We start from the raw sequence: 113,332 nt of genomic DNA on the forward strand, positions 1-113,332 counted from the left end.
CCCCTCCTTGCCTTCAGCCCCGACAGCCGGACCTTCGCCTACGGCAACGGCGCCCGGATCGTCGTATGGAATGCGACAACTCGCCGTGTGCGGGCGGTACTTGAGCTCGGCGGGCCGTCCGCCGTTCGCTCGATCGCGCTCACCCCGGGCGGCCGGGCACTGCTGCTCACCCGGGTGACCTCCACCGGATCGGCCAGAGGCGAGGTGTGGGACACCGCCCGGGGGACGAGGACCGACCGGCCCGCGGCCCTCGCCGGAACCCTTGGATCCGTCCTGGCCTCCGGTTTCGCGGGGCCGGTCACCTCCCTGCCCTTCGGCCTGGAGACCGGCGTACCACTCGGCGGCGCCGACCTCCTCGCCCTCAGTCCCGACGGTGTCCACCTGGCCACCGGCGGTTCCTTCGGCAGCGTCACCGTCTGGCGGGGCCGTACGGAACGCCACCGGGAGGCCGTCGTCCCGGCCGACGCCTCGGGCTCCCCGGTCACCGCCCTCGCCTTCAGCCCCGACGGCCGCACCCTCGCGGTGGGGTACCGCTCCGGCGCGCTGCGCCTGTGGGACACCGCCGACCGCCAGCCCCTCGGCGCCGGCTTCGACACCCCCGGTGACGCGATCCGTTCACTCGCCTTCGACGCGCACGGAGACTCCGTCTATGCCGCCGGCCCGCACGTCCCCGTCCAGCGGTACGCCGTCGGCGCCGCCCAGGTCGTCACCCGGCTCTGCGCGCGCGCCGGCCGTGACCTGACCGGCGACGAATGGCGGAGGTACCTCCCCGAGGTGCCCTACCGGCGGGTGTGCGACATCACCGGCGGCGGGGCCTCGTAGGCCCGTCGCCCAGCAGCCCGGTGTGCGGGCGCAGGCCGGGGAACCTGTCCGGTTTCTCTCCCCGGTTGGGTTGTTTACGCCTCTGACCTGCATTGATCAACAAATCGGCACCCCGAAGAGTGGGGGTCCACCAGGACACCACCCCCCACTCACCGGAGTAACCCGATGCCCTTCGCACGCCGCAAGTCCGCCTCCCCCAAGCGCGTCCTCCGTACCGGCGGGGCCGTGGCCGCCCTGGCCCTGGGTGCCTCGCTGATGGCGGCCCCGCAGGCCTCCGCCGCCGACAGCCCCACCACCAAGGAGCTCCTGGACGCCTGCAGCTGGGCGGACCTGTGCGAGTTCCACGCGACGGACTACTGGACGTACACCGGCCCCCAGCACCAGGTCGGCTCCACCGCCTACAACTGCGCGAGCCAGACCAATCAGCACCGCATCGACTGGGCGGACACCACCGGCTCCACCAACACCTTCGGCATCTCGATCAGCGCGGAATACAAGTGGTTCGAGGTGTTCACGGTCGGTGTCAGCACCACGTACTCGCACAGCTGGGAGGCCTCGCACACCGACACCGAGAGCAACACCGTCAACATCCCGGCCGGCTACAAGGGCTGGATAGAGCGCGGCACGGCCAAGCAGCAGGCCAAGGGCTGGTACGAGATCCACTTCGGCAAGCGCTTCTACGGCCACTACATCTGGTACGTCAACAACTACCAGTCGTCCGGCTTCAACAAGGACAACCCCAACTCGGGCTACGTCAACTTCAAGGACGCGAAGATGACCGCCGGCGAACGCGCCGCCCACTGCAACTGACAGCGGCCGACGGCATGTGGTGCTCCGTGACTCCAGGAACCCGCCCCCGGCTCCGCCGCGCGGCGGCCGCCGTCTGCTCCCTGGCCCTGCTGACCGGCTGTGCGGCGGGCGCGAAGAGCCGGCCCGACACCGCCCACGCGGACCGTCAGGGGCCGACGGTGATCGGCACCGACAACTCGGCGGAGAGCCGGGTGACGGCGGCGCTCTACCGCGAACTCCTCACCGACGCCGGACAGCCGGTGCGGATGGCGACCACGAGCTACGCCTCGCCCGCCGCCACCGCCAGGGCCGTGGTGGCGGGCAGGATCGGCCTGGCTCCCGCATACGAGAGCACCCTGCTGCGCACGTTCCCGGGCGGGAACAACCTGCCCGGGAACATGCCGGCGACGCTGAGCATGGCGCTGCCCATGGGGATCGACGCCCTGCCGCCGGCCGCCGCCGAGCACGGAGTCGTCCTCGCGGCGACCCGGGCCACCGCCCGCCGTCACGCCCTGCACAGCCTCGCCGACCTCGCCGGAGCCGGCCACCGCCTCACCCTCGGCGGCTCCGCATCGGGCGATGCGGACGCCCCCACGCCCTCGTCGCTGAAGAGGGCGTACGGCGTCACCCTCACCGCCGCCGGCACCTCGGCGACCGCCGACGTACTGGCCCTGCGCAGCACCGACCCCGTCCTCACCCGTGACCGGCTGGTCGTGCTGACCGACCCCGAGGGCGTGATCCCGCCCGAGCACGTCTTCCCGCTCATCCAGGCCCCCTACGCGGGCCTGGCCGCACGCAGAGCCCTGGCCCGGGTCAACGCGGCACTCACCACGGACCAACTGGCCGCGCTCGCCTCCGCCGTCGACGCGGGCCGCTCGCCCGCCGCGACGGCACGGACCTGGCTGCGCTCCCAAGGCCTGCTCGGCTGACTTACCTCCCTCGCCCCCCACTCGTACAGAACGGTGACAGCGAAATGCATGACGTCAGAAGGAAGTTCGCGATGGCGGCACTCGCCGCAGGAGCCGCCCTCAGCTCTCTCGCCGTCGCGACACCGGCCGGCGCCGAGTCGGTCTCCGCCGTACAGATCACGGTCTGCAACGACGCCGGCGTGACACAGGTGTTCTGGGTCAAGGGCTACAACCAGCACGACGACTGGGTCGGCTCGCCGATCTGGACCGTCGACGCGGGCACCTGCGCCACCGGCTGGGACTACTGGTGGAAGCAGAACTCGTCGGTCGAACTCCACCACAGGCCCGGCAGCGCGGCCTGGACATGGCAGCAGGCCTACATCCCCAGGACCGACGCCAGGACGACGACGCTCCGGATCTCGTAGGAACTGCACCGCACGGACACCAACGGCGGGACCCGAAAGGGGTCCCGCCCACCGGGGCACGATCCGTCATGTCCGGTGCGGCACGGCTCCGTCCTGGCAGCGGTGGAGGTCGCGCAGCAGGGAAATCTCGGCGCCGTGATGGATCAGCTCCCTGTTGACGTGCAGGACCCTGTTCTCCATGGGATACCGCTCGGGACCGATCGCGGGTGGATTCTCCAGGTCGGTGTCCGAGAGTTCGCGGACCCCCGCGTTCCATCTCCCGTACATCTCATCGAGCTGTTTCAGCGCCTCGTCGGCGGTCCCCGCGTAGGGGAAGGTCCCGGAGTCGACGTCCTGGCCGCCGAAATACCATCCGACCCGATAGCCCAGGCACGAGACGATGATGTGCGCCAGCCGCCAGGCAATGGTGGTCACCGGCGCCGGCACCGGGTCAGGGGACGCGAAGTCCATCGTCCACTCCCCTGAACCCATCGACATCGGTGCGGCCGACGTACCTCGCGGTCGGATGCTCCAGCAGCCGCGCACCGGCTCCCAGAAGTACTCCTCGTCGGTGAGCCCCTCCAGCCCCGGCCGCAAGTTCTTGTGCCAGTACCAGTCCAACTGCTCTGCGAGCCGTTCGCTTCTCGTCATTGCCGCACCCTACAGACGGCCGAACAGCGTGGCTGATGCCCCGCCTCAATTGACATGCTCTTGGCCTATTTATTCAACTTCCTTCGCGTTGGGTCGCGTTAGGCTCGCGAGGCGTCCCACGTCTCGTCGACACCGGGACGAAGTACTCGCGCCAGCACAGCCCAAGTCCGGCCAAAAATCGGGAAGTTGGGGAAAACGCCATGCGCAACCGTACGAGAGCATGCGCCGTCGCTGCAGCCGCCGCGTTCCTGCTTACGGCTGCCGTGGGCAACGCGGCGGCAGGCGGCGGTCAGCCGGTGAGCCTGGTCTCGCCCGGTGACCCGTATGCCGCCTGTGACATCAGCGGCGACGGCTCCGGCACCAATTACGCCTCGGCGGAGGACGAGCCGTACGTGACCGTCAGCCCCCGGGACGCGCGCGACGCGGTCGGGATCTTCCAGCAGGACCGCTGGTCCAACGGCGGCGCCCGCGGGCTGACCGCCACCTATACCCACGACGGGCAACACTTCAGCGAGACGCCGTTGCCGTTCACGCACTGCGCTCCGGGCGGGCTGAACTACCAGCGTGCCTCGGACGGCTGGGTCAGCACCGGCCCGGACGGCACGGTCTACGGCAGCGGGCTGGTCTTCGACGCCACCGACGCACGCAACGGCGTGGCCGCCTCGACGTCGTACGACGGCGGGCGCACCTGGACGCACACGGTCCCGCTCATCGACGACACGCAGGCACAGTTCACCGACGACAAGAACTCCGTCACCGCCGACCCCGTCCATCCCGGCGTCGCCTACCAGGTCTGGGACCGTATCGACGAGGACGACTCCGCTCAGGTCTACGACGGGCCCGCGTACATCTCCATCACCCGCGACGGCGGGCGGCACTGGTCGAAGGCCCGGCCGTTCGTGGACACCTCCGTCGTCCGGCACTCGCAGACCATCGGCAACGTCATCGTCGTCGACCCGCGCACCGACACCCTCTACGACGTCTTCGACTGGCAGACGTACGACATCGACTACACCACGGGCACCTTCACCCCGACCGACCTGCACTTCGCCGTCGTCAAGTCGACCGACCAGGGCCGCACCTGGAGCAAGCCGGTCACCCTCGCCCAGGACACGGCCGTCGCCGAGGTCGACCCCAACGCCCCCGGCGATGCGAGCAAGGCGCTGCGAGCGGGCGGCGATCTGCCGAACGTCGCGATCGACCCCCACACCGGCGAGCTGTATGCCGCCTACGAGGGATCGGACTTCAGCGCCGGTGCCTACAACTCCGTGGAGCTGACGCACTCCACCGACGGCGGTCGGACCTGGTCCGCCCCGAAGCGGGTCAACCAGGTTGCCTCCGCGCCCGCCTTCACGCCCTCCATCACCGTCGACGGGCACGGCACGGTCGCGATCAGCTACTACGACCTGCGCTACCTCACCGCCGGGAACACGACCACCGTGCCCACCGCCGCCTGGCTGCTCACCTTCCCGCGCGGCGGTGAGGATCACCCGAGCGAGCGCCGTATCTCCCGGGTCTTCGACTGGCTGCAGGCTCCCTACGCCGGGTGGGGCCACTTCCTCGGCGACTACGAGGGTCTCGCCACCGACGGCTCCTCGGCGGTGCGCCCGTTGTTCGTGGAGACCAACGACAACGCGCCGCAGGACTCCACCGACGCGTACAGCGGAGTGCTGGCCACCATATGCGGCTATGGCCCCGTCGCCCCGGCCGCGGCCGTACCTCGCGCGACGGCGGCACCTCGCGCGACGGCCGCGCAGGCGGCTCAGTCGCACCGCGTCATCCGCTGATCGGATCTGCCCGTGGGCGCCTGCGGGACCGCTGGTCGCGGTCGCGCAGGCGCCTTGCTTTCGACCTTTTCCACGCAACACGCGGCACAGGTGAATGATGTCGCGATCTGCGGCCCCAAATAGTCGTACGTAAAGGGAAGTTCGTGTCCATGCGGGGCTCAAACGTAAACTCCCGGCCATTTTTCCTGTGAGCCCTTTGTGTGACTGTTATGAGCACGCCAAGATCTTCCCGCGTCGAGACACCCCCATATGCCCGACGCAGGGAGGAGAGGGCATGTTGCCCCCAAGGCATCAGCGACGGTTCATCACCTGCACCGTCGTGGCCGCCGCGTTCGGGCTGGTCAGCACCCAGTCGTTCGCCGCGTCGGCCGACACGAGACCCCGGCCCTGGCAGGCACGCCACCAGGCCGCGATAGGCCGGGAGCACATCAAGGCGTTGCACGCCGGCCACGGAATGTCCGCCTTCGCCGCCGAAGGCGATGACGACGGCGCCGACGAGGCGGAGAACTCCGCCGAGTCCACGGCCCAGTTCACCGAGGCCCGCACCGCGCCCGGCGTGGTCGCACCCGGCGCCTACGGCGCGGCCTGGCAGCAGCTGCAGTCGATGAAGCACACGAGCGGCAGCTGGGACCACGTCACCAAGAAGGCGTACAACTCGGACGACTCCCGCTACCGGGATGTGAACTCCAACTCCAGCGGCGGCTCGGGCAAGGTGACCGGCCGGATCACCGGAATCGCCGCCGACGACCAGGGATACGTCTACGCGGGCGGCGCCAACGGCGGCGTCTTCCGCTCCACCACCGGCGGCGGGCACTGGAAGCCGATCGCCGACAAGCTGCCGTCCCTGTCGACGGGCACCCTCTCCCTGGATGGCCAGAACCGGCTCTGGTACGCCACCGGCGAGTCCAACACGGGGGCGACGTCCTTCGTGGGCACGGGCGTGTACGTCCTGAAGGACCCGCACCACGGCAAGTTCCAGCCCGGCGACCGCGTGGGCGGCGCCGAACTCGAATCCACGGTCATCCACGCGCTGCGGTTCGCCGGCACCAAGGTCTGGGCGGCGACCAGCACCGGCGTGTGGTCGCACTCCACGACCACCCTGTCCGGCCCCTGGAAGCACGAGTTCGCCCCCAACCCCGACTACCTTCCGGGTGGTTCGAAGGCGGACGACCCGAGCGCGCCGTACAAGAACATCGCCAACGACATCGCCGTCGACCCGAAGGACCCGAACAAGGTTCTTCTCGCGGTCGGCTGGCGCGGCGGCGACACCTACAACGGGCTGTACGCGCAGGCGGGCGACGGCAGCTGGAAGCCGGCCACCGGTCTCGGCGACCTGCCGACCAACAGTGACGACGTCGGCAACGTGACGTTCGGCGCGGCGGCCGACGGTTCGCGCCTGTACGCCATCGACCAGTCGCCGGCGCAGATGGCCGCCAACCCGGACAGCGGGCTCAAGGGCGTGTACGTGTCGAAGAACGGCTCGCCGTTCGGGCCGTGGACGCTGATCGCGGACTACACCAAGCTGAAGGCGTCCGGTTCCGCGCTGCAGGGCGCCGGCTACCAGCCCGGCATCCAGTCCTGGTACAACCAGTTCCTCCAGGTCGACCCGGCCAACGCCGACCATGTCTACCTCGGCCTGGAAGAGGTCTTCGAGACCAAGAACGGCGGCGACAGCTGGATCACGCCGGGCCCGTACTGGAACTTCCCCTTCCCCTGCTGGAGCATCGACCCGGCCAAGCAGACCGGCGACTGCTCGCCCACCACCCACTCCGACCAGCACGCGGTCGCGATCGGCAGCTACAAGGGCAAGAGCTGGGCGTACGTCGGCAACGACGGCGGCATCTACCGACGCCCGCTGAGCGGCGCGGTCGACTCCGGCGGGCACGCCAAGGACTGGCAGTCCCTGAACGACGGCACCATCGACACGCTCCAGTACTACTCGGTGGGCGTCGGCAAGGACCTCGACCACGGCGGCGTCTCCGTCACCGGTGGTCTGCAGGACAACGGCCAGTCGATCCTGCGCGGCGATGACAAGGTCATGGGCTCCAACTTCGGCGGCGACGGCGGCGACACCATCGCCGACCCCGCCAACGGCTGCAACATCGCCGCCGAGTACGTCTACCTCGACCTGTGGGTGACCCAGAACTGCGGTGTCAACGACGGTTCGTGGACCACCGACCCGTCCAAGGCCACCGAGTACGAGGTCGCCCCGCCGGACAAGGACCTGGGTGGCGCGGGCGCCCGCTTCATCGCCCCGATCGCCGCCGACGCCAAGAACACCAGCACCTGGATCGCGGGCGGCCGCCACGTCTGGGTGAACACCAAGGGCTTCGCGATCCGCTCCGGCAAGGAGTGGACAGGCGCCTACGACCTGGGCGAGGGCCATGTGGCCACCGCCGTGGCCTCCTCCGGAGGCACGGTCTACGTCGGCTGGTGCGGCCCCTGCAACAACCAGGGCTTCACCCGCGGCATCGCGGTCGGCAACGCCGACGGCACCGGCTGGCACCAGCTGAACCTCCCGGTCGACGGCACGATCCCGAACCGCTACGTCTCCGGTTTCGAGATCGACCCGGCCAACGCCCAGCACGTCTACGTGGCGATCAACGGCTTCTCCCGCAAGTGGACCGAGGGCCCGGGTGCCGGTGTGGGCCACATCTTCGAGTCGACGAACGGCGGCGCGAACTGGTCGGACATCTCGGCCAACCTGCCCGACGTCCCCGCCGACACGGTGAAGCTCCTGCCGGGCGGCGGCCTCGCCCTCGGCACCGACCTCGCCACCTTCTACCGGCCCGCCGGCGCCACCAAGTGGCAGGTCCTGGGCCACAACCTGCCCACCACGGCCATGATGCAGCTGCGCCTCGGCCCCGACGGCAAGCTGTACGCAGCCACCCACGGACGCGGCATCTGGTCCTTCGACGTACGGCGCCTCAAGGGTCGTAAGGACTGATAGGACTGATCCGACGCATTCCGGCATACGGCGGCCGGTGCGCACCCCAGCCCGGGGGCGCACCGGCCGCCGCGCGTCCGGCTCACTGCACCGGATACGCCGCCACACTCAGCCGCAGCGTGAACACCGGCGCGCTCTGCGGACCCCAGATGATGCTCACCGATCCGGTGCGCGCCGCCCGCACCGTGACCCGGGTGACTCCCTTGCCGTCCGTGGCGGTCGACGTCACCAGCGCCAGCATGGGGTTGCTGCTGCGCGGCTGCGGCCAGGAGCCCTCGGAACGGCGCGCCAGCACCACGGTCACCGTCGTACCGGATCGCACGCACAGGGTGTGGACGGACGGGTCTTCTGGGCCGTGGGCGATGGTGGTGGAGCCCGCGGCACATCCTGGGGACGCTGGGGCTGTGCCGTGAGGGCTCGGGGCTCCTGTCGACGGTGATGACGGAGGCGTTGCCGGCCGTGTCGGGGAGGACGAGCTGGGGGTGCTCGGCGTGCTGGGGCTGCTCTCCGAGGGCGCGGTGGTGGGTGGCGTGGCGGAGGAGCGCGGTGGTGCCGAGTCCGCCTCGGGGCCTTGGCCGCTGCCTCCGCAGGCGGTCAGCAGACAGGAGAGGGCGATCAGGACGGTCGCGAGCGAGGGCCGGGATCCTGGGCCGCGTCTGCAGTCCTCCCTCATCATGACCACCCCTTTCGCGCCATCGGACGTCACTGCGACGTCCTCGGCCGCAGTTCGGTTCCCGACGTTCCGGGCAGCTTGGCATCAAGGCGATCGACGACGCCTTCACGGAAACGGAACCGGGAGCCGAGGAGAAAGCGGAAGACGACGGCGGCCCCCTCCGGCACCAAAAGGGCGAGGCCCGAAGACCCCGCCCAACCCTCAAGAAACCCCAGCTCAGAGCCGATCAGGGCCACACCAGGCAGTACGGCTGATGCCCCGCCTCATGAAGGCGGTGGCTGAAGTCCTGCCACTCGTGCAGCAGTTGGTAGACATTGAACGCATCCCGCGGGCCCCCGCGGTCCGGCACCGTCGACCAGATGAACGCCGCCGCGCCGACGGCCTCCTCGCCTATGCCGCGCAGTGGGTCGACGACCGTCATCGGGAGCTTGACCACCGCGTAGTCGGGGTGCAGGACGACCAGTTCCAGGGGCGGGACCTTGTGGAGGGGGACGCCTTCGATGCCCGTCAGCACCATCGCCGCCATCGTCTCCGGCTTGATCTTGGTGAACATGCCGTTCATGCCGAGCTCGTCGCCGCCGAGTTCCTCGGGGCGCATCGAGATCGGGACACGGGCCGCGGTCGCGCCGTCCGGCGCGCCGAAGTACTTGTACGTCACCCCCACCCGACCACCATTCCTGCTCCCCGCCCGGAGCGCGTCGCCCCGGCGGTCGATCCGCCGGTCGATCTGCTCGGGCTCACTCGGTGCGCCCTGTCCCCGACGTGCCTCGGTCGCTTCCTCCGCCTCGCGTCGGTGCCTTCCTCGATGGGCACGTCGAGGACCCAGGTCATCAGTCCCCTCGCCCAGTCCGCCACCGCGATGCATATCTCCACCCGACTGCTTTTCTAGGACGCGTGGCCCCCGCCGCGCAACCCGATCATCGTGTCAGTGACCTCCCCCACGGCCGCCCGCCGAAACGTGCGTTGAAACACCTGTCCGCAGGATCTTCGCAGCCTCTGAACAAGCCTCCGTACACCTCGTCGTACACCTGGCCGCGCACCCGGTCGTACATCCATCCGTACACCTATACGTACGCCAGGACCGTATGAGCTGTGTGTATCAGGTCCCAGTTTCGCAGATCGTCCCGGGCGGCGGCTGTCTCCCGGGTCGGCGGCAGCGCACGCTGCCGCCCGTGCACCCTGGCCTACCCTGAGGAGGTCCCTTGCAACCGGAGCCCGAGAAGTCGGAGAAGGTCGGAGAAGTCGCAGGTCATGAGCGAACTGCCTGATTCACTGCCTTATTCATACGAAGCGCCTGCCTCGCAGGCACTGTTCGACCGGGCCGCGGCCGTCACTCCCGGTGGTGTGAACTCCCCGGTGCGCGCATTCCGCGCCGTGGGCGGTACGCCCCGGTTCATGGTGTCCGGTACCGGTCCGTATCTGACGGATGCGGACGGTCGGGACTACGTCGACCTGGTGTGTTCCTGGGGGCCCATGATCCTCGGGCACTCCCACCCGGAGGTCATCGCCGCCGTTCAGGACGCCGTCTCGCGCGGTACCTCCTTCGGTACGCCCGGTGAGGGCGAGGTCGCGCTCGCGGAGGAGATCGTCGCGCGGGTCGAGCCCGTGGACCAGGTGCGGCTCGTGTCCAGCGGGACCGAGGCCACCATGAGCGCCATCCGGCTCGCCCGCGGATTCACCCGGCGCACCAAGGTGATCAAGTTCGCCGGGTGTTACCACGGTCACGTCGACTCGCTGCTCGCCGCCGCGGGCAGCGGGGTGGCCACCTTCGCCCTTCCGGACACGCCCGGCGTCACCGGTGCCCAGGCCGGCGACACCATCGTGCTGCCGTACAACGACCTCGAAGCCGTGCACGAGGCCTTCCACCGGCACCCCGGTGAGATCGCCTGCGTGATCACCGAGGCCTCGCCCGGGAACATGGGGGTCGTGCCGCCGCGGCCCGGGTTCAACCAGGGCCTCAAGGACGCCTGCTCCAAGAACGGTGCCCTCTTCATCTCCGACGAGGTCATGACCGGTTTCCGCACCAGCCGGGCGGGCTGGTTCGGGATCGACGGGGTCAAGCCCGATCTGATGACCTTCGGGAAGGTCATGGGGGGCGGGTTCCCTGCGGCCGCCTTCGGCGGGCGGGCCGATGTGATGGCGCATCTCGCGCCCGCCGGGCCCGTCTACCAGGCCGGCACCCTCTCCGGGAACCCGGTCGCCACAGCGGCCGGCCTCGCCCAGCTGCGCCTGCTCGACGAGGCGGCGTACGACAAGGTCGACGCCGTGTCGGCGACGATCCGGTCGCTGGTCACCGAGGCGCTGAGCAAGGAAGGCGTCGGGCACCGGCTGCAGAACGCCTCCAACATGTTCTCCGTCTTCTTCACGGACCGGGAGGTCCGCGACTACGAGGACGCCAAGAAGCAGGAGTCCTTCCGCTTCACCGCCTTCTTCCACTCGATGCTGGCGCAGGGCGTCTATCTCCCGCCCTCGTCCTTCGAGTCCTGGTTCGTGTCCACGGCCCACGACGAACGGGCCGTACAGCGCATCGCCGACGCCCTTCCGGCGGCGGCTCGAGCGGCGGCGGAGGCCACGGCAGCATGAGCGAGAGCACCAACACGGCGGGCGGCGACATCACCGTCGTCCACGTCATGCGGCACGGCGAGGTCGCCAACCCGGACGGGGTCCTGTACGGGCGGCTGCCCGGCTACCGCCTCTCCGAGCTGGGCCGGCAGATGGCCGAGCGGGTCGCCGAGCACCTCGCGCCCCGCGACATCACCTACGTCTGCTCCTCCCCGCTGGAGCGGGCCCAGGAGACGGCCACCCCGATCGCCAAGGCGCACGGGCTCGACCTGGCCACCGACGAGCGGCTCATCGAGGCCGACAACGTCTTCCAGGGCAAGACCTTCGGCGTCGGAGACGGCGCGCTGCGCAAGCCGGGCAACTGGAAGCACCTCGTCAACCCGTTCAAGCCGTCGTGGGGCGAGCCGTACGTCGACATCGTCGTCCGGATGATGCAGGCGCTGGACTCGGCCAGGGACCGGGCGCGGGGGCACGAGGCCGTCCTCGTCAGCCATCAGCTGCCGATCTGGATCGTGCGGTCGTACGTCGAGAAGCGGCGGCTGTGGCACGACCCGCGCAAGCGGCAGTGCACGCTCGCCTCGCTGACGTCCTTCACCTACCAGGGCGACAAGCTCGTGTCCGTCGGCTACAGCGAGCCGGCCCGCGATCTCGTCCCCGCCCATCTCCTCGCGGGCGCCAAGCCGGTGAAGGGGAAGAGCAAGGCCTTCGGCGCCTGAGGCCCCCTTTGGGGAAGTCATGGGACCTCATTGGGAGTTGAGAAATCCCCTTTGGGATCCCATGACACGTTCGTGACATTTGTTGCCAGATCAACGTGATCGTCAGGAACCTCGCGCTTCGTCATGTCCTCTGAATGGGTGACCACCACAGGACATGACGATCGGGGTTGGAATGAGTGCTCTCACTCGAAGGGGAATGCTCGGGCTCGGCGCGGGCGCCGCGGCCGCCGTCGGACTCTCCGGCTGCGGCAGCCTCACGCAGTCAGATGGGTCGACCCACGGTTCGGGTTCCAGCAGCGGCGGATCCGGCAAGCCTTCGCCCTCGGCCCGCCCCATCGGAGACGGCTCGACCTCCTTCACCGGCAAGCAGCCCAACCAGCCCGCCAACCCCGAGCCGCTGGAGCCGGGCCAGGCCCCGCCGCAGTTCGTGGTCTTCTCCTGGGACGGTGCCGGCGAGGTCGGCAACGGGCTCTTCCCGCGCTTCCTCGACCTCGCCAAGCAGCACCAGGCGTCCATGACCTTCTTCCTCTCCGGGCTGTATCTGCTGCCCGAGTCGAAGAAGCGGCTGTACAACCCGCCGAACAACAGGATCGGCGCCTCCGACATCGGCTACCTCAACGACGAGCACGTCAAGGCGACGCTGACCAACGTCCGCCGCGCCTGGCTCGAAGGGCACGAGATAGGCACGCACTTCAACGGTCACTTCTGTGGCGAGGCCCACACGTCCGTCAAGTGGTGGACGCCCCAGCAGTGGCGCAGCGAGATCGACCAGGCCAAGTCCTTCGTGAAGAACTGGAAGACCAACACCGGCCTCACCGACCTGCCGGCCCTGCCCTTCGACTACGACAAGGAACTCGTCGGCGGCCGGACGCCCTGCCTCCTCAACCAGGAGAACCTGCTGCCCACCGCCCGCGAGCTGGGCTGGCGCTACGACGCCTCCTCGCCCGGCGGCCTGCAGGTGTGGCCGTCGAAGAAGCAGGGGCTGTGGGACTTCCCGCTGCAGTCGATCCCGTTCCCCGGCAGGAGGTTCCAGGTCCTGTCGATGGACTACAACATGATGTTCAACCAGTCGCAGAACTCGACCAAGGCGCCGGCCTACAACTACCCGGCCTGGCGCGAGCAGGCGGCCGGGGCCTACATCGCCGGCTTCAGGCGGGCGTACTTCTCCAACCGCGCCCCCTTCTTCATAGGCAACCACTTCGAGCACTGGAACGGCGGCATATACATGGACGCCGTCGAGCAGGCGTTCAAGCACATCGCGCAGGCGAAGGAGAAGGGCGCCGACGTCCGCCTCGTCTCCTTCCGGCAGTTCACCGACTGGATCGACGTACAGAAGCCGGAGGTCCTCGCCAAGCTGCGCACCCTCGGCGTCGGTCAGCAGCCGGTGGGCGGCTGGAAGACGTTCCTCAAGGAGACCCCCTCCTCCTCGTCCTCACCCCAGGGACAGGCTGCCTGAAATGCGGTTTTCCCCCCGCAAGGGGGGTGCGCACGACCCCGGGAACGGGCATGCGAAACTTTTCACATGAGTGCCGCCAGCCGCGCCCCCCTGCGCTCGAACCGCGCACGCCGCCGAACCGTCCTGACCACCGCCGGTGCCGCGGTCGCCGCGCTGCTGATGTCCGCCTGCTCGTCCGGAGGGACCTCCGGCGGGGGCGGTGACACCAACTTCGTCATGGGCAAGGACGGCATCTCCACCGCGAAGAAGGGGGAACGGGCCGCGGCGCCCGACCTCTCCGGCAAGACCGTCAACGGGGGACAGCTCGACGTCGCCTCCTACAAGGGCAAGGTCGTCGTCCTGAACGTGTGGGGTTCCTGGTGCGCCCCCTGCCGTGCCGAGGCGCCCAACTTCGAGAAGGTCTACCAGGATCTCAAGAGCAAGGGCGTCCAGTTCGTCGGCATCAACACCCGCGACACCAGCACCCAGAACGCGGTCGCCTTCGAGAAGCAGCAGGGCATCACCTACCAGAGCCTCTACGACCCCACGGGCAAGCTGATGCTCCGCTTCAAGCGGGGCACGCTCAACCCGCAGGCGGTCCCCTCCACGCTCGTCCTCGACCGGGAGGGCAGGATCGCCGCCCGCTCGCTGGCCGCGCTCAGCGAGGACAAGCTGCGCACGATGATCGCCCCGGTTCTCGCGGAGAAGTGACGTGACCTCAGTCACCACGCTCGCCGCGACGGGCTACAACGACACGGTGCTCAACGGCGCCCTGCTGCTCGCGTTGCCCATCGCGCTCCTCGGCGGACTCGTCTCCTTCTTCTCCCCGTGCGTCCTGCCGCTCGTCCCCGGCTATCTGTCCTACGTCACCGGGGTCGCCGGCACCGATCTGGCCGAGGCCCGGCGCGGGCGGATGGTCGCGGGCGCCTCCCTCTTCGTGCTCGGCTTCACCGCCGTGTTCGTCTCCAGCGGCGCCCTCTTCGGCTACTTCGGCGACACGCTCCAGGACAACAAGGGCATCCTGTCCAAGGTGCTGGGCGCGCTCATGATCCTCATGGGTGTCTTCTTCATGGGCCTCATGCCCTGGATGACCCAGCGGGAGTTCCGCTTCCACAAGCGGCCCGTGGCGGGTCTCGCCGGCGCCCCGCTGCTCGGCGCGCTGTTCGGCATCGGCTGGACCCCGTGCATCGGCCCGACCCTCGGCTCCGTGCTGACCCTGTCCGCGCAGCAGTCGAGCGCGGGCCGGGGCGCCATACTGACCGTCGCCTACTGCCTCGGCCTCGGCGTGCCCTTCGTGCTCGCCGCGGTCGCCTTCCGCAAGGCGCTCGGCGCCTTCGGCTGGGTCAAGCGCCACTATGTCTGGGTGATGCGGATCGGCGGCACGATGATGATCGTGACCGGTCTGCTGCTGCTGACCGGCGCCTGGGACCGCATCGTGCAGGACATGCAGTCCTGGTCCGCCGGCTTCACTGTGGGGATCTGATCGATGAGCAAGGCCACCACCACCGGTACGCCCCCCGAGCGGGCCGAGGACCCGGACCTCGGCGCCGCCGGCTCCCAGCTCTCCACCGCCCCCAGGGAGGAACTGGCGAACCTGCCCGCCCTGGGCGTCATCGGCTGGGCCCGCTGGTTCTGGCGGCAGCTCACCTCCATGCGGGTCGCGCTGCTGCTGCTCCTGCTCCTCTCCCTGGGCGCGATCCCCGGCTCGCTGATCCCGCAGTCCGGCATCGACGAGACGAAGGTCGCCGACTTCCGCAAGGCGCACACCTTCCTCGCGCCCGTCTACGACAAGCTCGGCCTCTTCCACGTCTACAGCTCGGTGTGGTTCTCCGCGATCTACATCCTGCTGTTCGTCTCCCTCATCGGCTGCATCGTCCCGCGCACCTGGCAGTTCATCGGCCAGCTCCGCGGCCGCCCGCCGGGCGCTCCCAAGCGCCTGACCCGGCTGCCCGCCTACACCACCTGGCGCACCGAGACCGAACCCGAGCAGGTACGCGAGGCCGCGCTCGCGCTGTTGAAGAAGCGCCGCTTCCGCGCGCACCTCGCCGGTGACGCCGTAGCCGCCGAGAAGGGCTATCTGCGGGAGGTCGGCAACCTCGCCTTCCACATCGCGCTCATCGTGATGCTGATCGCCTTCGCCTGGGGCCAGCTCTTCAAGTCCGAGGGCAACAAGCTGATCGTCGAGGGTGACGGCTTCTCCAACACCCTCATCTCCTACGACGACTTCAAGTCCGGCAACCTCTTCAGCACCGACGACCTGGTGCCGTTCAGCTTCCACCTGGACAAGTTCACCGGCACCTACGAGTCCAGCGGCCCCAACAAGGGCACCCCGCGCACCTACCAGGCCGCCCTCACCTACAGCCAGGGCGCCTACGGCAAGGACAAGAAGGACCTCGTCAAGGTCAACGAGCCGCTGGAGATCGGCGACGCCAAGGTCTACCTCACCGCCCACGGCTACGCCCCCGTCATCACCGTCCGCGACGGCAAGGGCAGCGTCGTCTACCGCGACGCCGTCCCGCTCCTCCCGCTCGACTCCAACGTCACCTCCACCGGTGTGGTCAAGGTCCTCGACGGCTACAAGAACGCCAAGGGCGTCAGCGAACAGCTGGGCATCTCGGCCTTCCTCCTGCCGACCTACACCCCCGGCAGCGAGACGGCCTCCACCTTCCCCGCGCTGCGCAACCCGGTGTTGAACCTGACGCCGTACCACGGTGACCTCGGCGTCGACTCCGGCATCCCGCAGAGCGTCTACCAGCTCGACAAGGCGCATGTGAAGGAGTTCAAGGACTCCAAGGGGCAGCAGCTCAGGGACAACCTGAGGCCCGGCCAGACCATGCAGCTCCCGAACGGCGCCGGCTCGATCACCTACGAGTCCACCAAGCAGTGGGCGAACTTCCAGGTCGTCCAGCAGCCCGGCACCTCCTGGGCGCTCGCCGGCTCCCTCACCGCGATCTTCGGCCTCGCCGCCTCCCTGTTCATCCAGCGCCGCCGCGTCTGGGTGCGGGCCGTCAAGGGCGCCGACGGTGTGACCGTCGTCGAGATGGCCGGCCTCGGCCGCAGCGAATCCGCCAAGGTCCCCGAGGAACTCGGCGACCTCGCCGGGATCCTGTACGACCGGGCGCCGGGCGCACCCGAGCCCGACGAGCCATCCCACGACTCCGACGCCGAACCCGACGCCGGCTCACCGGACCAAGACGACCCCACCACCCCCGACACCGAAGTCGTACCTGCCGAAGGGGCTGAGACGCAGTGACTCTCGCCGCCGGAACCGAGTTGGCCACGGCCACCAACGAACACCTCGCGAACATCAGCAACACGCTGATCTACTCCGCGATGGCCGTCTACACCCTGGCCTTCTTCGCGTACATCGCCGAATGGCTCTTCGGCAGCCGCAGCAGGGTCGGCCGTACGGCCGCCGCCCTGACCACGGGGGCGAAGGGGACCACGGGCAAGGCCCCCGCCGTCACCGTGAACAAGGCGGGCGGCACCGCCGTACTGGAGCGGCCCAAGGTCGTCGTACGGTCCGCGGCCGGTGCCCGTGACGTGCCGGACGGGCCCGGGGCGCACGGCGGGGACGAGCAGGGCGACCTCTACGGGCGTATCGCCATCTCGCTCACCGTGCTCGCGTACTTCGTCCACTTGGCCGGCGTGATCGCCCGCGCGGCCTCGGTGGAGCGGGCGCCGTGGGGCAACATGTACGAGTTCAACATCACGTTCTCCGCGGTGGCCGTCACCGTGTACCTCGCGCTGCTCGCGCTGAAGAGGAACGTCCGCTGGCTCGGCCTGTTCTTGATCACCACCGTCCTCCTGGACCTCGGCATCGCCGTCACCGTCCTGTACACGGCCAGTGACCAGCTGGTTCCCGCCCTCCACTCGTACTGGCTGTACATCCACGTCTCCACCGCCATCCTGTGCGGCGCGGTCTTCTACGTGGGCGCGGTCGGCACACTGCTGTACCTCTTCAAGGACTCGTACGAGACCAAGCTGGAGAACGGCGGCACCCCCGGCCGCTTCGCGACGTCCTTCCTGGAGCGGCTGCCCTCCTCGTCCTCGCTGGACAAGTTCTCGTACCGCGTCAACGCGGCCGTCTTCCCGCTGTGGACGTTCACGATCATCGCGGGCGCCATCTGGGCGGAGTCGGCCTGGGGCCGCTACTGGGGCTGGGACCCGAAGGAGACCTGGGCGTTCATCACCTGGGTCGCCTACGCCTGCTACCTGCACGCCCGCGCCACCGCCGGCTGGAAGGGCCGCAAGGCCGCCTACCTCGCGCTGATCGCCTTCGGCTGCTGGCTGTTCAACTACTACGGCGTCAACATCTTCGTCTCCGGCAAGCACTCGTACGCGGGCGTCTGAGCCGCAGAGGGCCGACACTGGTGTCATGAGCGGTTCCATCGCACAGGGCACCAGTCAGAGCCACGGGAACACGCACATGCTGCACTTCCTGGTGCGGGTCCCACGGCGCATGGAGGACGTCTGGCCGGCGGTGGCCACCCCCGAGGGGCTCGCCCCGTGGTTCACCGCCGCCGACGTCCTCGAACCCAGGCTCGGCGGCGCGGTCACCCTGCGTGACCTGGGCAGCGGCCGCGTCACCGCCTGGGACGTGGACCGGGTCGCCGAGTACACGCTGGACGACGGCGACCGGATCCGTTTCCACCTGGAGCGGGACGGCGAAGAGGGCACCGCCCTCCGCTTCACCCACGAGTACCGGGGAGCCGAGGCGGCGGAGCCCGCCTGGCGGGCCCGCTTCGAGAAGCTGGTCAGCCGACCGTGATCGAGTCCAGCTTCTCCCGCAGATAGCGGTGCGAGTCGACCGGCTCGTACGCCACCCTCCCGACCGGCGCCGGCACGGACTCCACCAGCGTCCCCGGTGTGCACTCGCCGAAGTACACGAGCGACATCAGCTCCTCGGCGGGCGCGTCCGCGGGCGGCGGCAGCACCCGGTGCCGCCCCGACCGCCACCTGTCACCGGTCCAACGGGCCATCAGATCCCCGATGTTGATGGTGAAGGCCTCCGGGTCGAAGGGCGCGTCCTCCCAGCCGCCCTCGTCCGTGTACACCTGCAGCCCGCCCTTCCCGGCCTGCCGGTCGAGGATCGTGACCGTCCCGAAGTCGGTGTGCGGCCCGATGCGGAACTGGCCCGGCTGCGGCTCCCCGACGACCTCGGTGCCCGGATACCAGTTGATGTTGAAGCCGTACGTCGGGTGGTCCATGTGCCGGGAGAAGAAGTCCGGTTCGAGGCCGAGCGCCTCGCCGAGCAGGGACAGGAGCTGCTTCTCCAGCTCGCCCATCCGCTCCAGGTACTCCTCGCACAGCGTCCGGAGCTCCGGCACTTCCTGCGGCCACACGTTGGGCGCGTACCACTCCGCGTTGACGACCGGGTCCTCGAAGGGCTCGTGCGTCGCGAACGTCAGCGACTCCTTCAGGTCCGGCGGGGTCTCGGTGCCCTCCGAGTAGCCGTTGGCCTCCGCGCCCGGGCCGAGCCAGCCGCGGCCGCCCACCTTCGCCGCGTACGGCTGCTTGGTGCCGACGGGAAGCCGGAAGAACGCCCGAGCCGCCTCCCGGATCGCGGACCGCAGCGCCGGATCCACACCGTGCCCGGTGACCAGCAGGAACCCGGCGGTCTGCAGGGCCTCGTCGACGGTGCGGGCGATGGCGGTGCGGGCGTCCTCGTCGCCGTCGAGCCACGGCCGCAGATCGATGGTCGGAATACGCGGGTCACTCACCGATGTCCTCATTCCACAGTGCCGGATGGTTCTTGATGAAGTCGCGCATCATCCCGATGCACTCGGCGTCGTCCAGCAGCACGATCCGCACGCCGTGCTCCGCCAGCCAGTCGTGCCCGCCGTGGAAGGTGGCCGCCTCGCCGACCACCACCCGCGAGATGCCGAACTGGCGGACCAGACCGGAGCAGTACCAGCACGGCGAGAGGGTCGTGACCATCGTCGTACCGCGATACGAGCGCTGCCGTCCCGCACTGCGGAACGCTGCCGTCTCCGCGTGCATCGAGGGGTCGTCGTCCTGGACGCGCCGGTTGTGGCCGCGGCCGAGTAGGGTGCCGTCGGCGCCGTAGAGGGCGGCGCCGATCGGGATGCCGCCCTCCGCGAGCCCGGCGCGCGCCTCCGCGACGGCGGTGGCGAGCCAGGTCCGTGCCGTCGCCTGGTCCATGGGGTCCTCAAGGTCCATGTCCTCACTCTGCTGTGGCCGAAACACGAGGGCAACGTGCGGAAAGTACTCTCCGGGCATCCCGCCGCCGGACGAACTGTCCATGCGCCGTCCCTGGAGGTGCCCGTGGCCGCACTCACCCTCCGCGAAGTCCTGGACCTCGATCCCGTCCGCGCCTCCGAGCCCGCCCTCCTCGCCGGCGAGGGCGCCCTGGACCGCCCGGTCCGCTGGGTCCACTCCAGCGAGGTCTACGAGGGCGCCAACTTCCTCGACGGCGGAGAACTGCTGCTCACCAACGGTTTCGGCCTGATGGACGCCGACGAGGAGGTCCGCCGCCGGTACGTCCGCGAGCTGGCCGCGCGGGGCGCCGCCGGGCTGGCGGTGGAGGTGGGCCGCTCACTGCCGCAGATGCCCCCCGAGGTCGTCGACGAGGCCCGCCGCCTGACCCTGCCCCTGCTGGCCCTGCACCGGGTCGTGCCCTTCGTACGCATCACGGAGGCGGCGAACCGCGCGATCGTGGCCCGGGGGCTGTCCGGGCGGTCGGTGGTGCGTCCCTGGGGCGGCGACCACACGGCCGCCCTGCTCGCCGACCTGGCCGACCGCGCGGCCCTCAACCAGCCGGAGGTCGAGGCACGGTCCGCGCTCGCCGGGTTCCACCCGGGGCCGGGGGCCCGGCTCGTCGGGGTGTCGGTGCACGGCACGCGCGAGGTGGGCGCCGTGGACCGGGCGGTGCGGCTGCTGGGCGGGGCGGCGGTGCTGCGGGCGCCGTTTCCGGGGGATGTGCTGGCACTGCTCGCGCTGCCTGTCGGCGGCGGCTTCCGCTCCGGTGATCCGGTCCGCGCCGTCCAGGAGGCTTTCCGCACGGCAGCCGACGCGGGGCTCACCGTCGCCGTGGGGCACGCCGTCGACGCCGGCAGCGGTTGGCTGCGCTGGAGCGACACGCTGCGGGCGGCGCGTACGACGCTGGAGCTGGCCCTGACCGTGCCGGCCGCCGAACCGCCCGCCCCCGAGGGCCCGTTGGTCACCTCCGCCCGCGCGCTGGCCCTGGAACGGGAGCTGACCCGCGGCGGCATCGACACCAACCGCGACCGCCTCGACCGGCTGGTCCAGCACACCCTGGGCCCGCTGCTGGCCTGGGAGGCGGCCCACCCCAGCGACCTGGTCCGCACCCTGGAGGTCCATCTGCGGCACGGCTGCTCCCCGACCCGGACCGCGGCGCTGCTGCACATCGGCCGCCAGTCGCTCTATCAGCGGCTGGAGCGGATCGAGTCCCTGCTGGGGCTTGAGATCGACGATCCTGATCTGTTGGGGGAGTTGTTGGCGGCGGTGTGTGCGCATCGAGTCGTGCGGGGGCGCTCCGCCGGGGGTGCCGTGACAGGCCGTCGGTCGTCCGCTGGTTCGACTGGGCTGGTCGCGGCCCGCGGCGGAGCCGCATAGGGACACGGCCCCGCGCCCCTTTCGGGGCGCGTTCCTAGCGCAGGGTGACCTGGCTCGGGCCGTTGTACGGGGCCGAGCACAGGACCGTTTTCGGGGTCCGCAAGGTGTCGTCCTGCGTGAACAGCTCGCGGGCCGCGTCGAAGGGGACCTCGTCGCCCGCGACCAGGGCGGCCCGGTCGTAGAGCTCGCGGGCCGCTTCCGGCAGGGGCGTGCCCGGATTGCCTTCGTCCATTCCCCACTCGTCCCACAGCAGCGTCTCGACCTTGTTGAGCATGGCGAGGTCGAGCCGGATGTTGCCGGCCACGAAGCGCTCGCCCCAGAACGGCCCCTGCTCCGGCGGATGCAGACCGAAGGTCCTCGGGTCCGCTCCGCCCTCGCGGATGGCCCGCCACGCCTTGCCCGCGACCAGGAAGCGGTCGCGCGGGACGTCCATCGGGTCGAAGTCCACGTTCCAGTGGGCGGTGATGCCGGGGTCGGTGAGCTGGGCGTCCGCGAACAGCCAGCCCCGCTCCTCGTCCCAGTACTCGGTGACCACGTGGTCGCAGTGGAAGCCGTCGGAGCCGAAGTAGTCGGCGAAGCCGGACCGGATACGCGCCGGGATGCCCGCCTGCCGCAGGAACGAGCAGTGCAGCAGCGAGAAGTCCCGGCAGGTCCCGACGAAACGGTCGCCGACCTCGCGCCGCATGTGCAGCGGGGCGTCGTTCCGGGCCACGAGGATCCGCAGGATGTCGTCGATGTAGCGGGTCTCGGCGTCGTTGTGCAGGCGGTCGTCCGGGTGGGTGTGGTGGAAGAGGCCGCCCTCCATCCGGTGGATGAGCAAGTCACGGGAGACGCGGGCGAGCCGGGCGGGGTCGCGCGGTAAGCCGGCGTACCGGTCGGCCAGTTCGCCGGGGTCGGAGAAGGCGCTGTGCTGGGCGTAGAAGGCAAGTGACACGGCGGGCCTCCCGGTTGTCCGGAGTCGTCGACTCATCGACTGCATGTTCGAATGCGGGTCGGTGCGGCCCACCGTGTCAAAATTCGCCGGCACATGTCCAGCCCCCGCGTGACCTTCAGCCGTTCACTCGCAGCAACAGCTTCCCGGTGCTGGTCCGCGTCCCCATCAGACGGTGTGCCTCCGCCGCCTCCTCCAGCCCGAACTCGGCGGTGACCGGCAGGGACACCGTGCCGTCCACCGCCTTCGCGAAGGCCCGCTCGGTGAGGGAGCGCAGCTCGCCGGGGGCCGTCTTCGCCAGCGTGAGGATCGAGAAGCCGCCGACCGACACCCCGGAGGGGTAGAGCTCGGGCTGGCCCACGGTCCACGCCGGCGCCGCACTCGCGTTGCCGAAGGAGACCAGGCGCCCGAAGACCGCGAGCGAGGCCAGGCTGTTCCGGAACGTCTCGCCGCCGACGGGGTCGAGCGCGAGGTCGACGCCCCGGCCGCCGGTCGCCTCCCGCACCGCCTCGGTGAACTCGCCGACGAACACCTCGTCGTAGCCGTACTCGCGCGCGTACGCCACCTTGGACGCGCCCGACACCACCCCGTACACGGCCCCCGCGCCGGCCGCCTTCGCCAGCTGTCCGACCGCCGTGCCGACGCCGCCCGCCGCGCCCTGTACGAGCACCGTCTCGCCCGGCTGCAGCCGGCCCACCGCGTGCACCAGGGTGTACGCCGTCGGCAGCACGGTCGGCAGGGTCGCCGCCGTACGCAGGTCGACGCCGGCCGGGACCGGGAAGACGGTCGAGGCGTTCGCCAGTACGGCATCCGCGTAGGCGCCGCCCTCCGTCAGCGCCGTCACCTCCTGGCCGACGGACAGGCCGGTGACCCCCTCGCCGAGCGCGCGGATGCGCCCCGACGCCTCGAGTCCGGGCACGAAGGGCAGCCGCGGCACCCGGTAGCCCTCGCCGCGCGCCTTGAGGTCGGCGAAGTTCACCCCGGCGTACGCCACGTCGAGGCTCACCTGGCCCGGACCGGGCTCGGGGACCTCCGTCTCCACGACCTTCAGGACCTCGGGCCCGCCGTACTCCTGGAACTCCACCGCACGCATGCCACACCACCCATGACTGTTCGGTCCACGACTGTTCCATGGACTGTTCAATGGAAAGCGAACAGTCGCGAGTGTATGATTTTCATCGAACAGTCGGCAAGACGTGAACCTCGGCCAGGCGTGAAGGAGGCCCGCGTGGCACAGCGCACCAGTCATCGGGCCGCCCCCGAGCACACCCACCCCGACGACGTCTCCGTGCAGACCGCGCTCGCCGCGCTCGCCGATCCCGTACGCATCAGCCTCGTCAGGGAGCTGGCGGGCTCGGCGGAGTGGTCGCGCAGCTGCGGCAGCTTCGACGTGCCGGTCGGCAAGGCGGCGCTCAGCCATCACTTCGTGGTGCTGCGGGGCGCGGGCCTGGTCGAGCAGCGCGACGAGGGGCCCCGGCGGGTCAACCGCCTGCGGCGGGCGGAGTTCGAGGCCCGCTTCCCGGGTCTGCTGGACCTCGTCCTGCGGGACGAACCGACGGTCTGAACCTCTTCGCCCCCTGCGGCGTCACAGTGCTGACGGCAGCACCGGGGGACGGAGGGGGACATGGGCAGCAACCGCACCTGGATCGCATCGGCCGGAGCGAGCGTCGCGCTGGTGGTGGCCGCGGGCCTGTACGTCCAGGCCATGGGGGCCGGCCACACCGACTCAGGCCTCAGGGCGGACCCGGACCGGATCAAGTCCGCGGCCGCGGACCGGACGTGTGCCGGGACCCGCCCGGTCGACAGCCTCCCCGACCGCGACGACGGCACCCCGCTGACGCGTGTCGTCGTACACGTCGACGAACTGGCCCGGAAGAAGTACCCGGACGTCTACACGGGCCTCTCCGTCGACGAGGAACACCGGTCGGTCGACGTCTGGCGCATGCCCTCAGCCGCCTTGGACGACGCGATCTGCGGGGCGGCCGTGCGGGGCGTGACCGTGCGGCTGCACGACACCGACGTCGGCGGAAGAACCCTCCACGCCCTCTGTGACCGGATCGGCGACGACATGCACCGCTGGGACGGCACCTTCGAGATGCGCGAGGTCGCCGCGGACGAACGGGGCTTCGTCCTCATCGGGGTCGACGACCCCGACAAGGCGGAACCGATCCTCAAGAAGGCCTACGGCGCGCACAACAGCCGGTACATCAGGGTCGAGCACGCGGATCAGGCCAAGCCGCTGGACGGGAGCTGAGCCTTCGTCCGCCGCAGCACCGCATACAGCGCCGCGCTCACCACGAAGCCGACCACCGGAGTGATGTCGCCGAACGACGGCCAGTGCTTCGGTACGTAACCGACGTAGTCCTCCTGGTTGGAGAAGAGCGGGACCGACACCGCGATGCCGATCAACAGGGCTGCGAGGCCAGGCCAGTTGGTGAAGGAGCGGTCGTTCAGGCGGGCGGCCAGCTCCTCGTCCGTGGCCGTGCGGGACTGCAGCCACCGCTCCACCAGGACGACACCCAGCCACGGCGCCACCCAGTACGCGATGACCAGCAGGAACGCCTCGTACGCCGACCCCGCGTCCGACAGCGACGCCCAGGCGGCCGCCGTACCGGCGACACCCGACACCACGACCAGCACGCTGCGGCTCAGCCAGGTGGGGAGCCTCAGGCCGAAGGAGGCGATGGAGATCGCGCCCGAGTAGATGTTGAGGGCGTTCGCGGAGATGCCGCCGAGGATGATGGCGAGAAGCACCAGGTCGCCCAGCCAGCCGGGCAGATGACCGGTGAAGGCCGCCGTCGGGGTGGCGTTCTTCGGGGCCACGATGGTCGCCGAGGCCGCGCCGATGACCGCCACGAGGGCGACCGACACGAACAGGCCGACGGCCGGGTAGAGGACCGTCCTGAACCGGTTCGCGGTGCGCGGCAGATAGCGGGAGTAGTCCGTGGCGTACGGGTTCCAGCCGGCCGCGTAGCCCCAGGCCGCGCTGAAGGCGAGGAGGAAGCCGCCGATGCCGCCGCCGGTGCCGCCCCCGCCGAGGTCCGCGTCCTTGAACGTCCACACGCCCGCCAGCAGGAAGATCACCGCGAGGGCCGGGAAGGCGTACTTCTCGAAGGTGTGGACGAAGTTGTGGCCGATGAAGCCGATCAGGATCTCGGCCACGACCACCAGGAGGAGCGAGGGCAGCGGGCGCAGGCCCGTCAGCGTGTTCAGGGCGAAGGCCGCGCTCACGCTGTTCACCGCGAACCAGCCCACGCCCGCCACCAGGCCGTTGGCCGCGGCCGGCAGGATGTTGCCGAGGCGGCCGAAGGAGAAGCGGCCGATCACCATCTGCGGCACACCGAACCGCGGCCCGTCCAGGGACAGCACGCCCTGCGTGATGGCGCCGAGCGCGGTGCCCAGCACGATCGCGGCCGTGGCCTGCCAGAAGCTCAGACCGAAGAACAGCACCGAGATCACACCGATGAAGACGGTCGCGAACTCGATGTTCGGGGACGCCCAGGTCCACAGCAGCTGCAACGGCGAGCCATGGCGTTCGGCGTCGGGGATGGGCTCGGAACCCGCCGTCTCGACGGCGATGACCTTGTCGCCGTATGCGGGGGCGAGGGTACTGGAGGAGTCGGCGGGAGCAGTCGTCATGCGAGGTAAGTGTCCGGTTCCGGCCGGTCCGGGCACAGGGGCGCATTGTCCGCTTCGGTGGGCCCCGCGGCGTACAACCTGTAGGCATCGGCGCCGCCGATGACCCCATCGGCAGGACGCCCCACTGGCGCGTGGACCCGCGCCGCCGCCCGCTCGTAGCGTCCAGGACATGAACACGCAGAACAAGTCCGCAGAGAGCAGGGGCGTCGCCCAGCTGATGACCGCGATGGTGCTGTCCGGCACCCTCGGCGTCTTCGTCGTCGAGTCGGGCGCCTCGCCCTTCAATGTCGTCTTCTTCCGGGTCGTCTTCGGAGCCCTCGCGCTCGGCTCCTACGTCCTCGCCCGCGGCTGGCTCCGCGACCACGGCTTCACCCCGCGCACCTTCGGACTCGCCGTCCTGGGCGGCGTGTTCATCGTCTTCAACTGGGTGTTCCTCTTCCAGTCGTACGAGAACACCTCGATCTCGGTCGCCACGGTCGTCTACCACACCCAGCCGTTCTACGTGGTCCTGCTCGGCGCCCTCCTCTTCCGCGAGCGCCTCACCGCCGCCAAGGTCGGCTGGATCGCGCTGGCCTTCGCGGGCCTGATCCTGGTCTCGGGCGTCACACCCTCCGACTTCACCAGCGGCGGCACCTACCTCAAGGGCGTCGGCCAGGCCCTCCTCGCCGCGCTCCTCTACGGCCTGTCCACCCTGGTCACCAAGCGGATCACCGGCGTCCGCCCGCACCTCATCGCCCTGGTCCAGGTCCTGGTCGGCATCCCGCTGCTGCTCCCCTTCGCCGACTTCGGCGCGATGGCCGGCACCGGCTGGGACTGGGGGTGGCTGGTCGGCCTCGGCTTCCTCCACACCGGCGTGATGTACGTCCTGATGTACGCCGCCTACGCCAAGCTGCCGACCTCGAAGATCGCCGTGCTCGCCTTCGTCTACCCGGCGGTCGCGATGGTCATGGACTGGGCGGTGTACGGCCACCACATCGGCCTCGTCCAGGCACTGGGCGTCCCGCTGATCGTGCTGGCCAGCCTGAAGGTCACGCTTGCTCGGCCACGAGCTTCCGCGCCTGCTCCAGAAACAGCCGTACGTGCGCCGGAAGCCGCTTCCCGGCCCGCCACGCCAGTTGCGTCCGAAGCGTGAACGGCGGCTGCCACGGCAGCCGTACCAAAGACCCCTCGGCGAGTTCGGCGGCGACCGTCACCTCGGGCAGCAGCGAGACCCCGAGGCCGGCCGCCGCCGCGCGCTTGGTGGCCTCGATCGTCCCGAACTCCATGAAGTCGACCGGCTCACCGGCCGACGTGAGTTCCCGCTCGAACAAGTCCCGGTAGGCGCAGCCCGGCTCGGTCGCGAGAAGGGACTGCCGTACGAGATCGGCGGTGGCGAACTCCCGCCCGGCGAGGGCGTGCCGGGGCGCGGCGACCAGCGCGAGCGGCTCCTCGCACAGGACCACGCTCTCCAGCCCCGGATGCTCGGTCGCCTCCTCCATCAGGAAGCCGAGATCGTACGTGCCCTGCCGCAGCGCCTGGCGGGTCTCGTCGCCGATGGTGGTGCGCAGGGAGAGCCGCACCCCGGGGTAGCGGTGGTGGAAGAACTCCAGCAGCGGCGGCAGCCGGTACGAGGTCAGCGACTCCATCGTCCCGACCACCAGCGAACCGGCGGGCTCCTCGGTACCGGTGACCGCGGCCCGTGCCTCCTCGGTGAGCTCGATGATCTGCCGGGCGTAGGGGAGCAGCCGCTCACCCGCCTCCGTGAGCCGGATACGGCTGCCGAGCCGGTCGAACAGCTCCGTGCCGAGGGACGACTCCAGGGCCCGTACCTGGCTGGTCACGCTGGACTGCGCGTACTTCAGCTCGGCCGCGGCCTGCGTGAAGCTCAGCACGGTCGCGACCTTCTCGAAGGTGACGAGCAGCCGCAGCTCCATCAGTCCGCCTTGGGGTCCTCGCCGCGCTCCCGCCGCCGCAGCTCCTCCTCGCGGCGGCGCAGATCGGCCTCCCAGTCCTTGAGGAGCGCCTCGTCCTTCTTGTTCTCCTCCTTGAGGGACTTCAGGAACTCGGGGTTGTCGTCGGGCGCGACGAACGGGGCGCGGTGGTTGCGGTGCCACTCGGAGGGCGTGGATCCGCCCGCCGGTACGGGCCCGCGGTACTTGCCCGCGACCAGCCAGGCGATCGGCCCGACCAGCACCTCCCCGAACAGCAGGATGATGATGACCCAGACCACCTTGGGCAGCGCGCGCACCTGCTCCTCGGGGGTGTTCAGGCAGTCGATGAAGGCATAGATCCACAGCGCCAGGACCAGCAGGAACGGCAGATACCTGATCATGGTGGTGCGATCCCCCAGGAGACGGTGACGGGACGCTGTACGGCCCCGGTGACGGGGTCAGGGTAGCGGGTGGCCGCAACTCCTCCCCCGTCCGCCGGCCAGTGCCCGGAACGCCTCCCACCGCACCCGCGGCCGGGGCAGGCCACGCCGTTCCAGATAGCGTGCGGTGGCCTGCTTCGTCCGGCGCAGCACCCGTACCGCGTCGCTCGGTCGTCCGGAGCCCATCGGCTCCACCACCCTGCCGGGCACCAGCAGCCAGCCGTCTCCGGCCTGCCGCAGCTCTCCGCGCACGAGAGTGTTCCGCATGTGGTTGAGCCGCTCGTCGTGCCGGTGCACCAGCAGGGAGGCGGGGCCGGCCGTCGCGGCGCAGTCGGCGGGCACCGTCAGTGCGAAGCCCGCGTCCGTCGCCATCGGCAGGGTCCGGGCGAGCACGGGCGCTCCCGTCTTGTCACGGGCCGCCAGCACCGCGCTCGGGTAGCGGGCGAGCTGCCCGGCCCCGAGCGGAGGCGCGGCGGGCTCCGCCCCGGTGGCCGCTCCCTCCGCGAGCAGGGACGCCAGCGGAGGGCGTACGACGACCTGTTCCGGGGTGACGGTGATGAGCAGGCGCAGGTAGTACCACTCCATCAGCCGCCTGACGCCGGGGGCGAGATAGGACCGGCTGTGCGGCTGCCGCTCGAAGAGCATCCGCCAGTAGTCCTCGGCGCCCTCCGGTCCCGTCATGATGTCGTCCGGGCACACGGCGAGGCCGCCGACGAAGATCTGCGGCGCGTCCTCGAGGCCGCTGCCGGTGGGGTCGGACCAGAGCAGGGCCACGCGCCCGTCGCGGCGCACGTTCAGCGCCTTCTGCGCGAACGCCAGGGACGTGGTCAGCAGCAGCGTCCCGTCGTCGTTGCGCCGGACCGCGGCGGGCCAGGCCACCGGTGCGCCGTCCCGGCCGAGCGTGACGAACTCGCAGGTCCGGTAGGCGTCCAGGGTGTCGAGGGGTGCGGAGGCGAGCACGGTCACCGGCCCGTCTCCTCGTCCAGTGGGCCGCGCAGGGCACGGCAGGACGCGGCGTACTTCCGCCGTCCGAAGAGCCTCCACATCAGGCGGCCGAGGAGCGGGGCCCGGCCGAGGAAGTAGGCGCGCTCCTCGGGCGTCGCGTCCTCCAGGATCGCGCCGACGGCCAGCAGCACCTTGTCCTTGGGCAGCTCCTCCAGCCCGCGTCGGCCCACCAGCTCCCATTCGTCGACGGTCAGATGCTCGGCGACCAGCGGCAGCACCAGCCGCTCCTCGTCGTCGAGATGCTCAACGAGCACCGTGTGGTGCTCGGTCAGCGCCAGGGCGAGTTCCTCCCGGGCGATGGGGCTCGCCTCGCGCAGCCATGCGGGCAGCCACTCGGCCACCACCGCGAGCGTCCGGTCGATGCGCTGGTGCTGTTCCTCCATCCGCTCGACCAGCCCGCCGTCCGCGCCCCGCGCGTGCAGCAGGGGCCAGATCAACTCGTCCTCGAGGGCGTGGTGATGGTGCAGCCCCATGACGTAGTCGTCCAGGTGGGCCGCCACCTGTGCCGCGCGGGCCGTGCCGCCGTCCGGCACGGCCCGTACCAGCCGGGGAGCCAGCGCCGACTCGCGCCGGAAGACCCGGTGGACGACCACCATTTCGTGTGTGTAGGGCCGTTGGCCCGAGGGTGCGGGAAATGCGGTACTGCGGGACACGCCTGCCTGCTCCAACGATGAGGTTCCGATGAGGAACGCCCACCGTCACCCGGCCGTCTTGGCGCCCACTTGGCACCGCACTTGGTGCGCCTCCGACCAGGGCGTTCAGTGACCGTTCACGCTCCGCGACCACCGCTCGGGTAGATTCGCGCGGCGTGCTGCGCATACGAGTCCTGGGCTCCCTGGGCGCCGAGGCCGGCGGGCGGACCGTCGAACTGGGCGCTCCCCGGCAGCGGGCCGTCCTCGCGCTGCTGGTCGCGGCCGGCGGGCGGGTGGTGCCCGTCGACCGCATGATCGACGAGCTGTGGCGCGGGGTGCCCCCGGCCAGGGCCACCGTGTCCCTGCACACCTACGTGTCCCACTTGCGCCGCCTGCTGGAGCCGGAGCGGCTTCCGCGCGCGCCCGCGTCCGTGCTGGTCACCTCCCCGCCGGGCTATGCCCTGCGGCTGCCCGCCGAAGCGGTGGACGCCTGGTGGTTCGAGACCCTGGTGTCCCGGGCCCGCAGCGCTCCGCCCGACCGGGCGAGGGAGCTGCTGTCCGAGGCGCTCGGCTGGTGGCGAGGGCCGGCGTTCCTGGAGCACGCGAGTGAACCGTGGGCGGAGTCGGAGGTGGCCCGGCTGACCGAGCTGTGCGCCCAGGCCCGCGAACTGGCCGTCGCTGCCGACCTGCGCACCGGACACCCGGCCGAAGCGGTGCCGGCGGCCGAAGTCCTCGTACGGCAGAGCCCGTTGCGGGAGGAGGGCTGGCGGCTGCTCGCCCTCGCCCAGTGGGCCTGCGGGCGCCAGGGAGACGCCCTGGCGTCCCTGCGCCGGGCCGCCGCCGTGCTGCGGGAGGAACTCGGCTGCGATCCCGGGCCGGCCCTGGCCGAGCTGGAACACGCCGTGCTCAACCGGCGGCTGGACGTGCTGCGCGCCGCCGTACCGCTCGCCCCGCTGGAGACCGCTGCCGCCGCGGCGCCCGAGGAGGAGGGCGGCCTCTTCGTCGGCAGGGAGGCCGAGCTGGGCGCCGCGGCCGCAGCCGCGCGGGCCGCCCGGCGCGCGGGCGGTGTCGTCCTGGTCACCGGGGAGGCCGGCGCGGGGAAGTCGGCGCTGCTCGAACGGTTCGCGGGACGGCTGCGGGCGGCGGGGTGGACGGTGGTGATCGGCTGCTGCCCCGAGTACGAGGGCGCGCCGCCCGCCTGGGCCTGGGTGGAGGCGCTCGGCGCCCTGGCCGGTGTCGTGCCGCCGGCCCGCCCCGAGGAGCTGACCGCCCTGCTGCACGAGCCGGAGACGGTGGCCGCCATGACGCGTGACGAGGCCGCCGCGGGCCGCTTCCGTACCCACCTGGCCCTCGCCGCCTGGCTGCGGGACGCGGCCGCCGCACAGCCCCTCGCCGTCGTCCTGGAGGATCTGCACCGCGGCGACGGCGAGACGCTGGCCCTCCTGGAGACGGCCGCGCAGATCACCGGCGTACCCCTGCTGATCGTGGCCGGCTACCGGCCGGCGGAGGTCGGGGAGGACCTGGTCAAGACCCTCGGCCGGCTCGCCCTGCGGGCCCCGCGGCGCATCCCGCTCGGCGGCCTGTCGACCCGGGACGTCGCGACCGTGGTCACCGCCGTCTGCGGCGCACCCGTCGACGACGCCACGGTGACCGCGCTCGCCGAACGCACCGGCGGCAACCCCTTCTACGTCCTGGAGAGCGCCCGCCTGCTGGTCGGCGAGGGCGCTCTGGTGGCCGTGTCGGAAGTCCCCCAGGGGGTACGGGACGTGCTGCGCAGGCGGCTGGCCCTGCTGCCGGCCGAGGCCCGCTCGGCGCTGCAGCTGGCGGCCGTGGCGGGGCCGGAGGCCGAGGTCGCCCTCCTCGTCGAAGCGGCCGACGCCGATGAGGACACCGTGCTGGCGGGACTCGACGCCGCGGTGAGAGCGGATCTGCTGACCGAGCCCGCGCTGGGCCGGGTCCGTTTCGTGCACGCACTGGTCCGTGACACCGTCTACACCGACCTGTCCGGGGTCCGGCGGGCCCGTCTGCACGACCGCATCGCGCAGGGCCTGCGCCGCCACCGCCCGCACGACCTCGCGGCCCTCGCCTTCCACTTCGCCCGCACGGGCCGGACCGCGAACGCGCCCCTGGCCGTCGACTACGCGCTGCGGGCGGCCGAACTGGCAGAGCGACGGTACGCACACGACGTGGCCGTCGAGCTGATCGAGCACGCCCTCAAGGCACACCGGGCGGCCGTGGCCGACCCCGACGCCGACCCGGACGACACGGTGGCCCTCCACGTACGGCTGCTGGCGGCACAGTTGCGGGCCGGTTCCACCGCCGCCGCCCGGCACACCCGGCAGCGGGCGGTCGACCTCGCGGTGCGGGCCGGCCGGGACGACCTGGTCGCCGCGGTCTACGGCGCCTGGACCGAGCCCTCGCCCTGGCGCTCCCGGCTGGAGGGGCTCTTCGACCGCACCGCCCTGGCCCGGCTGGAACGGCTCGCCGACGACCCCGCGCTCGACGGCGCGACCCGCGCCCGGGTCCTGCAGGTCCTCGTCGACGCCGTGGCCGCCGAGGAGGCGCCGCGGGCCGTACGGGCGGCGCACGCGCAACTGGCACTGGCCCGGGCCGAGGGCGAACCGCGCCTGCTGGCCTCGGCGTTGATGACCTCCGCCAAGCTGCTCCCGCACGAGGCACAGGGCACGCTGCGCACACCGCTCGTCGCGGAACTGCGGCAGCTGGCCGAGGCACACGACCTGCCGGCCTACCGCTGGGTCTGCGAGCACCTCGACGGCATGACCGCCGCGACCCGCAACGACCCCGACGGGCTGCGCCGGCACAACACCGAGGCCCTGGAACTGGCCCGCCGCTACCGCATGGTGTGGGCGCAGGGCATCGCCGCCGCGACCTCGGCGATGCTGGCCACGGTCACCGGCCGCTTCGACGAGGCGGAGGCCCGCTACGCCGAGGCCGACGGCCTGCTGCGGCGCGTGGGCGCCCACCACGCCACCGGCCCCCGCACGCTGGGCCTGATCACTATCCGTCTCGCCCAGGGCCGGGCGGCCGACATCGAGGAGGCCGTCCGCGACCTGTACGCGGAGATCGGCGCCCCGGTCGCGGTGGCGCACGCCCTGGTCCTGGCCCGACGCGGACGGCTGGACGAGGCGGCCGCGGTGTCGATCGCGCCGCAACCGGTGACGGACCACCTCTACGGCCTGGAGCTGGACTACCGCTGCGAACTCGCGGTCCTGCTCGGCGACACGGAGACGGCGGCCATGCTGATCGGGCATCTGCTCCCGGTCCGCGAGCAGTTCGCCGGTACGGCCGGCGCCGCCTACGCGACCCGGCCCCTCGCCCACGCCCTCGCGGACCTGTACCGGCTCCTCGGCGAGGACGGGGCCGCGGCCGAGAACTACGCGCTGGCCGAACGCGTCGCGTCCGCCTGGGACTCGCCGCACCGCCTCGCCGAGGCACGCCGCGCGGCCGCCCGGCTGGCCGCCGAGCGCAAGCGCCGGCGAACCGCCTGAGGGCGGGGCGGGCGTCGGGGGTCCGAGGGGCTCGGCGATACTGGGACGCATGGCTTACGACGATCTTCGCTCCCTGCTCAGGGCACTGGAACGCGAGGGCGACCTCAAGCGCATCAAGGCCGAGGTGGACCCGTATCTCGAGGTCGGGGAGATCGTCGACCGGGTGCAGAAGTCGGGGGGCCCGGCGCTGCTCTTCGAGAACGTGAAGGGCTCCGCCATGCCCCTCGCGATGAACGTCTTCGGGACGGACCGACGGCTGCTGAAGGCCCTCGGACTGAAGTCGTACGGAGAGATCAGCGAGAAGATCGGCGGGCTGCTGCGGCCCGAGCTGCCGCACGGGTTCGTCGGTGTCCGCGAGGCCTTCGGGAAGCTCGGGGCGATGGCGCACGTCCCGCCGAAGAAGGTGAAGGAAGCCCCCGTCCAGGAGGTCGTCCTCACCGGCGACGACGTGGACCTGGACCAACTGCCGGCCCTCTTCACCTGGCCGCAGGACGGCGGGTCCTTCTTCAACCTGGGGCTTACCCACACCAAGGACCCGGAGAGCGGCATCCGCAACCTGGGCCTGTACCGGCTGCAGCGCCACGACAGGCGCACCATCGGCATGCACTGGCAGATCCACAAGGACAGCCGCAACCACTACCAGGTCGCGGCGAGGCGGGGCGAACGGCTGCCCGTCGCGATCGCCTTCGGCTGCCCGCCCGCCGTCACGTACGCCTCCACCGCGCCGCTGCCCGGCGACATCGACGAGTACCTCTTCGCCGGGTTCATCGCCGGGAAGCGGATCGAGATGGTCGACTGCAAGACCGTGCCGCTGCAGGTGCCGGCGCAGGCGGAGGCCGTCATCGAGGGCTGGCTGGAGCCCGGCGAGATGCTCCCCGAGGGGCCCTTCGGCGACCACACCGGGTTCTACACCCCTCAGGAACCCTTCCCCGCCCTGAAGATCGACTGCGTGACGATGCGGAAGCGGCCGCTGCTTCAGTCGATCGTCGTAGGCCGGCCTCCGACGGAGGACGGACCGCTCGGTCGTGCGACCGAGCGCTTCTTCCTGCCCCTGCTGAAGATCATCGTGCCGGACATCGTGGACTACCACCTGCCCGAGGCGGGCGGCTTCCACAACTGTGCGATCGTCTCGATCGACAAGAAGTACCCCAAGCACGCGCAGAAGGTGATGCACGCGATCTGGGGGGCACACATGATGTCCCTGACGAAGCTGATCGTGGTCGTGGACTCCGACTGCGACGTCCACGACCTCCACGAGGTCGCGTGGCGCGCGCTCGGCAACACCGACTACGCCCGTGACCTCAGCATCGTCGAAGGCCCCGTCGACCACCTCGACCACGCTTCCTACCAGCAGTTCTGGGGCGGCAAGGCAGGCATCGACGCGACGAAGAAGTGGCCCGAGGAGGGCTACACGCGCGACGGCGGCTGGCCCGACATGGTCCTGTCCGACCCGGAGACGGCGGCGAAGGTCGACCGCCGCTGGAAGGAGTACGGCCTGTGAGCAGCGCCTCCGCCGCGATCCCGCAGCCAGGACGCACCAAGGCGTTCCTCCGCCTGGTGATGATCGAGCACTCGGTCTTCGCGCTGCCCTTCGCCTACATCGCCGCGCTCACCGCGATGTTCCAGTGGGACCGGAACATCCACTGGGGGCGGCTGCTCCTGGTCACCGTCTGCATGGTGGGCCTGCGCACCTTCGCGATGGCGGTGAACCGGATCATCGACCGCGAGATCGACGCCAGGAACCCGCGCACGGCGCAGCGGGAGCTGGTCACCGGCGCGATGTCGGTGAAGCACGCCTGGACGGGTGCGCTGATCGCGGTCGCCGTCTTCCTCGGATCGGCGGCCCTGCTCAACCCGCTCTGCTTCGCCCTGGCCCCCATCGCGGTGATCCCGATGGTGGTGTACCCGTACGGGAAACGCTTCACGAACTTCCCCCAGGCCATCCTCGGCCTCGCCCAGGCGATGGGCCCGGTCGGCGGCTGGCTGGCGATCAGCGGTGAGTGGTCCTGGGACGCCACGATCCTGGGCCTGGCCGTCGGCATCTGGATCGGCGGCTTCGATCTGATCTACGCCTGCCAGGACGTCGAGACGGACCGCGAGATCGGCGTCATGTCGGTCCCGGCCCGCTTCGGCATCCCGGCCGCCATCTGGGGCGCACGGGTCTGTCACACGCTGACCATGGCCCTGCTCGTCTGGTACGCGGTGGCGACGGACGCGGGCGGATTCTTGTGGTTCGGCCTGATGATCGTCGCGGGCGCGTTCGTCTACGAGCACTCGATCGTCCGCCCGCATGATCTGTCCCGCCTCAACCGCGCGTTCTTCAGCGTCAACGGGTTCATCGGGATAGCCCTGTTCGTGTGTGCGCTGCTTGATCTCTTGGTTCGAGGTCTGACCGTGTAAGTACGGTGCGGCCTACCATCGAGGGCAGGACCTCAGGAGGCCACCGTGACTGTCATCTCGGACCTTGACCGCCTGCACTCGCAGCTCAGCAAGCTGGAGGACATGTTCCCCGGCTATCTGACGGAGATTGTCGAGGGCAGCATCGTGATGAACCCGGTCAGGCCGTTCCACGGGAGGACGATCCGGAGGGTGTCGGCGGATCTGGAAACGCAGCTTGCGCCGGTGTGGGAGTTGGTGAGCGATGTTGCGTTCCCCTTTGACGACGCCAACGAGTTCTGCCCGGACATCGCGGTCATCCCGGCCGAGGCGGAGGACGAGAACCGTGGTGCGTACTCCCCGGACCTGATCGAGTTCGTGGCCGAAGTGGTGTCGCCGGAAAGTGTCCGCCGCGGCTACGAGATCAAGCCGCGCTGGTACGCCTCCCGAGGCATCGCCAACTACCTGATCCTCGACCCGTTGAAGGGGCACGCCGTCACGATGTGGAACCCCGGCCCCGACGGTTACCGAGGCCGCGACACCATCCCCTACGGCCCCGACCTGACCGTCGACTCCCCGCTCGGCAAGCTGACGATTCCCACCGCTCACCTGCCGATCGACCGGAAAGCCCGCCCTCAGCCCTGAATCGCGCGGGCCTCCACAGGCCGCCGCCGGAACCAGAACGCCGCCGCCACGCCCGCCGCCAGGCCGATGAGGTGGCCCTGCCAGCTGATGCCCGTCTGCAGGGGCGACAGGCCCAGCAGGATCGAGCCACCCCAGACCGCACCCACCAGCAGACCCACCACGACGCCCAGCGGCCTGCGCTCCACGAAGCCGCTGACCAGCAGGAAGCCGAATAGGCCGAAGATCAGGCCGGAGGCGCCCGCCGTGTTGGTGTGCGCCGGGGCTATGAGCCACACGCCCAGTCCGTCCGCCACGATGAGGACCAGGCACAGCGCGGCGAACCGGCGTATCCCGCCCAGTGCCGCGAGGAAGCCCATGACCAGCAGCGGCACGCTGTTGGCGGCCACATGGGCGAAGCCGAAGTGGATGAAGGCGGCGGGCACGACATCCAGCAGTTCGGAGGGCTCGCGCGGGGTGATGCCCAGGCCGTCCAGCGCATGGCCGCTGATCACGTCGACCACTTCCAGCAGCCACAGCAGCGCGACCCAGCCCACCATCAGCTTGGCCGCGGCCTTCGCCCGGTCCGTGCGCGACCACTCGAGCCCGCTGTCCGCCATGGCAACCCCCACCACTCACTCGTCCCCGCTCCGAAGAACGCCCGAGCCCCCTCGACCGGTTCCCATGCTGCGAGGCCGGATAGGCTCGGTGTTGTGAACCCAGCCAAGCCAGGAGAGACGGCGCGTACACCTTGGATCGTAGGGGTGTCCGGGGCCTCCGGCACGCCTTATGCCGCGTCGGTGCTGCGCGCACTCCTGCAGGCCGGCGAGAGCGTGGACCTGGTCGTCAGCCGGGCCTCGCGGCTCACGCTGCTGGACGAGACGGGGATCTCGTTCCGCGACGCGCACTGGCGGGACGACCTGCGGGAATGGCTCGGCCGGGGAGCCGAAGGCAAGCCCGGGGTCTATGACGCGGACGTCGACGGGGTGCGGTACTGGCCCGCCGGGGACCTGGCCGCGGGGCCGTCCTCGGGCTCGTACCCGAGCAAGGGCATGCTGATCGTGCCCGCCTCCACCGCCTGTGTGGCCGGTGTCGCCCTCGGGCTGTCCAAGGACCTGCTCCAGCGCGCGGCGAGTGTCACGCTCAAGGAACGCCGGCCGCTGGTCGTGACCGTACGGGAGACCCCCTTGAACGGTCAGACCCTGCGGCACCTGGTGGCGCTCGACGACGCGGGCGCGACCGTGGTGCCCGCCTCGCCCGCCTTCTACGCGGGCGCCACCCACATCCAGGACCTGGTGGACTTCGTCGCCGGGCGGGTGCTGGACGCGGCGGGCGTCGAGCACGGTCTGTACCGGCGCTGGGCGGGCGAACTGGGCGGCGGGAGCGCCGGCCGGTAGGGCACGCCGCAGTACCTCTCATCTACTCGGGAATCTTCAGCGGAAGGCATCGAATCGCATGGACGCGGTGGACAGGCAGCTCATCCAGGCCCTGAGGGAGAACGGCCGGGCCTCGTACGCGGAGCTGGGGCGCCTCGTCGGCCTGTCGGGACCCAGCGTCACCGACCGCATCAACCGGCTGGAGGCGGCCGGCGTCATCACCGGCTACCGCGCCACCGTGGACGCCGCCTCGCTGGGCCTCGGTGTCACCGCCCTCATCGGCATCTCGCTGTCCGACGCGGCCGACCACGAGGACGTGGCCCAGCGGATGAAGGAGCTCAGCGAGATCGAGGACTGCTGGTTCATCGCCGGCGACGACTCGTACATGCTCAAGGTGCGGGCGAACGACGTGGACGGCCTGGAGAAGATCATCCGGCGGCTCAGCGGCACCAAGGGCGTCTCCCGCACCCGTACGACGATCGTGCTCTCCACGAAGTGGGAGAACCGGGTCGGAGAGCTGCCGGAAGAGGTCTGAGTCCCTGGGCGCGGAGCGCCGTATGGGGGCACTCCCGCCCGAAGGGTGGGGGAGTACGGTTGGGCCGAGCTGTCGTAGAAAGAGGTTGAGGGTATGGACGTCGGGCTCAAGCGCGAGCTGGAGGACAAGGTCAGGGCCGGTGAACGGCTGACCCGCGAGGACGGCATCGCGCTGTACGAGTCGGACGACCTGGCGTGGCTCGGCGGCCTCGCCCACGAGGTGCGCACGCGCAAGAACGGTGACGTGGTGCATTTCAACGTCAACCGGCACCTCAACATGACCAACGTCTGCACCGCCTCCTGCGCCTACTGCTCCTTCCAGCGCAAGCCGGGGGAGAAGGACGCGTACACGATGCGCATCGAGGAGGCGGTGAAGCTCGCCAAGGCGATGGAGGGCGAGAACCTCACCGAGCTGCACATCGTCAATGGCCTGCACCCGAACCTGCCGTGGCGCTACTACCCGCGTTCGCTGCGGGAGCTCAAGGCCGCCCTGCCGAACGTCTCGCTGAAGGCGTTCACGGCGACGGAGATCCACCACTTCGAGACGATCTCCGGGCTGAGCGCGAGCGAGATCTTGGACGAGCTGATCGACGCGGGCCTGGAGTCCCTCACCGGCGGCGGCGCGGAGATCTTCGACTGGGAGGTCCGCCAGCACATCGTCGACCACCGCACCCACTGGGAGGACTGGTCGCGCATCCACCGCCTGGCGCACGAGAAGGGTCTGAAGACCCCGTGCACCATGCTGTACGGCCACATCGAGGAGCCGCGGCACCGCGTCGACCACGTGCTGCGCCTGCGCGAGCTGCAGGACGAGACCGGCGGCTTCCAGGTCTTCATCCCGCTGCGCTACCAGCACGACTTCGTGGACATGAAGGACGGGAAGGTCCGGAACCGGCTCCAGGCCCGCACCCAGATGGCGACCGGCGCGGAGGCGCTGAAGACGTTCGCCGTCTCCCGGCTGCTGTTCGACAACGTCCCGCACGTCAAGGTCTTCTGGGTCATGCACGGCGTCCAGACCGCGCAGCTGGCGCTGCAGCACGGTGCGGACGACATGGACGGGTCGGTCGTCGAGTACAAGATCACCCACGACGCCGACAACTACGGCACGCCGAACAAGCTGACCCGTGAGGATCTGCTGGATCTGATCCGGGACGCCGGGTTCCGGCCGGTGGAGCGGAACACTCGGTACGAGATCATTCGGGAGTACGAGGGGCCCGACCCGGCTCGTCGGGAGTCGCCGCAGCCTATGCGGGTCTGACGGCTTCGGCTCGTTTTCGGCTGCGGGTGCGTGGGGGCTTGTCGCGCCCCGCGGCGGAGCCGCAAAAAGACACGGTCCCGCGCCCCTGAGGGGGGTACCCGGGCCGCATGGCTACGAAGGCTCCCGAAGCCGCTTATACCGCCGAACCCTTTCTCCCTGAGCGCGGCGGTCTACCCGCCCTCCGCCGGGCAGCGGCGGACTGCCGTGGCTGCCCGCTGCACCGGGACGCCACGCAGACCGTCTTCGGTGCGGGGAACGCTCACGCGCGCGTGATGCTTGTGGGCGAGCAGCCCGGGGACCAGGAGGACCGTCAGGGCAAGCCCTTCGTCGGCCCCGCGGGCAAGCTGCTCGACCGGGCTCTCGCCGAGGCCGGGCTGGACCCGGCGGACGCGTACGTCACCAACGCCGTCAAGCACTTCAAGTTCACCCGGGCCGAACCCCGCAAGCGCCGTATCCACAAGGCGCCCAGCCTGCGGGAGATGACGGCGTGCGGGCCGTGGCTGGCCGCCGAGCTGGCCGTGGTCGAACCCGAGCTGATCGTGGTGCTGGGGGCGACCGCCGGGAAGGCGCTGCTTGGCTCCTCGTTCCGGGTCACGCAGGTGCGCGGGACGGTCCTGGAGGAGGAGATCCACGGCAGGCGGGAGCGGCTGGTGCCGACCGTGCACCCCTCGGCCGTACTGCGGGCGGACGACAGGGAGGCGGCCTACCGGGGACTCGTCTCGGATCTGGAAGTGGCGGCGCGGGCGCTGCCGTAATGCTTACTATTACGCGGTGTCCCTTACCTTCACTCTCGACCCCGCCGTCACTCCCGCCTTGCGCGACGGGATCCTCGACCTGTGGGCCGACGTCTCGAACGCGGGCGGTTCGGTCGGCTTCGTACCGCCGGTCACGGCCGAGGACGTACGACCGGAGCTCGTGAAGCACTTCGTCGCCATGGCGGAGGGGCGCAGCCGGCTGCTGGTCGGTCTGGACGAGTCCGGGGCGGTGGCGGCGACCGCCTTCTTCAGCTTCAACACCCACCGGCTGATGCAGCACTGGGTGTGGCTGTACACGGTGATGGTGCACCCCGGCCACCAGGGCAAGGGGTACGGCCGGGACCTCCTGGCCGCCGCCGAGGACGCGGCCCGCGGCTTCGACGGCATCGACGCGATCCGGCTCACCTGCCGCGGCGGGAACGGTCTGGAGCGGTTCTACGGCTCCTGCGGCTACAAGGAGGTCGGCCGGGTCCCCGGCGCCATCCGCGTGGCCCCGGACGACTACCGCGACGACGTCTTCATGCTGCTGTCGCTGGGCTGAGGTCCCGCACACCCCCCTGCAAGATCGGGTCCCGGGCGTGCTTCACTGGACGGTGCCCTTTGGGAATGTTCGTACCGTTGACGGAAGAGTGGATTGAGATGCTCCGCTACACGCTGATGCGCCTCGGGATCTTCGCGGGCTGCTTCGTGGTCGTCTGGGGCCTCGTCTACTCCGGCATCGTCCCGCGCGGCTACGGCGCCTCCAACTTCATGTGGCTCGTCCTGCTGTCGCTGGTGATCTCCGCCCCCATCAGCTTCGTCGTCCTGCGGAGGGAGCGCGACCGCGCCTCCGTGAAGGTCGTCGAGCGGGTCGACCGGATGAAGGCCGGCTTCGCGGCGAACGCGGCCCAGGAGGACGAGGCGGACGACGCGAGCCGCGCGCAGGGCCAGGCACCCCAGGCTTCCTAGCGGGGTTGCGGGAGCCCGCTCCCAATTACCCTTGCCCCATGGGTGCCGTGAAGACCAAGCGGATGCCGCGGGCGGTCCGTGAGCAGCAGATGATGGACGCCGCCGTGCGGACCTTCGGGCAGCGTGGGTACATGGCCGCGTCGATGGACGAGATCGCCGAACTGGCGGGCGTGTCCAAGCCGTTGGTGTACCTGTACCTGAATTCGAAGGAAGACCTGTTCACGGCGTGCATCCGCCGGGAGGCGACGGCGCTCGTCGAGGCCGTCAGGGCCGGGGTCATGCCCGAGCTGCCGGCCGACCGCCAGCTCTGGGAGGGGCTGCGGGCGTTCTTCACGCACACCGCGCAGAACCCGGACGGCTGGGCAGTCCTGCATCTGCAGGCCCGTACCCGCGAACCCTTCGCGGCCGAGGTCACCGCGATGCGCGAGGAGATCGTCGCGTTCGTGACACAGCTCATCGTCGTCGCGGCCCGGGAGGCCCACCGCAATCCGAACCTCCCCGAGCGGGAGGTCGCCGGGCTCGCCGAGGCCCTGGTCGGAGCCGCCGAAGCCCTCGCCGCCTGGGCCAACGCGACCCCCGGCACCACGGCCCGCCAGGCGGCGGCCACCCTGATGAACTTCGCCTGGGCGGGCCTGGGCAACCTCATGGACGGGCGGCCCTGGTCGCCGCCGCACACCCCGGAGTCATGACGTGCCGTCAGCCGCCTGGAGGCCGCTGACACTTCCGCTCACATGGACGCGGCCCCCGCTCCCGCGCAGCTCGAACCGCTCCCCGTCCGCCGCATAGGTCACCGTCCCGGGCAGCAGCACCGGCGCCCTGAACCGCGCCTCCACCCGGGCCCGTTCAGGCACCCCGTGCGCGGCGAGGCAGCGGGCCACCGTCCACATGCCGTGCGCGATGGCGCGGGGGAAGCCGAAGAGGCGGGCGGTGAGCGGGTGCAGATGGATGGGATTGCGGTCGCCGGACGCGGCGCCGTACCGCCGCCCGACGTCGGCGGCCAGCCGCCACTCGGCCACGGCGGGCAGCTGTTCGCGGTCGTCCCCGGTCGGCTCGCCGGAATGCTGCGTCCGGTGCCGCGCCAGATACGTGCTCCGTGACTCCCATATGACCTCCTCGCCGGCCCGCATCTCGGTGATCACCGAGGCCTCGGTGCCGCGCCGGTGCGGCTCCAGCCCGCCGACGTACACGGCGAGTTCGTACTCCCCGGTCGCCGCGGGCGCGCGCCGCTGCGTGATCTCGATCGAGGTGTGGACGAGGCCGAGCAGCGGCAGCGGGAAGCCCCGGTCGCTCATCAGCCGCATGGCCAGCGGGAAGCCCAGCACCTGCGGATAGGTCGGCGGCAGCGCGTCCTCGCCGGTCGCGAAGCCGCACACCCGCTCGTACGCCGCCAGCCGCGCGAGGTCGATGCGCAGTCCGGGCAGGACGAGCCGGCTGCGGGGGAAGTCGGCGTCCGGGCGCGGGCGTTTGAAGGGGGACAGCAGGGCGCCGCGGGCGAACAGGGGCCCGAGGGCCGGGGTACCGGGCAGCACGACGGACATCGACATACCGAAAACTCCCCACGGGCGCTCTGCTTACTCCAGAGTCAGGTTACCGGAGGTAAGGGCAGGTGGGGGGAGGTCAGAAGCTGAAAAACGTTCACCATACCGTCCGGTACGGCTCTTATCGGCAAGAAGAGCGACGAGCTTGCACATCCCCGACGCATCCCCGCCGCCGGACCACCTTGGAACCCACACCGGCTCATCACGGGCGCGCCGTACGATCACCTCCCCCGACCTGCGGTGACTCCCCCCGCAGGGCAACTCTGGTGAACGTCTGGAGTCGCCCGTGTCCACCTCGCAGCCGTCCGTGCCCGCCGTCGTCCACTCCACGACGTACGACGGCACGCCGGTTCTCGTGGAGCCCGTGATCCGGCGGCTGGACGGAGAGGTGCGCGAGGTCTCCGTGCCGCCCTTCGTCCCGCCGGTGACCTACGGCTCGCTCGCCGACCTGCCCTTCGACAACGCCCGCATCGCCCCGGACGACACGGTGCTCAGCCGCCGCGCGGAGTCGGGCCGGTGGGCGGACGTCACGGCGGCCCAGTTCGCCGACGAGGTGCTGGCGGTGGCCAAAGGGCTGATCGCCGAGGGGCTGGTGCCGGGGGACCGGCTCGCCGTGATGGCGCGGACGATCTACGAGTGGACGCTCCTCGACTTCGCCGCCTGGGCCGCGGGTCTGGTCACCGTCCCGATCTACCCGACCTCCTCGGCCTTCCAGACCCGGTGGATCCTCCAGGACTCCGGCGCGGTCGCCCTCGTCACGGAGACCTCCGCCCAGGCGGCGGCCCTCGGCCCGGAACTCGACCGGGTGCCCGACCTGCGGCACCTGTGGGCCATAGAGAAGGGCCATGTGGAGCGGCTGGCGGAGCAGGGCGGCCAGGTGCCGGACCAGGAAGTGGCCGTACGGCGTGGGATGTTGAGCCCCGACACGCTCGCCACCGTCGTCTACACCTCGGGCACCACCGGCCGCCCCAAGGGCTGTGCGATCACCCACGGCAATTTCTTCGCCGAGGTCGACAACGCGATCGAGCTCCTCTACCCGGTGTTCCGCTCGCGGACCAGCGAAGAGGCGTCCATCCTGCACTTCCTCCCCATGTCGCACATCTTCGGCCGCATGGTCGCGGTCGCCTGCATACGCGCCCGGGTGCGGCTGGGTCACGCGCCGAGCCTGAAGGCGGACGAACTCCTCCCCGACCTGGCGAGCTTCCGCCCGACCTGCCTCGTCGCCATCCCGTACATGCTGGAGAAGGTGTTCAACGTGGCCCGCGCGAAGGCCGAGACCGGCGGCCGGGTCACCTCCTTCGACCGCGCGGCGGCCGTGGCCCGCCGCTACGGGGAGGCCGCGGAGGCTCGCCACGCCGGCACGGGACCCGGCCCGAGCGCCGCGCTGAGGACCGCCCGCGCCTTCTACGACCCGCTCGTCTACCGCCGTATCCGGGGCGCCATGGGCGGCAGGGTCCGCTACATGATCTGCGGCGGCTCCCCGCTGGGCCGCCGGCTGGCCGCGTTCTACGCCGGGGCGGGCATCGAGATCTACGAGGGCTACGGCCTCACGGAGGTGACGGGCGCGTCCACCGTGACCCCGCCGCTCAAACCCCGTCTGGGCACGGTGGGCTGGCCCATACCGGGCACGAAGGTCCGTATCGCCGCCGACGGCGAGATCCTGCTGGCCGGTGACCACGTCCTGCGCGGCTACTGGGACCCGAACGCGGGCGGCGTCGTCCCGGCGACCGTCGACGGCTGGCTGGCCACCGGCGACATCGGCCGCCTCGACGAGGAGGGCTACCTCTACATCACCGGCCGGAAGAAGGAGCTGCTGATCACGGCGGGCGGCAAGAGCGTCGCCCCGGCCCCGCTGGAGAACTGGCTGCGCGCCCACCCCCTGATCTCCCAGGTCATGGTCGTCGGCGACGCCCGCCCCTACGTCGGCGCCCTGATCACCCTCGACATGGAGGGCGTCAGCCACTGGCGCCGCATGCGCGGCAAGCACCCCGTCCCGGCCCAACTCCTCCTGGACGACGAGGAGTTGCGACAGGTCCTGCAACGCGCAGTGAACGAGGCCAACAAACTGGTCTCCCGCCCGGAATCCATCCGCCGCTTCACGATCCTCCCGGTCGACTTCACGGAGGAGGCGGGCCATCTGACTCCATCGATGAAGCTGAAACGGGAAGCAATCGCCGAGGAGTTCGCGAGCGAGATCGAGCGGCTCTATGACCCCTCCGGTGCTGGAGCGCCCTGAAAGGGGCGCGGGGAACTGCGCGACAAGCCACGACGCAGCCGCAGACGACAACCGGCAGCCCCCGGCACAACCCCACCCCAAAACCCCCGGAGGGCCCGCACCAACTCCCCATGCCGGGCACGTACTATCGCGTAACCCGCGGTAACCCCGAAGCCGCACACCGCTGGTGAACGTCTCGGTACGCGTAGTACGTACAACAGCACAGCGGTACCGAGCTGCACGCCCCAGGAGCTGCCATGTCCGTGCCCGTGCCCTACCCGTCCGCGTCCGACTACGACGGCGTCCCCCAGCTGGTGGAGCCCGAGATACGACGGCTGGACGGCGAAGTGCGTGAGGCGTCGGTCCCGCCGCTCGTCCCGCCGCCCACCCATGGCTCGCTCGCCGACCTGCCGTTCGACAACGCGGAGGCGGCACCCGACGCCCGTGTCCTCAGCCGCCGTACGCTGGACGGGGACTGGGCGGACGTGACCGCGGCGGAGTTCGCGGAGCAGGTCCTGGCCCTGGCCAAGGGCCTGATCTCGGAAGGGCTGGTGGCCGGCGACCGTGTCGCCGTCATGGCGCGGACGATCTACGAGTGGACGCTCCTCGACTTCGCCGCCTGGGCCGCTGGCCTGGTCACCGTCCCGATCTACCCGACCTCCTCCGTCTACCAGACCCGGTGGATCCTCCAGGACTCCGGCGCGGTGGCCCTGGTGACGGAGACCGCCGGGCAGGCGTCGGCCCTGGGCCCGGAGCTCAGCCGTCTGCCCGACCTGCGGCACATGTGGATCGTGGAGAAGGGACACCTGGAGCGGCTGGCCGAACTCGGCACACCCGTCCCCGACCAGGAAGTCGCCGTCCGCCGTGGGATGTTGGTCCCCGACACGCTGGCCACGGTCATCTACACCTCGGGCACCACCGGCCGCCCCAAGGGCTGTGTGCTCACGCACGGCAATTTCCTCGCCGAGGTCGACAACGCGACCGAACTCCTCTACCCCATCTTCAAGTCGAAGTCGGAAGACCCCGCCACGCTCCTCTTCCTGCCCATGTCGCACGTGTTCGGCCGCATGGTGGCGATCGCCTGTATCCGCGCCCGGGTCCGCCTGGGCCACGCCGCGAGCCTCCAGGCGGACGACCTCCTGGCCGACCTGGGCACCTTCCGGCCGACCTTCCTGCTCTGCATCCCGTACATGCTGGAGAAGGTCTACAACAACGCCCGCGCCAAGGCGGAGACCGGCGGCCGGGTGGCCGCCTTCGACCGCGCGGCGAGCGTGGCCGTCCGCTACGGCGAGGCGATGGAGGCCCGGCACGCCGGCACCGGCTCCGGCCCGGGCGCCGCCCTCAAGGCGTCCCGCGCCCTCTACGACCCGCTCGTCTACCGCCGCATCCGCAACGCCATGGGCGGCCGTATCCGCCACATCATCTCCGGCGGCTCCCCGCTCGGCCGCCGTCTGGCCGCCTTCTACGCGGGCGCAGGCATGGAGATCTACGAGGGCTACGGCCTCACCGAGTCCACCGGCGCCGCAACGGTCACCCCGCCCCTCAAGCCCCGCCTGGGCACGGTGGGCTGGCCCATGCCCGGCACGAAGGTCCGTATCGCGGCGGACGGCGAGATCCTCCTGCAGGGCGGCCAGGTCTTCCGCGGCTACTGGGACCCGCACGGCGGCGGAGTGATCCCCTCCTCGGCGGACGGCTGGTTCCCGACGGGCGACATCGGCCGCCTCGACGACGAGGGCTACCTCACGATCACCGGACGCAAGAAGGAGATCCTGATCACGGCGGGCGGCAAGAACACCGCGCCGGCGCCCCTGGAGAACTGGCTCCGCTCGCACCCCCTGATCTCCCAGTGCATGGTCGTCGGCGACCGCCGCCCGTACATCGCCGCACTGATCACCCTCGACATGGAGGGCGTCAACCACTGGCGCCGGATGAACGGGCGGCACCCCGTCCCCGCGGAACTCCTCCTCGACGACGACGAGTTGAGGGGGATCCTGCAACGCGCGGTCGACGAGGCGAACAAACTCGTCTCCCGCCCGGAATCCATCCGCCGCTTCGTCGTCGTCCCCCGGGACTTCACGGAGGAGGAGGGCCATCTGACGCCGTCGATGAAGCTGCGGCGGGAGGCCGTGATGCGGGACTTCGAGGCGGAGATCGAGGCTCTGTACGAGCGGTGAGCCGCTCCATGTGAATTTTTCGTACGCCCCGGTTGCATCGCATCGAAACGTTTGCGTTTCGCTGCTCTGAACGCCTAGGTTGGTGTACGAAACGGTTTCGGACCGATGTGGGGAGCATCATCGTGGAAGTCATCCCGGCCGCCGCTGCCACCGCCGCCCAGGCCGGACCGCCCGGCTCCACCCAGGCTCCGTCGAAGCACCGCTGGTGGGCGCTGGCCGTGATAGGCCTCGCCCAGCTCATGGTCGTCCTCGACGCCACCATCGTGAACATCGCGCTGCCGTCCGCCCAGCAGGACCTGGGCTTCGACAACAACGGCCGGCAGTGGATCGTCACCGCCTACTCCCTGGCCTTCGGCAGTCTGCTGCTGCTCGGCGGCCGGCTCGCCGACCTCTTCGGCCGCAAGACGACCTTCATCGTCGGCATCGTCGGCTTCGCCGCGGCCTCCGCGGTGGGCGGCGCAGCCAACGGCTTCACCATGCTGGTCGTCGCGCGGGCGGTGCAGGGCCTGTTCGGAGCGCTGCTCGCCCCGGCCGCGCTCTCCCTGCTGACCACGACCTTCACCGAACCCAAGGAACGCGCCAGGGCGTTCGGGATATTCGGCGCCATCGCCGGTTCCGGCGCGGCCGTCGGACTGGTCCTCGGCGGTCTGCTCACCGAGTACCTGGACTGGCGCTGGACGCTGTACGTCAACGACGCCATCGCGGTTCCGGCGCTGATCGGTGCGATCGTCTTCCTCGGACGCTCGATCCCGGCCGAGCGTCCGAAGCTGGACATCCTCGGTGTGGTCCTGGTGTCCGGCGGTCTGTTCGGCATCGTCTACGGCTTCGCCAACGCGGAGACGCACGACTGGGGCAACTGGATGACCTGGGGCTTCCTGGCCGCAGGCGCCGTCCTGCTGGTGGCGTTCTTCCTCTGGCAGACCCGTGCCCAGCACCCGGTGCTGCCGCTGCGCGTCCTCGCCGACCGCGACCGCGCCGCCGCCCTGTCGACCATCCTCATCTCGTCCGCGGGGATGTTCGGCGTCTTCCTCTTCCTCACCTACTACCTGCAGTCGACGCTGGGCTACTCGCCGGTCAAGAACGGTGTGGCCTTCCTGCCGATGGTGGGTGCGCTGATGGTGCTGGCGCAGATCTCCACCAACTGGCTGGTGCCGAGGATCGGCCCCAAGATCGTCGTGCCCACCGGCATGCTGGTCGCCCTGGGCGGCATGATCTGGCTGACCCGCCTCGACCTCGACAGCAGCTACGCGGCGCATGTGCTGGGCCCGTTGCTGCTGCTGGGCGCCGGGCTCGGCATGTCGATGCCCGCGGCGATGAGCTACGCCACCCTCGGCGTCGAGGCGAGCGATCAGGGCGTGGCCTCGGCGGCCCTCAACACCACCCAGCAGGTGGGCGGTTCGATCAGTACGGCGCTGCTGAACACGCTGGCCGCCACCGCCGCCACCAACTACGCCAAGGACCATCTGTCCGACCCGCTGGTCAAGGCGCACGCGGCCCTGCACAGCTACTCCGTCGCCTACTGGTGGTCGGCCGGGTTCTTCGCCTTCGCCGCGGTCGTCACGGCCCTGCTGTTCCGCGCGAAGAGGAAGGCGAGCGAGCCCGCGGAACAGGCCGAGTCGCAGACCGAGATGCAGGTCGAGGCCCCCGTTTCGGACGGCCCTGCGGCCGTGGCCGCCGTCCGTACGGACGCGGCCGTCATCCGTGGACAGGTGCGGGGCGGCACGGGCGTCCCCGTACCCCGCACCGCGATCACCCTGCTGGACGCCTCGGGCCGCCAACTGGCCCGCGCCGTCTCCCGCGAGGACGGCACCTACGCGCTGGACACCGCCGAGCGCGGCAGCCTCGTCCTCATCGGCTCGGCACCCGGCTACCAGCCGCAGGTCGTCACGCTCACCCTGAACGGCCAACCGGTCTCCCACGACTTCGTGATCCTGCCCAGCCCGGGTGGCCTGGCCGGCACGGTGTACGGCGGCGACGGCGAGGCCCTGCCCGGCGCGCTGGTGGTGGCCACCGACCAGCGCGGCGACGTCACGGCCTCCACCACCACCGCGACGGACGGCGCTTACCGCATCGGCGACGTGCTCCCCGGCGACTACACGCTCAGCGTCAGCGCACCCGGCCACCGCCCGGCCGCCCTACCGGCCACGGTCACCGCCGAGACCGCCCGCTGCGACATCCGGCTCGTCGCGGCCGCGACCCTGCGGGGCACGGTGCACGCCCCGGACGGGCGGGCGCTGGACGACGCCCGGGTCTCCCTGATCGACGCCGCCGGCAATGTCGTGGGGTCCCGCACCACGAGCGTCGACGGCAGCTACGCCTTCACCGACCTCGCCAGCGAGCAGTACACGGTGATCGCCAGCGGCTACCCGCCGGTGGCCACCCAGATCACGCTGAACGGCAGCCAGGAGGGCGTCGACATCCAGCTGGGCCACAAGGAGGTCTAGCGACCCACCACCGCCCCCCATGCGACAGCGTCCGCCGCCCCGGATCCCGGGCGGCGGACGCTGTCGTATGCGCAGCCGTATCTATCCGTCTGCGTCTCCGTCCCAACCCTGAGGTGAGGTAGGGCAGTTGCTCGCCCGCGGAGTAAACCCCGCAGACGGCTCTACGGGTGGTGGGGCGCCGTGCCGGATGTACCACTCGGTGGACATCACCCGGGCGCGTTCGGCCGCCGGGAGCGCGGCTAGCCGCCCCGGCAGGGCGCCCCGCTCCACCTCGCTGCGATGAGCCATGATCGCGTCCAGTTTCTGTTCCACCCACGGCCCGACATCCGCGGCCACCGCGATCCACGCGTCCGGCACGCTGTACATCGGCCTTCCGGGCCGCAGCAGGACGTCACGGCCCAGCGCCCGTACGGCGGAGTCGGGGTGTGTGGCCAGGTACAGGGCGCTCGGCCGTCCGGCGGCTTGGACGGCGAGCACTGTCACCCGGTGGGCGTGCACATGGTCCGGGTGACCGCTCAGCCCGCCGTACGCATCATGCGTGACGACGATATCCGGCCTGAACTCCCGGATATGCATGACAAGTTGTCCCACAGCCTCGTCCAACGGCACATCGCAGAAGCGCGGGGCGCCTTGCGCCGACTCGGGAACGCGCGCATCGGCGTAACCCAGCATCCGCGGCTTCCCGGCACCGAGGATCCGCAGCGCCTCGGCCAACTCGGCGGCACGCCACGTGCCTTCGGCCCAGGTCGCGGTGACCACGGCGGTGCGTGCTCCCGAGGCCGCGTGTTGGGCGAGTACACCACCGGCGGAGAGGGATTCGTCGTCGGGGTGCGCGAAGACAGCGAGGAGGCTGGGGAGGGGCATCGCCGGGGTTACCTACCGGCGAGGAAGGCCGACCAGGTGGTGGGGGAGAGGGTGAGGTGGGGGCCGGTGGGGTTCTTGGAGTCGCGGATGTGGATGGTGTGGGGGCAGGTGGCAATCTCTACGCATTGGCCGCCTTCGCCGCTGCTGTGGCTGGACTTGCGCCAGGTGTAGGCGACTTCGAGGCACTCGCCACCTTCGCCGCCGCTGTAGCTGGACTTGAACCAGGTGAATTCCTGAGCGTTCACAGCTCCCCCAGCTTCTTCTCGATCAGGGCTTGGGACTCCTCGGGAGGGAGTGCCATCGCCCGCATGATTCCATAGCGGTCCGCGATCTTCCGCACCTCCTCCAGGTCGGTGATCAACCGAGGAAACCCCTGGATCTCCGTGTACGCCACCTGCGGGTGCCTCTTGGGCGTCAGCAGGTTGAACGCCCCGTCCATGTTGGGATGTTGCGCGATGTGGGTCGGCATCACTTGAATCTCAACGTTCCGCAAGCTGCCGATATGCAGCAGTCGGCGGAGCTGCGCTGCGTGCACGTCCGGACCCCCGATCGGTCGGTCCAGCAGCACTTCCTCCAGCACGTAACTGCAGAGGGGAGCCGGCCACTTGTCGAAAATCTGCTGACGGTTCAGTCGGTCGGCAACGCGCTTCTGGATGGTCTCCTCGTCAAGCAGTGGCCGGCGGCGGGAGAACACGGCCTGTGCGTACTCCTCGGTCTGCAAGAGGCCTGGCACTCCTTGATTGGCGTAGAAGTGCAGCTCAACCGCCTCCGCCTCCAGCGCCGCATAGCTCCGATACCACTCAGGATGCCGAGTCCGCGTCTTGCTCATCGCCCGCTCGACATCCGGGACCACCTCCTTCAGTAGCCCGCCCGCATCCAGCAGTTCATCCGCCTTCACCAGGAACTCGGGCCGGGGAATCCGCACGCCCCGCTCCATCGCGGAGATCTGGTCGGGCCCGTACCCGACCATCTGCCCGAACTCCTTCTGCGTCAGGTCCTTCCGCTCGCGCAGCAGCCTGAGCATCCTGCCCAGCGCGCTGAAGAGTTCCGTCGTCCCGTCGGCCTCAGCCGGAGTCTCCGCCCTCTGCTCCCGCACATCCGTCACGTACGCCACCGCCCTCACACCGTCGTGGTCACGGCCGACCGCCCGACTCCCCACCCCCCGAAGCCGTACTGCTACGCACAGTCGTGCTGTCGCCCCTGGTCAGCGTAAAGACAACCCACCACGCTCAGTCACGTGAACGCCGAAATCTCCACCCCCACCAGCGCCCCCACCGCCGAACTGACCCAGCGCCTCAGTGCAACGCCTCGCGGCGCCCGCCTGGCCAGACGGCTCACCGCACAGCAGCTCGCGGCCTGGGGGCACCCCCACGACACCGACGCGAACGACACCGCGCAACACCTCGTAGCCGAACTCGCCGCGAACGCCGTCACCCATGGCCGAGTCCCCGGACGCGACTTCAAGCTCCGCCTGCTCCTCCTCCCGGAGGGCACTCTCCGTATCGAAGTCAGCGACCCCCGCGCCGACCGCCGACTCCGCTTCGTCAACGAGCCGGACGGCGAGGGCGGCAGAGGCCTGATCCTGGTCACCCTCCTGGCCCGCGCCTGGGGCGTCTCCGAGCGCACGGTCGGCAAGACGGTCTGGGCCGAACTCGCCCTGCGCTAACGAGTCAGGGCCCCGCCGTCTGCCCGCCCCTCCGCCACCGTGTCCGCGAACGCCCGCGCCGCCGGACTGAGCGCATCCCACCGTCGTACGGCCCACCCCACCCGCAACCCCCGCAACGCCGGTACCGGAATCAGCCGCAACGTCCCCTCGCCCGGCACCGCCAGCCCCGACAGCGCGGGCACGACGGCCCGCCCCACCCCCAGCTCGGCGAGCAGCAGCGCTGTATCCCAGTCGGCGATGCTTGTGTCGTCACCCAAGCGCACCCCCAACTCCGCACAAGCAGCGTCGAGTTGAAGGGCCGACGCGGAACTGGGCGGGAGGCGGATCACCCGGAGGCCGTTCAGCTCCGCGGCTTCCAGGGACGGCCGTCCCGCCAGCGGGTCGTCGTCCCTCACCGCCAGCACCCACGGCAGCTCCGCCACGGCCCGCTGCTCGATGCCCCGCGCGGGCGGACCGAGCGTGATCCAGGCCAGATCCAGCGTGCCGTCGGTCAGTGCCTCGAAGCTGCCGCGCCCCGAACTCACCGTGCGGAACTCCAGGTTGACCTTGGGGTGGCGCCGCCGGAATTCCACCACCGCGTCCGACATGAAGTGCCGTACGGTCGTCGCGCCGGTCGCCACCCGCACGTACCCGCTCTCGCCGTCGACCAGGTCGCGGAGTTGCCGCAGGGCCAGGTCGAGTCCCGAGAGCCCCTCGGTCGCCGCCGCCTCCAGCACGCGCCCCGCCGCCGTCGCCGCGACCCCCCGCGCCTGCCGCTCCAGCAGCGCGACCCCGGTCTCCCGCTCCAGCCGTTTGACGTGCTGACTCACCGCCGACTGCGTACAGCCCAGCTCCCGGGCCACCGCACTCAGACTCCCGGCCCGGCACACCGCCACGAACACCCGAAGGTCATCCAGCGTCATAACACCAAAGGTTACCCTTGGAGTTAGCGATAAATACCAAGGATTGACTGCACCCACACCGCCGTACGACGATCTCCCCCAGGGCAGCCCAGGCGGCAACCCGCTCCACACCCTCCAGCCGACGTCCGGACCAGGCGGGGGAGTTGGAGCGGGTGCCGACCGCACGGGCGCCGCACCGTCGCCGAAGGGAGCCGGTCAGTGCAGATCACGCCCGTCGCTCAAGCCCAGGCACTCCTGCGCCGGCTCGGCGCCGACACCGCCCCGCACCCCGGCGGCATGCTCATCGCCCACCTCGACCGCGTCCGTGCGCGGCTCGCACTGTGGGGGGCCCGCCCGGCCCTGCAACTCGCGGGCCTCTGCCACGCCGCCTACGGCACCGACGGCTTCCCCGCAGTCCTGCTCCCGCTCGACCGCCGTGCCGAACTGGCCACGGCAATCGGCCCGGACGCCGAGGCGATCGTGTACTTCTACGCGAGCTGCGACCGCAAGGCCACGTACCCCTGCCTCGCGGGCCCCGGTTCCGCCACGGCCTTCTCCTTCCGTGACCGCTTCACCGGCCGGACCTACGTCCCCGACCTGCGCCTCCGCCAGGACTTCGCCGAACTGACGGCGGCCAACGAACTCGACCTCGCCCGCAGCGACCGCTCCTTCCGCGACCGCTGGGCCCCGGACCTCCTCGCCCTGTTCACTCGCCTCCGCCCTCTCCTGAGCACTCCGGCCTGGCAGGATTGCCTCGCGGTGCTGCAGCCCCGGCCCTGAGGCCGGAGTTAGAGTCAAGTCCCGCCAGGGAATCACGAGTTGGTGACGTCCGAACCGGCTGCCCCCGACGAGGATCCCGCCCGCCCGGGAGGGCCCGCCCCCTCTCCGGAACTCCTCGACCTCTACAAGATGGCCGCCGAGATGTCGGACCGCGTCTCCGCCCGGCGTGGCGCCGCGAACGCATTCTTCCTCTCCGTGCAGACCGCATTCATCGGTGCGCTGGGCATCACCGCCACGGAAAACCGGAATGTGCCGTGGTGGGCCGCGCTCGTACTGACGCTCGCCGGAATCTCCATCTCCCTCGTCTGGTGGCTCCAGTTGCGCAGTTACCGCGTGCTCAACCATGCGAAATTCGACATCATCAATGCCGTCGAACCGAGGCTTCCCCTGCAGATATTCAGCCAGGAGTGGGAGATACTGACGGGGAATCCGGATGGACCGTGGTGGACCAGGTACACCGAGTTGGGTTCGACCGAGCGGAAAGTCCCCTGGGTATTTGCGGCATTGCACGCAGGTCTGTTCATCGGCATACTCTGCACGTGAGTTATCTGCGCGCGGACGCCCGTCTGATCCGTGAACTTCTGCCGCCGGAGGCCCGGCCCCCGTCGGACGCCGACGGGCTCTTCCTTCTCTACGCCGTCCTCATGCGCGCCAAGGGGGAACTGGTCACCGCGGCCGATGTCCACGACGCCTGGACCGCCTGGATGGAGAACCGGGATCCCGGCCATCGCGCACTCGTCCCCTTCGACGAGCTCTCCCGGGCCACCCAGCGCGAGGACGAGCCCTACGTCCAGGCCATCCAGGCCGCGGCCCGGGTCCGGGCGAAAGGCGCGTCCTGAGGAGAGTGACGGGCGAGCCCTGAAAGAAGGGTGGAAATAAGGAGCCCGATTCTTTCGGCCGGTTATTTCCTCCGCTTTCGGGCGGGCGGCCCGAGGGTGTCCCGGATTCCCGTTCGCCGCCGACCGCCGGAATTCCTCGTACCGCTTCTGCCTCCGGCCTTGACTTCCCAAGACCCCCGCGCCACATTCCCACCCCGCACCTCCGCACCTCCGCACCTGCGCAACTCACCCCACCCCTCGTCCGGTTGGAGCGACCTGCCATGGTCACGAGCGCGGAACCTGTGAGACGTCCAGCACGACCCACCCGGAGGCAGGTGCTCGGCGCCGCGGGTACCACCGGTCTCGCCCTGGCCGTCGGCGCGGGTCCCGGCGCCCGCACGGCCACCGCCGCCGACCTCCCCCTGCTCGGCACCTATGACGTCGTCGTCATCGGCTCCGGCGCGGCCGGCATGACCGCCGCGCTCGCGGCGGCCAAGCAGGGCCTGAGCACCGTCGTGGTCGAAAAGGCCCCCACCTTCGGCGGATCCGCCGCCCGTTCCGGTGCCGGCATCTGGATCCCCAACAACCCCGTGATCCTCGCCGCCGGAGTCCCGGACACCCCCGCCAAGGCCGCCGCCTACCTCGCCGCGGTCGTCGGCCCGGACGTACCCGTGGCCCGGCAGAACGCCTTCCTCGCCCACGGCCCCGACATGATCTCCTTCGTCCTGGCCAACAGCCCGCTCCGCTTCCGCTGGATGGAGGGGTACAGCGACTACTACCCGGAGCTGCCGGGCGGTCTGCCGGGCGGCCGCTCCATCGAGCCCGACCAGTTCGACGGCAACCTCCTCGGCGCCGAACTCGCCCATCTCAATCCGCCGTACATGCAGGTTCCTTCCGGCATGGTCGTGTTCAGCGCCGACTACAAGTGGCTCGCCCTCGCCGCCGTGAGCGCCAAGGGTGCCGCCGTCGCCGCCGAGTGCCTGGCGCGCGGCACGAAGGCGGCGCTGCTGGGGCAGACGCCGTTGACGATGGGGCAGTCGCTGGCCGCCGGGTTGCGCAAGGGGCTGCTGGACGCGGGCGTCCCCGTCCGGCTGGGCACCCCGCTCACCGACCTGTTCGTCGAGAGCGGTGCCGTCACCGGGGCGGTCGTCACGAAGGACGGCGCCCCCGGCCTCATACGCGCCCGCCGCGCGGTGGTCGTCGGCTCCGGCGGCTTCGAGCACAACGGTGCCATGCGTGCGCAGTACCAGCGCGGGCCCATCGGCACGGAGTGGACGGTCGGCGCGAAGGAGAACACCGGCGACGGCATCCGGGCGGGACGACAACTGGGCGCCGCACTCGCCCTCATGGACGACGCCTGGTGGGGACCGGCCATCCCGCTCCCCGGTCAGCCCTACTTCTGTCTCGCCGAACGCACCCTCCCCGGCGGCCTCCTCGTCAACGCGGCGGGCGCCCGCTTCGTCAACGAGGCCGGCCCCTACAGCGACGTCGTCCACACCATGTACGACCGCAATCCCACCGACCCGGACATCCCGGCCTGGCTGATCGTCGACCAGAACTACCGCAACCGGTACCTGTTCAAGGACGTCGTCCCGACCCTCACCTTCCCCGACGACTGGTACAGCTCGGGGGCGGCGCACAAGGCCTGGACCCTCGACGCCCTCGCCGCCTCCGTCGGTGTTCCCGCCGCGGCCCTGCGCGCCACGGTCGACCGCTTCAACTCCCTTGCCCTCAAAGGGACCGACAGCGACTTCCACCGCGGCGACAGCGCGTACGACCACTACTACACGGACCCCTCCGTCCTCCCCAACTCCTGCCTCGCACCCCTGTGGCTGCCCCCGTACTACGCGTTCCGCATCGTCCCCGGGGACCTCGGGACCAAGGGCGGGCTGGTCACGGACGCCCGGGCGCGGGTGCTGCGACCGGACGGCTCGGTGATCCCCGGCCTGTACGCCGCCGGGAACGCCAGCGCGGCCGTGATGGGACACAGCTACGCCGGGGCCGGGTCGACCATCGGACCCGCGATGACGTTCGGGTACATCGCGGCGCTGGACATCGCGGGGGCGCTCTAGGAGGCCACCGCCGCCGGCTTCCGGGCTACGAGGAAGGCATGCGGGGAGGTCTCCTCCAGGCTTTCCTCCGGCTCCCGCACGGTCTGCGAGAGGAGCGCGAAGCCGGCGTCCGTCAACAGCCGGATCATCTCCTCCGGTTGGCGGCGCAGGAAGGTCAGCGAGACCGGGTGGCCCCAGGGGCGGTCGTGGTGGCGGTGCTCGTCGCCCGCCTGGAAGCCGACCAGGAGGTGACCGCCGGGTGCGAGCACCCGGTGGAACTCGGCGAACAGGGCTGGCAGTTCGTCCGCAGGGGTGTGGATGGAGGAGTACCAGGAGAGCGCCCCGGCCAGCGTGCCGTCGGGGATGTCCAGGTCCAGCATCGAGCCCTGCTCGAAACGCAGGCCCGGGCTCTCCCGGCGGGCAACCGCCAGCATCGACTCCGACAGGTCGAGTCCGAAGACGTCCAGTCCGAGCGAGGCGAGGCGGGCCGTCGTCCGGCCCGGACCGCACCCCAGATCGGCCACCGGCCCCTCGCCGCCCACGAGTTCGGCGAAGACCTGGAGTATCGCCCGCTCCAGCGGCCTGTCCGCGAGCTCGCGCTCGAACCGGGCGGCGTAGTCCTCGGCCACGGCGTCGTAGAACGTCCGGGTGCTGGTGAGGAACTCGGGTTCGGGCGCGGTCTTTTCGCGGGTCTCGGTCATGCTCAAAACCGTAGCGACGACCACTGACAATCCCCCGTCGCCGACCTCCTCGGCCCGCCCGCCCGGGCCCGCTCGCCCTCTCGCCCGCTCGCTCGCCCGCCGGGCCCGCCCGTCTCGGCCCGCCCGCTTGGGCTCGTTCGCCTGGGTTCGTCTGTCTCGGCTCGTTCGCCTGAGCCCGTCCGTCCTGGGCTCGTCCGTCCTGGGCTCGTCCGTCTCGGCTCGTCCGCTTGGGTCCGTCTGTCCTAGGTCGTCCGCCTGGACTCGACCGTCTCGGCCCGTCCACCTGGGCTCGTCCGTCTCCGCCCGACATCCTCGGCCCGTCTGCCTGGGCTCGTCCGCCTCAGCCACCCCGCCTCGTCCGCCCCTGCTCAGCCCACCCTGCTCAGCCTGCCCCGCTCAGCTCACCCCCACAGCCCGCAGCACCGCCGTCGTCCCCGCAGCCCCCAGTACCGCCACCGCGAACGGTGCCCTCCGCCAGGCCAGCACGGCCCCGGCCAGTACCCCGGTCGGCCGGGCCCAGCCCGCGAAGCCGCCGTTCTCTGTCAGCGCGCCCGTCGCCAGCAGGGCGGCCAGCAGTACGACCGCGCCCGCCGACAGCAGCTCCTGGACCCGCGCCGGCAGCTCCACGCGCCCGTGCAGTGCCGGGCCGACCAGCCGGAAGGCGTACGTACCGGCCGCCAGGGCCAGGATCATCGCGACGGTGGCGTTCATGCGGAGACCCCCTTGCGGCCGTGCAGGACCAGTCCCGCCAGCGCCAGCAGCACCGGCACCCCCGCCGGGACGGCGGGCGTCACCGCGAGGGCCAGGGCGGCGCCGAGCAACGCGCACCGCCGTGTCCGGGCGTCCGCACGCAGGGTGGGCAGCACCAGGGCCACCAGCACCGCGGGGAAGGCCGCGTCCAGTCCGTATGTCGCCGGGTCGCCCAGCGCGCCCCCGGCCAGCGCTCCGGCCAGGACACCCACGTTCCATACGGCGAACAGGCCGATCCCCGAGACCCAGAACGCCCTCCGCCGCCGTACCGGATCGGCCTGGGCCAGGGCGAAGGCCACCGTCTCGTCGGTGACGAGGTGGGCGCCGATCAGGCGGGTGAGGCGGCCCGGCCCGAGGGTGTCGGAGACGGCGAGGCTGAAGGCGGCCGTGCGGGTGTTGAGGAGCAGACCGGTGGCCGCCGCGGCGATCGGGCCGCCCCCGGCCAGCAGGACGCCGACCGCGCTGAACTGGGCGGAGCCCGCGTAGACCACCAGGGACATCACCACCGGCACCCACACCGGCAGACCCCCGGCCACGGCGATCGCGCCGAAGGAGACACCGACGACGCCGCTGGCGAGCCAGACGAGGGAGGCGTCCCGGATCAGATCCCGGGACTGGGGGAGGGGAGAGGTTATGGGCACTCGGGGCGTTCGCCATGCCGTACGCATGTTCTCTAGGATGAACAGAAGCGCCCTCGTTCGTCAAGGCGAACGGTCGTACCGATGGAGCGAACATGACGTCCGATCTGCCACCCCGGCTCCCCCTGGACTGGATCGCGGCCGCGCTGCGGCGCGAGCGCACCCGTGCCGGGCTGTCCCTCTCCGAGCTGGCCAAACGGGCCGGGATCGCGAAGTCGACGCTGTCGCAGCTGGAGGGCGGGAGCGGAAACCCGAGCGTGGAGACGCTGTGGGCGCTGGGGGTGGCCCTGGGTGTGCCCTTCAGCGTGCTGGTGGAGCCGCCCGCCCCTGCGGTGCACGTGATCCGGGCGGGAGAGGGGCCGGTCGTGGCCTCCGAACGGGCGGACTACCGGGCCACCCTGCTCTCCGCGAGCCCGCCCGGCGCCCGGCGTGACATCTACCACCTGCGCACGGAGCCGGGACCCGCCCGCGAGTCGGAGCCGCACATCCCGGGCACCGTGGAGCATCTGATCGTGAGCACCGGCCGGGTGAAGGCCGGCCCGGCGGGGGAGACCGAGGAACTCGGCCCCGGGGACTACATGACGTATCGCGGGGATGTGCCGCACTCGTACGAGGCGCTGGTGCCCGGGACGACGTTCGTGCTGGTCATGCAGCATGTGTGAGCCGTACGGGTGATGTACGGGAAAAGGCAGGAGCCCCGCTGCCTTGCGGCGCGGGGCTCCTTGGGTACTGCTCTCAGTTCCGGATCAAAGCACCAGGCTCCGAGACCGAATGATCAGACGGGGGTGACGTTCTCCGCCTGCGGGCCCTTCGGGCCCTGGGTCACGTCGAAGGAGACCTGCTGGTTCTCCTCCAGCGAGCGGAAGCCGCTCGCGTTGATGGCGGAGTAGTGGACGAAGACGTCCGGGCCGCCACCCTCCTGGGCGATGAAGCCAAAGCCCTTTTCGGCGTTGAACCACTTCACGGTTCCGGTAGCCATAAGCCCTCCTTGGGCCCAAAGGGTTGCCCTGCTCCAGAACCTGCAAGTGTGAAAACAGTGCCGCACAACTGCATACTTCTGAAAACGACGAGAGCCCGCGGTTACATGCTCCGCAGGCTCTGTACTGCAAGGGAAACCAAACTGCAACTTGCGGCGAGCCTAGCACGCGGGCAGCCGAAAGCAATAGAGGGCAAGATCACGTCACTCGGACGTTTGAAGGTCTCGCGGTGGGATTGACGTGACACCGGTGACGGTGCCGCACCACCCTGAAGGCTGCACCGTACCTCATAGGGTCTAGCCTCGCGATGTGGACAATTCTCGCACCCGGCCGCGCGTCGGCCACATCCAGTTCCTGAACTGCCTGCCCCTGTACTGGGGGCTCGCGAGAACGGGCACGCTCCTCGACTTCGAGCTGACCAAGGACTCCCCGGAGAAGCTCAGCGAGCAGCTGGTGCGGGGCGACCTCGACATCGCCCCCATCACCCTCGTCGAGTTCCTCAAGAACGCCGACGACCTGGTCGCCTTCCCCGACATCGCCGTCGGCTGCGACGGCCCGGTCATGTCCTGCGTGATCGTCTCGCAGGTCCCGCTGGAGGAGCTGGACGGCCGCCGGGTCGCCCTCGGCTCCACCTCGCGCACATCCGTCCGCCTGGCCCAGCTGCTGCTGGCCGAGCGCTACGGCGTCCGGCCCGAGTACTACACCTGCCCGCCCGACCTCAGCCTGATGATGCAGGAGGCCGAGGCAGCCGTACTCATCGGAGACGCGGCCCTGCGGGCAAACCTCCACGACGGGCCGCGCTTCGGCCTCCAGGTGCACGACCTCGGCACGCTCTGGAAGGAGTGGACCGGGCTGCCGTTCGTCTTCGCGGTCTGGGCGGCCCGCCGGGACTATCTGGAGCGCGAGCCGTTCATCACCCGCAAGGTCCACGAGGCCTTCCTCGCCTCCCGCGACCTCTCCCTGGAGGAGGTCGGCAAGGTCGCCGAGCAGGCGGCCCGCTGGGAGGCGTTCGACGAGCGGGTCCTGGAGCAGTACTTCACGACGCTGGACTTCCGCTTCGGCGGGCCGCAGCTGGCCGCCGTCGCCGAGTTCGCCCGCCGGGTCGGTCCGACGACCGGCTTCCCGGCGGACGTGAAGGTGGATCTGCTGCAGCCGTAAGCCGTACGGGAACGGCGCACTACCCTTTTCTCGTCGTTACGGGGGATACGGGGGAGGGGTGGACGCCATGCAGCCGCTCGGAGCCGACGAGCCCACCGTCGTGGGGCCCTACCGGCTGCTCGGCCGGCTCGGCTCCGGCGGGATGGGCCGCGTCTACCTGGGCCGCAGCGCCGGGGGGCGCACGGTCGCAGTCAAGATCGTGCACCCGCACTTCGCGCTCGACGAGGAGTTCCGCGCCCGCTTCCGCCGCGAGGTGGAGGCCGCGCGGCGGGTGGGCGGGGCGTGGACGGCCCCGGTGCTCGACGCGGACCCGGGGGCGGCCGTCCCCTGGGTGGCCACGGCGTATGCGGCGGGCCCGTCGCTGGCGGCGGCGGTCGCGGACGGCGGCCCGCTGCCGGCTCATTCCGTACGGGCGCTGGGCGCGGGGCTGGCGGAGGCGCTGGCGGCGGTGCACGAACTGGGCCTGGTGCACCGGGACGTGAAGCCGTCCAACGTCCTGCTGACGCTCGACGGCCCGCTGCTGATCGATTTCGGCATCGCGCGGGCGACGGACGGCACGGCGTCCCTGACGTCCACCGGCGTGTCCATCGGCTCGCCCGGTTACATGTCGCCCGAGCAGATCCTCGGGAAGGGGGCCACGGGGGCCGCCGACGTCTTCTCGCTGGGCGCGGTGCTGGCGTACGCGGCGACCGGGGAGCAGCCGTTTCCCGGCGACTCGTCCGCGGCTCTGCTCTACAAGGTCGTCCACGAGGAACCCGAACTCGGCTCACTGAGCGGTGAGTTGCGGGAGGTCGTGGAGGCGTGCCTGGTCAAGGAGCCGGGGCAGCGGCCGACACCCGGTGAGCTGGGACGGCGGCTCGCTCCCGAGGGCGCGGCGCGGCTGGTGGCGGGCGGGTGGCTGCCGGGGGCGCTGGTGGAACAGGTGAGCCGCAGCGTCGTGAAGCTGCTGAACCTGGAGGCGGGGGACGAGGCGCCCTCCGGGCCGGTGGCGTTCAGCAGCCCTTCGGTCGGGGATGCGGTGACGGCGGGAGGAGAAGGGGCCGGGCGGTCGACGGCCGGCCGGGAGGCGGACGGGCAGCAGACGAGGGGGGAGTTCGGACCGGCGCCGGTGATGCCGGGGGCCGCGGCTTTCTCCGGCCCCTCGGTTTCCGCGCCTGCTGTCCCTGTCCCTGGCGCTCCTGACTCGGCCGCTCCTGACTCTGCTGTTCCTGACTCTGCTGTTCCTGACTCTGCCGTTCCCGCGCCTCCCGCCTCTGTGCCCGAGCCGCGGGACGCGCCTCCCGTCGAGCAGAGTCCGGGCAGGCTTTCCGTGTCCGTGGCGGCGACGTCCGCGCCGGGGGAGGGCGGGCGCGGGCGGCGACTGAGCTGCACCGTGGCGCTGGCGGCCGCGGGGGCACTGGCGGCGGTGACGGTGGGGTCGGTGTTCCTGTTCGACCTGTTGCCGGGCAGCAGTGAGAACGACGCGGGCGGTTCGAGCAACGGCGCGTACTCCCCGCAGCCGGGCACCACGTCGAGCGCCTCGCCCACCGCCGGCTCCACCGCCGCCGAGAGCCCCACCGGGTCCGCCGTGCCCGCCGGCTACCTCGGCACGTGGGAGGGCCAGGGCCTCGTCCTCGACGGCGCCCTGCCCGCGGGCACCTTCCGGGTGACGATCCATCAGGCCGGCGTGGGCGAGGAGGTGGGCCGAGTCCGGCAGACCGACCAGCTCGGGGGCGTCTGCAACGACGTACTGACACTGAAGAAGGTGTCGGACAAGGAGCTCCTCACGACCTCGGTGGGCGCAAAGTCCAACCACACGGGGTGCAACCCGGTGGCGCACACGGTGCGGTTGGCCCGGGTGGGCGACGACCTCACGTACATGTCGGACAGCGACGCGGAGGGCAAGCCCACGGCTCGGATGTCGAAGGTCAAGTAGGCGAAGCCCGGGTCAGCGGTTGTTGCCCCAGAGGGACGTGTCGTCGCTCCTGAGACTGGGGACCCCGCTGTAGGTCCCGCCGCCCGCGGTCACCAGCGGGGCGGGGAGCTGGTCCTCCAGCACGCCTTTGCGGACCTGGACGATCGTGCTGTTGTGGTCGGTCCTGCCCGGTTTGAACGTCTTGCCCTCGATCGCCGCCTTCAGATAGGAGAGGGCGTACTTCGCGTAGAGGTCGGCGGGCTGGGAGACCGTCGCGTCGATCTCGCCCTGGGCGATGCTCTGGAGCTCCCTGGGGGTGCCGTCGTTGGAGACCACGAACACGTGCTTGGCGTCCTTCGGGCCGACCAGCAGACCCTGCTGCCTGAGCACCTGGAGGGTGCCCGAGAGGGCGGAGCTGGCCTCCATGTAGACGCCCTTGATGTCCGGGTGAGCGGTGAGATCCGTCTGCAGCTTCCGGGCCGCGATCGCCCCGTCCCAGTTGGTCGCCTCGCCGAAGACCTGGATCCTGGGGTAGTTCTCCTTCATGCACCTGTTGAACCCCTCGGTGCGGTCCCGGGCATTGATGGAGGCAAGGTCGCCTTCGAGCATGACGACCTTGCCCTCGCCGCCGAGCTTGGTGCCGAGGAACCGGCAGGCCTTCTCGCCGTACGCGCGGTTGTCGGCGCGGACGATCATGTAGACGTGGCCGGTGTCAGGGCGGGTGTCCAGGGTGACCACGGGGATCTTCTGGGCGGACAACTGCCGCAGGACGGGTCCGATCGCGCCGGTGCTCTGCGGAGCCATCGCCACGCCCTTCACCCCGTGGATGATGAGCGTCTGTACGTTGGCGGCGAGATTGCCGACGTCGTTCTGCGAGTCGGTCGTCTCCAGCCTCAGACCGAGCTCCTTGGCGAACCGGGGGGTGTACGTGATGTACGAGGTCCAGAAGTCGGTGTCGGAGCGGGGATAGTCGACGCCCACCAGCGGGGCACCGTTCGCGCCGCCCCCCGCTTCGCCTCCCGAGCCGCCGCAGGCGCTGAGCGCGGCGACGGCGAGGACGGTGACGGTGCCGAGGCCGGGACGTCTGAGGCGACGGGTCTTCACGGCAGGCTCTCCTTGCGGACGGTTTCATGCCGGAGATCAGGCCCGGGGGCGGACCGGTAGCCCGTGCATGCCGCCGTCGGCGGCGAGATCGGCGCCTGTGGCGGCACCGGAGAGCGGGCTCGCGAGGTACGCGAGCTGGTGTGGATTCCGCTGCTCATCAGGCCTCCTCGCCCCCACTGTAGACGTCGCGCCTACCCGGTCGGCGGGTGCGCGGCGGGCGCACCGTGCACCCGCCGTGCACCCGCGATCCGTGGATGAGGGGCCTCTCGGGCTCGGCGCGTCTACTCCGAGCCGTACCCGGCGCTGCCGGGCGGGTTCGGGCAATGGTCTCCGGGAGGTGTGGAGACCGGTGGGGCGGCGGGCCCGGAGCCGGATGGGGGCTCGGTCCCGGTGGGGCCGGGCGTGGTCGGTGACGGGTCCTGGGCGGGCGGTGCGACGGGGGGTGTGTCCTCGCTGGGAGGCGCCGGGGTCTCGGGAGCGTCCTCGACCGGAGGTGCCGGATTCTCCGGAGACTCCGGGGCGGGAGGCGCCGGTGTCTCCGGGGGCTGTTCGGTCGGAGCCGGGGGTTCCGGGTACGGGTCGGTGGGGGAGGGCGGAGTCTTCGGGCCTCCGCCCGGACCGCCCGTCTTCGGGGGAGCCGGTTCCTTGCCCTTGGGAGCGGGCTTGGTCGGCTTCTTGGGAGCGGGCTTGGTCGGCCTCTTGGGGGCGGGCTTGGTCGGCTTCTTCGGTGCGGGTTCGGTCGGCCTCTTGGGAGCGGGTTCGGTCGGCTTCTTCGGTGCGGGCTTGGTCGCCGGCGGTGTGTCGTCCGTCCTGCCCCCGGCCGTGTTCCCGCTCGGAGCCGGAGTGGGCTCATCGGCATCATGGGGCTTCGGTACGGCAGGTGCGGTGCTCTCGGCCGTGTGTATCCGTTCGCTGCTCCGAACGCCGGCAGGTCGGGCCGGGGTACCGCCCTTCTTCGGCGCCCCGTTCCGCGCGCCCGTCGACGGCGGCCCCGCCGGCGTCCCGGCCACCGGCACCTGAGCCACGGGCGCGTCGGCCACCGGTGTGCGCTGCGCCGGGATCCGACCCGGGGCGGCCGGACCGAGGACGAGGAGGAGCGCGGCGGCGCCCGCCACGACCGCCCCGGCGGCCGCCGCCACCTGCGTCTTCGAGCCGCCGACCGCCGCTTGGCGCACTCCGTGCAGCAGCCCGTGCCCGCCGGCCGAGCTCGCCGCACCGGCGGATCCGGCCGTGAGGGAGAGCAGGAACTTGCCCGCACCGCCCACCGCGAACACGAGAAGTGCCGGCCCGACGAGCGCGGGCAGCCGGTCGTTGGCGCTCATCAGGGCGGCCAGCCGCCCCCGGCAGTCGTCGCACGCGTCCACATGCCCGAGCAGCCGCTCGGACTGTTTCGCCGTCGCCGCACCCCGTACGTACGCGGGCATCCGCGCCCAGTACACCTGGCAGGCGGGGTCGTCGGGCGCACCGGTCTGCGTCCGCAGGAACGCCTGCCGCATGCCCTCCCGGGCCCGGTGCAACAGCACCGCCGTGGCGCCCTCCTTGGTCCCGAGCTGCGGGCCGATCGCGGCCAGCGGCTGCCCCTCCGCCTCGGCCAGCCACAGCGCCTTCACCCACCGCTCGGGCAACTGCCCCAGCACCCGTACGACCAGGTCGACGGAGGACACCTGCTCGGCGGGGTCGTCCGTGTGCGGGTGAGCGTCCGCCTCGATCCGCTCCTCGCCGTGCGGGTCCCGTGGCGTCTCGCGCACCGCGCTCCCGGCGGCGATCGCGAGGTGCCGCACCGTCGTCATCAGATACGCCGGCACGTTGTCGATCTCGTGCCCCGAGGCCAGCCGCCGCCACACCCGGAAGTGCGCCTCGGCGACGAGGTCTTCGGCGGTCCAGGCGTTCCGGGTGAGCGAACGGGCGTAGGCGACGAGACGCGGCTGCTGTTCCTCATAGATCCGGGCGTACGCGGCCGTGGCGGCGGGGGACGCGGAAGCCGGTGCGGACACTGCAGTGGAACCGTCGGACATGGCGGAACGCTCCAGTTGCCTACTACTGAGGGCGGAGAAGGTTTTGTAAGCCTAGATGGCAAAAGTTTCAATCAAAGTTGCGGCATATCGCCGATGTGACGCACGTCACCAGAGTTGTTTTCTGTTGCGGCGTAATGCCCGCGCCCCCATGGGGCTCCCAAGAGGTGTGCAGGCCAACTGGCCGCCGCGGAACCCGACATGCTCGACATGCTCTACATGCCCGAAAAGGGAGCCCCCTCGTGTACATAGCCCTGGAGCAGCCCACCGGCGCCCACCTGCTCACCCCTGACGACGACGAGCTGGCGGTGCCCGTCACCCTCCGCTATCTCTCCGACGACCCGCTGGCGGTCCATTTCGTCTTCCCGGCTTGGATCTCGCTCGACGAGGAGGAGGTGACCTGGACCTTCGCCCGCAGCCTCCTGGAGGAGGGCCTGGGCGGCCCGGCCGGCCTCGGCGCGGTCCGGCTCCGCCCGCACGGCCCGGCCCACACCGTCGTGGAGCTCCACGCCCCGCAGGGCATTGCGGCGGTCCGCTTCGAAACCGCCGCCCTGCACCGCTTCCTGCTCCGCTCCTACACGGTCACCGAGCCGGGCGGCGAGCCCCTGGAACCGGCCCTCGACCGGAGGCTCGCCTCTCTGTTCGGCGCTGTGTGAGGCTGGGGAGCCACGGTTTCGCAGGCCAACGACCCCCGGGACGGATGAAGTTGCTGATCGCCGTCGCCGCGCTCTGGGGCGCGGCAGCAGGGACGCTGCTGCCGAGGGCGGCCCACCGGTTCTCCGCGCAGCCGTACGGCCCAGGCGTCCTCGCCCTCACCACCGCCTTCGTCTGTGCCGCCCTCGCAGCCGCCACCGGGACCCGCCCCGAACTCGGTGTCTGGCTGCTGCTCGGGCCCCTCTGGGTGCTGCTGGCGGTCGTCGACCTGAGGGGGCAGCGGCTGCCCGACGTTCTGACGCTGCCGCTCGCGGGCGCCGCCCTCGTGCTGCTCGGCGTGGTGGCGCTGCTGCCCGAGCACGCCGGCGACTGGACGACGGCGCTGTACGGCGCCCTCGCGCTCGGCGGGTTCTTCCTGGTGCTGTTCCTCATCGATCCGGGCGGGACGGGCTTCGGGAACGTCGAGCCTGCGCTCGGGCTGGGCGCTGCCCTGGGGTGGTACGGCTGGCCGACGCTCATGCTCGGCACCCTCGCCGCGTTCCTGCTCGGGGCGCTGTACGGGGGCGCGCGCGTCGCCCTGCGGCGGGGCGGGCGGGAGACGGCCGTGGCGTTCGGGCCGTTTTTGCTCGGCGGGGCATTTCTCGGGCTGCTGATCGGGGCGTACACGGCCTGACGTAGGCTGGGCAGGTCTGTCCACAACCCTTGACGAAAGGGACGCCCCGGTGACCGAGAAGGCCGACCTTCAGTCCGTCCTCGACCGTGCCGCGGCGGGTGGCCGGATCACCCCCGAAGAGGCACTCGACCTCTACCGGGACGCCCCGCTGCATGCGCTGGGCGCCGCCGCCGACGCCGTACGCCGCCGTAAGTACGCCGGCACCGAGCACATCGCGACGTACATCATCGAGCGCAACATCAACTACACGAACGTGTGTGTCACGGCGTGCAAGTTCTGCGCCTTCTACGCCGCCCCCAAGGACACCGCGAAGGGCTGGACGCGGGACCTGGACGACATCCTGCGGCGCTGCGCGGAGACCGTCGAGCTCGGCGGCACCCAGATCATGTTCCAGGGCGGGCACCACCCGGACTACGGCGTCGAGTACTACGAGAAGCACTTCGCCGCCATCAAGAAGGAGTTCCCGCAGCTCGTCATCCACAGCCTGGGGGCGAGCGAGGTCGAGCACATGGCCCGGATCTCCAAGGTGAGCGTGGAGGAGGCGATCTCGCGGATCCACACCGCCGGGCTCGACTCCTTCGCGGGCGCCGGTGCCGAGCTGCTTCCCGAGCGGCCGCGCAAGGCCATCGCCCCGCTCAAGGAGTCCGGCGAGCGCTGGCTGGAGATCATGGAGACCGCGCACGGCCTGGGTGTCGAGTCGACGTCCACCATGCTCATGGGCACGGGCGAGACCAATGCCGAGCGCATCGAGCACCTGCGGATGATCCGTGACGTACAGGACCGTACGGGCGGCTTCCGCGCCTTCATCCCGTACACCTACCAGCCCGAGAACAACCATCTGAAGGGCCGCACCCAGGCCACGCTCTTCGAGTACCTGCGGATGATCGCCATCGCGCGGCTGTTCATGGACAACATCCAGCACATCCAGGGTTCCTGGCTGACCACCGGCAAGGAGGTCGGACAGCTGTCCCTGCACTACGGCGCCGACGACCTCGGCTCGATCATGCTGGAGGAGAACGTGGTCTCCTCGGCCGGCGCCAAGCACCGCTCCAACCGGCTCGAGATCATCGACCTGATCAGGAAGGCCGGGCGCGTTCCCGCCCAGCGGACCACGACGTACGAGCACATCGTCGTCCACGACGACCCGGCGAACGACCCGGTCGACGAGCGGGTGATGTCACACATCTCGTCCACGGCGATCGCGGGCGGCACCGCGCATCCCGAGCTGAAGCTGCTGGCCTCCAACTGACGTACCGGTGCTGACGATCCACGCGGCGGGCGAGGTCCGCACCGCCCGCGACGCCGCACCGATCGAGGACGGCGCCGTGGCGGTCGAGGGAAACCGGATCGCCGCGGTGGGTCCGCTGGCGGCGGTCCGGGAGCGGTTTCCGCAGGCGCGGGTGCGGAGTTGGCCGGGCGTCCTGGGGCCCGGGCGCCTCCACGAAGGCCCGCTTCCCGACGCCCCGAGCCCCCGCGAACGTATTCACGCCGTGCTGAAGTCGGGCGCTGTGGCGATCCTCGCGCAGTACGCCGACTCCCCCGAACTGCGGGCGGCGGCCGACCGGAACGACGTCCTCGTCCTGTCCGGTACGCGGCCCATGGCGCTGGCCGAGTCCGGGCGCGCCGACCTCGCCGTGTTCGACGAAACCGGCGCGTGTGTCGCGACGGTGTGCGCGGGGCGTCTCGTCCACAGGCGCCGTTAGCCCCTACCTCCGGGGAGATGGGTCGGCTGGGTCCTGATCGCCCTGTTCATTCTGCTGTGCTGCTGGGTGCAGGACGTGGCCGCGCAGAAGAACCCCAGGCTCCTCCCCCGAGCGGGAGCCGCGGGCCGTGCTGCAAGAATGGCGGCGTGACCCGCGCTTCCCTGAACAAGCAGCCGCACGAAGTCGCCTCGATGTTCGACGACGTGGCGGAACGGTACGACCTCACGAACGACGTGCTGTCGCTCGGCCAGGACCGGGTGTGGCGCAAGGAGGTGGCCCGGGCGGTCGACGCGCGGCCCGCGCAGAAGATCCTGGACCTGGCCGCCGGCACGGCCACGTCCTCGCTGCCCTTCGCCCGCGCGGGCGCGTACGTCGTCCCCTGCGACTTCTCGCTCGGCATGCTCCAGGTCGGCAAGAATAAGCACCCGTGGCTGCCGCTGACCGCGGGCGACGCGACGAAGCTGCCGTTCAAGGACGACACCTTCGACGCCGTCACGATCTCCTTCGGGCTGCGCAACGTACAGGACTTCGACACCGGGCTGCGTGAGATGTACCGGGTGACCAAGCCCGGCGGCCGCGTGGTGATCTGCGAGTTCTCGCACCCGACCTGGGCGCCCTTCCGCACGGTCTACACCGAGTACCTGATGCGCGCCCTGCCGCCGGTGGCCCGCGCGGTCTCCTCGAACCCGGAGGCCTACGTCTACCTCGCCGAGTCCATCCGCGCCTGGCCCGACCAGCCCGCGCTGGCCGAGCACCTGCAGAAGGCCGGCTGGTCGAAGGTGGCGTGGCGGAACCTGACGGGCGGGGTCGTGGCCCTGCACCGCGGTTTCAAGGGCTGACGTTCAGGCGGAGCTGACGACGTACGGGTCGCCCGGCTCGTCCAGCTCGCGCTGCAGCCCGCCGGTGGGAGGCCTCGGGATGCGCGGCTCGCGCACGCCTCCGCCGCCCTCTCCTTCGCCGAAGTCGAACCAGACGTAGATCACGGAGTCCCGCGGCACCTCCGCATTGGGCTGCGGGTACTGCCGTACGACGTACTCGACCACGGTCTGGTGGAAGTCGGGCCGGTCCGGCGCATTCAGGAAGAGGCCGGTCGCCTCCGCCGTCTTGCGCGCGTCCATGGCCATCAGTCCGACCAGCCGTGGCACGCGTACCTCGGGTGTTTTGGGTGTTATTCGCACAGATGTCACCCCCAGCGGTACTGGAAGGGTAACCGCACGGGGGCGCCGACCGGAAGCGTCAAGTGTCTTTCTGTAGCAGTCGGTTACTGTGCGTGACTATTCTGGAGCTGGAGCCGGAAGCAGAGGGCGTCCTCCTGGAGCCGGGGGTGCGGGAAGGTCTCCGCCGGTTCCATGCCCAGCCGACGGGTGACCGCGATGGAGCGCTCGTTCCCGGGCATGACCATCGCCACCACGCTCGGCACGCCCGCCGCCCTGAGCCGTTCCAGCGTCATCTGCGCGGCCGCGGTGGCATACCCCTTGCCCCAGAAGTCCCGCCCGAGCCGCCAGCCGATCTCGATCTCGCCCGTGGGGCCCCACTCCCGCGGCCACGGCTGGGCGCCCGTGAAGCCCATGACCTGCCCCGACTCGTCAACCATGGTCCACAGACAGAAGCCGAGCTCCGCGTCATGTCTGCGCTGCCGGGCGGTGAGTTCCTCGTAGACGGAGAGGTCGGCGGACTTCCCGCCGTGGAACTCCATGACGTCCGGGTCGTCGAAGACCCGGTGCCAGGCGACCGCGTCCTCGTCGGTGGGGACGCGCAGCCGTACTACGGGGAGAGCTCGGTTCACGAGGGCAGCCCTTCAGCCTGGTGATCAATTCTGCTGAATAGACTGCCTGTGTCCAGTGCCGCTCGGCACAGAGATTTATCGAACTTGGGGAGATCCCGCCGTGACCGTCGTGACCGAGCCCCACTCCGAGCCCTCCCCCGAGCCCTTCTCCGAGAACACCGCCGATGTGATCGTCGTGGGCGCGGGCCCGGCCGGCTCCACGACGGCGTACCACCTCGCCAAGTCCGGCCTCGACGTGCTCCTGCTGGAGAAGACCGAGTTCCCGCGCGAGAAGGTCTGCGGCGACGGCCTGACTCCGCGGGCGGTCAAGCAGCTCGTGGCGATGGGCATCGACGTCTCCGAGGAGGCCGGCTGGCTGCGCAACAAGGGCCTGCGCATCATCGGCGGCGGCGTCCGCCTCCAGCTGGACTGGCCGGATCTCGCCTCCTTCCCGGACTACGGCCTCGTCCGCAAGCGCGACGACTTCGACGAGCAACTCGCCCGCAACGCCCAGAAGGCGGGCGCCCGCCTCTTCGAGCGCTGCAACGTCGGCGCCCCGATCATCGACGAGCGCACGGGCCGTATCACCGGTGTGCACGCCAGGCTCGGCGAGGAGAAGCGCGAAGTCACCTTCCACGCCCCGCTCGTGGTCGCCGCCGACGGCAACTCGACCCGCCTGTCGCTGGCGATGGGCCTGCACCGCCGCGAGGACCGCCCGATGGGTGTCGCGGTCCGCACGTACTTCGAGTCGCCCCGCCACGACGACGACTACCTGGAGTCCTGGCTGGAACTCTGGGACCGCCGGGGCCCCCAGGACCGCCTTCTCCCCGGCTACGGCTGGATCTTCGGCATGGGCGACGGCACCTCCAACGTCGGCCTGGGTGTCCTGAACACCTCGGACTCCTTCAAGGAGCTCGACTGGCGCGAGGTCCTCAAGGCCTGGTGCGCCTCCATGCCGGAGGACTGGGGCTACACCCCGGACAACATGACCGGGCCGATCCGCGGCGCCGCCCTCCCGATGGCCTTCAACCGCCAGCCGCACTACACGCGCGGGCTGCTGCTGGTCGGCGACGCCGGCGGCCTGGTGAACCCCTTCAATGGCGAGGGCATCGCCTACGCCATGGAGTCCGGCCAGATCGCCGCCGACGTCATCGTCCAGGCCCACGCCCGCCCGACCCCCGCGAGCCGCGAACTCGCCCTGCAGCGCTACCCGCGCGTCCTCAAGGACACCTACGGCGGCTACTACACGCTGGGCCGCGCCTTCGTGAAGCTCATCGGCAACCCGAAGGTCATGAAGATCGCGGCCCAGCGCGGTCTGACCCACCCCATGCTGATGAAGTTCACCCTGAAGCTGCTGGCGAACCTGACGGACCCGACCGGCGGCGACGCGATGGACCGCATCATCAACGGGCTGAGCAGGGTGGCCCCGAAGGCGTGACCAGCTCCTGAAAGCCTCCTCGTTGGCGGCCCGGCGCGCGAACACCTCGTCGCGCCGGTCCGCCACCTGCCGGAGCGCGTCCTTCCGCTCCCACTCGGAGAGCCGGTCCAGATAGACCTGGCCGTCGCAGTGGTCGGTCTCGTGCGCCAGGCAGCGCGCGAAGTACCCCGTGCCCTTGATGGCGAAGTACCCCGTGCCCTCGATGGCGAGGGGCTCGCCGTCCTTGTCGAACCCGCGCACCACGGCCCGGTCCGGACGCGGTGCGTCCATCACGGCGCCCGGCACCGACAGACACCCTCGCCCTCGTCGAGCAGCCGGCGACCGGCCGGGTCGAGGGCGTCGAGCACCGGGTTGACGACGTGCCCGACGTGCCGGACCCCGTCGTCGTCCGGGCAGTCGTACACGAACAGCCGCAGGCCCACGCCGACCTGGTTCGCCGACCTCCGTCACGCGCCGCACCCCGCCGCGCCGGGGCTCGGGCGCGAGCGGCGGATACGAATCGTCGGGCCTGCCTTGCACGAACACACGTGGCATGTCTGTGCCTCCGTGTGATTGTGAGGATGCTGTGGGTGGCGGGAGAACGGGGTTACGGCCTGCAGGGCCCCTCCCTACCCTCCGTTGTTCATGACAACAGAACCCACGGAGCAGTCGCAGGAGAACACCGGCCACACCCGCAGACACTTCCTCGCCGGCGCCGGTGGAGCGGCCGGCGCCCTCGCCTTATGGCCCGCCGGACGGGCGGACGCGGCCGCCGCGGGCAAGCGCGTCGCTGTCCTCGGCGGCGGGGTCTCCGGTCTCAGCGCCGCCCACGAACTCGCCGAACGCGGCTACGCCGTCACCGTCTACGAGTACTACGACGTCCTCGGTGGCAAGGCCCGCTCGATGCCCGTCCCGGGCACGGGAACCGGCGGCCGGGCGCCGCTCCCGGCCGAGCACGGGTTCCGCTTCTTCCCCGGCTTCTACCGGAACCTGCCGGACACGATGCGCCGGATCCCCTTCCCCGGCAACGCGAACGGCGTCCACGGCAATCTGCGGGGCGCCACCGAGGAACTGTTCGCCCGCGGCTCGGGCCGCCCGGACCTGCACTTCCCCCTGCGCCGCGTCACCACGCCGCCCGCGCCGGGGGACATCACCCCGTCCTGGATCCGCGACCAGATCCTCTCCGTCCTGGATCTGGGCACCCGCCTGCCCGCCCACGAGGCCGCCTACTTCGCCGACCGGCTCCTCGTCCACCTCACCAGCTGCGACGCCCGCCGCGAGGACCAGTGGGAGAAGACCGCCTGGTGGGACTTCATCCGCGCCGAGGAGATGAGCGAGGAGTACCGCACCCTCCTCGGCATCGGCCAGACCCGCAACCTCGTCGCCACCCGCGCGGAGGTGGCGTCCACCCGCACCGTCGGCCGCGTCATCATCGAGGCTCTCATCCTCTGGGGCGTGCTCGGCCGAGGTCTGGACGGCGACGCCGACATCGACCGCGTCCTCAATGCCCCCACCAGCGAGGCCTGGATCGACCCCTGGGAGACCCACCTTCGCTCCCGGGGCGTCGAGTTCGTGCTCGGAACACAGGTCAGGGAGGTCGTGTACGAGGGCGGCCGCGTGACCGGGGTACGCGTCGCGGCCCGCGACGGCAGCCGGGAGCGCACGGTCACCGCCGACCACTACGTCTCCGCCATGCCCGTCGAGCACGCCCGTAGGACGTGGGGCAGGGCGCTGCGGGCGGCCGACCCGCAGCTGGCGCGCTGCGACGCCCTGCAGACGGACTGGATGACCGGCGTGATGTTCTATCTGCGCACGCCGACCCCGGTCGTGCACGGCCACATCAACTGCCTCGACTCACCCTGGTCGGTGACGGGCATCGGACAGGCCCAGTTCTGGGACGTAAGGGACTTCTCGCGCGACTACGGCGACGGACGGGCCCACGACTGCCTGTCCGCGATCATCTCCGAGTGGGACAAGCCGGGCATCCTGTACGGCAAGACGGCCAAGGAGTGCACGAAGGACGAGATCGTCGCCGAGCTGTGGGCCCAGTTGAAGGACGGTCTCAACGACGCCGGCAAGACGACCCTCAGGGACGAGGACCGCCTCGGCTGGTTCATGGACCCGGCGGTGACGGGCCTGGGCGGCCCGAACCCGCAGAACCGCGAGCAGCTCCTCATCCACCCCACGGGCACGCTCTACAACCGCCCTTCGGCCCGTACGAAGGTCCCGAACTTCTTCCTCGCCGGCGACTACGTCCACACCGATGTCGACCTGGCGACGATGGAGGGCGCCAACGAGTCCGCGCGACGGGCGGTCAACGCCCTCCTGGACGCGGACAATTCGGACGTCGAGCCGTGTGAGATCTGGGAGCTGTACCGGCCGCCGGAGATGGAGCCCCTGAAGCGGGTCGACGAACTGCGCTACAAGCTCGGCCTGCCCAACACCTTCGACCTGGGCTGAGCCTGCCCGGTACGGACCCGGCGGAATGGACGGAGGGGCCGCTGCCCCCGAGCGGCTGCGGCCCTTCCGTGCGTCCGTGCGGCACGTGTTGTGCTGCGGGGTGCGTCAGAGCACCCGCACCGCGCCGGTCGGCGGGTCGTAGGAGAGCGGCCTCTCGACCACACCGGTCGACGGGTTCTGGGCGCCGACGAACATGCCGTCGCCGACGTACACCGCCACGTGGTACGCGCTGCCCGCGCTGCCCCAGTACAGGATGTCGCCCGGCTGCAGGTTGCTCAGCGAGACCGGGGTGCCGGCGGTCGACTGGTCCTGCGAGACGCGCGGCAGGCTGATGCCGATCTGCTTGAAGGCGGTCTGCACCAGACCCGAGCAGTCGTAAGCGGACGAACCGGTCGCACCGGACACATACGCCTTACCGACCTGAGCCTTGACGAAGTTGACGATCGCGGCGGCCGAACCGGTGGCCGTGGACGTCGAGCTGCTCGGCGTGATGGCGGAGAGCGTGGTCCGCTCCGCGCTGCGGGAAGCGGCCTGCTCGGCGGCGGCCTTGCGGGCGGCCTCGGCCTTCTGCTTGGCCTCGGCCTTCTTCTTCGCCTCCGCGAGGTCCGCCTTGGCCTGCTTCGCGGCCTTTGCGGCGGCCGCGTCACGCTCGGCCTGCAGCTCGTAGTTCGCGGCTGCCTGCTGCGTGGCGTCCGCGGACTGGGCGACCTGAGTGGCCAGATCGGCCGTCAGGGTGGGCAGTTGCAGGGTCTGCGTGGTCTCGGCGGCGCTCGCCGAGGCCGACGCACCTGCGGCAGCCATGCTGAGGACGCCACCGGCAACTCCGGCGCGCACCGCGAGACTCGTGGTCGCGCTGCGGCGGGGCTTCCGGTGGCTGCGTATGTGAGCGGTGTGGGACATGAGAACAACGGGTATCAGGGGCTCCTCCATACCTTCAAGAAACGTGTGGTGCGCCACAGTTGTTCAGCCGACGGCCCGAATTCCGGGCGGCTCACTCTTTATTGACGCCGTAACGGACATTGCGGACGCGCCCCATCAGGCCCGTGATCACGGCGTTTCATGATTACGCCCGAATTGCCCCGCACCTACCACTGGTTGGGGCAGGTGGCCAAGCCCCGTTCTCAGGCGCCTCTCAGGGTGTGGCGGAGGTCACGCAACGGTCACGACAGTGTGTGCGTCTCGCGCGAAGATCACGACCCGATTGCGCTCGCGTCACGGCCGGGTTCCGCTCGTGAATGCGTGCACGCGTCCACACCGGACCGCGCGCCTCCCCCTGATGTGTGAACGCGGCGCATTATCAGGACATCTCGTCCAACACCAATTTGCATGCAAGGGAAGTCTCTTGATATTGAGACGCCCCTCCTGGGCTGCGCCGACGAGCGGAAATGTCACCTCTGGTGATCACTTGGACGCTTCGCGTGCGAAGATCACCGCTCATCCGACTTCATGATCCTTCATCAGGTGGTGGAGATCACAAAGCTTGTGTAATACCCCGTGTCGCAGATCACAGAGCGGCGGGCATAAGATGCGAGGCAGTTGGGCTTGTGACCTGCTTCACATGTTCTCGATCTTCGCCGGGACGGGCGGGGTTGGGGAGACGTATGAGGTTGGTGTGAGTCCGATGCCATCGCCAGCAGTCAGTGCCGACTGAGAGGAGCGAGGAGCGGTGAACGCGTATGCGCCCATCCTCGTACTGGGAGCCCTCGGGGCAGGCTTTGCGATCTTCTCCGTGGTCATGGCCACGCTGATCGGTCCGAAGCGGTACAACCGGGCCAAGCTCGAGGCCTACGAGTGCGGGATCGAGCCGACCCCCACGCCGGCCGGCGGCGGGCGCTTCCCCATCAAGTACTACCTGACGGCGATGCTCTTCATCGTCTTCGACATCGAGATCGTCTTCCTCTACCCCTGGGCCGTCACCTTCGACGCCCTGGGGATTTTCGGGCTCGTGGAGATGCTGCTCTTCGTGCTCACCGTCTTCGTCGCGTACGCGTACGTATGGCGGCGCGGCGGCCTGGAATGGGACTGAGGGGCCTTAACACATGGGACTCGAAGAAAAGCTGCCGAGCGGATTCCTGCTGACCACCGTCGAGCAGGCCGCGGGCTGGGTGCGCAAGGCGTCCGTCTTCCCGGCCACGTTCGGCCTCGCCTGCTGCGCCATCGAAATGATGACCACCGGCGCCGGCCGCTACGACCTGGCGCGCTTCGGCATGGAGGTCTTCCGCGGTTCGCCCCGCCAGGCGGACCTGATGATCGTGGCCGGCCGGGTGAGCCAGAAGATGGCGCCGGTGCTGCGCCAGGTCTACGACCAGATGCCGAACCCCAAGTGGGTGATCTCCATGGGGGTCTGCGCTTCCTCGGGCGGCATGTTCAACAACTACGCGATCGTCCAGGGCGTCGACCACATCGTGCCGGTCGACATCTATCTGCCCGGCTGCCCGCCACGGCCCGAGATGCTGATGGACGCCATCCTCAAGCTGCACCAGAAGATCCAGTCCTCCAAGCTCGGCGTGAACGCCGAGGAAGCGGCCCGCGAGGCGGAGGAAGCGGCGCTCAAGGCCCTGCCCACGATCGAGATGAAGGGGCTGCTGCGGTGAGCGACGCGAACGGCACCGGCAACGGTGTGAACCCCGAGAAGGATCTCGGCGCCTCCAACCTTCCCGGCCAGCGGGGCGAGGGCGGTGAGGAGATCCGCGTCCAGCGCGGCATGTTCGGCGCCAACAACGGCGGCGACACCTCCGGCTACGGCGGCCTGGTCCGCTCGGTCCGCCTCCCGGGACCGGCCGCCCGCCCCTACGGCGGCTGGTTCGACGAGGTCGCCGACGAACTGGAAGGCGCCCTGGAGGAGCAAGGACTCCTCCCGGACAACGCGATCGAGAAGACGGTCGTCGACCGCGGCGAACTCACCTTCCACATCGAGCGCGAGCACCTGCTGCGCGTCGCCCGCACCCTGCGCGACGACCCCGCCCTGCGCTTCGAGCTCTGTACCGGCGTCAGCGGGGTTCACTACCCGCACGACAAGGGCCGCGAGCTGCACGCCGTCTACCACCTGCGCTCGATCACCCACAACCGGCTGATCCGCCTCGAAGTCAGCGCCCCGGACGCCGACCCGAAGATCCCGTCCCTGGTCTCTGTCTATCCCACCAACGACTGGCACGAGCGCGAGACCTACGACTTCTTCGGGATCGTCTTCGACGGTCACCCGGCCCTGACGCGGATCATGATGCCGGACGACTGGCAGGGCCATCCGCAGCGCAAGGACTACCCCCTCGGCGGCATCCCCGTCGAGTACAAGGGCGCCCAGATCCCGGCTCCGGACCAGCGGAGGTCGTACTCGTGAGCACTTCGCAAGCCTCTCCTCGCGAGACCACTGAAGGCACCGTCTACACGGTCACCGGTGGCGACTGGGACGAGATCGTCCAGTCCGCGGCCCGCGCCGACGACGAGCGCATCGTCGTCAACATGGGGCCGCAGCACCCCTCCACCCATGGAGTGCTCCGCCTGATCCTGGAGATCGACGGCGAGACGGTCACCGAGGCCCGCTGCGGCATCGGCTATCTGCACACCGGCATCGAGAAGAACCTCGAGTTCCGCACGTGGACGCAGGGCACCACGTTCGTGACGCGCATGGACTACCTGACGTCCTTCTTCAACGAGACCGCCTACTGCCTCGCCGTCGAGAAGCTCCTCGGCATCGAGGACCAGATCACCGAGCGAGCCAAGATCATCCGGGTGCTTCTGATGGAGCTGAACCGGCTCTCCTCGCACCTGGTGTGCATCGCCACCGGCGGCATGGAACTCGGCGCCACCACGATCATGATCTACGGATTCCGTGATCGTGAAATGATTCTCGACATCTACGAGCTCATCACGGGCCTCAGGATGAACCACGCGTACATCCGGCCCGGCGGACTCGCGCAGGACCTGCCGCCCGGCGCGGTGGACCACATCCGCGAGTTCGTGAAGAAGATGAAGAAGAACCTTCCCGAGTACGACAAGCTCGCCACCGGGAACCCCATCTTCAAGGCCCGTATGCAGGACGTCGGCTACCTCGACCTGGCCGGCTGCATGGCCCTCGGCGCCACCGGCCCGATCCTGCGCTCCACCGGCCTCCCGCACGACCTGCGCAAGACGCAGCCGTACTGCGACTACGAGACATACGACTTCGACGTCCCGACCGCCGACACCTGCGACTCCTACGGGCGCTTCCTGATCCGCCTGGAGGAGATGCGCCAGTCCCTCAGGATCGTCGAGCAGTGCCTGGACCGGCTGCAGCCCGGCCCGGTCATGGTCGCCGACAAGAAGATCGCCTGGCCCGCCCAGCTCGCCCTGGGACCGGACGGGCTCGGCAACTCCCTCGACCACATCAAGAAGATCATGGGCACCTCCATGGAGGCCCTGATCCACCACTTCAAGCTGGTCACCGAGGGCTTCCGCGTGCCGCCGGGACAGGCGTACGCGGCCGTCGAGTCGCCCAAGGGCGAACTCGGGGTGCACGCTGTGTCCGACGGCGGCACCCGCCCCTTCCGGGTCCACTTCCGTGACCCGTCCTTCACCAACCTGCAGGCCATGGCGGCGATGTGCGAGGGCGGCCAGGTCGCCGACGTCATCGTCGCCGTCGCGTCCATCGACCCCGTGATGGGAGGCGTCGACCGGTGACCACCAGTTCTTCGGAGCGGGGCGTCAGCCTGGGCATGCCCGAACTGCCCGCGCCCGCCTACCCGGACGACGTCCGAGCCCGGCTCGAGGCGGACGCGCGCGAGGTGATCGCCCGCTACCCCGACTCCCGGTCCGCGCTCCTGCCGTTGCTGCATCTCGTGCAGTCGGAGGAGGGCCATGTCACGCGCACCGGGATGCAGTTCTGCGCGGACATGCTGGGCCTGACCACGGCCGAGGTCACCGCAGTCGCCACCTTCTACACCATGTACCGGCGCAAGCCGTCCGGTGACTACCAGGTGGGCGTCTGCACCAACACCCTCTGTGCCGTGATGGGCGGTGACGCGATCTTCGAGGAGCTCCAGGAGCACCTCGGCGTCGGCAACGGCGAGACCACCGACGACGGCAAGGTCACCCTGGAGCACATCGAGTGCAACGCGGCCTGCGACTTCGCGCCGGTGGTGATGGTCAACTGGGAGTTCTTCGACAACCAGACCCCGGCCAGCGCCAAGCGCCTCGTCGACGATCTGCGCGCGGGACGGGACGTCGAGCCCACGCGCGGGGCGCGCCTTTGCACCTTCAAGGACACCGCGCGGATGCTGGCCGGCTTCCCCGACGAGCGGCCAGGGGCCGTCGAGGAGAGCGGCAGTGCGGGACCGGCGTCGCTGGTGGGCCTTCGCCTGGCTAGGGGAGAGGCCGCACCCGCGCGCGTGGTCCATCCGCGGGACGGCGGCCCGCACGAGGACGAGCCGCAGGACAGGCAAGTGCACGAGCCGTCGCCGACCGAGCACCTCAGCTCACACGATGCGCCACAGGACACTTCGGCCTCCGACCCGGCCCACCCGGCAGGGCCTGCCGCCGAGGAGGGGGAGTGATGACCTTGGCACCCGAACTCAGGAACAACAGCCCCGAGAAGCTGCTCGCACCCGTGCTGTCGGCCTTCTGGGACGAGGACCGGTCCTGGACTCTGGACGTCTACCGAAGGCACGAGGGGTACGAGGGGCTCCGCAAGGCGCTCGCGATGTCCCCGGACGACCTGATCGCGTACGTCAAGGACTCCGGGCTGCGCGGCCGTGGCGGCGCGGGATTCCCGACGGGAATGAAATGGCAGTTCATTCCCCAGGGTGATGGAAAGCCGCACTATCTAGTTGTCAACGCCGACGAATCGGAGCCAGGGACGTGCAAGGACATCCCGCTCCTCTTCGCGAACCCGCACAGCCTCATCGAGGGCATCGTCATCGCGTGTTACGCCATCAGGTCTTCGCATGCCTTCATCTATCTGCGTGGTGAAGTCGTCCCCGTATTGCGGCGGTTGCACGAGGCCGTGCGCGAGGCCTACGAGGCCGGCTACCTCGGCGAGAACGTCCTGGGCAGCGGGCTGGACCTCCAGCTCACCGTGCACGCCGGCGCCGGCGCGTACATCTGCGGTGAGGAGACCGCACTGCTCGACTCGCTCGAAGGCCGCCGGGGTCAACCGCGGCTCCGTCCCCCCTTCCCTGCGGTGGCGGGCCTCTACGCGTGCCCGACTGTTGTGAACAACGTCGAGTCGATCGCGTCGGTTCCCGCGATTCTGAACCGGGGCAAAGAATGGTTCCGGTCGATGGGCAGCGAGAAGTCCCCCGGCTTCACGCTCTACTCGCTCAGCGGCCATGTCGCCAGTCCCGGCCAGTACGAGGCCCCGCTCGGCATCACGCTCCGCCAGCTCCTCGAGATGAGCGGCGGGATGCGGCCGGGCCACCGCCTGAAGTTCTGGACGCCGGGCGGCTCCTCGACGCCGATGTTCACCGACGAGCACCTCGACGTACCCCTCGACTACGAGGGAGTGGGCGCCGCCGGGTCCATGCTCGGCACCAAGGCCCTGCAGTGCTTCGACGAGACGACCTGCGTCGTCCGCGCCGTCACCCGCTGGACCGAGTTCTACGCCCACGAGTCCTGCGGCAAGTGCACGCCGTGCCGCGAAGGGACGTACTGGCTCGTGCAGTTGCTGCGCGACATCGAGGCCGGCAAGGGCGTGATGGCCGACCTCGACAAGCTGAACGACATCGCCGACAACATCAACGGCAAGTCGTTCTGCGCCCTCGGCGACGGCGCCGCCTCGCCGATCTTCTCCTCGCTGAAGTACTTCCGCGAGGAGTACGAGCAGCACATCACGGGCCGCGGCTGCCCCTTCGACCCGGCCAAGTCGACGGCCTGGGCCGACCGCACGGAGGTGAACGCATGACCGTGACCACCAGCGCTCCCACGGGTGGGGGAGAGGCGGCGGTCCCGCCGGAGGATCTCGTCTCGCTGACGATCGACGGCGCCGAGATCAGCGTGCCCAAGGGCACCCTGGTCATCCGGGCCGCCGAGCAGCTCGGCATCGAGATCCCCCGGTTCTGCGACCATCCCCTGCTCGACCCGGCCGGTGCCTGCCGGCAGTGCATCGTCGAGGTCGAGGGCCAGCGCAAGCCGATGGCGTCCTGCACCATCACGTGCACGGACGGCATGGTCGTGAAGACCCACCTCACCTCGCCGGTCGCCGAGAAGGCCCAGCACGGTGTGATGGAGCTGCTCCTCATCAACCACCCGCTGGACTGCCCGGTCTGCGACAAGGGCGGCGAGTGCCCCCTGCAGAACCAGGCCATGTCGCACGGGCAGGCCGAGTCGCGCTTCGAGGGCAAGAAGCGGACGTACGAGAAGCCTGTGCCGATCTCCACGCAGGTGCTGCTCGACCGTGAGCGGTGCGTGCTGTGCGCCCGCTGCACCCGCTTCTCGAACCAGATCGCCGGCGACCCGATGATCGAGCTGGTCGAGCGGGGCGCGCTGCAGCAGGTCGGCACCGGTGAGGGCGACCCCTTCGAGTCGTACTTCTCCGGCAACACCATCCAGATCTGCCCGGTCGGCGCACTGACCTCGGCGGCCTACCGTTTCCGCTCCCGGCCCTTCGACCTCGTGTCCTCGCCGAGCGTGTGCGAGCACTGCTCCGGCGGCTGCGCCACCCGCACCGACCACCGGCGCGGCAAGGTCATGCGGCGGCTCGCCGCCAACGACCCCGAGGTCAACGAGGAGTGGATCTGCGACAAGGGCCGCTTCGCGTTCCGGTACGCGCAGCAGCGGGACCGGCTGCAGACACCCCTCGTACGGAACGCGGAGGGCGACCTCGAACCGGCCTCCTGGCCGGAGGCGCTGCAGATCGCCGCTCAGGGACTGCTCGCCTCCCGCGGCAGGACCGGCGTCCTGACCGGCGGCCGCCTCACCGTCGAGGACGCCTACGCGTACAGCAAGTTCGCGCGCGTGGCACTCGACACGAACGACATCGACTTCCGCGCGCGCGTGCACGGCAGCGAGGAAGCCGACTTCCTCGCCGCGAGGATCGCAGGACGCGGACGTGATCTCGACGGTACGGGCGTCACGTACACCTCCCTGGAGAAGGCGCCCGCCGTTGTGCTGGTCGGGTTCGAGGCGGAGGAGGAGGCGCCCGGCGTCTTCCTGCGGCTGCGCAAGGCCTGGCGCAGGCACGGCCAGCAGGTGTTCTCCCTCGCCACGCACTCCACGCGCGGCCTGGAGAAGGTCGGTGGCACGCTGCTGCCGGCCGCCCCGGGCACCGAGACCGAGTGGCTGGACGCACTCGCGAGCGGAGTCGGACTGGAGGACGACGGGGCCAGGGCGGCCGAGGCGCTGCGCGCCGAGGGCGCGGTGATCGTCGTCGGCGAGCGGCTGGCCGCTGTGGCAGGCGGACTCACCGCAGCCGTACGGGCCGCCTCCGCGACCGGTGCCCAGCTGGTGTGGATCCCGCGGCGGGCCGGTGAGCGCGGTGCCCTCGAGGCGGGCGCGCTGCCCTCGCTGCTGCCGGGCGGACGTCCGGCCACCGATCCACGCGCGCGTGAGGAGGTCGCCGCGGCCTGGGGCCTCGCCGAACTCCCGCACCGCTACGGCCGCGACACCAGCCAGATCGTCGAGGCCGCGGCGACCGGCGAGCTGCAGGCGCTGCTGGTCGCGGGCGTCGAGGTCGCCGACCTGCCGGACCCGGCACGCGCGCGTGAAGCACTGCAGGAGGCCGGATTCGTGGTGTCGCTGGAGCTGCGCCCCAGTGAGGTCACCGAACGCGCCGACGTCGTCCTTCCCGTCGCCGCGGTCGCCGAGAAGGCCGGCACCTTCCTCAACTGGGAAGGCCGGGTGCGCTTCTTCGAGGCCGCGCTGAAGCCCGACCAGATGACCCGCCGCCTCGCGCCCACCGACGCGCGCGTGCTGCAGATGCTGGCCGACGCCATGGACGTCCACCTGGGGCTGCCGGACCTGCGCACCGTACGCGCGGAGATCGACCGGCTCGGCCCCTGGGACGGGCCCCGGGCGACGGAACCCCTGGAAACCGCCGCCCAGTTGCCGCGGCCCGCCGCCGGTGAAGCCGTACTGGCCGGGCACCGGCTGCTGCTCGACCAGGGGCTCCTCCAGGAGGGCGACGAAGCGCTCGCCGGAACCCGGCACGCCGCCCACGCGCGCGTGTCGGCCGCGACCGCCGCCGAGGCAGGCGTCAAGGACGGCGACACCATCGCCGTGACCGGTCCCTCCGGAGCGGTCGAACTGCCGCTGCGGATCGCTCAGATGCCCGACCGGGTGGTCTGGCTCCCGCTGAACTCCGCAGGCGGGGGCGTCGCCTCCGACACCGGGGCGCTGCCCGGCGCTCTCGTCCGTATCGGCCCGGCGACGCTCGTCGGCGAGGCCCCCGAGGAGGTGGAGGCATGAGCCCGTACCTCGCCGCAGAAGACCTCTCGATGTTCGGCCGCGACCCCTGGTGGCTGGTCGTCGTCAAGGCCGTCTTCTGCTTCGCCTTCCTGATGGTGACCGTGCTGTTCTCCATCGTCTGGGAGCGCAAGGTCGTCGCCTGGATGCAGCTGCGTATCGGCCCCAACCGGCACGGCCCCTGGGGCATGCTCCAGTCGCTCGCCGACGGCATCAAGCTGATGCTCAAGGAAGACGTCATCGTCAAACGCGCGGACAAGGTCGTCTATGTCCTCGCGCCGATCGTGGCGGCCATCCCGGCCTTCATGGCGATCGCGGTGATCCCCTTCGGCCCGGCCGACAACGAGATCTCGATCTTCGGCCACCGTACGACGATGCAGTTGACCGACCTGCCGATCGCGATGCTGTACATCCTCGCGGTCGCCTCGGTCGGCATCTACGGCATCGTGCTGGCGGGCTGGAGTTCCGGATCCACCTATCCGCTCCTCGGCGGCCTGCGCTCCTGCGCACAGATGATCTCGTACGAGATCGCCATGGGCGCCGCCTTCGCCTCCGTGTTCCTCTACTCGGGATCGATGTCGACCTCGACGATCGTCCAGCAGCAGCACGACCGCTGGTACATCGTCCTGCTGCCGGTCTCCTTCATCCTCTACATCGTCACGATGGTCGGCGAGACCAACCGCGCCCCCTTCGACATGCCGGAGTCCGAGGGCGACCTGGTCGGCGGCTTCAACACCGAGTACTCGTCGATCAAGTTCGCGATGTTCATGCTCGCCGAGTACGTGAACATGGTGACGGTCTCGGCCGTGTCGACCACCCTCTTCCTCGGCGGCTGGCGCGCCCCCTGGCCGATCAGCACCTTCTGGGAGGGCGCCAACCACGGCTGGTGGCCGCTGCTCTGGTTCGTGATCAAGGTGCAGCTGCTGCTGTTCTTCTTCATCTGGCTGCGCGGCACGCTCCCTCGGGTCCGCTACGACCAGCTGATGAAGCTCGGCTGGAAGGTCCTCATCCCGGTCTCCGTGGTCTGGCTGATGCTGGTCGCGACCGTCCGGGCCATGAAGAACGAGAACTACGACTTCGCCGACATCGCCCTCTACATCGGCGGCGGCGTCCTCGCCCTGCTGCTTCTCTCGTTCGTCGCCGACATCTTCCGCAAGGGCGGGAAGGCCGAGCAGCCTGCCGAACAGGCCGCCGGATTCGACCCGATGGCGGGCGGATTCCCCGTACCGCCACTGCCCGGACAGGAGTTGCCGCCGGTTCCGAGGCGCAGTCCGCGCCGCGAGCGAGAGCTGATTGTCAGTGGTGGGTCGGATACTGCCAGTGACGGATCTTCGGATGGAAAGGAGGCGTCCGATGGCTGAGGAGCCCAAGGAGACCAAGCCCGGTTTCATGAACCCCGTCGCAGGCTTCGGCGTGACCTTCAAGGCCATGTTCAAGAAGCGGCTGACCGAGCAGTACCCGGAGCAGCAGAAGACCACCGCTCCCCGGTTCCACGGACGGCACCAGCTCAACCGCCATCCGGACGGCCTGGAGAAGTGCGTCGGCTGCGAGCTGTGCGCCTGGGCCTGCCCCGCCGACGCCATCTACGTGGAGGGCGCCGACAACACGGACGAGGAGCGCTACTCGCCGGGCGAGCGGTACGGGCGCGTGTACCAGATCAACTACGCCCGCTGCATCCTGTGCGGCCTGTGCATCGAGGCGTGTCCCACGCGCGCGCTCACGATGACCAACGAGTTCGAACTCGCGGACAGCAGCCGCGCCAACCTCATCTACACCAAGGAGCAGCTGCTCGCCGGCCTCGAAGAGGGCATGGTCGACAGCCCGCACGCCATCTACCCGGGGATGGACGAGCAGGACTACTACCGGGGGCTCGTCACCGAGGCCGCGCCCGGAACCGAGCGCCAGGTGGCTCTCTCCAAGGGCGAGGTCGTCCAGGAGGCCGCCTCCACCTTCGGTGAGGACGAGCCCGCCTCGGAGAAGGTGATCGGCCGATGAGCGCGCAACTCGCCGCCTACTCCACCTCCACCGGAGAGGCCCTCCAGTTCTGGGTCCTCGGTACCGTCGCCGTCATCGGCGCCCTGGCGACCGTCTTCATGAAGAGGGCCGTGCACAGCGCGCTCTCGCTCGCCGGCACCATGATCATCCTGGCGATCTTCTACCTCGCCAACGGTGCCTACTTCCTGGGCATCGTGCAGATCGTCGTCTACACCGGCGCGATCATGATGCTGTTCCTGTTCGTGGTGATGCTCGTCGGCGTGACGGCCGCGGACTCCCTGAAGGAGACCATCAAGGGCCAGCGCTGGCTGGCCCTTCTGTGCGGGCTCGGCTTCGGCGTCCTGCTGCTCGCCGGGATCGCCAACGCGTCCCTCAAGGAGTTCAACGGCCTGGGCGACGCGAACGCCCACGGCAATGTGGAGGGCCTCGCGACCCTCATCTTCACCAAGTACGTCTTCGCCTTCGAAATCACCGGCGCCCTGCTGATCACGGCCGCGGTCGGGGCGATGGTGCTCACGCACCGCGAGCGCACCGAACGCGCCAAGACCCAGCGCGAGCTGTCCGAACAGCGCGTCCGCGAAGGCAAGTACGTGCCGCCGCTGCCGGCGCCCGGCGTGTACGCCCGGCACAACGCGGTGGACATCGCGGGCCTGCTGCCCGACGGCACCCCGTCCGAGCTCACGGTCAGCAAGACGCTGCGTGAACGCGGCCAGATCCGTGACGTGTCGGCCGAGGCGCTCAACGACCTGCGGGCGCTGGAGCAGCGTGCGGAGGAGCGCCTGGAGCGGACCGCGATCGATCCGGCGAACCTCAAGCGGGCCGAGGAGGCGTCGAAGTGAACCCGGTCAACTACCTCTATCTCGCCGCCCTGTTGTTCACGATCGGCGCCACCGGCGTGCTGATCAGGCGCAACGCGATCGTCGTGTTCATGTGCATCGAGCTCATGCTCAACGCCTGCAACCTCGCGTTCGTCACCTTCTCCCGGATGCACGGCAATCTCGACGGCCAGATCATCGCCTTCTTCACGATGGTCGTCGCCGCCGCGGAGGTCGTGGTCGGCCTCGCGATCATCGTGTCCCTGTTCCGTTCCCGCCACTCGGCCTCGGTCGACGACGCCAGCCTGATGAAGCTCTGAGGGGTCGCTGAATCGTGGAGAACCTGATTGCGCTGCTGGTGGCGGCGCCACTGCTCGGAGCGGCCGTACTGCTGTGCGGCGGCCGGCGGCTCGACGCCGTCGGCCACTGGATCGGCACGGTCCTCGCCGGCGCCTCCTTCGTCATCGGCGTCGTCCTCTTCGCCGACCTGCTCGGCAAGGACGCCGAACACCGCACCCTGATGCAGCACCTGTTCAGCTGGGTCCCGGTCCAGGGCTTCCAGGCGGATGTCGCCTTCCGCCTCGACCAGCTGTCGATGACGTTCGTCCTGCTGATCACCGGCGTCGGCTCGCTGATCCACCTGTACTCGGTCGGGTACATGGAGCACGACGAGCGCCGCCGCCGCTTCTTCGGCTATCTAAACCTGTTCCTCGCGGCGATGCTGCTGCTCGTCCTCGCCGACAACTACCTGCTGCTGTACGTCGGCTGGGAGGGCGTCGGCCTCGCCTCCTACCTGCTGATCGGCTTCTGGCAGCACAAGCCCAGTGCGGCGACCGCGGCGAAGAAGGCCTTCCTGGTCAACCGCGTCGGCGACATGGGCCTGTCCATTGCGATCATGCTCATGTTCACGACGTTCGGGACCTTCGCCTTCGGGCCGGTCTTCAGTCACGTCGGAGACACCTCCGAGGGCAGGCTGACGGCCATCGCCCTGATGCTCCTGCTCGCCGCCTGCGGCAAGTCCGCCCAGGTGCCGCTGCAGTCCTGGCTCGGGGACGCGATGGAGGGCCCGACCCCGGTCTCGGCCCTCATCCACGCCGCGACCATGGTGACCGCCGGTGTCTACCTCATCGTCCGCTCCGGAGCGATCTTCAACGCCGCGCCCGACGCGCAGCTGGCGGTCACCGTGGTCGGTGCCGTCACGCTCCTGTTCGGTGCGATCGTCGGTTGCGCGAAGGACGACATCAAGAAGGCGCTGGCCGGCTCGACCATGTCGCAGATCGGCTACATGGTGCTGGCGGCGGGCCTCGGCCCCATCGGCTACGTCTTCGCGATCATGCACCTGGTGACGCACGGCTTCTTCAAGGCCGGGCTCTTCCTCGGCGCCGGATCGGTCATGCACGGCATGAACGACGAGGTCGACATGAGGAAGTACGGCGGCCTGCGCAAGTACATGCCGGTCACCTTCATCACCTTCGGCCTCGGCTACCTCGCGATCATCGGCTTCCCGGGTTTGTCCGGCTTCTTCTCCAAGGACAAGATCATCGAGGCGGCCTTCGCGAAGGGCGGCACCGAGGGCTGGATCCTCGGCGGCGCGGCCCTGCTGGGCGCGGCCATCACCGCGTTCTACATGACGCGCGTGATGCTGATGACGTTCTTCGGCGAGGAGCGCTGGCGCAACCAGCCCACCCGCTCCCCGGAGGCGCCGAGCGCGGAGCCCGCCGCCGAGCACCACGGCGAACACGCGGAACCGCACCCGCACGAGTCCCCGAAGGTCATGACGATCCCCATGATCGTGCTGGCCGTCGGCTCGGTCTTCGGCGGCGCGTTCTTCAGCATCGGCGACCGCTTCCTGCACTGGCTGGAGCCGGTCACCGGCCACAGCGAGGGCAACTCCCCGCTCAGCGCGGCGGCGGTCACCGGCGGGACGATGGTCTGCCTGCTCATCGGCGTCGGCATCGCCTACGCCATGTACGGCCGCCGCCCGGTCCCGTCCGTCGCCCCCCGCGGATCGCTGCTCACCCGAGCCGCCCGGCGCGACCTGCTGCAGGACGACTTCAACCACGTCGTCCTGGTCCGCGGCGGCGAACACCTCACGCGCTCCCTGGTGTACGTCGACCACACCCTGGTCGACGGTGTCGTCAACGGCACGGCTGCCTCGGTCGGCGGCCTGTCCGGGCGCCTGCGCAAGCTGCAGAACGGCTTCGCGCGGTCGTACGCGGTCTCGATGTTCGGCGGTGCGGCGCTCCTCATCGCCGCGACCCTGCTGATGAGGGCGGTCTGATACCGATGTCCTTTCCTCTGCTGACAGCGACGGCGGTGCTCCCGGCAGTCGGGGCCATCGCCACGGCCGCCGTGCCGGCCGCGCAGCGCACCGCCGCCAAATGGCTCGCGCTGATCGTCTCGCTCGCCACACTCGCCCTCGCGATCGTGGTCCTGGTCCGCTTCGACCCGGACGGCGGCCGTTACCAGCTCACCGAATCCCACGCCTGGATCAAGGACTTCGGGGTCAGGTACGAGCTGGGCGTCGACGGCATCGCAGTGGCGCTCATCGCGCTGACCGCGCTGCTGATCCCGTTCATCATCCTCGCGGGCTGGCACGACGCCGACCCGCTGGAGACAGGCAGCAAGCGGTGGCGGCCGACGCAGGGCTTCTTCGCCCTGATCCTCGGCGTCGAGGCGATGGTGATCATCTCCTTCGAGGCCACCGACGTCTTCCTCTTCTACATCTTCTTCGAAGCCATGCTGATCCCGATGTACTTCCTCATCGGCGGCTTCGGGGACCGTGCCCACGAGCACGGCGAGGAGGCGGCGTCGACGCAGCGGTCGTACGCGGCTGTGAAGTTCCTCCTCTACAACCTGGTCGGCGGCCTGATCATGCTGGCCGCGGTGATCGGCCTGTACGTGGTGGCCGGGAACTTCAGCCTCCAGGAGATCGCGCAGGCCCGCGCCAACGGCTCGCTGCACATGGCGACCAGTACCGAACGCTGGCTGTTCCTCGGCTTCTTCTTCGCCTTCGCCGTGAAGGCACCGCTGTGGCCGCTGCACACCTGGCTGCCCAACGCCATGCAGGAGGCCACCGCCCCGGTCGCCGTCCTCATCACCGCGGTCGTCGACAAGGTCGGCACCTTCGCGATGCTCCGCTTCTGCCTCCAGCTCTTCCCGGAGGCCTCGAAGTGGGCGACGCCCGCCATCCTCGTCCTCGCCCTGATCAGCATCATCTACGGGGCGCTGCTCGCCGTCGGGCAGCGGGACATCAAGCGGCTGGTCGCCTACGCGTCGATCTCCCACTTCGGATTCATCATCCTGGGCATCTTCGCGATGACCAGCCAGGGTCAGTCCGGAGCGACGCTCTACATGGTCAACCACGGCATCTCCACCGCCGCGTTGATGCTGGTGGCGGGCTTCCTGATCTCCCGGCGCGGCTCGCGGCTCATCGCCGACTACGGCGGTGTGCAGAAGGTCGCCCCGGTCCTCGCCGGCACGTTCCTGGTCGGTGGCCTGGCCACCCTGTCGCTCCCCGGTCTCGCGCCGTTCGTGAGTGAGTTCCTGGTGCTGGTCGGCACGTTCACGCGCTACCCGGCCATCGGGATCATCGCCACCTTTGGCATCGTGCTCGCCGCGCTCTACACCCTCGTCCTCTACCAGCGGACGATGACAGGCCCGGTGAAACAGGAGGTCTCCGCGATGCCGGACCTCAGGGCCCGCGAACTCGTGGTCGTCGCCCCCCTGATCGTGTTGCTGATCTTCCTGGGCGTCTATCCGAAGCCGGTCACCGACATCGTCAACCCGGCGGTGAAGTCGACCCTGTCCGACGTACACAAGAAGGACCCCAAGCCTGAGGTGGAGGCGGTGGCCAAGTGAGCACATCAGCCGTCCACAGCCTGTGGACAACGGCGGCAACCGCGGCCGATCCGATCTCGAAGATCCCCGCGCCGAAGATCGAATACGGGCAATTGTCACCCACCTTGATCGTCGTGGGCGCGGCGATCGTCGGGGTGCTGATCGAGGCGTTCGCGCCGCGCAGGTCCCGTTACTACGCCCAGGTGTTCGTGTCCGCGGTCGCGCTCTGTGCCGCCTTCGCGGCGGTCGTCGCGCTCGCGGCCGGCGGATACGGCACCACCAAGGCGCACATCGCGGCGATGGGCGCGATCGCGGTCGACGGGCCGTCCCTGTTCCTGCAGGGCACGATCCTGCTGGCCGGACTGGTCGGCCTGTTCACCTTCGCCGAGCGGCGCCTGGACCCGGAGGCGCACGGCAACCGCGTCGACTCGTTCGCCGCGCAGGCCGCGTCCGTGCCCGGCAGCGACAGCGAAAAGGCGGCCGTGAAGGCCGGGTTCACCACCACCGAGGTGTTCCCGCTGCTGCTCTTCGCGATCGCCGGCATGCTGGTCTTCCCCTCGGCCAACGACCTGCTGACCCTGTTCGTGGCCCTGGAAGTCTTCTCGCTGCCGCTGTACCTGCTGTGCGCCCTGGCCCGCCGCAAGCGGCTCATGTCGCAGGAGGCCGCGGTCAAGTACTTCCTGCTCGGAGCGTTCGCCTCCGCTTTCACACTGTTCGGCATCGCGCTGCTCTACGGCTACGCCGGCTCCGTGTCGTACGCGACGATCGCGCATGTCGTCGACGGGTCGGTCACGAACGTCGACCCGGCGCTCGCCAACACGATGGGCAACGACGCGCTGCTCCTCGTCGGCGGCGCCATGATCGTCATGGGGCTGCTGTTCAAGGTCGGCGCCATCCCGTTCCACATGTGGACCCCGGACGTCTACCAGGGCGCACCGACCCCGGTGACCGGGTTCATGGCGGCGGCGACGAAGGTGGCCGCGTTCGGTGCGCTGCTCAGGCTGCTCTACGTCGTCCTGCCCGGCCTGCGCTGGGACTGGCGGCCGGTCATGTGGGCCGTCGCGATCGTCACCATGCTCGGCGGCGCGATCGTCGCGATCACGCAGACCGACATCAAGCGGCTGCTGGCGTACTCGTCGATCGCACACGCCGGATTCATCCTCGCGGGTGTCATCGCCACGTCGAAGGACGGCGTCTCCTCCGTCCTCTTCTACCTGGGCGCGTACTCCTTCGTGACCATCGGCGCCTTCGCGGTGGTGACCCTGGTGCGCGATGCGGGCGGCGAGGCGACGCATCTGTCCAAGTGGGCCGGTCTCGGCCGGCGCTCACCGCTCGTGGCGGCCGTGTTCGCGGTGTTCCTGCTGGCCTTCGCCGGCATCCCGCTGACCTCCGGCTTCGCCGGGAAGTTCGCCGTGTTCAAGGCGGCGGCGGAGGGCGGGGCGGCCCCGCTGGTCGTGATCGGTGTGATCTCGTCCGCGGTCGCGGCCTTCTTCTACATCCGCGTGATCGTGCTGATGTTCTTCAGCGAGCCGCGGCCCGAGGGCCCGACGGTCGCCGTGCCGTCGCCGCTGACGATGGCCGCGATCGGGCTCGGCGTCGTGGTCACGCTGGTGCTCGGTGTGGCACCGCAGTACTTCCTGGACCTGGCGAGCCAGGCGGGAGTGTTCGTGCGCTGACCTATCTGCGCGGACCTGCATTGCATGGGTGTGGGCCCCGGTTCCCGAACAGGAACCGGGGCCCACACCGCCGTAAGGAGGGGGCCGGGCCTGTGGATAACTCTGGGGCTGTCAGTGCGGGCCCCTATCGTGGAGGCAGTGGTCGAGGGACGACGTACGGGGGACGGAACTATGGGTGGGATGGGCGGGATCAGCGAGATGCCAGGGGTGACCGAGAGCGAGGCGCTGGCCACGCTGTACCGGGTCTTCGGCTACGAGGCCTTCCGCGGCGAGCAGGAAGCCGTCATCGAGCATGTGGTGACCGGCGGCGACGCCGTGGTGCTCATGCCGACCGGCGGCGGCAAGTCGCTGTGCTACCAGATCCCCGCCCTGGTCAGACCCGGCACAGGCATCGTGATCTCGCCCCTCATCGCGCTGATGCAGGACCAGGTGGACGCGCTGCGGGCGCTCGGCGTGCGCGCCGGGTTCATGAACTCCACGCAGGACTTCGACGAGCGCAGGGTCGTTGAGGCCGAATACCTCGCCGGCGAGCTGGACCTGCTGTACCTCGCACCGGAGCGACTGCGGCTCGATACGACGCTGGACCTCCTCTCCCGTGGCAAGATCGCGGTCTTCGCGATCGACGAGGCACACTGCGTGTCCCAGTGGGGCCACGACTTCCGCCCGGACTATCTCTCCCTGTCCCTCCTCGGCGAGCGCTGGCCGGACGTCCCACGGATCGCGCTCACGGCCACGGCCACGCACGCCACGCACCAGGAGATCACCCAACGGCTGCACATGCCGACGGCCCGGCACTTCGTCGCGAGCTTCGACCGGCCCAACATCCAGTACCGGATCGTGCCCAAGGCCGACCCCAAGAAGCAGCTGCTGAGCTTCCTACGGCAGGAGCACGAGGGGGACGCGGGCATCGTGTACTGCCTGTCCCGCAAGTCGGTGGAGTCGACGGCGGAGTTCCTGTCACGCAACGGCATCGAGGCGGTGCCCTATCACGCAGGCCTGGACGCAGGCACGCGGGCGGCCCACCAGTCCCGCTTCCTGCGGGAGGAGGGCCTGGTCGTGGTCGCGACCATCGCCTTCGGCATGGGCATCGACAAGCCGGACGTCCGGTTCGTCGCCCACCTCGACCTGCCGAAGTCGGTCGAGGGCTACTACCAGGAGACGGGACGCGCCGGCCGGGACGGGCTGCCGTCGACGGCATGGATGGCGTACGGCCTCAACGACGTCATACAGCAGCGCAAGCTGATCCAGTCCGGCGAGGGCGACGAGGCGTTCCGGCGCCGGGCCGCCGCCCACCTCGACTCGATGCTGGCGCTGTGCGAGACCGCCCAGTGCCGGCGAGGCCAGTTGCTCGCCTACTTCGGCCAGGATCCCGACCCCGCGGGCTGCGGCAACTGCGACACCTGTCTGGTCCCGCCGGAGACCTGGGACGGCACGGTGGCCGCGCAGAAGGTGCTGTCGACGGTGGTGCGGCTGCAGCGGGAGCGGGGGCAGAAGTTCGGTGCCGTGCAGATCGTCGACATCCTGCTCGGCAAGCGCACGGCGAAGGTGATCCAGTTCGACCACGACCAGCTGTCCGTCTTCGGCATCGGCGAGGAGCTCGAAGAGGGCGAATGGCGGGGCGTCGTACGGCAGTTGCTGGCGCAGGGGCTGCTCGCGGTCGAGGGGGAGTACGGCACGCTGGTGCTGACCGAGGCCAGCGGGGCGGTGCTCCGGCGCGAGCGGGAGGTACCGCTGCGCAAGGAGCCGAAGAAGCCGGCGACCTCGCGCTCGGCCTCGGGCACCTCCGGCAAGGGCGAGCGCAAGGCCAGGGCCGCGGCGGCCGATCTGCCCGAGGAACTGCAGCCCGCGTTCGAGGCGCTGCGCGCCTGGCGCGCCGAGCAGGCCCGGGAACAGGGCGTCCCGGCGTACGTCATCTTCCACGACGCCACGCTCAGGGAGATCGCCACCGCCTGGCCGACGTCCGTGACGCAGCTCGGCGGCATCAGCGGGGTCGGTGAGAAGAAGCTGGCGACCTACGGGGAAGGGGTGCTGGAGGTGCTGGCCTCACTGGGCGGCGCACCTCACACGGCTCCCGCCGGGGATGCCGGTGCGGGAGCCGGTGCAGGCGCCGAGGACGACTGGCCCGAGATGGACGCGGAGCCGGAACCGGACTGGATATAGGGACGGGCCGGCCGGTCGGCGCCAGCCCGCAGCGGAGGGCATGTCACAGGGCCCGGGGCGCCGTCACAGCCCCCGCGCCGCGTACGCCCTGACGTCCGCGTCCGGGTCCGACGTGACGGTGGCGAGGGCCGCCCGGGCCTCTGCGGTGCCGTTGTGCCGGGTCAGGGCGAGCACCGCCGCCTTGCGCACGTCGGCGTTGGTATCGGCGAGCGCCTTGGCGAGGGCGGGCACGGCCGTGTCGGCGGCCGCGGCGGCCAGAGCGGTGGCGGCACCGGCGCGGACCTGCCACGCCGGGTTGGCCAGCGCGGCCACGGCACGCGTGGCGAGCGGGGCCGGGCAGCCGACCGTGGCCAGCGCGCCGAGCGCGGCGCCGCGCACCAGGGGGTCGCTGTCCTCGGTGAGCCGGTCCAGGGTGCCGGTGAGCAGTTCCCGGCCGCTCTCTGCACGGGCCTTGGGGCTGACGGCGGCGAGCGCCTTGGCCACGGTGACGCGGACCTCGCGCGAGGCGTCGGCCGCCGCACGGGACAGCGGTTCGACGGCGTCGACCGAGACGAGCGCGCGGACGGCTTCGATACGGACGGCGATGTCGGGATCGTCCAGGGCCCCGGCGAACACGCCGGCGTCCCCCAGGCGCAGGGCGCGCAGTACGTCGAGGGCGGCAGCGCGGACCACGGGGTCGGCCTCGGCGACCGCAGCGGTGAGGGCGGCACCGAGGTCAGGTTCGGGCGGGAGGGTCTCGACCAGCTCCCGCAGCGAGGCCGCGGCCGCCGCACGCACGTCTCCGTCGGGGTCGCTGAGGGCACCGGCCAGGGCCTGCCCGGTGCCGGGCGGCACCGTCTCGGTGAGGACCGAGACCGCGGTGCGCCGCACGGCGGCGTCGAGGTCGGTCAAGTAGGGCGCGATCGCGGCGAGTTCCGGCTGCTCCTCGGCCAGCTCCAGCAGCTCCAGGAGCCGGGGCGAGGCGGTCTCGACCGAGCCGTGGCCCACGGGTGGTGTGGCGGCACGTGCGGAGCTCGGCCCCGTGGCGACGGGCGCCACGTCCCGCGACCCGGCGGTCGCCACGTCCTCGGCGTGGACCTCGCCGATGTGCCGGGACGGGCCGCCCACGGGCGTGAACTCGTCGACGGGAACCAGATAGGGAGCCACGGGACGGGCCGTGAACTCCATCGAACCGGAGGGGGACTTGTGCAGATCGAGGTGGTGGAACCAGGAGGCGTCGTCGCGCCTGGGGTGGTCGATGCGGTCGTGGTAGAGCCCCCAGCGCGACTCCGTGCGGGCCAGGGAGGCCCGCGCGGCCATTTCCGCGCAGTCGCGGATGAAGGAGACCTCGGCGCAGCGCATCAGTTCGTGCGGGGTGCGAGCACCCATCGCCGCGATGTCGTCGCGCATCCGCTCGAAGGCCTCCAGCGCCAGGGACAGGCGGGCGCCGGACTTCGGCGGCGCCACATAGTCGTTCACGAAGCGGCGCAGTTTGTACTCGACCTGGGTCTGCGGGGGGCCGTCCGGGTTGCGCAGTGGGCGGTAGATCAGTTCGTGCGCCTTGTGCAGCTGCTCCTCGGGCAACTCGCCCTCGTAGGCCTGGTACTGGGACGCGTCCGCGCCCGCCAGGTCGCCGAAGACGAAGGCCCCGATCATGTAGTTGTGCGGCACGCAGGCCAGGTCGCCGGCGGCGTACAGGCGGGGGACTGTCGTGCGGGCGTGGTCGTCGACTCGTACGCCCGAGGCCGAATGGCCGCCGCACAGACCGATCTCGGAGATGTGCATCTCGACGTCGTGGGTGCGGTAGTCGTGACCCCGGCCGGCGTGGAAGGTCCCCCGCGTGGGCCGCTCCGTCGAGTGCAGGATCGACTCCAGGGAGGAGATCGACTCCTCGGGGAGGTGGCTCAGCTTCAGGTACACGGGACCCCGGTCGCTGGCGACCTCTGCCGCGAACTCGGCCATCATCTGGCCCGACCAGTAGTCGGAGTCGACGAAGCGTTCGCCGTGCCGGTTGACCTGGTAGCCGCCGAAGGGGTTGGCGACGTAGGCGCAGGCGGGCCCGTTGTAGTCCTTGATCAGCGGGTTGATCTGGAAGCACTCGATGCCGGTGAGCTCGGCGCCCGCGTGGTAGGCCATGGCGTAACCGTCACCGGCGTTGGTCGGGTTCTCGTATGTGCCGTACAAGTAGCCGGAGGCCGGGAGCCCCAGTCGGCCGCACGCGCCGGTCGCCAGGATCACCGCGCCCGCCCGCACCACGACGAACGCGCCGGTGCGCGTGTTGAAGCCGACCGCCCCCACCGCGCGCCCCTCGGCGGTGAGCACGCGCACCGGCATCACCCGGTTCTCGATGCGGATCCGCTCCCGCATCTCGCGCCGCCGCAGCTGCCGGTACAGGACCTTCTTGACGTCCTTGCCCTCCGGCATCGGCAGGACGTAGGAGCCGGAGCGGTGGACCTGGCGGACCGCGTAGTCGCCGTGCTCGTCCTTCTCGAACTTCACGCCGTACGATTCCAGGCGCTGCACCATGCCGAAGCCGCGGGTGGCGGTCTGGCGGACGGTGGACTGGTCGACGATGCCGTCGTTGGCGCGGGTGATCTCGGCGACGTAGTCGTCGGGCTCGGCACGGCCGGGAATGACCGCGTTGTTGACGCCGTCCATGCCCATGGCGAGCGCGCCGGAGTGACGGACGTGGGCCTTCTCCAGCAGGAGGACGTTCGCGCCGTGCTCGGCGGCGGTCAGCGCGGCCATGGTGCCGGCGGTGCCGCCCCCGACGACGAGGACGTCGCAGCGGATCTCCTCGGCGTCGGTGGGCGCGGGGATCTCCAGGGGCGTGTTCAAGGAGGGGGTGGTCACCGGGGGGCCTTTCAGGTACCGAGCGAGGTGAGGACGTCGCGTCGCAGCGCCACGCGCGCGGGATCGTCGTGCGCCGTACGGTCGCGCGGGCGCGGCACATCGCGTACAGCGGTCAGCCGGCCGTTGCCGAGGAGCGCCACGCGGTCGCCGAGGAGGAGGGCTTCGTCCACGTCGTGGGTGACGAAGACGACCGTCGCGCCCGTGCCGCGCAGTACCTCGACCAGCAGGTCCTGCATGCCGGCGCGGGTCTGGGCGTCGAGGGCGCCGAAGGGTTCGTCCATGAGGACGGCGCGGGGCGCGCCCGCCAGCGCCCGGGCCAGCTGGGCCCTCCCGCGCTGTCCGCCGGAGACACGGTGCGGCAGCTGCCGGGACTGTTCGCGGAGGCCGACGCGCTCCAGCCAGTCCTCCGCCTGGCGTCGGCGCTCCGCACGCGGCAGTCCCTTGATGGCGAGGGGCAGTTCGACGTTCGCGCGCAGGGTGCGCCAGGGCAGGAGGGCGTCCTCCTGGAAGATCAGGGCGCGGTCGGCGGCGGGACCGGTCAGCGGGTGGCCGTCCTGGCCGACGTCTCCGGCGAGGGGCGGGAGCAGTCCGGCCAGGGTGCGCAGCAGGGTCGACTTGCCGCAGCCGGACGGTCCGACGAGGGTGAGGATCTCGCCGGGGGCCACGTCGAGGTCGACCCCCTCCAGCGCGGGTGCGCCGGGCCGACCGAGCGTGGCGTCCCGCAGGGTCAGTCCCGCGCCGGTGCAGGCGGGCGAGCGGAGGTCAGACGAGCTGGTCATGGGGCGCCTCCTCCTTGGTGGTGGGGCTCACCTGTGCGGCGGCAGCGGCACCGCGCGCCGGGCGGGGAGTCCGTGCGCCGGGGAGGTACGACGTGCGCGGCAGCCAGCGGGTCAGTCGGCGGCCGAGGAGCTCCACGGCCGTGGACGTGACCCAGCCGAGCACACCGATCGTGATCATGCCGACGAAGACGCCCGCGTAGTTGACGACGGTGTAGTCCTGCCAGGTGCGGTAGCCGACGCCGTACTGACCGGAGATCATCTCGGCGGAGATGACGCAGATCCACGAGACGCCGATGCCGACCGACAGCCCGCCGAAGATGCCGGGCAGCGCGCCCGGCAGGACGACCGAGCCGAGGATCCGCCACCGGCCGCCGCCCATGGTGAGGACCGCCTCCTCCCACACGGGGGTCAGCGCGCGGACCGCATGCCGGGTGGAGACCAGGACGGGGAAGAAGGCGGCGGTGCAGGTGATGAAGACGATGCCCTGTTCGTTGGAGGGGAAGAGCAGGATCGCGACGGGGACCAGGGCGATCGCCGGAATCGGGCGGATGACCTCGAGGACCGGCCCGAGCAGGTCCTCGGCGAGGCGGGAGCGCGCCACGAGCACGCCCGTCGCCACGCCGAGCACGGCGGCGAGGAGGAAGCCGGTGAGGATGCGGGTGAGGCTGTCGGTGAGGTCCGTCCAGTAGTCGGGCCCGGACAGCCGGTCGGCGAAGGTGCGGGCCACATCGGTGACGGTCGGGAACTGCGAGAAGCGCAGCCAGAGGTCGACCTTGAGGCCGGCCAGCAGTTGCCAGGCGCCGAGGACGGCCGCGAGCGAGGCGAGCCGCAGGGCATACCGGCCCGAGCGCCGCGGACGGCGGGGCGCGAACCGGTTCTCTCCTTGCGGTGTTCGCCGGGTCACGACGCCCGCCCCAGCGCCTCGCCGTACGTGATGACGCGTGCGCCCCCGTGTGCGGCTGCGTACGCCTTGGCGGTGGCGGGTGCGACGAAGGGGAGGAGCCGGCTACCGTCGGCCACCCAGACCGCCTTGTCGGCGAACCAGAGGGTGCCGGTGGTGGCGTCGGGGACGTAGGCGGCGCGGATGCCGTCCTTGTGCTTCTTGACGTAACTCAGCAGCTCGGCGGGCGACTTGAAGGAGATGGTCTTCTCGGCGCGCTTGGGCCACACCTCGCTCGCGGAGGCCGGCGGCGTCGCGGCGAGCCGCTGGGCGTAGTCCGCGCCGAGGGACTTCTTCACGTACTGGTCGTCGACGAAGGAGTCCACGTCGATGTCCCCGGTCAGCTTGGCCGACTTCAGGACCGAGACGTCCCTCTTCAGCGCGGAGATCAGCTGCGGCTTGACCGCCGGGTCGAAGGTGGAGATGCCGTGGGTGCCGTTGTAGAGGTAGACGACCTCGGCGGGCAGCCCGGTGGCCTTGGCGACCGACTCGGCGGCGGCGACCGGGTGGGCGTTGAGATAGTCCGTGGCCTCCGACTGGGCCTTGAGGAAGGCTTCCAGGACGGCGGGCCGCTGCTTGGCGAAGTCCTCGCGGGCGGTGACGCCGTGGAACGTGGGGAGGTTCAGCTGGGCGCCGTCGTACAGGGCCTTCGCCTTGCCCTGGAAGGTGAGCAGGCCGGGCCAGGCGACGAACTGTGACAGGGCGTCCGCGCTGCCCGCCGACAGGGCCGAAGCGCCGACCGCGGGCTGCTGGTTGAGCTTCTGGATGCCGTTGTCGGGGTCGATGCCGGCGCGCTGCAGCGCCCGTACGAGCGTGCCGTCGGCGGCGGAGCCGACGCTCGTGGAGACCTTCTTGCCCTTCAGGTCGGTGAGGCCGGCGAGCTTCGAGTCCGGGGAGGTGACGATTGTGTTGAGACCGCCGCGCAGGTTGTAGCCGGTGACCGAGACCAGGTGGGTCGGCTTGCCGAGCTGCTTGCCGCGGGCTGCGTTGATGAGGAGCGGGAAGTCGCCCATCGAGCCGATGTCGATCTTCCCGGCGGTCATCTGGGCGGTGATGGGGGCGCCCGTGGCGTAGTCCTGCCAGTCGACCTTGTAGTGCTTGCCGTCGCCCAGCGAGTTCAGCTCCTTCTCGAAGTAGCCGAGGGAGCGCAGGAGGGTGCCCGCGGTGACCGTGTTGATGGTCTTGGACTGGTAGTCGACGGTGACCGTGACCATTGAGCCGTCGCTTCCGGCCGCCGCGTTGCCACCGCAGGCCGTCAGCGGGAGGAGAAGGAGGGCGGCTGCGGCAACTGCTCTGCGTTTCATGGGAGTTCGGGGCCTTTCACCGGAGCAGATAGGGCATGTTGACGGTCACGGCTCCTGTGGGACAGCGGGCCGCGCACGGGCCGCAGTACCAGCATTCGTCGACGTGCATATAGGCCTTGCCGCTGCTCTCGTCGATGGCGAGGGAGTCCAGCGGGCACATGTCGACGCACAGGGTGCAGCCGTCGATGCACTTCGACTCGTCGATGGTCACGGGCACGTCGGCCCGCTGGGGCGCCAAGGGCATGGCTGTCTCCAGGAAACGGGTCTGAAAGGGGGTGGGGAGAGGTCAGAGGGAGCGGTGCAGCAGACCGCTCATGGTGATGCGGTCGCCGCGGAAGCGGATGAACTCCAGGTCGACCGGGCGGCCGTCGGCGAGGTGCGTGAGCCGTTCCAGCATGAGGACGGCCGCCCCGCGAGGGGCTTCGAGTACGGCGGCCGAGTGGGTGTCCGCGTTGACCGCCTCCAGGGTGATCTCGGCGTGCCCGAGACGCTGCCCGGTGATCGTCTCCAGGAGGCGGAAGACGTCGGTGTTCTCCAGGTCGGCGCCGAGCAGAGCGGTGCCGATGTCCAGCGGGATGTAGGTGAGGTCGAGGGAGAGAGGGAGGCCGTTCAGGCGGCGCAGACGCTCGATGTAGAGGACGTCGTCCCCGGCGGGGACGCGGAGGCGTTCGGCGACCGGGGCAGGTGCCGGGGCGGGGCCCATGGTGCGGACCTCGTTGGTGACGCGACCGTGCTCGTGGAGGGTTTCCGCGAGGCCCATCAGATGGTCGAGGCCGTGCGGGTACTTCTCGGCGACGACCACGGTGCCCACTCCGGGGAGCCGCTCCACGAGGCCTTCGGCCCTGAGCAGGTCCAGGGCCTGGCGGACGGTGTTGCGGGTGGCGCGGTACTCCGTGGCGAGGGTCGTCTCGTGCGGGAGTGTGCCGTCCGGGAAGCCGCCGGCCAGGAGCTGGTGGCGGAGCAGGTCGGCGAGCTGCCTGGCCTGGTCGGCCCGCAGCCGACGCCGCGCGCGGTGGGCGGCGACGGTGGTCGCGCCCTGTCCGGCGTGGTCTCGGATGCGGTCGGCGGGAGGCATGTTTCGAACCATAGCGAGCTGATGGGGAATGGAGTGTTGCAGCACTGTTGCGCCACTTGCGGGGACGTCAGGTAAGACGCTGACCTGGGGTTACGTTCACCCTCAAGCAAGATCTGCCACGCTGAACCAAGCCCGTCCTGCGTTTGAGGACGAGGCCGTTCAGGCCGATAGCGGGGGGCTGGGGGCGGCAGCACCCAGGAAGGGGTCACCCCAGCGCCGTGAGCCCAGGCGCGAACGCGATCAGCAGCGGGAGCAACGGCACGAGCGCCGCCACCGTCGTCGTCAGCGCCCGGTGCCGTCGCCCCAGCCGCGGCGGTGGCTCCAGGAGGCGGTCGACGCGTTCGCCGAGGAGGCGGTGACTGGAGGCGCAGGACAGTACGCCGCGGTGCTGGTTCAGCTCGATCAGGGCGAGCGCGGTGGTCAGATGGCCGCACCGGCGGGACGCCGTGTCGTCCGCGGCCAGCTCCACCAGCCGGTGGGTCTGCTCGCAGAAGTGGGCGAACAGCGGGATGCGGGGAAAGCCGGTGGCCAGCGCGCTCGACAGATGCAGCAGCCAGTCGTGGTGCGCCCGCGCATGATCCCGTTCATGCGCCAGGACCGCGTCGAGCTGGTGGTCGGTGAGCCGGTGCAGGGCGCCCGTGGTGACGACCAGCTGGGGCGGGTGGCCGGGCATCCACCAGGCGTCCGGGTACTCGTCCTCCAGCACCAGCAGCGGGCCGCGCGCCGCCTCCTCCAGTCCTGCGGGCAGCTCGGGGGCGCGTTCGCGCAGGTGCGCCCGGGTCTGTCCGCGGCGGCGGCGCGCCTCGACGAGTTCGCGGGCGAGCATCGCCGTCGTCCAGGCGGCGCCGCAGGCCAGCAGCAGGGTGAGGGCCGCGGACCAGGCGGGCGCGGCGGTCAGGTCGTACGCAGCGGTCACGGCAGGCGGCGCAGGCGCGAAGACGTGGTCGCGGAAGGTGTGGAAGACGGCGGCCGCGCCCAGTACGAGCGCCGTCAGACAGCACAGCAGGACGGTGGCGACCAGGCACTGCCACACCCACAGCGCGACCACGGGCTCCCGCTCGGGCCACGCCGACCGCACCAGCGCACGCGGCACCGGCACGGCGGCCATCAGGGCGACGACGCTCAGCAGGAGCAGACAGACGGTCATGCCACGGTCTCCGGATCCTGGTCGGAGGAAGGGGCGGGGCGTTGGGTGGTGCGGCTCGGCGCGCAAGGCGCCCGCCGCCAGTATGACGGCGAACGGCGCGGGAGTCAGGGGACGAAGGCCATCCCGTGCGACACACCTCGTACATCTCGCACGTCTCGTACGACCACACGCACGACCCGTACCGCCGCCGTCACGCCCCGCACCTTCCGCTCACTCCATGGCGGTTGCCACGATCCGGCCGCTCACGTCGCCGAGGCCCACGCGGATCCCGCCGGGTCCGGGCGCCCACGCCGACAACGTCACCACGTCCCCGTCCTCCAGGAACGTCCGCTTGCCCTCGGGAAGTTCCAGCGGATCGCGCCCGTTCCAGGTCAGCTCAAGCAGCGACCCGCGCTGCGCGGACTCCGGGCCGCTCACCGTGCCCGACCCGTAGAGGTCGCCGGTGCGCAGGGAGGCGCCGTTCACCGTCATATGGGCCAGCTGCTGCGCGGCCGTCCAGTACATGGTGGAGAACGGCGGCTCGGAGACCACGGAGCCGTTGATCGCGACGGAGATCCGCAGGTCGTACCCGCCGGGCTCGTCCCGGGTGTCGTCCAGGTACGGCAGCAGCGCATGGGTCCGCTCCGGGGGCGCCACCCGCGCGTCCTCCAGGGCGTCCAGCGGGGTGATCCACGCCGACACCGACGTGGCGAAGGACTTGCCGAGGAACGGGCCGAGGGGGACGTACTCCCAGGCCTGGATGTCGCGCGCGGACCAGTCGTTGAGCAGGCACAGACCGAAGACGTGCTCCCGGAAGTCGCCGAGCGCCACCGGCCGCCCGCGCTCCGAGGGCACACCCACCACGAAACCGACCTCGGCCTCGATGTCCAGGCGGACGGACGGCCCGAAGACGGGCGCCGCGTCGGCGGGCGCCTTGCGCTGCCCGGACGGCCGTACGACATCCGTGCCCGACACCACGACCGTGCCGGAGCGCCCGTGGTAACCGATCGGGAGGTGCTTCCAGTTCGGCGTCAGCGAGTCGGCGGCGTCAGGGCGGAAGATCTGGCCGACGTTGCGGGCGTGGTTCTCCGAAGCGTAGAAGTCGACGTAGTCCGCGACCTCGAACGGGAGGTGGAGCGTCACCGACGCCAGCGGATGCAGGAAGGGCTCGACCGCCTCCTGGTGCGCCGGTACCGTCACCCACGCCGTCAGCGCGCGCCGTACGTCCGACCAGGTGGTGCGGCCCGCGGCGAGCAGCGGGTTCAGCGAGGGCTGCGCGAGCAGGGAGGCGTACGGCGAGCCGAGCGCCCGCGCCGCCGCGCCCGCGTCGAGGACCTGGTCGCCGAGCCGGACACCGACGGTCCGCTCCGTCGAGCCGGCGGGGGAGAAGACGCCGTACGGAAGGTTGTGCGGGCCGAAGGGATCGCCCTCGGGGACATCGAAGGGGGGCATGGGGTGCTGCCTCACTCTCACTGTGTCGCGAACCGTCTGTCGTGTGCCACCTGCGCGAACCGTTGTATGGCCGCTGGGTGGCCGCGCCACACGTTACGGCTGCGTCGCCCATCTTGGGCAGTGTCTAAAGAGTTTGCAATGTCCGAATTGGGCTTGTCGGACGTGGCAATTCCGGCTTAGCGTCCTTTGGGGGACACGGACGGGGTGGGTCCGGTCCGTAGGGGGGACGCGTGGGGGGACCCGTGGCCAGCAGCACGCGCAGTGTGCCGTTCGCGGCCGACCGTGAAGTGCCCGGCCTGATCGTCAAGTTCGGCGACTACCCGCTGCACCACGGCGGTGTGGGTGCGATCCGCAGCCTTGGCCGCCTCGGCGTGCCGATGTACGCGATCACCGAGGACCGCTACACACCCGCCGCCGCCTCCCGCTACCTCGAGAAAGCCTTCGTCTGGCCGACCACCGGCACGGAGGAACCCGCCCGGCTGGTGGAGGGCCTGCTGCGCATCGGGCGCCGCATCGGCCGCCCCACCGTCCTCGTCCCCACCGACGAGGAGGCCGCCGTCCTGATTGCCGAGCACCAGGACGTCCTCGCCGGCTGCTTCCTGTTCCCGCGGGTCGAGCACGCCCTGCCCCGCCGCCTCGCAAGCAAGCAGGGCCTGCACGAACTGTGCGTGGAACACGGCATCCCGAGCCCCACGGCCGCCTTCCCGCAGTCGTACGACGACATCGTCACGTTCGCCGAGAAGGCCCGCTTCCCGGTGGTGGCCAAGAACCGCGAGGCGTTCGTACGGCGCAAACGGCCGGCGGTGAACGGCACGACGCGGATCGCCACCCGCGAGGGCCTGCTCGGTCTCGCCCGCGACTGGGGCGAGTGCCCCGGGGTGATCCTCCAGGAGTACCTGCCCAGGGAGGACGCCGAGGACTGGATCGTGCACGCCTACTTCGACCAGGACTCGACGCCGCTCGCCATGTTCACGGGCGTCAAGGTGCGCTCCTGGCCGCCGCACGCGGGCATGACGGCGAACGCGTACGTCGTCGACAACCCGGAACTCGCGGACATCGCCGCGCGTTTCATCAAACAGATCGGCTTCACCGGCATCATCGACCTCGACCTGCGCTTCGACCGGCGCGACGGACAGTACAAACTCCTCGACTTCAACCCCCGCATGGGCGCCCAGTTCCGGCTCTTCGAGAACGAGTCGGGGGTGGACGTCGTCCGCGCCATGCATCTCGACCTGACCGGCCGCACCGTCCCGGAGGGGGAACAGCGGGCCGGCCACCGGTACATCGTGGAGAACATCGACCTGCCCGCCCTGCTCGCCTACCGCCGCAGCGGCTATACGACGCCGCACGCACCGGCGCGCGCGAGCGGCACGGAGCTGGCCTGGCTCGCGGGTGACGACCCGCTGCCGTTCCTCACGATGCTCGCGCGCTTCGTGCGGCCGGGCGCGAAGCACCTGTATCAGCTGTGGCGGACCAACCGCCGTGGCAGCACCACCAGTTCGGGCGGCTAGCCGGCCGGTCGGTCGCCCGAGACGAACCACACGAAGTGACGAAGTGAGCGTCCTGGGGAGGGACTTCGTGATTCAACCGGTTGCAGTCATCGGCGCCGGGCCCTTCGGCCTGTCGACCGCCGCCCATCTCCGAGCACGCGGACTGCCGGTCCGCGTCTTCGGCGAGCCCATGGTCAGCTGGCGCGACCACATGCCCGCCGGAATGCTCCTCAAGTCGACCCCTGCCGCCTCCAGTCTGGACGCGCCGCAGCAGGGCCACACACTCGCCGACTACTGCGACGCCGCCGGCATCAGGCGGCTGGTGACGGACGAGGACATCATCCCCGTCGAGACCTTCATCGCCTACGGCGAGTGGTTCCAGCAGAAGCTGGTGCCCGAACTGGAGCGGGTGCGGGTGGTGTCGGTGGACCGGCGAGGGGGCGACGGCTTCGAACTGAAGCTGGACTCCGGTGAGTTGTTCACCGCCCGCGCGGTCGTCGTGGCCACCGGCCTGTCCGGGCTCGCACACCTGCCGGCCGAACTGGCCACCGCCGCGGCGGACGGACCCACCCCCACGGGCCCGGTCTCCCACAGCTCCCAGCAGCACGACCTGACGCGCTACGCCGGCAAGGAACTGATCGTGATCGGCGCCGGCCAGTCTGCGCTGGAGACCGCGGCACTGGCTGCGGAGGCGGGCGCACAGGTGCGGGTGGTCTCCCGCGGCCGCGGCAGGGTCGCCTTCGGCGCACCACCGTGGAAGCAGCCCAGGCTGCGCCCCGAGTCGCCCTTCGGCCGCGCCTGGTCCCTGTGGGCCCTCAGCTACTACCCGCACCCCTACCGCTATCTGCCGGCCGAGGCCCGCCACTACCTGGTGCGCCGCGTCCTCGGCCCGCTCGGCGCGTGGTGGCTGCGCGACCGTTTCGAGGGAAAGGTGCAGGTCAGCGAGGTCGACCGGATCGTGCGGGCGGACGCGGCCGACGGCTGCCCGAAGCTGACGGTCCGCACCCACGCGGGCCGCATCCAGGACATGTCCGCGGACCACGTGATCGCGGCCACCGGATACCGGGTGGACATCGCGGCCATGGACTTCCTCGGCCACGGACTGCGCACGCGACTCGCGGTGAGCCGCGGCACCCCCAAACTGGGCGCGGGATACGTCTCATCGGTCCCCGGCCTGTACTTCACCGGCCTGCCGGCCGCGGCGTCGTACGGCCCGGTGATGCGCTTCGTGTGCGGCACCGAGTTCGCCTCTCCGAGGCTGGCCAAACACCTGGCGGCAGCGCACGGCTAGGCACGGGTCGCGGGCTCCTGCCTGACGATGAAGAGCCAACAAGGATAAGGGAGTTGAGCGAGGGCCGGTGGGGGAATCGGCCGTCGTCCGGTTCGCGATGAGTCGGTGGGGCGTCCTGTCCGTATTCTCTGATCATGGCCGCACCCACCGCATATGCACTCATCGCCACCGACCTGGACGGCACGCTGCTCCGAGGCGACGACACGCTCTCCGACCGGTCCCTCGCCGCTCTCGCACGGGTCGCCGGGGCCGGCGCCCGGCACCTGGTCGTGACGGGCCGGCCGGCCCCCAGGGTGCGGCCGCTCTTCGACCAACTGGGCGGCAGGGGGCTCGCGGTGTGCGGGCAGGGCGCGCAGGTGTACGACGTGGGCGCGGACCGTCTGCTGTGGTCCGTCACCCTGGACCGGGAGCTGGCCGAGACCGCCCTCGGCAAGATCGAGGCCGAGGTGGGCCAGGTGTACGCGGCTGTCGACCAGGACGGTGTGGAGGGACTCACGCTCATCGAACCGGGCTACCTGATGCCGCATCCGACGCTGCCGGCGGTCCGGGTCGACCGGCGCGACGACCTGTGGTGCGAACCCATCAGCAAGGTGCTGCTGCGCCATCCCGACCTGTCGGACGACGAGTTGGCGGCGACGGCGCGTTCGGTGGTGGGTTCGCTGGCCACCGTCACCATGTCGGGGCCGGGGACCGTCGAACTCCAGCCATGCGGCATCACCAAGGCGACGGGCCTCGCGCTGGCCGCCGCACACCTGGGACTCGGCCCGCAGCAGACGATCGCCTTCGGCGACATGCCCAACGACATCCCCATGTTCGACTGGGCCGCCCACGGCGTCGCCATGGCCAACGCCCACCCCGAACTGAAGGCGGTGGCCGACGAGATCACCCTGTCGAACGAGGACGACGGCATCGCCGTCGTCCTCGAGCGACTGTTCGTCGAGTCCGGGGAGCTCGCCGAATTCGTGGAGCTTTGAGCGGCCGCACCCGGAAGGGGTGCGGGGCTGTATCCATATGCGGCTCCGCCGCGATGGGGGTCCCCCCGCTCATGGGGGTCCCCCCCGCTCGAGCGAAGCCGAGAGCGGGGGAGAAGCCGAGAGCGAGGGAGCGACCAGCCACGACGGGCCCGCAGAGGACCGACAGTCCTCCGTGGCACTTCTAGCAGAGTGGCACTTCTGGCGGAGAGCTCAGTAGGCGCCGAACACGTTGTCGATCGACCCGTACCGCGCGGCAGCGTACTTGCAGGCGGCCGTGATGTTCGCGATCGGGTCGAAGGGGTTCATTGCCGTGCCGGGCACGTGGTAGGCGAGGAACGTCGGATCGATGACCTGCAGCAGACCCTTGGACGGAGTGCCGGCGAGCGCGTTCGAGTCCCAGTTGTTGATGGCGGCCGGGTCGCCCGAGGACTCGCGGATGATGTTGCGGTAAATGCCGTTGTACGTCCCGGGAATCCCGTTCTGCTTCATGACCTGGAGGGCGCCCCGGATCCAGCCGTCGAGGTTGTCGGCGTAGCCCATCGACTTCACGTTGGCCACGGTCGGGGTGGCCGCGGACGCACTGGTCGCCCCGATGAGCGGCAGGGCGAGAACGGCGGCGCCCGTACCGGTGACGGCGAGCTTGCGGGCGAGGCGGTTGTTTCTGGGGCGGCGGTGCTGACCTGTTGCAGACATGGCGGGATCCTCTCCGGCGCCTGCGAGGTGAGCTGTCGGGTTCGGGCGGGGAGATGCCCGGCCGCGCAGCCGTACGGCAACGCGACTTCACCCCTAGCCGGCCCGGGACGATGCCCGGTCCGGCGGCCTACCTGGTTCCCCCGCTCCTGCCGTGCGAGTGAGTTGGTCGATGGTCGTGCCCGGGCGGCGGCAGGATTCGGCGTCCACCCGACAGGCCGGGAACGTATGCGAGAGCACATGGCCGGAACAAGTGTCGGGCTCACAGATCAGGGCTATTGACCTTGGTCTGAGGCTTATGGGGCACTTGATCCTTTGCGGTTGCCAAGGCTCAACTCGCGTACGGAGGAGGGGAAGCGGCGGGAGGGCGGCCCTCGGCGGCCCGTACTGCCGTGTGAGTCAAGTCACCGGCATCCGCAAGGGCGGCAAATAGGACAATGGCCCCAACTCGTGGGCAACCAGCCGCTCATCGCCTCATTGGGGGGCGAAAGCGGAACCTGTGGTGTGGTGCACCTCGTTGTCATGACGGTCGCCTGTCGAGCACCCCGTGCCGGGCTCCGGAGGTCCTCGTGAGCCGATTTCGTGGGGGGAACGGGGGAACGGGGGAAGGGGGCGACCGTGCCGACTCGTACGGACGTGTCGGGAGGCGCGTCGGCCGACACCCCGATAGACAAGTCGATAGATATCCGTTCTTATCGGTTGATCAAAAACATACCGGTCGTGATCCGATACCACCCGGGCTGGACGGGTGGGCGGCATCGGTGATCGAAAGGTGACCGGATACGCTGACTTGAGTGATGTCAGCGACCTATCGACAAACCGTGTAACCGCCAGTAGACACCAGCAGACAGGAGACCCCTCGTGACCGTCGTCGGGCCGTTCGGGCTGAGCGTGCGGGACCAGGCTCTGGAAGCCGATGTCCAGGCCGGATTGGCGGCCGTCGAGGAAGGTTTGCTCGAAGCCACCAAGAGTGAGGTGCCCTTCATCACGGAGGCCGCCCAGCACCTGGTGCGGGCGGGCGGGAAGCGGTTCCGCCCGCTGCTCGTGATGCTCGCCGCCCAGTTCGGCGATCCGTATGCGCCTGGGGTCGTGCCGTCGGCCGTGGTGGTGGAGCTGACCCATCTGGCGACGCTGTACCACGACGACGTGATGGACGAGGCCGCCGTGCGGCGCGGCGTCGACAGCGCCAACGCCCGCTGGGGCAACTCGGTGGCGGTCCTCACCGGCGACTTCCTGTTCGCGCGCGCCTCGCACATCCTCGCCGACCTCGGGCCCGAGGCGGTCCGGGTGCAGGCCGAGGCGTTCGAGCGCCTGGTCACGGGGCAGATCCTGGAGACGGCGGGGCCGCAGGACGGACGGGACCCGGTCGACCACTACCTGGACGTGCTCGGTGGCAAGACGGGCTCGCTGGTGGCCGTGTCCTGCCGCTTCGGGGCGATGATGTCGGGCGCCGACGAGACGGTCGTGGATGTGCTGACGCAGTACGGGGAGCGGCTCGGGGTCGCCTTCCAGCTGGCGGACGACGTGCTGGACATCGCCTCCGAGTCGCGCGAGTCCGGGAAGACGCCCGGGACCGACCTCCGCGAGGGAGTCCCCACCCTTCCGGTGCTGCGGCTGCGGGAGCGGGCGGCGCGTCTGGGGCTTGCCGAGGACATCGCCCTGTGCGAGCTGCTGGACTCCGACCTGAGCGACGACGCGCGGCACGCCGAGGCGCTCGCCGGACTGCGGGCGCACCCCGCGCTGGAGCAGGCGCGCCGGGACACGGTGCGGTACGCGGAGGACGCGCGAGCGGCCCTGGCTCCGCTGCCGGAGTGCGACGCCAAGCTCTCGCTGATGGAGATGTGCGACGCCGTGGTGCACCGGGCCGGCTGACCCGTCCGTCGTGCGGCCCCTGGCCGGCGCTCCTGGGTGGCGTGATGCACGTCACACGTCTGGACTGAGTCCAGAATGAGATCACTTCCGTAGTGATATCTCAGAAGGCCGATACAGGGGGTGTCGGCCGGTCTACGGGGAGAAAACAGAATCATGGGCATGAATGCGACGTTCTCGAAGCGCCGTAGGAGCCTGATGGTCACCGCTGTCGCGGTGGCCGCCGCCGGGGGGATCGCCGCCGCCGTGATCCCGGCCCACGCCACCGGGGGGACCGTGTCCGACGACACCGGGGGAACCCTTCTGGCCGCCAGTCTGCGCGGGGCCAACGAGGTGCCCGTGGCGGGCGGTCCGGCCGTCGGCGACCAGGACGGCGCCGCTCTCGAGTTCATCAAGGTGCAGGACGACAGGGTGTCCGTCGCCGTGACCTGGCGCGGCACCGGCAAACCGACCATGCTCCACATCCACCAGGGCGCCAGGGGTACCAACGGCGGCGTCAAGGTCGACTTCACCGACCTGCTGAAGAACAGCAAGCGGCACAGCGTCACCGGCACGGTCGAGGTCAAGGACGCCGCCCTGCTCGCCGCTCTCAAGTCCGACCCGGGTTCGTTCTACGCCAACCTGCACACCACCGAGTTCCCCGGCGGAGCCGTCCGCGGCCAGCTCCACAAGGTCACCGTCGCCGCCTTCGACTTCCATGACGCCCTGCACAACGTCCAGGCGTCCGTGATCAAGGGCAAGCAGATCTACGAGTGCAAGCCCGCCGCCGGCGGTGGCTACGCCTTCGCCCAGCGGGACGTCGCCGCCCTGCTCGGCGGCGGCATTCGGCACTCCTTCGTCGCGCCCAACTCCGGTACGCCCCAGTGGGTCGCACCGGACGGAAGCGCGGTGACCGGAGCCGTCCTGTCCAAGACGCCGAACGGCGACGGCAACATCCCCGAGCTCGACCTCAAGGCCACTGAGGCCGGCAAGCGCCACGGCCTGCTCGCGAACACCGCCGAGATCCTGCGGCTCAACACCGTGGGCGGAGTGGCCCCGGCCGGGTCCTGCACGCCCGGCGCGATCGCAGGCGTCCCGTACCGGGCGGACTACGTCTTCCTGCGGAACTGACGGGAGCTGACCCCGGGCGGGCGGCGTCTTCCTCCTACGACGCCTACGGGTCGGGGCAGGCGCCGCCCTCTCGCGTCATACCCCAGATGTACACGGAGTTGGCCCCCGGGGCTGACGCTTCCTCCTGGCCGATTTGGTGAGATGGAAACCACGGAAATCACCACTGATCACCGATTCGGGTGAGAATGGCGGCTCGGGGTGGACAACAGAAACGCACGAGTTGGACAAGCCGCCGCCGACGACGGAGGTAGCGCACACATGGCACCGTACGAATCCGACGACAGCACGACCGCCGGGGAGGCCGACGACCTGCCCGCGGGCCGGCGCAAGGCCGCGCGGTACGTCGTCCCGGTCGCGGTGGTGGGGGTGGCGGCGGCGACCATCGGGCTCGTCCCCGCGCTCGCCGACTCAGGCGACCCGAACCTGCCGAAGATCAGCGCACAGCAACTCATCGAGAAGATCGCCAAGTCGGACGTACAGCAGATGTCCGGCACGGTGAAGATCACCACGGATCTGGGGCTGCCGAACCTCGGCGGTCTCGAGAGCAGCCTGACGTCCGGCGCCGGCAAGTCGGGCGACGGCTCGTCCGCCGACCCGACCTCCAAGCTCACGGAGCTCGCCACCGGCACGCACACCCTGCGCGTCGCGGCCGACGGCCAGGACAGGCAGAAGCTGTCGCTGCTGGAGAACGCGGCCGAATACAGCATCATCCACAACGGCAAGGACGTCTGGGGCTACGACAGCCAGTCGAACGAGGTCTACCACTCGACCGCCCCCGCCGGCGCGGAGAAGCAGCAGAAGCAGGACGTCCCCGCCACGCCCAAGGACCTCACCAAGGACGCCCTGAAGTCGGTCGACTCCACCACCTCGGTGACCGTCGAGGGGACCGCCCAGGTCGCGGGCCGTGACGCGTACCGGCTGGTCATCAAGCCGAAGCAGTCCGGTTCGACGGTCGGTCAGATCACCGTGGCCGTGGACTCGAAGACCGGGCTGCCGCTGAAGTTCACCCTGACCCCGGCGAGCGGCGGCGCCGCCGTGATCGACGCCGGCTTCACCCAGGTCAGCTTCGCCAGGCCGAGCGCGTCGACCTTCGCCTTCACCCCGCCCAAGGGTGCGAAGGTCACCGAGGACAAGCAGGGCGACCACGCGAAGGGCCACTTCGAGGGCGGCCCGAGGGGCGACCACAAGGCCGGCAAGTTCCACGGCGAGCCCGGCAAGTCCGGCCAGGAGCTCGGCAAGGGGCTCGACGGGCTGAACGTCATCGGCAAGGGCTGGAACTCCATCGCCACCTTCGACACCGGTGGCAAGGGCATCCCGTCCGGTTCCAAGGCCGGCGGCCAGTTCGGTGGCTTCCTCGACTCGCTCGGCGACAAGGTCTCCGGCAAGTTCGGCTCGGGCACGGTCTTCAAGACCCGCCTGATCAACGCCCTGATCACCGACAACGGCAAGGTCTACGTCGGCGCGGTGAGCAAGGACGCCCTGGTCAAGGCGGCGAACGCGGGCTGAGCGCAGCGCCCCGAAAGGGGCGCGAGGCTGTCACATCAGCGGCTCCGCCGCTATAGGGGGTCCCCCCGCTCGAGCGAAGCCGAGAGTGGGGGAGAAGCCGAGAGTGGGGGAGCGACCAGCCACTACGGGCCCGCTGACGATCGACGGCCCGGCGCGCCAGAGCCGTCGAGCCCTCAGCCGGGAACCTTGCGCGACGCTCGTACGTAGTCACTGTACGTAGCCGCCGCGCGAGAGGCAGCACATGCACGAATCGAGGAAGCCGATGGACGAGGAGTCCGCCACGGAGCCGGAGCAGAGCGAGCCGCCGGGTGACAGCGTCATCGCCACCCATGGGCTCACCAAGCGCTACCGCGGCGGGCAACTCGCCGTCGACGGCCTGGATCTGACCGTCCCGGCGGGCAGCGTCTTCGGCTTCCTCGGTCCGAACGGCTCGGGCAAGACCACCACCATCCGCATGCTGATGGGCCTGATC

At 70.5% G+C, this 113,332-nt stretch carries 106 protein-coding genes, 2 pseudogenes and 1 riboswitch (2 of these 109 only partly in view); of the genes and pseudogenes, 69 read left to right on the top strand and 39 right to left on the bottom strand.

What is annotated here, in order from left to right:
- The 4 genes from ACFY1U_RS05780 to ACFY1U_RS05795 all read left to right on the top strand — a co-directional run.
- On the top strand, positions 1-822 hold the 3' end of the coding sequence (locus ACFY1U_RS05780) for a hypothetical protein (RefSeq protein ID WP_390692900.1). Its footprint begins 2,811 nt before the window's first position; the window shows 822 of its 3,633 coding nt (coding positions 2,812-3,633); the start codon falls outside the window, past its left edge; its stop codon occupies positions 820-822.
- 165 nt (positions 823-987) lie between these two features.
- Positions 988-1,632, top strand: coding sequence for a hypothetical protein (locus tag ACFY1U_RS05785; protein WP_390692901.1), 645 nt, complete (start codon positions 988-990; stop codon positions 1,630-1,632).
- Positions 1,633-1,658: 26 nt separating this feature from the next.
- Positions 1,659-2,540, top strand: a complete 882-nt coding sequence (locus tag ACFY1U_RS05790) for a glycine betaine ABC transporter substrate-binding protein (protein WP_390692902.1) — start codon at positions 1,659-1,661, stop codon at positions 2,538-2,540.
- A 44-nt stretch (positions 2,541-2,584) separates the two neighbouring features.
- Positions 2,585-2,944, top strand: coding sequence for a hypothetical protein (locus ACFY1U_RS05795; protein ID WP_390692903.1), 360 nt, complete (start codon positions 2,585-2,587; stop codon positions 2,942-2,944).
- Positions 2,945-3,010: 66 nt separating this feature from the next.
- Here ACFY1U_RS05795 and ACFY1U_RS05800 read toward each other — a convergent pair whose 3' ends face one another.
- The gene (locus ACFY1U_RS05800) at positions 3,011-3,574 is read right to left on the bottom strand and encodes a DinB family protein (protein ID WP_390692904.1); all 564 of its coding nucleotides are present in this window, start codon (positions 3,572-3,574) and stop codon (positions 3,011-3,013) included.
- A gap of 200 nt (positions 3,575-3,774) precedes the next feature.
- Here ACFY1U_RS05800 and ACFY1U_RS05805 point away from each other — a divergent pair, with 200 nt between their 5' ends.
- Positions 3,775-5,361 carry a neuraminidase (sialidase) gene (locus ACFY1U_RS05805; RefSeq protein ID WP_390692905.1) on the top strand — a complete coding sequence of 529 codons (1,587 nt, stop codon included), beginning with the start codon at positions 3,775-3,777 and terminating at the stop codon, positions 5,359-5,361.
- 274 nt (positions 5,362-5,635) lie between these two features.
- The gene (locus tag ACFY1U_RS05810) at positions 5,636-8,308 is read left to right on the top strand and encodes a WD40/YVTN/BNR-like repeat-containing protein (RefSeq protein WP_390692906.1); all 2,673 of its coding nucleotides are present in this window, start codon (positions 5,636-5,638) and stop codon (positions 8,306-8,308) included.
- Positions 8,309-8,390: 82 nt separating this feature from the next.
- Here ACFY1U_RS05810 and ACFY1U_RS05815 read toward each other — a convergent pair whose 3' ends face one another.
- From ACFY1U_RS05815 to ACFY1U_RS05825, 3 genes are all read right to left on the bottom strand, one after another.
- Positions 8,391-8,630 carry a hypothetical protein gene (locus ACFY1U_RS05815; protein ID WP_390692907.1) on the bottom strand — a complete coding sequence of 80 codons (240 nt, stop codon included), beginning with the start codon at positions 8,628-8,630 and terminating at the stop codon, positions 8,391-8,393.
- Positions 8,631-9,010: 380 nt separating this feature from the next.
- A complete protein-coding gene (locus tag ACFY1U_RS05820; RefSeq protein WP_390692908.1) occupies positions 9,011-9,217 on the bottom strand; it encodes a hypothetical protein in 207 nt (68 codons plus the stop codon).
- Complete coding sequence (locus tag ACFY1U_RS05825) at positions 9,208-9,846, bottom strand: hypothetical protein (RefSeq protein ID WP_351462708.1); 639 nt, start codon at positions 9,844-9,846, stop codon at positions 9,208-9,210. The genes ACFY1U_RS05820 and ACFY1U_RS05825 overlap by 10 nt, the downstream gene beginning before the upstream one ends.
- A gap of 386 nt (positions 9,847-10,232) precedes the next feature.
- Between ACFY1U_RS05825 and hemL the strand changes: the two genes are divergently transcribed.
- The 8 genes from hemL to ACFY1U_RS05865 all read left to right on the top strand — a co-directional run bounded on the left by hemL (position 10,233) and on the right by ACFY1U_RS05865 (position 18,465).
- On the top strand, positions 10,233-11,564 hold the full coding sequence (gene hemL, locus ACFY1U_RS05830) for a glutamate-1-semialdehyde 2,1-aminomutase (RefSeq protein ID WP_390692909.1): 1,332 nt from the start codon (positions 10,233-10,235) through the stop codon (positions 11,562-11,564).
- Positions 11,561-12,259, top strand: a complete 699-nt coding sequence (locus tag ACFY1U_RS05835) for a histidine phosphatase family protein (protein ID WP_390692910.1) — start codon at positions 11,561-11,563, stop codon at positions 12,257-12,259. Before hemL ends, ACFY1U_RS05835 begins: the two co-directional genes overlap by 4 nt.
- A 172-nt stretch (positions 12,260-12,431) precedes the next feature.
- Complete coding sequence (locus ACFY1U_RS05840) at positions 12,432-13,715, top strand: hypothetical protein (RefSeq protein WP_390692911.1); 1,284 nt, start codon at positions 12,432-12,434, stop codon at positions 13,713-13,715.
- A 66-nt stretch (positions 13,716-13,781) separates the two neighbouring features.
- Positions 13,782-14,405, top strand: coding sequence for a TlpA family protein disulfide reductase (locus tag ACFY1U_RS05845; RefSeq protein WP_390692912.1), 624 nt, complete (start codon positions 13,782-13,784; stop codon positions 14,403-14,405).
- Position 14,406: 1 nt separating this feature from the next.
- On the top strand, positions 14,407-15,177 hold the full coding sequence (locus ACFY1U_RS05850; protein ID WP_344403542.1) for a cytochrome c biogenesis protein CcdA: 771 nt from the start codon (positions 14,407-14,409) through the stop codon (positions 15,175-15,177).
- 3 nt (positions 15,178-15,180) lie between these two features.
- Complete coding sequence (locus tag ACFY1U_RS05855; protein ID WP_390692913.1) at positions 15,181-16,947, top strand: cytochrome c biogenesis protein ResB; 1,767 nt, start codon at positions 15,181-15,183, stop codon at positions 16,945-16,947.
- Positions 16,944-18,047, top strand: coding sequence for a c-type cytochrome biogenesis protein CcsB (gene ccsB / locus ACFY1U_RS05860; RefSeq protein WP_390692914.1), 1,104 nt, complete (start codon positions 16,944-16,946; stop codon positions 18,045-18,047). Before ACFY1U_RS05855 ends, ccsB begins: the two co-directional genes overlap by 4 nt.
- Before the next feature lie 25 nt (positions 18,048-18,072).
- Positions 18,073-18,465: an SRPBCC domain-containing protein gene (locus ACFY1U_RS05865; RefSeq protein WP_390692915.1), complete on the top strand. Its 393-nt coding sequence runs from the start codon at positions 18,073-18,075 to the stop codon at positions 18,463-18,465.
- On the opposite strand, the gene ACFY1U_RS05870 is transcribed toward ACFY1U_RS05865, so the two are convergent.
- Complete coding sequence (locus tag ACFY1U_RS05870) at positions 18,452-19,429, bottom strand: isopenicillin N synthase family dioxygenase (protein ID WP_390692916.1); 978 nt, start codon at positions 19,427-19,429, stop codon at positions 18,452-18,454. The two genes, ACFY1U_RS05865 and ACFY1U_RS05870, sit on opposite strands and share 14 nt — an antisense overlap.
- Positions 19,410-19,877, bottom strand: coding sequence for a nucleoside deaminase (locus tag ACFY1U_RS05875; protein ID WP_390692917.1), 468 nt, complete (start codon positions 19,875-19,877; stop codon positions 19,410-19,412). Before ACFY1U_RS05875 ends, ACFY1U_RS05870 begins: the two co-directional genes overlap by 20 nt.
- Positions 19,878-19,982: 105 nt before the next feature.
- Between ACFY1U_RS05875 and ACFY1U_RS05880 the strand changes: the two genes are divergently transcribed.
- Positions 19,983-21,293, top strand: a complete 1,311-nt coding sequence (locus tag ACFY1U_RS05880; protein WP_390692918.1) for a PucR family transcriptional regulator — start codon at positions 19,983-19,985, stop codon at positions 21,291-21,293.
- A 34-nt stretch (positions 21,294-21,327) separates the two neighbouring features.
- Here the strand turns inward: ACFY1U_RS05880 and ACFY1U_RS05885 are convergent, their stop codons facing one another.
- The gene (locus tag ACFY1U_RS05885) at positions 21,328-22,263 is read right to left on the bottom strand and encodes a transglutaminase-like domain-containing protein (RefSeq protein WP_390692919.1); all 936 of its coding nucleotides are present in this window, start codon (positions 22,261-22,263) and stop codon (positions 21,328-21,330) included.
- A gap of 79 nt (positions 22,264-22,342) precedes the next feature.
- On the bottom strand, positions 22,343-23,317 hold the full coding sequence (locus ACFY1U_RS05890) for a zinc-binding alcohol dehydrogenase family protein (RefSeq protein ID WP_390692920.1): 975 nt from the start codon (positions 23,315-23,317) through the stop codon (positions 22,343-22,345).
- Between the two features lie 135 nt (positions 23,318-23,452).
- Between ACFY1U_RS05890 and ACFY1U_RS05895 the strand changes: the two genes are divergently transcribed.
- Both ACFY1U_RS05895 and ACFY1U_RS05900 read left to right on the top strand, forming a co-directional pair.
- The gene (locus tag ACFY1U_RS05895; RefSeq protein ID WP_365833707.1) at positions 23,453-23,788 is read left to right on the top strand and encodes a helix-turn-helix transcriptional regulator; all 336 of its coding nucleotides are present in this window, start codon (positions 23,453-23,455) and stop codon (positions 23,786-23,788) included.
- 60 nt (positions 23,789-23,848) lie between these two features.
- Positions 23,849-24,478 (top strand): hypothetical protein, encoded by a 630-nt coding sequence (locus ACFY1U_RS05900; protein WP_390692921.1) that lies wholly within the window; start codon positions 23,849-23,851, stop codon positions 24,476-24,478.
- On the opposite strand, the gene ACFY1U_RS05905 is transcribed toward ACFY1U_RS05900, so the two are convergent.
- Positions 24,451-25,863 carry a purine-cytosine permease family protein gene (locus ACFY1U_RS05905; protein WP_390692922.1) on the bottom strand — a complete coding sequence of 471 codons (1,413 nt, stop codon included), beginning with the start codon at positions 25,861-25,863 and terminating at the stop codon, positions 24,451-24,453. The genes ACFY1U_RS05900 and ACFY1U_RS05905 overlap by 28 nt on opposite strands.
- Positions 25,864-26,032: 169 nt before the next feature.
- Between ACFY1U_RS05905 and ACFY1U_RS05910 the strand changes: the two genes are divergently transcribed.
- The gene (locus tag ACFY1U_RS05910; RefSeq protein WP_390692923.1) at positions 26,033-26,995 is read left to right on the top strand and encodes a DMT family transporter; all 963 of its coding nucleotides are present in this window, start codon (positions 26,033-26,035) and stop codon (positions 26,993-26,995) included.
- Here ACFY1U_RS05910 and ACFY1U_RS05915 read toward each other — a convergent pair.
- Genes ACFY1U_RS05915 through ACFY1U_RS05930 form a run of 4 tightly spaced genes read right to left on the bottom strand, consistent with a single transcriptional unit; the run spans position 26,892 to position 29,814 of the window.
- Entirely contained in the window at positions 26,892-27,776 is an 885-nt protein-coding gene (locus ACFY1U_RS05915; RefSeq protein WP_390692924.1) for a LysR family transcriptional regulator, read from the bottom strand. The genes ACFY1U_RS05910 and ACFY1U_RS05915 overlap by 104 nt on opposite strands.
- On the bottom strand, positions 27,776-28,174 hold the full coding sequence (locus ACFY1U_RS05920) for a PLD nuclease N-terminal domain-containing protein (RefSeq protein ID WP_390692925.1): 399 nt from the start codon (positions 28,172-28,174) through the stop codon (positions 27,776-27,778). Before ACFY1U_RS05920 ends, ACFY1U_RS05915 begins: the two co-directional genes overlap by 1 nt.
- Before the next feature lie 57 nt (positions 28,175-28,231).
- On the bottom strand, positions 28,232-29,179 hold the full coding sequence (locus ACFY1U_RS05925; RefSeq protein ID WP_390692926.1) for a pyridoxamine 5'-phosphate oxidase family protein: 948 nt from the start codon (positions 29,177-29,179) through the stop codon (positions 28,232-28,234).
- A complete protein-coding gene (locus ACFY1U_RS05930) occupies positions 29,176-29,814 on the bottom strand; it encodes a hemerythrin domain-containing protein (protein WP_390692927.1) in 639 nt (212 codons plus the stop codon). Before ACFY1U_RS05930 ends, ACFY1U_RS05925 begins: the two co-directional genes overlap by 4 nt.
- 212 nt (positions 29,815-30,026) lie before the next feature.
- Between ACFY1U_RS05930 and ACFY1U_RS05935 the strand changes: the two genes are divergently transcribed.
- The 4 genes from ACFY1U_RS05935 to ACFY1U_RS05950 all read left to right on the top strand — a co-directional run bounded on the left by ACFY1U_RS05935 (position 30,027) and on the right by ACFY1U_RS05950 (position 36,380).
- Positions 30,027-33,359, top strand: coding sequence for a BTAD domain-containing putative transcriptional regulator (locus ACFY1U_RS05935; protein ID WP_390692928.1), 3,333 nt, complete (start codon positions 30,027-30,029; stop codon positions 33,357-33,359).
- A 49-nt stretch (positions 33,360-33,408) separates the two neighbouring features.
- Positions 33,409-34,860, top strand: coding sequence for a menaquinone biosynthesis decarboxylase (locus tag ACFY1U_RS05940; protein ID WP_390692929.1), 1,452 nt, complete (start codon positions 33,409-33,411; stop codon positions 34,858-34,860).
- Complete coding sequence (mqnP, locus tag ACFY1U_RS05945; protein ID WP_390692930.1) at positions 34,857-35,759, top strand: menaquinone biosynthesis prenyltransferase MqnP; 903 nt, start codon at positions 34,857-34,859, stop codon at positions 35,757-35,759. Before ACFY1U_RS05940 ends, mqnP begins: the two co-directional genes overlap by 4 nt.
- A 102-nt stretch (positions 35,760-35,861) precedes the next feature.
- Positions 35,862-36,380: a Uma2 family endonuclease gene (locus ACFY1U_RS05950; RefSeq protein ID WP_390693652.1), complete on the top strand. Its 519-nt coding sequence runs from the start codon at positions 35,862-35,864 to the stop codon at positions 36,378-36,380.
- On the opposite strand, the gene ACFY1U_RS05955 is transcribed toward ACFY1U_RS05950, so the two are convergent.
- Positions 36,371-36,976: a rhomboid family intramembrane serine protease gene (locus ACFY1U_RS05955; protein ID WP_390692931.1), complete on the bottom strand. Its 606-nt coding sequence runs from the start codon at positions 36,974-36,976 to the stop codon at positions 36,371-36,373. The two genes, ACFY1U_RS05950 and ACFY1U_RS05955, sit on opposite strands and share 10 nt — an antisense overlap.
- Before the next feature lie 144 nt (positions 36,977-37,120).
- Here ACFY1U_RS05955 and ACFY1U_RS05960 point away from each other — a divergent pair, with 144 nt between their 5' ends.
- From ACFY1U_RS05960 to ACFY1U_RS05990, 7 genes are all read left to right on the top strand, one after another.
- Entirely contained in the window at positions 37,121-37,753 is a 633-nt protein-coding gene (locus ACFY1U_RS05960) for a UbiX family flavin prenyltransferase (protein WP_390692932.1), read from the top strand.
- Positions 37,754-37,811: 58 nt separating this feature from the next.
- On the top strand, positions 37,812-38,267 hold the full coding sequence (locus ACFY1U_RS05965) for an Lrp/AsnC family transcriptional regulator (RefSeq protein ID WP_030945405.1): 456 nt from the start codon (positions 37,812-37,814) through the stop codon (positions 38,265-38,267).
- Positions 38,268-38,360: 93 nt separating this feature from the next.
- Positions 38,361-39,524 carry an aminofutalosine synthase MqnE gene (gene mqnE / locus ACFY1U_RS05970; protein WP_365833719.1) on the top strand — a complete coding sequence of 388 codons (1,164 nt, stop codon included), beginning with the start codon at positions 38,361-38,363 and terminating at the stop codon, positions 39,522-39,524.
- A gap of 107 nt (positions 39,525-39,631) precedes the next feature.
- Complete coding sequence (locus ACFY1U_RS05975) at positions 39,632-40,279, top strand: UdgX family uracil-DNA binding protein (RefSeq protein ID WP_390692933.1); 648 nt, start codon at positions 39,632-39,634, stop codon at positions 40,277-40,279.
- Positions 40,280-40,295: 16 nt separating this feature from the next.
- Positions 40,296-40,820 (top strand): GNAT family N-acetyltransferase, encoded by a 525-nt coding sequence (locus ACFY1U_RS05980; protein WP_390692934.1) that lies wholly within the window; start codon positions 40,296-40,298, stop codon positions 40,818-40,820.
- 98 nt (positions 40,821-40,918) lie between these two features.
- A complete protein-coding gene (locus ACFY1U_RS05985) occupies positions 40,919-41,227 on the top strand; it encodes a DUF4229 domain-containing protein (RefSeq protein WP_390692935.1) in 309 nt (102 codons plus the stop codon).
- A 38-nt stretch (positions 41,228-41,265) separates the two neighbouring features.
- Positions 41,266-41,916: a TetR/AcrR family transcriptional regulator gene (locus tag ACFY1U_RS05990; RefSeq protein WP_390692936.1), complete on the top strand. Its 651-nt coding sequence runs from the start codon at positions 41,266-41,268 to the stop codon at positions 41,914-41,916.
- On the opposite strand, the gene ACFY1U_RS05995 is transcribed toward ACFY1U_RS05990, so the two are convergent.
- Positions 41,911-42,765, bottom strand: a complete 855-nt coding sequence (locus ACFY1U_RS05995) for a MaoC family dehydratase (protein WP_390693653.1) — start codon at positions 42,763-42,765, stop codon at positions 41,911-41,913. The two genes, ACFY1U_RS05990 and ACFY1U_RS05995, sit on opposite strands and share 6 nt — an antisense overlap.
- Before the next feature lie 286 nt (positions 42,766-43,051).
- Here ACFY1U_RS05995 and ACFY1U_RS06000 point away from each other — a divergent pair, with 286 nt between their 5' ends.
- The 3 genes from ACFY1U_RS06000 (at position 43,052) to ACFY1U_RS06010 (ending at position 49,598) form a co-directional block, all read left to right on the top strand.
- Positions 43,052-45,001 carry an AMP-dependent synthetase/ligase gene (locus ACFY1U_RS06000; protein ID WP_390692937.1) on the top strand — a complete coding sequence of 650 codons (1,950 nt, stop codon included), beginning with the start codon at positions 43,052-43,054 and terminating at the stop codon, positions 44,999-45,001.
- A 236-nt stretch (positions 45,002-45,237) separates the two neighbouring features.
- Positions 45,238-47,154 (top strand): AMP-dependent synthetase/ligase, encoded by a 1,917-nt coding sequence (locus ACFY1U_RS06005; protein ID WP_390692938.1) that lies wholly within the window; start codon positions 45,238-45,240, stop codon positions 47,152-47,154.
- Between the two features lie 122 nt (positions 47,155-47,276).
- Positions 47,277-49,598 (top strand): MFS transporter, encoded by a 2,322-nt coding sequence (locus ACFY1U_RS06010; protein WP_390692939.1) that lies wholly within the window; start codon positions 47,277-47,279, stop codon positions 49,596-49,598.
- An 81-nt stretch (positions 49,599-49,679) separates the two neighbouring features.
- On the opposite strand, the gene ACFY1U_RS06015 is transcribed toward ACFY1U_RS06010, so the two are convergent.
- Genes ACFY1U_RS06015 through ACFY1U_RS06025 form a run of 3 tightly spaced genes read right to left on the bottom strand, consistent with a single transcriptional unit; the run spans position 49,680 to position 51,558 of the window.
- Complete coding sequence (locus tag ACFY1U_RS06015) at positions 49,680-50,462, bottom strand: PIG-L deacetylase family protein (protein WP_390692940.1); 783 nt, start codon at positions 50,460-50,462, stop codon at positions 49,680-49,682.
- 8 nt (positions 50,463-50,470) lie between these two features.
- Positions 50,471-50,707 (bottom strand): DUF397 domain-containing protein, encoded by a 237-nt coding sequence (locus ACFY1U_RS06020; RefSeq protein ID WP_390692941.1) that lies wholly within the window; start codon positions 50,705-50,707, stop codon positions 50,471-50,473.
- A complete protein-coding gene (locus ACFY1U_RS06025; RefSeq protein WP_390693654.1) occupies positions 50,704-51,558 on the bottom strand; it encodes a helix-turn-helix transcriptional regulator in 855 nt (284 codons plus the stop codon). The genes ACFY1U_RS06020 and ACFY1U_RS06025 overlap by 4 nt, the downstream gene beginning before the upstream one ends.
- Positions 51,559-51,699: 141 nt before the next feature.
- On the opposite strand from ACFY1U_RS06025, the gene ACFY1U_RS06030 reads away from it, so the two are divergent.
- Positions 51,700-52,128 carry an ATP-binding protein gene (locus ACFY1U_RS06030; RefSeq protein WP_390692942.1) on the top strand — a complete coding sequence of 143 codons (429 nt, stop codon included), beginning with the start codon at positions 51,700-51,702 and terminating at the stop codon, positions 52,126-52,128.
- Here the strand turns inward: ACFY1U_RS06030 and ACFY1U_RS06035 are convergent.
- A complete protein-coding gene (locus ACFY1U_RS06035; RefSeq protein ID WP_390692943.1) occupies positions 52,125-53,030 on the bottom strand; it encodes a LysR family transcriptional regulator in 906 nt (301 codons plus the stop codon). The genes ACFY1U_RS06030 and ACFY1U_RS06035 overlap by 4 nt on opposite strands.
- Before the next feature lie 198 nt (positions 53,031-53,228).
- Here ACFY1U_RS06035 and ACFY1U_RS06040 point away from each other — a divergent pair, with 198 nt between their 5' ends.
- The 4 genes from ACFY1U_RS06040 to kstD all read left to right on the top strand — a co-directional run bounded on the left by ACFY1U_RS06040 (position 53,229) and on the right by kstD (position 56,679).
- Positions 53,229-53,789, top strand: coding sequence for a DUF6817 domain-containing protein (locus tag ACFY1U_RS06040; RefSeq protein WP_390692944.1), 561 nt, complete (start codon positions 53,229-53,231; stop codon positions 53,787-53,789).
- Between the two features lie 42 nt (positions 53,790-53,831).
- Entirely contained in the window at positions 53,832-54,332 is a 501-nt protein-coding gene (locus ACFY1U_RS06045; RefSeq protein WP_390692945.1) for a hypothetical protein, read from the top strand.
- On the top strand, positions 54,329-54,628 hold the full coding sequence (locus ACFY1U_RS06050; protein ID WP_390692946.1) for a hypothetical protein: 300 nt from the start codon (positions 54,329-54,331) through the stop codon (positions 54,626-54,628). Before ACFY1U_RS06045 ends, ACFY1U_RS06050 begins: the two co-directional genes overlap by 4 nt.
- A gap of 260 nt (positions 54,629-54,888) precedes the next feature.
- Complete coding sequence (kstD, locus tag ACFY1U_RS06055; RefSeq protein ID WP_390692947.1) at positions 54,889-56,679, top strand: 3-oxosteroid 1-dehydrogenase; 1,791 nt, start codon at positions 54,889-54,891, stop codon at positions 56,677-56,679.
- Here kstD and ACFY1U_RS06060 read toward each other — a convergent pair.
- From ACFY1U_RS06060 to ACFY1U_RS06070, 3 genes are all read right to left on the bottom strand, one after another.
- Complete coding sequence (locus ACFY1U_RS06060; protein WP_390692948.1) at positions 56,676-57,359, bottom strand: class I SAM-dependent DNA methyltransferase; 684 nt, start codon at positions 57,357-57,359, stop codon at positions 56,676-56,678. The genes kstD and ACFY1U_RS06060 overlap by 4 nt on opposite strands.
- Before the next feature lie 396 nt (positions 57,360-57,755).
- Complete coding sequence (locus ACFY1U_RS06065) at positions 57,756-58,070, bottom strand: AzlD domain-containing protein (RefSeq protein ID WP_390692949.1); 315 nt, start codon at positions 58,068-58,070, stop codon at positions 57,756-57,758.
- On the bottom strand, positions 58,067-58,777 hold the full coding sequence (locus ACFY1U_RS06070) for an AzlC family ABC transporter permease (RefSeq protein ID WP_390692950.1): 711 nt from the start codon (positions 58,775-58,777) through the stop codon (positions 58,067-58,069). The genes ACFY1U_RS06065 and ACFY1U_RS06070 overlap by 4 nt, the downstream gene beginning before the upstream one ends.
- 65 nt (positions 58,778-58,842) lie before the next feature.
- On the opposite strand from ACFY1U_RS06070, the gene ACFY1U_RS06075 reads away from it, so the two are divergent.
- Positions 58,843-59,409 carry a helix-turn-helix domain-containing protein gene (locus tag ACFY1U_RS06075; RefSeq protein ID WP_390692951.1) on the top strand — a complete coding sequence of 189 codons (567 nt, stop codon included), beginning with the start codon at positions 58,843-58,845 and terminating at the stop codon, positions 59,407-59,409.
- Between the two features lie 113 nt (positions 59,410-59,522).
- Here the strand turns inward: ACFY1U_RS06075 and ACFY1U_RS06080 are convergent, their stop codons facing one another.
- A complete protein-coding gene (locus ACFY1U_RS06080) occupies positions 59,523-59,726 on the bottom strand; it encodes a cold-shock protein (RefSeq protein WP_003992177.1) in 204 nt (67 codons plus the stop codon).
- A gap of 307 nt (positions 59,727-60,033) precedes the next feature.
- Between ACFY1U_RS06080 and ACFY1U_RS06085 the strand changes: the two genes are divergently transcribed.
- Both ACFY1U_RS06085 and ACFY1U_RS06090 read left to right on the top strand, forming a co-directional pair.
- On the top strand, positions 60,034-60,882 hold the full coding sequence (locus ACFY1U_RS06085; RefSeq protein ID WP_390692952.1) for a menaquinone biosynthetic enzyme MqnA/MqnD family protein: 849 nt from the start codon (positions 60,034-60,036) through the stop codon (positions 60,880-60,882).
- Positions 60,883-60,949: 67 nt separating this feature from the next.
- Positions 60,950-62,797 (top strand): protein kinase, encoded by a 1,848-nt coding sequence (locus ACFY1U_RS06090; RefSeq protein WP_390692953.1) that lies wholly within the window; start codon positions 60,950-60,952, stop codon positions 62,795-62,797.
- 12 nt (positions 62,798-62,809) lie between these two features.
- Here the strand turns inward: ACFY1U_RS06090 and ACFY1U_RS06095 are convergent, their stop codons facing one another.
- From ACFY1U_RS06095 to ACFY1U_RS06105, 3 genes and pseudogenes are all read right to left on the bottom strand, one after another.
- On the bottom strand, positions 62,810-63,880 hold the full coding sequence (locus tag ACFY1U_RS06095; RefSeq protein ID WP_390692954.1) for a sugar ABC transporter substrate-binding protein: 1,071 nt from the start codon (positions 63,878-63,880) through the stop codon (positions 62,810-62,812).
- Between the two features lie 36 nt (positions 63,881-63,916).
- Positions 63,917-64,015, bottom strand: a pseudogene (locus ACFY1U_RS06100) (short-chain dehydrogenase); the annotation flags it as partial.
- Between the two features lie 146 nt (positions 64,016-64,161).
- Positions 64,162-65,895, bottom strand: coding sequence for a sigma-70 family RNA polymerase sigma factor (locus ACFY1U_RS06105; RefSeq protein WP_390692955.1), 1,734 nt, complete (start codon positions 65,893-65,895; stop codon positions 64,162-64,164).
- A gap of 239 nt (positions 65,896-66,134) precedes the next feature.
- Between ACFY1U_RS06105 and ACFY1U_RS06110 the strand changes: the two genes are divergently transcribed.
- The 5 genes from ACFY1U_RS06110 (at position 66,135) to ACFY1U_RS06130 (ending at position 69,761) form a co-directional block, all read left to right on the top strand.
- Entirely contained in the window at positions 66,135-66,548 is a 414-nt protein-coding gene (locus ACFY1U_RS06110; RefSeq protein WP_390692956.1) for an SsgA family sporulation/cell division regulator, read from the top strand.
- A gap of 44 nt (positions 66,549-66,592) precedes the next feature.
- Positions 66,593-67,219 (top strand): prepilin peptidase, encoded by a 627-nt coding sequence (locus tag ACFY1U_RS06115; protein ID WP_390692957.1) that lies wholly within the window; start codon positions 66,593-66,595, stop codon positions 67,217-67,219.
- Between the two features lie 49 nt (positions 67,220-67,268).
- Positions 67,269-68,468, top strand: a complete 1,200-nt coding sequence (mqnC, locus tag ACFY1U_RS06120) for a cyclic dehypoxanthinyl futalosine synthase (RefSeq protein ID WP_390692958.1) — start codon at positions 67,269-67,271, stop codon at positions 68,466-68,468.
- A gap of 7 nt (positions 68,469-68,475) precedes the next feature.
- Positions 68,476-68,922 (top strand): hypothetical protein, encoded by a 447-nt coding sequence (locus tag ACFY1U_RS06125; protein WP_390692959.1) that lies wholly within the window; start codon positions 68,476-68,478, stop codon positions 68,920-68,922.
- A gap of 146 nt (positions 68,923-69,068) precedes the next feature.
- Positions 69,069-69,761 (top strand): demethylmenaquinone methyltransferase, encoded by a 693-nt coding sequence (locus ACFY1U_RS06130; protein WP_390692960.1) that lies wholly within the window; start codon positions 69,069-69,071, stop codon positions 69,759-69,761.
- 3 nt (positions 69,762-69,764) lie between these two features.
- Here the strand turns inward: ACFY1U_RS06130 and ACFY1U_RS06135 are convergent, their stop codons facing one another.
- Complete coding sequence (locus ACFY1U_RS06135; protein ID WP_344403589.1) at positions 69,765-70,067, bottom strand: PASTA domain-containing protein; 303 nt, start codon at positions 70,065-70,067, stop codon at positions 69,765-69,767.
- 116 nt (positions 70,068-70,183) lie between these two features.
- Complete coding sequence (locus tag ACFY1U_RS06140; RefSeq protein ID WP_390692961.1) at positions 70,184-70,708, bottom strand: GNAT family N-acetyltransferase; 525 nt, start codon at positions 70,706-70,708, stop codon at positions 70,184-70,186.
- 100 nt (positions 70,709-70,808) lie between these two features.
- Between ACFY1U_RS06140 and ACFY1U_RS06145 the strand changes: the two genes are divergently transcribed.
- Entirely contained in the window at positions 70,809-72,125 is a 1,317-nt protein-coding gene (locus tag ACFY1U_RS06145; RefSeq protein WP_390692962.1) for a geranylgeranyl reductase family protein, read from the top strand.
- A 9-nt stretch (positions 72,126-72,134) separates the two neighbouring features.
- Here the strand turns inward: ACFY1U_RS06145 and ACFY1U_RS06150 are convergent.
- Positions 72,135-72,659: pseudogene (locus ACFY1U_RS06150) on the bottom strand (peptide deformylase); the annotation flags it as partial.
- Positions 72,660-72,749: 90 nt separating this feature from the next.
- Between ACFY1U_RS06150 and ACFY1U_RS06155 the strand changes: the two are divergent.
- The gene (locus tag ACFY1U_RS06155) at positions 72,750-74,564 is read left to right on the top strand and encodes an FAD-dependent oxidoreductase (RefSeq protein ID WP_390692963.1); all 1,815 of its coding nucleotides are present in this window, start codon (positions 72,750-72,752) and stop codon (positions 74,562-74,564) included.
- 105 nt (positions 74,565-74,669) lie between these two features.
- On the opposite strand, the gene ACFY1U_RS06160 is transcribed toward ACFY1U_RS06155, so the two are convergent.
- Positions 74,670-75,464, bottom strand: coding sequence for a C40 family peptidase (locus tag ACFY1U_RS06160; RefSeq protein ID WP_390692964.1), 795 nt, complete (start codon positions 75,462-75,464; stop codon positions 74,670-74,672).
- A gap of 766 nt (positions 75,465-76,230) precedes the next feature.
- On the opposite strand from ACFY1U_RS06160, the gene ACFY1U_RS06165 reads away from it, so the two are divergent.
- From ACFY1U_RS06165 to recQ, 15 genes are all read left to right on the top strand, one after another.
- On the top strand, positions 76,231-76,590 hold the full coding sequence (locus tag ACFY1U_RS06165; RefSeq protein ID WP_003992243.1) for an NADH-quinone oxidoreductase subunit A: 360 nt from the start codon (positions 76,231-76,233) through the stop codon (positions 76,588-76,590).
- Between the two features lie 13 nt (positions 76,591-76,603).
- Positions 76,604-77,158 carry an NADH-quinone oxidoreductase subunit B family protein gene (locus ACFY1U_RS06170; protein WP_007383964.1) on the top strand — a complete coding sequence of 185 codons (555 nt, stop codon included), beginning with the start codon at positions 76,604-76,606 and terminating at the stop codon, positions 77,156-77,158.
- A complete protein-coding gene (locus ACFY1U_RS06175) occupies positions 77,155-77,901 on the top strand; it encodes an NADH-quinone oxidoreductase subunit C (protein ID WP_390692965.1) in 747 nt (248 codons plus the stop codon). Before ACFY1U_RS06170 ends, ACFY1U_RS06175 begins: the two co-directional genes overlap by 4 nt.
- Complete coding sequence (locus ACFY1U_RS06180) at positions 77,898-79,220, top strand: NADH-quinone oxidoreductase subunit D (RefSeq protein WP_365833751.1); 1,323 nt, start codon at positions 77,898-77,900, stop codon at positions 79,218-79,220. Before ACFY1U_RS06175 ends, ACFY1U_RS06180 begins: the two co-directional genes overlap by 4 nt.
- Positions 79,217-80,092: an NADH-quinone oxidoreductase subunit NuoE gene (nuoE, locus tag ACFY1U_RS06185; RefSeq protein WP_390692966.1), complete on the top strand. Its 876-nt coding sequence runs from the start codon at positions 79,217-79,219 to the stop codon at positions 80,090-80,092. The genes ACFY1U_RS06180 and nuoE overlap by 4 nt, the downstream gene beginning before the upstream one ends.
- The gene (gene nuoF, locus ACFY1U_RS06190; RefSeq protein WP_390692967.1) at positions 80,089-81,438 is read left to right on the top strand and encodes an NADH-quinone oxidoreductase subunit NuoF; all 1,350 of its coding nucleotides are present in this window, start codon (positions 80,089-80,091) and stop codon (positions 81,436-81,438) included. The genes nuoE and nuoF overlap by 4 nt, the downstream gene beginning before the upstream one ends.
- Positions 81,435-83,939 (top strand): NADH-quinone oxidoreductase subunit G, encoded by a 2,505-nt coding sequence (locus ACFY1U_RS06195; protein WP_390692968.1) that lies wholly within the window; start codon positions 81,435-81,437, stop codon positions 83,937-83,939. Before nuoF ends, ACFY1U_RS06195 begins: the two co-directional genes overlap by 4 nt.
- A complete protein-coding gene (gene nuoH / locus ACFY1U_RS06200) occupies positions 83,936-85,297 on the top strand; it encodes an NADH-quinone oxidoreductase subunit NuoH (protein ID WP_390692969.1) in 1,362 nt (453 codons plus the stop codon). The genes ACFY1U_RS06195 and nuoH overlap by 4 nt, the downstream gene beginning before the upstream one ends.
- Positions 85,290-85,931, top strand: coding sequence for an NADH-quinone oxidoreductase subunit NuoI (gene nuoI / locus ACFY1U_RS06205; RefSeq protein WP_099930706.1), 642 nt, complete (start codon positions 85,290-85,292; stop codon positions 85,929-85,931). The genes nuoH and nuoI overlap by 8 nt, the downstream gene beginning before the upstream one ends.
- Entirely contained in the window at positions 85,928-86,770 is an 843-nt protein-coding gene (locus ACFY1U_RS06210; RefSeq protein ID WP_390692970.1) for an NADH-quinone oxidoreductase subunit J, read from the top strand. Before nuoI ends, ACFY1U_RS06210 begins: the two co-directional genes overlap by 4 nt.
- Positions 86,767-87,066, top strand: a complete 300-nt coding sequence (nuoK, locus tag ACFY1U_RS06215; protein WP_020130147.1) for an NADH-quinone oxidoreductase subunit NuoK — start codon at positions 86,767-86,769, stop codon at positions 87,064-87,066. The genes ACFY1U_RS06210 and nuoK overlap by 4 nt, the downstream gene beginning before the upstream one ends.
- A gap of 14 nt (positions 87,067-87,080) precedes the next feature.
- Positions 87,081-89,027: an NADH-quinone oxidoreductase subunit L gene (nuoL, locus tag ACFY1U_RS06220; RefSeq protein ID WP_390692971.1), complete on the top strand. Its 1,947-nt coding sequence runs from the start codon at positions 87,081-87,083 to the stop codon at positions 89,025-89,027.
- 5 nt (positions 89,028-89,032) lie between these two features.
- Positions 89,033-90,607: an NADH-quinone oxidoreductase subunit M gene (locus ACFY1U_RS06225; protein WP_390692972.1), complete on the top strand. Its 1,575-nt coding sequence runs from the start codon at positions 89,033-89,035 to the stop codon at positions 90,605-90,607.
- Complete coding sequence (gene nuoN, locus ACFY1U_RS06230) at positions 90,604-92,262, top strand: NADH-quinone oxidoreductase subunit NuoN (protein WP_390692973.1); 1,659 nt, start codon at positions 90,604-90,606, stop codon at positions 92,260-92,262. Before ACFY1U_RS06225 ends, nuoN begins: the two co-directional genes overlap by 4 nt.
- Before the next feature lie 171 nt (positions 92,263-92,433).
- On the top strand, positions 92,434-94,422 hold the full coding sequence (gene recQ, locus ACFY1U_RS06235) for a DNA helicase RecQ (RefSeq protein WP_390692974.1): 1,989 nt from the start codon (positions 92,434-92,436) through the stop codon (positions 94,420-94,422).
- A gap of 63 nt (positions 94,423-94,485) precedes the next feature.
- On the opposite strand, the gene ACFY1U_RS06240 is transcribed toward recQ, so the two are convergent.
- From ACFY1U_RS06240 to fahA, 8 genes are all read right to left on the bottom strand, one after another.
- Complete coding sequence (locus ACFY1U_RS06240) at positions 94,486-97,254, bottom strand: fumarate reductase/succinate dehydrogenase flavoprotein subunit (protein ID WP_390692975.1); 2,769 nt, start codon at positions 97,252-97,254, stop codon at positions 94,486-94,488.
- Between the two features lie 11 nt (positions 97,255-97,265).
- Complete coding sequence (locus ACFY1U_RS06245; RefSeq protein ID WP_390692976.1) at positions 97,266-98,033, bottom strand: ABC transporter ATP-binding protein; 768 nt, start codon at positions 98,031-98,033, stop codon at positions 97,266-97,268.
- Positions 98,017-98,937, bottom strand: a complete 921-nt coding sequence (locus ACFY1U_RS06250) for an ABC transporter permease (protein ID WP_390692977.1) — start codon at positions 98,935-98,937, stop codon at positions 98,017-98,019. Before ACFY1U_RS06250 ends, ACFY1U_RS06245 begins: the two co-directional genes overlap by 17 nt.
- Positions 98,934-100,277: an ABC transporter substrate-binding protein gene (locus tag ACFY1U_RS06255; protein ID WP_390692978.1), complete on the bottom strand. Its 1,344-nt coding sequence runs from the start codon at positions 100,275-100,277 to the stop codon at positions 98,934-98,936. Before ACFY1U_RS06255 ends, ACFY1U_RS06250 begins: the two co-directional genes overlap by 4 nt.
- A 16-nt stretch (positions 100,278-100,293) precedes the next feature.
- Complete coding sequence (locus tag ACFY1U_RS06260) at positions 100,294-100,521, bottom strand: ferredoxin family protein (protein ID WP_030347217.1); 228 nt, start codon at positions 100,519-100,521, stop codon at positions 100,294-100,296.
- Between the two features lie 42 nt (positions 100,522-100,563).
- Positions 100,564-101,352: a GntR family transcriptional regulator gene (locus tag ACFY1U_RS06265; protein ID WP_390692979.1), complete on the bottom strand. Its 789-nt coding sequence runs from the start codon at positions 101,350-101,352 to the stop codon at positions 100,564-100,566.
- Between the two features lie 205 nt (positions 101,353-101,557).
- Entirely contained in the window at positions 101,558-102,499 is a 942-nt protein-coding gene (locus ACFY1U_RS06270) for a M56 family metallopeptidase (protein ID WP_390692980.1), read from the bottom strand.
- A gap of 210 nt (positions 102,500-102,709) precedes the next feature.
- Positions 102,710-103,930 carry a fumarylacetoacetase gene (gene fahA / locus ACFY1U_RS06275; RefSeq protein ID WP_390692981.1) on the bottom strand — a complete coding sequence of 407 codons (1,221 nt, stop codon included), beginning with the start codon at positions 103,928-103,930 and terminating at the stop codon, positions 102,710-102,712.
- Between the two features lie 242 nt (positions 103,931-104,172).
- Here fahA and ACFY1U_RS06280 point away from each other — a divergent pair, with 242 nt between their 5' ends.
- The 3 genes from ACFY1U_RS06280 to ACFY1U_RS06290 all read left to right on the top strand — a co-directional run bounded on the left by ACFY1U_RS06280 (position 104,173) and on the right by ACFY1U_RS06290 (position 107,685).
- On the top strand, positions 104,173-105,441 hold the full coding sequence (locus ACFY1U_RS06280) for an ATP-grasp domain-containing protein (RefSeq protein ID WP_390692982.1): 1,269 nt from the start codon (positions 104,173-104,175) through the stop codon (positions 105,439-105,441).
- 67 nt (positions 105,442-105,508) lie between these two features.
- Positions 105,509-106,711: an NAD(P)-binding domain-containing protein gene (locus tag ACFY1U_RS06285; protein ID WP_390692983.1), complete on the top strand. Its 1,203-nt coding sequence runs from the start codon at positions 105,509-105,511 to the stop codon at positions 106,709-106,711.
- Between the two features lie 134 nt (positions 106,712-106,845).
- The gene (locus tag ACFY1U_RS06290) at positions 106,846-107,685 is read left to right on the top strand and encodes an HAD family hydrolase (protein ID WP_390692984.1); all 840 of its coding nucleotides are present in this window, start codon (positions 106,846-106,848) and stop codon (positions 107,683-107,685) included.
- Between the two features lie 210 nt (positions 107,686-107,895).
- Here ACFY1U_RS06290 and ACFY1U_RS06295 read toward each other — a convergent pair whose 3' ends face one another.
- Positions 107,896-108,378, bottom strand: a complete 483-nt coding sequence (locus tag ACFY1U_RS06295) for a transglycosylase SLT domain-containing protein (protein WP_390692985.1) — start codon at positions 108,376-108,378, stop codon at positions 107,896-107,898.
- A gap of 4 nt (positions 108,379-108,382) precedes the next feature.
- Positions 108,383-108,557: riboswitch (cyclic di-AMP (ydaO/yuaA leader) on the bottom strand.
- A gap of 679 nt (positions 108,558-109,236) precedes the next feature.
- Between ACFY1U_RS06295 and ACFY1U_RS06300 the strand changes: the two genes are divergently transcribed.
- The 4 genes from ACFY1U_RS06300 to ACFY1U_RS06315 all read left to right on the top strand — a co-directional run.
- The gene (locus tag ACFY1U_RS06300; protein ID WP_390692986.1) at positions 109,237-110,247 is read left to right on the top strand and encodes a polyprenyl synthetase family protein; all 1,011 of its coding nucleotides are present in this window, start codon (positions 109,237-109,239) and stop codon (positions 110,245-110,247) included.
- Positions 110,248-110,406: 159 nt separating this feature from the next.
- Positions 110,407-111,354, top strand: coding sequence for a CHRD domain-containing protein (locus ACFY1U_RS06305; RefSeq protein ID WP_390692987.1), 948 nt, complete (start codon positions 110,407-110,409; stop codon positions 111,352-111,354).
- A gap of 258 nt (positions 111,355-111,612) precedes the next feature.
- Entirely contained in the window at positions 111,613-112,860 is a 1,248-nt protein-coding gene (locus tag ACFY1U_RS06310) for an outer membrane lipoprotein carrier protein LolA (RefSeq protein ID WP_390692988.1), read from the top strand.
- Positions 112,861-113,122: 262 nt separating this feature from the next.
- On the top strand, positions 113,123-113,332 hold the 5' portion of the coding sequence (locus ACFY1U_RS06315; RefSeq protein ID WP_390693655.1) for an ABC transporter ATP-binding protein. The gene runs 768 nt beyond the window's last position; the window shows 210 of its 978 coding nt (coding positions 1-210); the start codon lies at positions 113,123-113,125; its stop codon lies beyond the right edge, outside the window.

This window comes from Streptomyces sp. NPDC001351, assembly GCF_042896045.1.
In the GTDB taxonomy this organism is placed as follows: Bacteria; Actinomycetota; Actinomycetes; order Streptomycetales; family Streptomycetaceae; genus Streptomyces.

Bases quoted from the DNA above. Each gene is read 5' to 3' on its own strand.
- ACFY1U_RS05800 (WP_390692904.1), bottom strand. From the start codon at position 3,574: ATGACGAGAAGCGAACGGCTCGCAGAGCAGTTGGACTGGTACTGGCAC.
- hemL (WP_390692909.1), top strand. From the start codon at position 10,233: ATGAGCGAACTGCCTGATTCACTGCCTTATTCATACGAAGCGCCTGCC.
- ACFY1U_RS05885 (WP_390692919.1), bottom strand. From the start codon at position 22,263: ATGAGTCGACGACTCCGGACAACCGGGAGGCCCGCCGTGTCACTTGCC.
- ACFY1U_RS06245 (WP_390692976.1), bottom strand. From the start codon at position 98,033: ATGACCAGCTCGTCTGACCTCCGCTCGCCCGCCTGCACCGGCGCGGGA.
- ACFY1U_RS06290 (WP_390692984.1), top strand. From the start codon at position 106,846: ATGGCCGCACCCACCGCATATGCACTCATCGCCACCGACCTGGACGGC.
- ACFY1U_RS06060 (WP_390692948.1), bottom strand. From the start codon at position 57,359: ATGACCGAGACCCGCGAAAAGACCGCGCCCGAACCCGAGTTCCTCACC.
- recQ (WP_390692974.1), top strand. From the start codon at position 92,434: ATGGGTGGGATGGGCGGGATCAGCGAGATGCCAGGGGTGACCGAGAGC.
- ACFY1U_RS06080 (WP_003992177.1), bottom strand. From the start codon at position 59,726: ATGGCTACCGGAACCGTGAAGTGGTTCAACGCCGAAAAGGGCTTTGGC.
- ACFY1U_RS06160 (WP_390692964.1), bottom strand. From the start codon at position 75,464: ATGTCCCACACCGCTCACATACGCAGCCACCGGAAGCCCCGCCGCAGC.
- ACFY1U_RS05910 (WP_390692923.1), top strand. From the start codon at position 26,033: ATGAACACGCAGAACAAGTCCGCAGAGAGCAGGGGCGTCGCCCAGCTG.
- ACFY1U_RS06035 (WP_390692943.1), bottom strand. From the start codon at position 53,030: ATGACGCTGGATGACCTTCGGGTGTTCGTGGCGGTGTGCCGGGCCGGG.
- ACFY1U_RS05900 (WP_390692921.1), top strand. From the start codon at position 23,849: ATGGGCAGCAACCGCACCTGGATCGCATCGGCCGGAGCGAGCGTCGCG.
- ACFY1U_RS06005 (WP_390692938.1), top strand. From the start codon at position 45,238: ATGTCCGTGCCCGTGCCCTACCCGTCCGCGTCCGACTACGACGGCGTC.
- ACFY1U_RS05930 (WP_390692927.1), bottom strand. From the start codon at position 29,814: ATGGTGGTCGTCCACCGGGTCTTCCGGCGCGAGTCGGCGCTGGCTCCC.
- ACFY1U_RS05955 (WP_390692931.1), bottom strand. From the start codon at position 36,976: ATGGCGGACAGCGGGCTCGAGTGGTCGCGCACGGACCGGGCGAAGGCC.
- nuoI (WP_099930706.1), top strand. From the start codon at position 85,290: ATGGCTGAGGAGCCCAAGGAGACCAAGCCCGGTTTCATGAACCCCGTC.
- ACFY1U_RS06195 (WP_390692968.1), top strand. From the start codon at position 81,435: ATGACCGTGACCACCAGCGCTCCCACGGGTGGGGGAGAGGCGGCGGTC.
- ACFY1U_RS05990 (WP_390692936.1), top strand. From the start codon at position 41,266: ATGGGTGCCGTGAAGACCAAGCGGATGCCGCGGGCGGTCCGTGAGCAG.
- mqnE (WP_365833719.1), top strand. From the start codon at position 38,361: ATGGACGTCGGGCTCAAGCGCGAGCTGGAGGACAAGGTCAGGGCCGGT.
- ACFY1U_RS05835 (WP_390692910.1), top strand. From the start codon at position 11,561: ATGAGCGAGAGCACCAACACGGCGGGCGGCGACATCACCGTCGTCCAC.
- ACFY1U_RS05865 (WP_390692915.1), top strand. From the start codon at position 18,073: ATGAGCGGTTCCATCGCACAGGGCACCAGTCAGAGCCACGGGAACACG.
- ACFY1U_RS06255 (WP_390692978.1), bottom strand. From the start codon at position 100,277: ATGAAACGCAGAGCAGTTGCCGCAGCCGCCCTCCTTCTCCTCCCGCTG.
- ACFY1U_RS06210 (WP_390692970.1), top strand. From the start codon at position 85,928: ATGAGCGCGCAACTCGCCGCCTACTCCACCTCCACCGGAGAGGCCCTC.
- ACFY1U_RS06075 (WP_390692951.1), top strand. From the start codon at position 58,843: ATGACGTCCGATCTGCCACCCCGGCTCCCCCTGGACTGGATCGCGGCC.
- ACFY1U_RS05875 (WP_390692917.1), bottom strand. From the start codon at position 19,877: ATGGACCTTGAGGACCCCATGGACCAGGCGACGGCACGGACCTGGCTC.
- ACFY1U_RS06015 (WP_390692940.1), bottom strand. From the start codon at position 50,462: ATGCCCCTCCCCAGCCTCCTCGCTGTCTTCGCGCACCCCGACGACGAA.
- ACFY1U_RS05905 (WP_390692922.1), bottom strand. From the start codon at position 25,863: ATGACGACTGCTCCCGCCGACTCCTCCAGTACCCTCGCCCCCGCATAC.
- ACFY1U_RS06070 (WP_390692950.1), bottom strand. From the start codon at position 58,777: ATGCGTACGGCATGGCGAACGCCCCGAGTGCCCATAACCTCTCCCCTC.
- ACFY1U_RS05920 (WP_390692925.1), bottom strand. From the start codon at position 28,174: ATGATCAGGTATCTGCCGTTCCTGCTGGTCCTGGCGCTGTGGATCTAT.
- ACFY1U_RS05985 (WP_390692935.1), top strand. From the start codon at position 40,919: ATGCTCCGCTACACGCTGATGCGCCTCGGGATCTTCGCGGGCTGCTTC.
- ACFY1U_RS05870 (WP_390692916.1), bottom strand. From the start codon at position 19,429: ATGAGGACATCGGTGAGTGACCCGCGTATTCCGACCATCGATCTGCGG.
- ACFY1U_RS05845 (WP_390692912.1), top strand. From the start codon at position 13,782: ATGAGTGCCGCCAGCCGCGCCCCCCTGCGCTCGAACCGCGCACGCCGC.
- ACFY1U_RS06265 (WP_390692979.1), bottom strand. From the start codon at position 101,352: ATGCCTCCCGCCGACCGCATCCGAGACCACGCCGGACAGGGCGCGACC.
- ACFY1U_RS06310 (WP_390692988.1), top strand. From the start codon at position 111,613: ATGGCACCGTACGAATCCGACGACAGCACGACCGCCGGGGAGGCCGAC.
- ACFY1U_RS06065 (WP_390692949.1), bottom strand. From the start codon at position 58,070: ATGAACGCCACCGTCGCGATGATCCTGGCCCTGGCGGCCGGTACGTAC.
- ACFY1U_RS06105 (WP_390692955.1), bottom strand. From the start codon at position 65,895: ATGTCCGACGGTTCCACTGCAGTGTCCGCACCGGCTTCCGCGTCCCCC.
- ACFY1U_RS05785 (WP_390692901.1), top strand. From the start codon at position 988: ATGCCCTTCGCACGCCGCAAGTCCGCCTCCCCCAAGCGCGTCCTCCGT.
- ACFY1U_RS06170 (WP_007383964.1), top strand. From the start codon at position 76,604: ATGGGACTCGAAGAAAAGCTGCCGAGCGGATTCCTGCTGACCACCGTC.
- ACFY1U_RS05840 (WP_390692911.1), top strand. From the start codon at position 12,432: ATGAGTGCTCTCACTCGAAGGGGAATGCTCGGGCTCGGCGCGGGCGCC.
- ACFY1U_RS06155 (WP_390692963.1), top strand. From the start codon at position 72,750: ATGACAACAGAACCCACGGAGCAGTCGCAGGAGAACACCGGCCACACC.
- ACFY1U_RS05995 (WP_390693653.1), bottom strand. From the start codon at position 42,765: ATGTCCGTCGTGCTGCCCGGTACCCCGGCCCTCGGGCCCCTGTTCGCC.
- ACFY1U_RS05855 (WP_390692913.1), top strand. From the start codon at position 15,181: ATGAGCAAGGCCACCACCACCGGTACGCCCCCCGAGCGGGCCGAGGAC.
- ACFY1U_RS06260 (WP_030347217.1), bottom strand. From the start codon at position 100,521: ATGCCCTTGGCGCCCCAGCGGGCCGACGTGCCCGTGACCATCGACGAG.
- ACFY1U_RS06090 (WP_390692953.1), top strand. From the start codon at position 60,950: ATGCAGCCGCTCGGAGCCGACGAGCCCACCGTCGTGGGGCCCTACCGG.
- ACFY1U_RS05965 (WP_030945405.1), top strand. From the start codon at position 37,812: ATGGACGCGGTGGACAGGCAGCTCATCCAGGCCCTGAGGGAGAACGGC.
- fahA (WP_390692981.1), bottom strand. From the start codon at position 103,930: ATGCCCCCCTTCGATGTCCCCGAGGGCGATCCCTTCGGCCCGCACAAC.
- ACFY1U_RS05825 (WP_351462708.1), bottom strand. From the start codon at position 9,846: ATGCATCGCGGTGGCGGACTGGGCGAGGGGACTGATGACCTGGGTCCT.
- nuoH (WP_390692969.1), top strand. From the start codon at position 83,936: ATGAGCCCGTACCTCGCCGCAGAAGACCTCTCGATGTTCGGCCGCGAC.
- ACFY1U_RS06270 (WP_390692980.1), bottom strand. From the start codon at position 102,499: ATGACCGTCTGTCTGCTCCTGCTGAGCGTCGTCGCCCTGATGGCCGCC.
- ACFY1U_RS05975 (WP_390692933.1), top strand. From the start codon at position 39,632: ATGGCTACGAAGGCTCCCGAAGCCGCTTATACCGCCGAACCCTTTCTC.
- ACFY1U_RS05950 (WP_390693652.1), top strand. From the start codon at position 35,862: ATGTTCCCCGGCTATCTGACGGAGATTGTCGAGGGCAGCATCGTGATG.
- ACFY1U_RS06295 (WP_390692985.1), bottom strand. From the start codon at position 108,378: ATGTCTGCAACAGGTCAGCACCGCCGCCCCAGAAACAACCGCCTCGCC.
- ACFY1U_RS06305 (WP_390692987.1), top strand. From the start codon at position 110,407: ATGAATGCGACGTTCTCGAAGCGCCGTAGGAGCCTGATGGTCACCGCT.
- ACFY1U_RS05940 (WP_390692929.1), top strand. From the start codon at position 33,409: ATGGCTTACGACGATCTTCGCTCCCTGCTCAGGGCACTGGAACGCGAG.
- ACFY1U_RS05810 (WP_390692906.1), top strand. From the start codon at position 5,636: ATGTTGCCCCCAAGGCATCAGCGACGGTTCATCACCTGCACCGTCGTG.
- ACFY1U_RS05890 (WP_390692920.1), bottom strand. From the start codon at position 23,317: ATGCGTGCGGTGGAGTTCCAGGAGTACGGCGGGCCCGAGGTCCTGAAG.
- ACFY1U_RS06225 (WP_390692972.1), top strand. From the start codon at position 89,033: ATGTCCTTTCCTCTGCTGACAGCGACGGCGGTGCTCCCGGCAGTCGGG.
- ACFY1U_RS06115 (WP_390692957.1), top strand. From the start codon at position 66,593: ATGAAGTTGCTGATCGCCGTCGCCGCGCTCTGGGGCGCGGCAGCAGGG.
- ACFY1U_RS05795 (WP_390692903.1), top strand. From the start codon at position 2,585: ATGCATGACGTCAGAAGGAAGTTCGCGATGGCGGCACTCGCCGCAGGA.
- ACFY1U_RS05805 (WP_390692905.1), top strand. From the start codon at position 3,775: ATGCGCAACCGTACGAGAGCATGCGCCGTCGCTGCAGCCGCCGCGTTC.
- kstD (WP_390692947.1), top strand. From the start codon at position 54,889: ATGGTCACGAGCGCGGAACCTGTGAGACGTCCAGCACGACCCACCCGG.
- ACFY1U_RS05915 (WP_390692924.1), bottom strand. From the start codon at position 27,776: ATGGAGCTGCGGCTGCTCGTCACCTTCGAGAAGGTCGCGACCGTGCTG.